Annotated in this window: 82 protein-coding genes, 6 tRNA genes and 1 rRNA gene; 68 read left to right on the forward strand and 21 right to left on the reverse strand. The window is 53.4% G+C overall.

Features of this window, described 5'->3' with window-relative positions:
- Window positions 1-3 precede the first annotated feature (3 nt).
- The 3 genes from rrf to OOJ59_RS21625 all read left to right on the forward strand — a co-directional run bounded on the left by rrf (window position 4) and on the right by OOJ59_RS21625 (window position 378).
- Window positions 4-119 (forward strand): 5S ribosomal RNA (gene rrf, locus OOJ59_RS21615).
- Between the two features lie 54 nt (window positions 120-173).
- A tRNA-Asp gene (locus OOJ59_RS21620) sits at window positions 174-250 on the forward strand.
- 52 nt (window positions 251-302) lie between these two features.
- Window positions 303-378 (forward strand) — tRNA-Trp (locus tag OOJ59_RS21625).
- A 99-nt stretch (window positions 379-477) separates the two neighbouring features.
- On the opposite strand, the gene hdfR is transcribed toward OOJ59_RS21625, so the two are convergent.
- Entirely contained in the window at window positions 478-1,323 is an 846-nt protein-coding gene (gene hdfR / locus OOJ59_RS21630) for an HTH-type transcriptional regulator HdfR (RefSeq protein WP_087856748.1), read from the reverse strand.
- Between the two features lie 106 nt (window positions 1,324-1,429).
- On the opposite strand from hdfR, the gene maoP reads away from it, so the two are divergent.
- On the forward strand, window positions 1,430-1,768 hold the full coding sequence (maoP, locus tag OOJ59_RS21635; RefSeq protein WP_003018025.1) for a macrodomain Ori organization protein MaoP: 339 nt from the start codon (window positions 1,430-1,432) through the stop codon (window positions 1,766-1,768).
- Between the two features lie 24 nt (window positions 1,769-1,792).
- Here the strand turns inward: maoP and OOJ59_RS21640 are convergent, their stop codons facing one another.
- Entirely contained in the window at window positions 1,793-3,313 is a 1,521-nt protein-coding gene (locus OOJ59_RS21640; protein ID WP_038634615.1) for a YifB family Mg chelatase-like AAA ATPase, read from the reverse strand.
- A 352-nt stretch (window positions 3,314-3,665) separates the two neighbouring features.
- Here OOJ59_RS21640 and ilvL point away from each other — a divergent pair, with 352 nt between their 5' ends.
- The 6 genes from ilvL (at window position 3,666) to ilvA (ending at window position 10,316) form a co-directional block, all read left to right on the forward strand.
- Complete coding sequence (gene ilvL / locus OOJ59_RS21645; protein WP_001311244.1) at window positions 3,666-3,764, forward strand: ilv operon leader peptide; 99 nt, start codon at window positions 3,666-3,668, stop codon at window positions 3,762-3,764.
- Window positions 3,765-3,903: 139 nt separating this feature from the next.
- Complete coding sequence (gene ilvG, locus OOJ59_RS21650; protein ID WP_085049759.1) at window positions 3,904-5,550, forward strand: acetolactate synthase 2 catalytic subunit; 1,647 nt, start codon at window positions 3,904-3,906, stop codon at window positions 5,548-5,550.
- Window positions 5,547-5,810, forward strand: coding sequence for an acetolactate synthase 2 small subunit (ilvM, locus tag OOJ59_RS21655; RefSeq protein WP_038634609.1), 264 nt, complete (start codon window positions 5,547-5,549; stop codon window positions 5,808-5,810). The genes ilvG and ilvM overlap by 4 nt, the downstream gene beginning before the upstream one ends.
- 17 nt (window positions 5,811-5,827) lie before the next feature.
- Window positions 5,828-6,757 (forward strand): branched-chain amino acid transaminase, encoded by a 930-nt coding sequence (locus OOJ59_RS21660; protein WP_003829030.1) that lies wholly within the window; start codon window positions 5,828-5,830, stop codon window positions 6,755-6,757.
- Window positions 6,758-6,915: 158 nt separating this feature from the next.
- Window positions 6,916-8,766 carry a dihydroxy-acid dehydratase gene (gene ilvD, locus OOJ59_RS21665; protein WP_038634606.1) on the forward strand — a complete coding sequence of 617 codons (1,851 nt, stop codon included), beginning with the start codon at window positions 6,916-6,918 and terminating at the stop codon, window positions 8,764-8,766.
- Between the two features lie 5 nt (window positions 8,767-8,771).
- Window positions 8,772-10,316, forward strand: a complete 1,545-nt coding sequence (gene ilvA / locus OOJ59_RS21670; RefSeq protein ID WP_160955699.1) for a threonine ammonia-lyase, biosynthetic — start codon at window positions 8,772-8,774, stop codon at window positions 10,314-10,316.
- 62 nt (window positions 10,317-10,378) lie between these two features.
- On the opposite strand, the gene fabV is transcribed toward ilvA, so the two are convergent.
- On the reverse strand, window positions 10,379-11,572 hold the full coding sequence (fabV, locus tag OOJ59_RS21675) for an enoyl-ACP reductase FabV (RefSeq protein ID WP_038634603.1): 1,194 nt from the start codon (window positions 11,570-11,572) through the stop codon (window positions 10,379-10,381).
- A gap of 175 nt (window positions 11,573-11,747) precedes the next feature.
- Entirely contained in the window at window positions 11,748-12,650 is a 903-nt protein-coding gene (gene ilvY / locus OOJ59_RS21680) for an HTH-type transcriptional activator IlvY (RefSeq protein WP_038634600.1), read from the reverse strand.
- Between the two features lie 277 nt (window positions 12,651-12,927).
- Between ilvY and ilvC the strand changes: the two genes are divergently transcribed.
- On the forward strand, window positions 12,928-14,403 hold the full coding sequence (gene ilvC / locus OOJ59_RS21685; RefSeq protein WP_160955700.1) for a ketol-acid reductoisomerase: 1,476 nt from the start codon (window positions 12,928-12,930) through the stop codon (window positions 14,401-14,403).
- Between the two features lie 131 nt (window positions 14,404-14,534).
- Here the strand turns inward: ilvC and ppiC (OOJ59_RS21690) are convergent, their stop codons facing one another.
- Complete coding sequence (gene ppiC / locus OOJ59_RS21690; protein WP_003017999.1) at window positions 14,535-14,816, reverse strand: peptidylprolyl isomerase PpiC; 282 nt, start codon at window positions 14,814-14,816, stop codon at window positions 14,535-14,537.
- Between the two features lie 49 nt (window positions 14,817-14,865).
- Window positions 14,866-15,147 carry a peptidylprolyl isomerase PpiC gene (ppiC, locus tag OOJ59_RS21695; protein ID WP_038634595.1) on the reverse strand — a complete coding sequence of 94 codons (282 nt, stop codon included), beginning with the start codon at window positions 15,145-15,147 and terminating at the stop codon, window positions 14,866-14,868.
- Between the two features lie 194 nt (window positions 15,148-15,341).
- Here ppiC (OOJ59_RS21695) and OOJ59_RS21700 point away from each other — a divergent pair, with 194 nt between their 5' ends.
- The 4 genes from OOJ59_RS21700 (at window position 15,342) to rep (ending at window position 19,677) form a co-directional block, all read left to right on the forward strand.
- Complete coding sequence (locus OOJ59_RS21700) at window positions 15,342-16,046, forward strand: Crp/Fnr family transcriptional regulator (protein WP_085049762.1); 705 nt, start codon at window positions 15,342-15,344, stop codon at window positions 16,044-16,046.
- Window positions 16,047-16,071: 25 nt separating this feature from the next.
- A complete protein-coding gene (locus OOJ59_RS21705; RefSeq protein WP_085049763.1) occupies window positions 16,072-16,821 on the forward strand; it encodes a nucleoside phosphorylase in 750 nt (249 codons plus the stop codon).
- Window positions 16,821-17,549: a nicotinamide riboside transporter PnuC gene (gene pnuC, locus OOJ59_RS21710; RefSeq protein WP_160955701.1), complete on the forward strand. Its 729-nt coding sequence runs from the start codon at window positions 16,821-16,823 to the stop codon at window positions 17,547-17,549. The genes OOJ59_RS21705 and pnuC overlap by 1 nt, the downstream gene beginning before the upstream one ends.
- Before the next feature lie 103 nt (window positions 17,550-17,652).
- Entirely contained in the window at window positions 17,653-19,677 is a 2,025-nt protein-coding gene (gene rep / locus OOJ59_RS21715) for a DNA helicase Rep (RefSeq protein ID WP_085049765.1), read from the forward strand.
- Window positions 19,678-19,714: 37 nt separating this feature from the next.
- Here the strand turns inward: rep and gppA are convergent, their stop codons facing one another.
- Together gppA and rhlB are read right to left on the reverse strand one after the other, a co-directional pair.
- Complete coding sequence (gene gppA / locus OOJ59_RS21720; protein ID WP_160955702.1) at window positions 19,715-21,196, reverse strand: guanosine-5'-triphosphate,3'-diphosphate diphosphatase; 1,482 nt, start codon at window positions 21,194-21,196, stop codon at window positions 19,715-19,717.
- A gap of 136 nt (window positions 21,197-21,332) precedes the next feature.
- On the reverse strand, window positions 21,333-22,601 hold the full coding sequence (gene rhlB / locus OOJ59_RS21725; protein ID WP_003829013.1) for an ATP-dependent RNA helicase RhlB: 1,269 nt from the start codon (window positions 22,599-22,601) through the stop codon (window positions 21,333-21,335).
- A 131-nt stretch (window positions 22,602-22,732) separates the two neighbouring features.
- Between rhlB and trxA the strand changes: the two genes are divergently transcribed.
- The 20 genes from trxA to OOJ59_RS21825 all read left to right on the forward strand — a co-directional run bounded on the left by trxA (window position 22,733) and on the right by OOJ59_RS21825 (window position 39,886).
- A complete protein-coding gene (gene trxA / locus OOJ59_RS21730; protein WP_001280776.1) occupies window positions 22,733-23,062 on the forward strand; it encodes a thioredoxin TrxA in 330 nt (109 codons plus the stop codon).
- A 158-nt stretch (window positions 23,063-23,220) separates the two neighbouring features.
- Window positions 23,221-23,322, forward strand: a complete 102-nt coding sequence (locus OOJ59_RS21735; RefSeq protein ID WP_110496374.1) for a rho operon leader peptide — start codon at window positions 23,221-23,223, stop codon at window positions 23,320-23,322.
- 78 nt (window positions 23,323-23,400) lie between these two features.
- Window positions 23,401-24,660 carry a transcription termination factor Rho gene (rho, locus tag OOJ59_RS21740; RefSeq protein WP_002437993.1) on the forward strand — a complete coding sequence of 420 codons (1,260 nt, stop codon included), beginning with the start codon at window positions 23,401-23,403 and terminating at the stop codon, window positions 24,658-24,660.
- Window positions 24,661-24,862: 202 nt separating this feature from the next.
- Window positions 24,863-25,993, forward strand: coding sequence for a UDP-N-acetylglucosamine--undecaprenyl-phosphate N-acetylglucosaminephosphotransferase (gene wecA, locus OOJ59_RS21745; RefSeq protein ID WP_201745949.1), 1,131 nt, complete (start codon window positions 24,863-24,865; stop codon window positions 25,991-25,993).
- 12 nt (window positions 25,994-26,005) lie between these two features.
- Entirely contained in the window at window positions 26,006-27,052 is a 1,047-nt protein-coding gene (wzzE, locus tag OOJ59_RS21750; protein ID WP_160955703.1) for an ECA polysaccharide chain length modulation protein, read from the forward strand.
- 55 nt (window positions 27,053-27,107) lie between these two features.
- Window positions 27,108-28,238, forward strand: coding sequence for a non-hydrolyzing UDP-N-acetylglucosamine 2-epimerase (gene wecB, locus OOJ59_RS21755; protein WP_085049769.1), 1,131 nt, complete (start codon window positions 27,108-27,110; stop codon window positions 28,236-28,238).
- Complete coding sequence (wecC, locus tag OOJ59_RS21760) at window positions 28,235-29,497, forward strand: UDP-N-acetyl-D-mannosamine dehydrogenase (RefSeq protein WP_087856742.1); 1,263 nt, start codon at window positions 28,235-28,237, stop codon at window positions 29,495-29,497. Before wecB ends, wecC begins: the two co-directional genes overlap by 4 nt.
- A complete protein-coding gene (gene rffG / locus OOJ59_RS21765) occupies window positions 29,497-30,564 on the forward strand; it encodes a dTDP-glucose 4,6-dehydratase (protein ID WP_137347642.1) in 1,068 nt (355 codons plus the stop codon). Before wecC ends, rffG begins: the two co-directional genes overlap by 1 nt.
- 33 nt (window positions 30,565-30,597) lie before the next feature.
- Entirely contained in the window at window positions 30,598-31,479 is an 882-nt protein-coding gene (gene rfbA, locus OOJ59_RS21770; RefSeq protein WP_038634554.1) for a glucose-1-phosphate thymidylyltransferase RfbA, read from the forward strand.
- The gene (gene rffC / locus OOJ59_RS21775; RefSeq protein ID WP_038634550.1) at window positions 31,457-32,134 is read left to right on the forward strand and encodes a dTDP-4-amino-4,6-dideoxy-D-galactose acyltransferase; all 678 of its coding nucleotides are present in this window, start codon (window positions 31,457-31,459) and stop codon (window positions 32,132-32,134) included. Before rfbA ends, rffC begins: the two co-directional genes overlap by 23 nt.
- 4 nt (window positions 32,135-32,138) lie before the next feature.
- Window positions 32,139-33,269, forward strand: a complete 1,131-nt coding sequence (gene rffA / locus OOJ59_RS21780) for a dTDP-4-amino-4,6-dideoxygalactose transaminase (RefSeq protein ID WP_069325091.1) — start codon at window positions 32,139-32,141, stop codon at window positions 33,267-33,269.
- A gap of 1 nt (window position 33,270) precedes the next feature.
- A complete protein-coding gene (gene wzxE, locus OOJ59_RS21785; RefSeq protein WP_159122113.1) occupies window positions 33,271-34,521 on the forward strand; it encodes a lipid III flippase WzxE in 1,251 nt (416 codons plus the stop codon).
- Entirely contained in the window at window positions 34,518-35,597 is a 1,080-nt protein-coding gene (locus tag OOJ59_RS21790) for a TDP-N-acetylfucosamine:lipid II N-acetylfucosaminyltransferase (protein WP_137351550.1), read from the forward strand. The genes wzxE and OOJ59_RS21790 overlap by 4 nt, the downstream gene beginning before the upstream one ends.
- The gene (wzyE, locus tag OOJ59_RS21795) at window positions 35,594-36,949 is read left to right on the forward strand and encodes an ECA oligosaccharide polymerase (protein WP_038634539.1); all 1,356 of its coding nucleotides are present in this window, start codon (window positions 35,594-35,596) and stop codon (window positions 36,947-36,949) included. Before OOJ59_RS21790 ends, wzyE begins: the two co-directional genes overlap by 4 nt.
- Entirely contained in the window at window positions 36,949-37,689 is a 741-nt protein-coding gene (gene wecG, locus OOJ59_RS21800; RefSeq protein WP_069325088.1) for a lipopolysaccharide N-acetylmannosaminouronosyltransferase, read from the forward strand. The genes wzyE and wecG overlap by 1 nt, the downstream gene beginning before the upstream one ends.
- A 276-nt stretch (window positions 37,690-37,965) precedes the next feature.
- Window positions 37,966-39,351 (forward strand): bifunctional threonine/serine APC transporter ThrP, encoded by a 1,386-nt coding sequence (gene thrP, locus OOJ59_RS21805; protein ID WP_121529760.1) that lies wholly within the window; start codon window positions 37,966-37,968, stop codon window positions 39,349-39,351.
- Between the two features lie 102 nt (window positions 39,352-39,453).
- Window positions 39,454-39,530, forward strand: a tRNA-Arg gene (locus tag OOJ59_RS21810).
- 56 nt (window positions 39,531-39,586) lie between these two features.
- Window positions 39,587-39,662 (forward strand) — tRNA-His (locus OOJ59_RS21815).
- A gap of 20 nt (window positions 39,663-39,682) precedes the next feature.
- Window positions 39,683-39,768 (forward strand) — tRNA-Leu (locus OOJ59_RS21820).
- 41 nt (window positions 39,769-39,809) lie between these two features.
- Window positions 39,810-39,886, forward strand: a tRNA-Pro gene (locus tag OOJ59_RS21825).
- Between the two features lie 523 nt (window positions 39,887-40,409).
- On the opposite strand, the gene hemY is transcribed toward OOJ59_RS21825, so the two are convergent.
- The 4 genes from hemY to hemC are packed head-to-tail and all read right to left on the reverse strand — an operon-like array spanning window position 40,410 to window position 44,487.
- Window positions 40,410-41,609 (reverse strand): protoheme IX biogenesis protein HemY, encoded by a 1,200-nt coding sequence (gene hemY / locus OOJ59_RS21830; RefSeq protein ID WP_038634530.1) that lies wholly within the window; start codon window positions 41,607-41,609, stop codon window positions 40,410-40,412.
- A gap of 2 nt (window positions 41,610-41,611) precedes the next feature.
- On the reverse strand, window positions 41,612-42,787 hold the full coding sequence (hemX, locus tag OOJ59_RS21835; protein ID WP_159122115.1) for a uroporphyrinogen-III C-methyltransferase: 1,176 nt from the start codon (window positions 42,785-42,787) through the stop codon (window positions 41,612-41,614).
- A 21-nt stretch (window positions 42,788-42,808) separates the two neighbouring features.
- Window positions 42,809-43,549: a uroporphyrinogen-III synthase gene (gene hemD, locus OOJ59_RS21840; RefSeq protein WP_042314019.1), complete on the reverse strand. Its 741-nt coding sequence runs from the start codon at window positions 43,547-43,549 to the stop codon at window positions 42,809-42,811.
- Window positions 43,546-44,487 carry a hydroxymethylbilane synthase gene (gene hemC, locus OOJ59_RS21845; protein ID WP_038634520.1) on the reverse strand — a complete coding sequence of 314 codons (942 nt, stop codon included), beginning with the start codon at window positions 44,485-44,487 and terminating at the stop codon, window positions 43,546-43,548. The genes hemD and hemC overlap by 4 nt, the downstream gene beginning before the upstream one ends.
- 394 nt (window positions 44,488-44,881) lie before the next feature.
- Here hemC and cyaA point away from each other — a divergent pair, with 394 nt between their 5' ends.
- Window positions 44,882-47,428, forward strand: coding sequence for a class I adenylate cyclase (gene cyaA, locus OOJ59_RS21850; protein WP_038634518.1), 2,547 nt, complete (start codon window positions 44,882-44,884; stop codon window positions 47,426-47,428).
- A 76-nt stretch (window positions 47,429-47,504) separates the two neighbouring features.
- Here the strand turns inward: cyaA and cyaY are convergent, their stop codons facing one another.
- Window positions 47,505-47,825, reverse strand: coding sequence for an iron donor protein CyaY (cyaY, locus tag OOJ59_RS21855; RefSeq protein ID WP_038634515.1), 321 nt, complete (start codon window positions 47,823-47,825; stop codon window positions 47,505-47,507).
- Between the two features lie 138 nt (window positions 47,826-47,963).
- On the opposite strand from cyaY, the gene lptM reads away from it, so the two are divergent.
- From lptM to corA, 8 genes are all read left to right on the forward strand, one after another.
- Window positions 47,964-48,167, forward strand: coding sequence for an LPS translocon maturation chaperone LptM (gene lptM, locus OOJ59_RS21860; RefSeq protein ID WP_032940199.1), 204 nt, complete (start codon window positions 47,964-47,966; stop codon window positions 48,165-48,167).
- A gap of 48 nt (window positions 48,168-48,215) precedes the next feature.
- Window positions 48,216-49,040 (forward strand): diaminopimelate epimerase, encoded by an 825-nt coding sequence (gene dapF, locus OOJ59_RS21865; protein ID WP_038634512.1) that lies wholly within the window; start codon window positions 48,216-48,218, stop codon window positions 49,038-49,040.
- Entirely contained in the window at window positions 49,037-49,744 is a 708-nt protein-coding gene (locus tag OOJ59_RS21870; protein WP_159122116.1) for a DUF484 domain-containing protein, read from the forward strand. The genes dapF and OOJ59_RS21870 overlap by 4 nt, the downstream gene beginning before the upstream one ends.
- Entirely contained in the window at window positions 49,741-50,643 is a 903-nt protein-coding gene (gene xerC / locus OOJ59_RS21875; protein ID WP_160955704.1) for a tyrosine recombinase XerC, read from the forward strand. The genes OOJ59_RS21870 and xerC overlap by 4 nt, the downstream gene beginning before the upstream one ends.
- A complete protein-coding gene (gene yigB / locus OOJ59_RS21880; RefSeq protein WP_038634504.1) occupies window positions 50,643-51,359 on the forward strand; it encodes a 5-amino-6-(5-phospho-D-ribitylamino)uracil phosphatase YigB in 717 nt (238 codons plus the stop codon). Before xerC ends, yigB begins: the two co-directional genes overlap by 1 nt.
- Window positions 51,360-51,447: 88 nt before the next feature.
- Entirely contained in the window at window positions 51,448-53,610 is a 2,163-nt protein-coding gene (gene uvrD / locus OOJ59_RS21885; protein ID WP_038634502.1) for a DNA helicase II, read from the forward strand.
- 247 nt (window positions 53,611-53,857) lie between these two features.
- On the forward strand, window positions 53,858-53,914 hold the full coding sequence (gene ysgD, locus OOJ59_RS21890; protein WP_212723238.1) for a YsgD/CorL family protein: 57 nt from the start codon (window positions 53,858-53,860) through the stop codon (window positions 53,912-53,914).
- A 154-nt stretch (window positions 53,915-54,068) separates the two neighbouring features.
- Entirely contained in the window at window positions 54,069-55,019 is a 951-nt protein-coding gene (gene corA / locus OOJ59_RS21895; RefSeq protein WP_038634499.1) for a magnesium/cobalt transporter CorA, read from the forward strand.
- Between the two features lie 69 nt (window positions 55,020-55,088).
- Here corA and rarD read toward each other — a convergent pair whose 3' ends face one another.
- Both rarD and yigI read right to left on the reverse strand, forming a co-directional pair.
- Entirely contained in the window at window positions 55,089-55,985 is an 897-nt protein-coding gene (gene rarD / locus OOJ59_RS21900; RefSeq protein ID WP_038634496.1) for an EamA family transporter RarD, read from the reverse strand.
- Between the two features lie 51 nt (window positions 55,986-56,036).
- Window positions 56,037-56,504: an acyl-CoA thioesterase YigI gene (gene yigI, locus OOJ59_RS21905; RefSeq protein WP_003017917.1), complete on the reverse strand. Its 468-nt coding sequence runs from the start codon at window positions 56,502-56,504 to the stop codon at window positions 56,037-56,039.
- A gap of 165 nt (window positions 56,505-56,669) precedes the next feature.
- Here yigI and pldA point away from each other — a divergent pair, with 165 nt between their 5' ends.
- From pldA to rhtC, 3 genes are all read left to right on the forward strand, one after another.
- Entirely contained in the window at window positions 56,670-57,539 is an 870-nt protein-coding gene (gene pldA / locus OOJ59_RS21910) for a phospholipase A (protein ID WP_038634493.1), read from the forward strand.
- 88 nt (window positions 57,540-57,627) lie between these two features.
- Window positions 57,628-59,457, forward strand: coding sequence for an ATP-dependent DNA helicase RecQ (recQ, locus tag OOJ59_RS21915; RefSeq protein ID WP_038634489.1), 1,830 nt, complete (start codon window positions 57,628-57,630; stop codon window positions 59,455-59,457).
- Window positions 59,458-59,520: 63 nt separating this feature from the next.
- Window positions 59,521-60,141, forward strand: coding sequence for a threonine export protein RhtC (rhtC, locus tag OOJ59_RS21920; RefSeq protein ID WP_038634488.1), 621 nt, complete (start codon window positions 59,521-59,523; stop codon window positions 60,139-60,141).
- 45 nt (window positions 60,142-60,186) lie between these two features.
- On the opposite strand, the gene rhtB is transcribed toward rhtC, so the two are convergent.
- On the reverse strand, window positions 60,187-60,807 hold the full coding sequence (gene rhtB, locus OOJ59_RS21925; RefSeq protein WP_061381045.1) for a homoserine/homoserine lactone efflux protein: 621 nt from the start codon (window positions 60,805-60,807) through the stop codon (window positions 60,187-60,189).
- A 110-nt stretch (window positions 60,808-60,917) separates the two neighbouring features.
- Here rhtB and pldB point away from each other — a divergent pair, with 110 nt between their 5' ends.
- From pldB to OOJ59_RS21940, 3 genes are all read left to right on the forward strand, one after another.
- On the forward strand, window positions 60,918-61,934 hold the full coding sequence (pldB, locus tag OOJ59_RS21930) for a lysophospholipase L2 (protein WP_160955705.1): 1,017 nt from the start codon (window positions 60,918-60,920) through the stop codon (window positions 61,932-61,934).
- Window positions 61,935-61,949: 15 nt separating this feature from the next.
- A complete protein-coding gene (gene yigL, locus OOJ59_RS21935) occupies window positions 61,950-62,750 on the forward strand; it encodes a sugar/pyridoxal phosphate phosphatase YigL (RefSeq protein ID WP_038634479.1) in 801 nt (266 codons plus the stop codon).
- An 80-nt stretch (window positions 62,751-62,830) separates the two neighbouring features.
- Complete coding sequence (locus OOJ59_RS21940; RefSeq protein WP_071888045.1) at window positions 62,831-63,730, forward strand: carboxylate/amino acid/amine transporter; 900 nt, start codon at window positions 62,831-62,833, stop codon at window positions 63,728-63,730.
- Here the strand turns inward: OOJ59_RS21940 and metR are convergent.
- Window positions 63,618-64,571, reverse strand: coding sequence for an HTH-type transcriptional regulator MetR (gene metR, locus OOJ59_RS21945; protein ID WP_038634477.1), 954 nt, complete (start codon window positions 64,569-64,571; stop codon window positions 63,618-63,620). The genes OOJ59_RS21940 and metR overlap by 113 nt on opposite strands.
- Before the next feature lie 235 nt (window positions 64,572-64,806).
- Here metR and metE point away from each other — a divergent pair, with 235 nt between their 5' ends.
- Window positions 64,807-67,068, forward strand: coding sequence for a 5-methyltetrahydropteroyltriglutamate--homocysteine S-methyltransferase (gene metE, locus OOJ59_RS21950; RefSeq protein ID WP_193157154.1), 2,262 nt, complete (start codon window positions 64,807-64,809; stop codon window positions 67,066-67,068).
- A 54-nt stretch (window positions 67,069-67,122) separates the two neighbouring features.
- On the opposite strand, the gene OOJ59_RS21955 is transcribed toward metE, so the two are convergent.
- On the reverse strand, window positions 67,123-67,929 hold the full coding sequence (locus OOJ59_RS21955; protein ID WP_038634473.1) for a dienelactone hydrolase family protein: 807 nt from the start codon (window positions 67,927-67,929) through the stop codon (window positions 67,123-67,125).
- Between the two features lie 265 nt (window positions 67,930-68,194).
- Between OOJ59_RS21955 and udp the strand changes: the two genes are divergently transcribed.
- From udp to tatD, 9 genes are all read left to right on the forward strand, one after another.
- Complete coding sequence (gene udp / locus OOJ59_RS21960; protein ID WP_006686084.1) at window positions 68,195-68,956, forward strand: uridine phosphorylase; 762 nt, start codon at window positions 68,195-68,197, stop codon at window positions 68,954-68,956.
- A 140-nt stretch (window positions 68,957-69,096) separates the two neighbouring features.
- Window positions 69,097-70,527, forward strand: coding sequence for a DNA recombination protein RmuC (gene rmuC, locus OOJ59_RS21965; protein WP_087856731.1), 1,431 nt, complete (start codon window positions 69,097-69,099; stop codon window positions 70,525-70,527).
- Window positions 70,528-70,621: 94 nt separating this feature from the next.
- A complete protein-coding gene (ubiE, locus tag OOJ59_RS21970) occupies window positions 70,622-71,377 on the forward strand; it encodes a bifunctional demethylmenaquinone methyltransferase/2-methoxy-6-polyprenyl-1,4-benzoquinol methylase UbiE (RefSeq protein ID WP_003017897.1) in 756 nt (251 codons plus the stop codon).
- 13 nt (window positions 71,378-71,390) lie between these two features.
- Window positions 71,391-71,996 carry a ubiquinone biosynthesis protein UbiJ gene (gene ubiJ, locus OOJ59_RS21975; RefSeq protein WP_038634468.1) on the forward strand — a complete coding sequence of 202 codons (606 nt, stop codon included), beginning with the start codon at window positions 71,391-71,393 and terminating at the stop codon, window positions 71,994-71,996.
- Window positions 71,993-73,633, forward strand: coding sequence for a ubiquinone biosynthesis regulatory protein kinase UbiB (ubiB, locus tag OOJ59_RS21980; protein ID WP_069325080.1), 1,641 nt, complete (start codon window positions 71,993-71,995; stop codon window positions 73,631-73,633). The genes ubiJ and ubiB overlap by 4 nt, the downstream gene beginning before the upstream one ends.
- Window positions 73,634-73,711: 78 nt before the next feature.
- On the forward strand, window positions 73,712-73,966 hold the full coding sequence (gene tatA / locus OOJ59_RS21985) for a Sec-independent protein translocase subunit TatA (protein WP_003017888.1): 255 nt from the start codon (window positions 73,712-73,714) through the stop codon (window positions 73,964-73,966).
- A 3-nt stretch (window positions 73,967-73,969) separates the two neighbouring features.
- Window positions 73,970-74,518 carry a Sec-independent protein translocase protein TatB gene (gene tatB, locus OOJ59_RS21990; protein WP_085049780.1) on the forward strand — a complete coding sequence of 183 codons (549 nt, stop codon included), beginning with the start codon at window positions 73,970-73,972 and terminating at the stop codon, window positions 74,516-74,518.
- A gap of 2 nt (window positions 74,519-74,520) precedes the next feature.
- A complete protein-coding gene (tatC, locus tag OOJ59_RS21995; RefSeq protein WP_038634459.1) occupies window positions 74,521-75,312 on the forward strand; it encodes a Sec-independent protein translocase subunit TatC in 792 nt (263 codons plus the stop codon).
- 41 nt (window positions 75,313-75,353) lie between these two features.
- Window positions 75,354-76,136: a 3'-5' ssDNA/RNA exonuclease TatD gene (gene tatD, locus OOJ59_RS22000; RefSeq protein ID WP_159122117.1), complete on the forward strand. Its 783-nt coding sequence runs from the start codon at window positions 75,354-75,356 to the stop codon at window positions 76,134-76,136.
- Between the two features lie 6 nt (window positions 76,137-76,142).
- Here tatD and rfaH read toward each other — a convergent pair whose 3' ends face one another.
- Window positions 76,143-76,631, reverse strand: coding sequence for a transcription/translation regulatory transformer protein RfaH (rfaH, locus tag OOJ59_RS22005; RefSeq protein WP_038634455.1), 489 nt, complete (start codon window positions 76,629-76,631; stop codon window positions 76,143-76,145).
- Window positions 76,632-76,835: 204 nt separating this feature from the next.
- Here rfaH and ubiD point away from each other — a divergent pair, with 204 nt between their 5' ends.
- The 4 genes from ubiD (at window position 76,836) to OOJ59_RS22025 (ending at window position 81,206) form a co-directional block, all read left to right on the forward strand.
- Window positions 76,836-78,329, forward strand: a complete 1,494-nt coding sequence (gene ubiD, locus OOJ59_RS22010) for a 4-hydroxy-3-polyprenylbenzoate decarboxylase (RefSeq protein ID WP_159122118.1) — start codon at window positions 76,836-76,838, stop codon at window positions 78,327-78,329.
- A 40-nt stretch (window positions 78,330-78,369) separates the two neighbouring features.
- Entirely contained in the window at window positions 78,370-79,071 is a 702-nt protein-coding gene (gene fre, locus OOJ59_RS22015) for an NAD(P)H-flavin reductase (protein ID WP_038634448.1), read from the forward strand.
- Window positions 79,072-79,301: 230 nt separating this feature from the next.
- A complete protein-coding gene (locus tag OOJ59_RS22020; RefSeq protein ID WP_159122119.1) occupies window positions 79,302-80,210 on the forward strand; it encodes an ROK family protein in 909 nt (302 codons plus the stop codon).
- Between the two features lie 15 nt (window positions 80,211-80,225).
- Window positions 80,226-81,206 carry a LacI family DNA-binding transcriptional regulator gene (locus OOJ59_RS22025; RefSeq protein WP_137347630.1) on the forward strand — a complete coding sequence of 327 codons (981 nt, stop codon included), beginning with the start codon at window positions 80,226-80,228 and terminating at the stop codon, window positions 81,204-81,206.
- A gap of 213 nt (window positions 81,207-81,419) precedes the next feature.
- Here the strand turns inward: OOJ59_RS22025 and fadA are convergent, their stop codons facing one another.
- Together fadA and fadB are read right to left on the reverse strand one after the other, a co-directional pair.
- The gene (gene fadA, locus OOJ59_RS22030; RefSeq protein ID WP_150344458.1) at window positions 81,420-82,583 is read right to left on the reverse strand and encodes an acetyl-CoA C-acyltransferase FadA; all 1,164 of its coding nucleotides are present in this window, start codon (window positions 82,581-82,583) and stop codon (window positions 81,420-81,422) included.
- Between the two features lie 9 nt (window positions 82,584-82,592).
- The gene (gene fadB, locus OOJ59_RS22035; RefSeq protein WP_160955707.1) at window positions 82,593-84,782 is read right to left on the reverse strand and encodes a fatty acid oxidation complex subunit alpha FadB; all 2,190 of its coding nucleotides are present in this window, start codon (window positions 84,780-84,782) and stop codon (window positions 82,593-82,595) included.
- Between the two features lie 187 nt (window positions 84,783-84,969).
- Here fadB and pepQ point away from each other — a divergent pair, with 187 nt between their 5' ends.
- The 4 genes from pepQ to hemG are packed head-to-tail and all read left to right on the forward strand — an operon-like array spanning window position 84,970 to window position 88,962.
- The gene (pepQ, locus tag OOJ59_RS22040) at window positions 84,970-86,301 is read left to right on the forward strand and encodes a Xaa-Pro dipeptidase (protein ID WP_038634435.1); all 1,332 of its coding nucleotides are present in this window, start codon (window positions 84,970-84,972) and stop codon (window positions 86,299-86,301) included.
- Window positions 86,301-86,915, forward strand: coding sequence for an IMPACT family protein (locus OOJ59_RS22045; RefSeq protein ID WP_085049785.1), 615 nt, complete (start codon window positions 86,301-86,303; stop codon window positions 86,913-86,915). The genes pepQ and OOJ59_RS22045 overlap by 1 nt, the downstream gene beginning before the upstream one ends.
- 38 nt (window positions 86,916-86,953) lie before the next feature.
- Window positions 86,954-88,405, forward strand: coding sequence for a Trk system potassium transporter TrkH (gene trkH, locus OOJ59_RS22050; protein WP_003017848.1), 1,452 nt, complete (start codon window positions 86,954-86,956; stop codon window positions 88,403-88,405).
- A gap of 11 nt (window positions 88,406-88,416) precedes the next feature.
- Window positions 88,417-88,962 carry a menaquinone-dependent protoporphyrinogen IX dehydrogenase gene (hemG, locus tag OOJ59_RS22055; protein ID WP_038634428.1) on the forward strand — a complete coding sequence of 182 codons (546 nt, stop codon included), beginning with the start codon at window positions 88,417-88,419 and terminating at the stop codon, window positions 88,960-88,962.
- Window positions 88,963-89,175: the final 213 nt, after the last annotated feature.

Below are 89,175 nucleotides of genomic sequence, written 5' to 3' on the forward strand. Positions count from 1 at the left end.
TTGCCTGGCGGCTGTAGCGCGGTGGTCCCACCTGACCCCATGCCGAACTCAGAAGTGAAACGCCGTAGCGCCGATGGTAGTGTGGGGTCTCCCCATGCGAGAGTAGGGAACTGCCAGGCATCAAATTGCAGTAAGCCGGGATGAAAATCCGGGTGGTGACAAAGAAATTCGGTGGAGCGGTAGTTCAGTTGGTTAGAATACCTGCCTGTCACGCAGGGGGTCGCGGGTTCGAGTCCCGTCCGTTCCGCCACTTATTAGAAAATTAAGCCTGCTACTAAGCAGGCTTAATAATAAAAAAATTTAGGGGCGTAGCTCAGTTGGTAGAGCACCGGTCTCCAAAACCGGGTGTCGCGAGTTCGAGTCTCTCCGCCCCTGCCAGAAACAATCCTTAGCATCCTTGCTAAGGATTTTTTTTATCTGCAATTTGAGCTGTGCCTTTCTGCTGTATTACTTCCGGCATCCTTGCCAGTGCTTTCTTTAATCTTCCAGAATACTTGTTCTTAGCAGATCGCAAATAAGGGCATGTTTGTCGCTGTTTTGCAGCCAGACTGCATATAAAGGACGTGACAGCGTTGTGCTGTCGGTAACCGTGTGTAGATCGCTTTTGGCTTTAGCCCAGTTAACGGGCAACCAACTAAAGCCCTTAAGGACAGAAAGTTGCTGCCTGGCCAGTTCTGCCGAACTGGTGGTAAGTACCGGCACTTCATCCCCCGCGATCAGTCCTGCTTCGTGTTGTTGAAAATCGGGTCCCCATTCCAGGCGTAGGTAATTCAGTTCATCTTTGGTTTGTGAAGGTGAACTGCAATAGAGCGCCAGCGTGAAATATCCCAACAGTTGGCTGCTAAATTCGTCCATTTTGGGCGTTTCGGTGGTGATCAGCAGATCAAGCTGTCGTTCATGTAGCTGCTTTACTAACGACTGCCGTTGAGCGATTCTCGCTTCAAACTGCAGGCTGGTTTGTGGTTCCTGTGACTGATACAAACGCCTTAACCAGTCATTAAGCATACATTCCCAAAGGGATGCGCTGGCACCAATTGAAAACTCGTTATGCCGCGAGGTATTCGCGACCTCCTTGCGCGCTGCTTGCCATGTGTTCATCAGCGTTTCAGCGTAAGGCAATAATTTCTCACCCGCCGCGGTTAAACGGATATTGTTTCTGTGTCGGGTGAACAGATTTACACCCAATTGATTTTCCAGTTGTCTGATCCGAAAACTAACCGCCGATTGGGTCAAATAGAGCGCTTCAGCAGCCCTGCCAAAGTGGCGTGTCCGGCTAACCTCCAGGAAAGTTTTTAACAATTCCGTATCCACAACTCGCTCCATAAAATTATTTGTCGTGATGATTTAAATCTTTTGTTTGACGCTCTGTCAAGCGTAACTAATACTCCGCGCCATAAATAGCTCGGCCAAAGAATTAGGAGCGTGCAGGATGGCGGAAAGCTTTACGACGACTAATCGATATTTCGACAATAAATATTATCCCCGCGGATTCTCCCGTCATGGTGATTTCACCATTAAAGAAGCACAACTGCTTGAGCGTCACGGTTATGCTTTCAACGAGCTGGATCTGGGCAAACGTGAGCCGGTAACGGAAGAAGAAAAACTGTTTGTTGCGGTATGCCGTGGTGAACGTGAACCGGTTACCGAAGCCGAACGCGTGTGGTCTAAGTATATGACGCGTATTAAGCGTCCAAAACGTTTCCATACGTTGTCTGGTGGGAAACCTCAGGTGGAAGGTGCAGAAGACTACACCGAATCTGATGATTAATAAAAAAGGGCGAAAGCCCTTTTTTTATGTCAGTAGTTTCTGCAAATGAATGAGTAACCTGTCTATCGCCCTATACCCAACGGCCTCCTGCAAGTGCTGACGGGTAATATGATCACATTGCTCGAGATCCGCGATGGTTCGGGCGACCTTTATCAATCGCAGCCAGGCGCGGATAGACAATCCGAGATGCGCTAATGTCTCTTCAAGCCACTGCGCATCATCACTGCGAAGTCGGCAATATTCATGTATATCCTGACTGTCCAGATGCGCGTTTAACTTATTTTGCCGCCGATACTGACGCTCTTGTGCGGCGATAACGCGTTGCTTCACCGTTGCGCTATCTTCCCCTTTCATCGCACTCTGGCTGAGTATGCCGGGCGGAGGCAAAGGGATTTCGAGGGAGAGATCGAAACGGTCAAGAAACGGTCCTGATAATCGATTGAGGTAACGCAGCGTCTGCTCTGGGGTGCAGCGGTTATGGTTCCCCTGATAATGACCCGTTGGGCTTGGATTCATTGCAGCAATGAGTTGAAAGCGTGCAGGGTAGGTTATTTTAGCCCGAGTGCGGGATAAATGGATCTGCCCGGACTCGATAGGTTCACGCAGGGCATCCAACGTGCGTCGCTCAAACTCAGGTAATTCATCCAGAAATAGTATGCCGTTATGCGCCAGAGAGATCTCTCCCGGCGCAGGAATAGACCCGCCACCTACCATGGCGGTTAATGAAGCACTGTGATGCGGTGAGCGAAAGGGGCGCTGCTTCCACTGTTTTTGTATCGTAGTGGAATTGACCAGGCTGAGTATCGCAGCACTTTCTAGTGCCTCATCGTTGCTAAGCGGCGGGAGTAGTCCTCTGAGGCGACTGGCCAGCATGGTCTTTCCCGTCCCCGGAGGGCCGATAAGCAGCAGGTTGTGACCGCCAGCCGCAGTGAGCTCCAACCCGCGTTTGCCTTGTTCCTGACCGATGACATCGCTCAGATCATCGGCTAATGGCTCTGGCGTGAAGTCTGCAGATAACGGTCTGTCTAAATCATGCTTCCCTTCGAGAAATGCGCATACGGACTGTAGGTGATCGGCAATCAGACACCCTTCACCATGTATCAGTCCAACTTCAGCGGCATTCTCTTTTGCGACAATAATTCTCCTGCCTGCTCTTATTGCTTCGGTTGCGCTTGAAATCGCTCCTGGAACGCCGCGTAGCGTGCCTGTAAGCGCTAATTCGCCTACCAGCTCGTAGGTATCGAGATTATGGGCTGTAAGCTGCTCAGAAGCGGCCAGAAGCGCAACTGCGATAGGTAAATCATATCGCCCTCCTTCTTTGGGAAGATCGGCAGGAGCGAGGTTAATGGTTATCTTCTTCGCCGGGAATTCATACCCACTATTAATAATCGCACTGCGAACCCGATCGCGGGCCTCTTTCACCGTTGTTTCTGGCAATCCCACCATGGTTAAACCAGGTAGACCATTGCTGATATGTACCTCAATGGTAATGGCTGGCGCATTCACGCCAAGCGCGGCGCGTGTATGAACAATCGATAGTGACATAACCCCTCCTGATGAAGGCATTATGCGGTAATGCATCACGGAAAAATTTAATTTTATCGCGGATTTTAGGTGCTGATTCACGTATTTTTCTGCAAATTAAATCTTTTGCATGAAACCAGGGATAACGCTCGCAAACGTATTTATGAGGTGTTGTCGCGGGGGAGTGTGTGCTCAAGCATGACCTGAAACGTGAAATATTTTCATTTTTTAATTTTTTATATAAAAAACAAGGCGATTTATCAAAACCGTTACCGGGGTCAGAAAAACGAATAAAAAAAATTCTTGTGTTATTTGCAAATTCTATGGTAACTCTTTAGGTATTCCTTCGAACAAGATGCAAGAAAATATAAAAATGACAGCCCTTCTACGAGTGATTAGCCTGGTCGTGATTAGCGTGGTGGTGATTATTATCCCACCGTGCGGGGCTGCACTTGGACGAGGAAAGGCTTAGAAAACAAGCCTTAACGAACTAAGACCCCCGCACCGAAAGGTCCGGGGGTTTTTTTTGACCTTAAAAACATACACGAGGAGCAGAAAGTGAACGGTAGCATAAAATTCTGTTTCTCAAGATTTACGGCGGGGATGTAACTATGAATGGGGCACAGTGGGTGGTACATGCGTTGCGTGCACAAGGGGTTCAAACCGTCTTTGGTTATCCCGGTGGCGCAATTATGCCGGTTTATGATGCGTTATATGACGGCGGCGTAGAACACCTGTTGTGTCGACATGAGCAGGGCGCGGCGATGGCGGCGATTGGTTATGCTCGTGCTACGGGTAAAACCGGTGTTTGTATCGCTACGTCCGGCCCAGGCGCGACCAACCTGATCACCGGTCTTGCCGATGCGCTGTTAGATTCTGTCCCCGTTGTGGCGATCACCGGCCAGGTTGCATCACCTTTCATCGGAACGGATGCGTTCCAGGAAGTGGACGTTCTCGGTATGTCTCTGTCTTGCACCAAGCACAGTTTCCTGGTGCAGTCACTGGAGGAACTGCCGCGCATCATGGCAGAAGCTTTCGACGTGGCGAACTCTGGTCGTCCGGGCCCCGTTCTGGTCGATATCCCAAAAGATATCCAGTTAGCCAGCGGTACGCTGGAACCGTATTTCACGACCGTCGGAAACGTAGAGACTTTCCCGCATGCTGACGTTGAGCAGGCGCGTAAAATGCTGGCTCAGGCGCAAAAACCCATCCTGTACGTAGGTGGTGGCGTGGGTATGGCGCAGGCGGTCTCTGCCCTGCGTGAGTTTATCGCGCATACCCAAATACCGGTCGCTTGCACGCTGAAAGGCCTGGGCGCAGTAAACGCGGACTACCCGTACTATTTGGGCATGCTGGGAATGCACGGTACTAAGGCGGCGAATTTCGCGGTGCAAGAGAGTGATTTACTGATCGCAGTGGGCGCACGTTTTGATGACCGGGTAACCGGTAAGCTGAATACTTTCGCGCCTAACGCCAGCGTCATCCATATGGATATCGACCCGGCGGAAATGAATAAGCTGCGTCAGGCACACGTCGCGTTGCAGGGCGATTTAAATTCGCTGTTGCCGGCATTACAACAACCGCTGAAGATCGACGCATGGCGTCAGTCCTGTGCAGAGCTGCGCGCAGAACATGCCTGGCGCTATGATCATCCGGGTGACGCTATCTACGCGCCGCTGTTGTTAAAACAGCTGTCTGAACGCAAACCAGCAGATAGCGTGGTGACGACGGATGTTGGTCAGCATCAAATGTGGTCCGCGCAGCATATGACCTACACCCGCCCGGAAAATTTCATCACCTCCAGCGGTTTGGGTACGATGGGCTTTGGCCTGCCAGCTGCTGTTGGCGCGCAGGTGGCTCGTCCGAACGATACGGTAATCTGTATCTCCGGTGACGGTTCTTTCATGATGAATGTACAAGAACTGGGCACCGTAAAACGCAGGCAGTTGCCGCTGAAGATAGTCTTACTCGACAACCAGCGCTTGGGCATGGTGCGACAATGGCAGCAGCTGTTTTTCCAGGAACGTTATAGCGAAACCACCCTTACCGATAACCCCGATTTCCTCATGTTGGCCAGCGCCTTCGGCATACCTGGTCAGCACATCACCCGTAAAGACCAGGTTGAAGCGGCACTCGACACCATGCTGAACAGCGAGGGGCCATACCTGCTTCATGTCTCAATCGACGAACTTGAGAATGTCTGGCCTCTGGTGCCGCCTGGCGCCAGTAACTCAGAAATGCTGGAGAAATTATCATGATGCAACATCAGGTCGCCGTTGAGGCTCGTTTCAACCCGGAAACGTTAGAACGTGTTTTACGCGTGGTACGCCATCGTGGTTTTCAGGTGTGCTCCATGAATATGGCAGCCGCCAGCGATGCGCAGAATATAAATATCGAATTGACCGTTGCCAGCCCCCGGTCGGTCGACTTACTGTTTAGTCAGTTAAGTAAGCTGGTAGACGTTGCACATGTTGCTATCTGCCAGAGCACAACCACATCACAACAAATCCGCGCCTGAGCGCAAAAGGAAGAAAAATGACGACGAAAAAAGCTGATTACATTTGGTCTAATGGCGAGATGATTCGTTGGGAAGACGCGAAGGTTCACGTGATGTCCCACGCTCTGCACTACGGTACTTCTGTATTTGAAGGCATCCGTTGCTACGATTCTCACAAAGGGCCGGTGGTGTTCCGTCATCGTGAACATATGCAGCGTCTGCGTGATTCAGCCAAGATCTACCGTTTTCCGGTCTCTCAGAGCGTTGATGAACTGATGGAAGCCTGCCGCGAAGTGATCCGCAAAAACAACCTGACCAGCGCCTATATTCGTCCGCTGGTATTTGTTGGCGATGTCGGGATGGGCGTTAACCCGCCAGCGGGTTACACCACTGATGTGATCATCGCCGCGTTCCCGTGGGGGGCATACCTCGGCGCAGAAGCGCTGGAACAGGGGATCGATGCGATGGTTTCTTCCTGGAACCGCGTTGCGCCGAATACCATCCCTACGGCTGCTAAAGCGGGCGGTAACTATCTGTCTTCGCTGCTGGTGGGTAGCGAAGCGCGTCGTCATGGTTATCAGGAAGGTATTGCGCTGGACGTGAATGGCTACATTTCCGAAGGCGCGGGCGAGAACCTGTTTGAAGTTAAAGATGGCATTCTGTTTACCCCGCCATTTACCTCTTCCGCGCTGCCGGGTATCACCCGTGATGCCATCATTAAACTGGCGAAAGATCTTGATATCGAAGTGCGTGAGCAGGTGCTGTCCCGTGAATCGCTGTACCTGGCCGACGAAGTGTTTATGTCCGGTACCGCGGCGGAAATCACGCCAGTACGCAGCGTAGATGGTATTCAGGTAGGCGAAGGCCGCTGCGGTCCGGTCACCAAACGCATCCAGCAGGCCTTCTTCGGCCTCTTTACCGGTGAAACGGAAGACAAATACGGCTGGTTGGATTCAGTAAACCAATAACAATATTAATATTTCCCCAAAATAATTCACGTTGCAGGAAGACGGCAACGCAGCAAGTCTCAGGAGCTTACTGTAGTAAGTGACTGGGGTGAGCGAGGCAGCCAACGCACCTGCGGCGTGAAGTATGCTGGGGAAAGACAGACGGGAGTTAATCAAGCATGCCTAAGTATCGTTCTGCCACCACCACCCACGGCCGCAATATGGCGGGCGCCCGCGCACTGTGGCGCGCCACCGGGATGACCGACGCCGACTTCGGCAAGCCGATTATCGCTGTGGTGAACTCCTTTACCCAGTTCGTGCCGGGTCACGTACACCTGCGCGATCTCGGTAAGCTGGTTGCCGAACAAATCGAAGCCTCAGGCGGTGTGGCGAAAGAGTTCAACACCATCGCGGTGGATGACGGTATCGCTATGGGCCACGGGGGCATGCTTTATTCACTGCCGTCCCGCGAGCTGATCGCCGACTCCGTTGAGTACATGGTTAACGCCCACTGTGCCGACGCGATGGTCTGCATCTCCAACTGCGACAAAATCACCCCCGGTATGTTAATGGCCTCGCTGCGTCTTAATATTCCAGTGATATTCGTCTCTGGCGGTCCGATGGAAGCCGGGAAAACCAAGCTTTCCGACAAAATCATCAAGCTCGACCTGGTTGACGCGATGATTCAGGGCGCAGACCCGAAAGTCTCCGACTCGCAGAGCGAGCAGGTTGAACGTTCCGCCTGTCCGACCTGCGGCTCCTGCTCCGGGATGTTCACCGCCAACTCGATGAACTGTCTGACCGAAGCGCTGGGCCTGTCACAACCGGGCAACGGCTCGCTATTGGCCACTCACGCCGACCGTAAAGAGCTGTTCCTCACCGCAGGTCAACGCATCGTTGAGCTGACCAAACGTTATTACGAGCAGGATGATGCCTCGGCGTTGCCGCGCAACATTGCCAGCAAAGCAGCGTTTGAGAATGCCATGACGCTGGATATCGCCATGGGTGGTTCCACTAACACCGTTCTGCATCTGCTGGCGGCGGCGCAGGAAGCGGAAATCGACTTCACCATGAGTGATATCGACAAGCTGTCTCGTAAAGTGCCGCAGCTGTGTAAAGTGGCGCCAAGTACGCAGAAATACCATATGGAAGACGTTCACCGCGCCGGCGGCGTCTTGGGCATTTTAGGTGAGCTGGATCGTGCTGGGCTGCTGAACCGCAACGTGAAAAACGTCCTTGGTCTCTCTCTGCCGCAGACGCTGGAGCAGTACGACATCGCTGTCACCCAGGATGAGGCGGTCAAAAAAATGTTCCGCGCTGGTCCGGCGGGCATCCGCACCACCCAGGCGTTCTCGCAGGATTGCCGTTGGGATACGCTGGATGACGATCGCGCCGAAGGCTGTATCCGCTCGCTGGAGCACGCTTACAGCAAGGATGGCGGTCTGGCGGTGCTGTACGGCAACTTCGCGGAAAATGGCTGTATCGTAAAAACCGCAGGTGTTGACGACAGTATTCTCAAATTTACCGGCCCGGCGAAAGTCTACGAAAGCCAGGACGAGGCGGTTGAGGCTATCCTCGGCGGTAAAGTGGTCGAAGGCGACGTGGTGGTGATTCGCTATGAAGGGCCGAAAGGCGGACCGGGCATGCAGGAAATGCTCTATCCAACCACCTTCCTGAAATCGATGGGCCTCGGTAAAGCCTGTGCGCTGATCACCGATGGTCGCTTCTCCGGCGGCACCTCCGGCCTGTCTATCGGCCACGTTTCCCCGGAAGCGGCCAGCGGCGGCAACATCGCGATCATCGAAGACGGCGATATGATTGCTATCGATATCCCGAATCGCGGTATTCAACTGCAACTGAGCGATGCGGAAATCGCCGCCCGTCGTGAAGCGCAGGAAGCCCGCGGCGATCAGGCGTGGACGCCGAAGAACCGTGAGCGTCAGGTCTCCTTTGCCCTTCGCGCCTATGCCAGTCTGGCCACCAGTGCCGACAAAGGCGCGGTGCGCGATAAATCGAAGCTGGGAGGTTAATGACCATGGCGGATTCACAACCCTTGTCCGGTGCCCCTGAGGGCGCCGAGTATCTCAGAGCGGTACTGCGCGCGCCGGTTTACGAAGCGGCGCAGGTAACGCCGCTACAAAAAATGGAAAAACTCTCTTCGCGCCTCGATAACGTGATTCTGGTCAAGCGCGAAGACAGACAGCCGGTGCACAGCTTCAAGCTGCGCGGGGCCTACGCGATGATGGCAGGCCTGACTGAAGAGCAAAAAGCGCATGGCGTCATTACCGCATCGGCCGGTAATCATGCCCAGGGCGTGGCTTTCTCCTCTGCGCGATTAGGCGTGAAGGCGTTGATTGTCATGCCGGTGGCGACCGCGGATATCAAAGTCGACGCCGTTCGCGGCTTCGGCGGTGAAGTGCTGCTGCACGGCGCTAACTTTGATGAAGCTAAAGCCAAAGCGATTGAGCTTTCCCGGCAGCAGGGCTTTACCTGGGTGCCGCCGTTTGATCACCCGATGGTGATTGCCGGGCAGGGCACGCTGGCGCTGGAGTTACTTCAGCAGGATGCTCACCTTGACCGCGTCTTTGTGCCAGTTGGCGGCGGTGGTCTGGCGGCGGGCGTGGCGGTGCTGATTAAACAGCTGATGCCGCAGATCAAAGTGATCGCTGTCGAAGCCGAAGATTCAGCCTGCCTGAAAGCGGCGCTGGATGCCGGTCATCCGGTGGATCTGCCACGCGTCGGTCTCTTTGCTGAAGGTGTGGCGGTCAAACGCATCGGCGATGAAACCTTCCGTCTGTGCCAGGAGTATCTCGACGACATTATCACAGTCGATAGCGACGCTATCTGTGCGGCAATGAAAGACCTGTTTGAAGATGTACGCGCGGTGGCGGAACCTTCCGGGGCGCTGGCGCTGGCGGGGATGAAGAAATACATCGCCCAGCACAATATTCGCGGCGAACGTCTGGCGCATGTGCTGTCCGGCGCTAATGTGAACTTCCATGGTCTGCGCTACGTTTCCGAACGCTGCGAGCTGGGCGAACAGCGCGAGGCGCTGCTGGCGGTGACGATTCCGGAAGAGAAGGGCAGCTTCCTGAAGTTCTGCCAACTGCTGGGCGGGCGTTCGGTGACCGAGTTCAACTATCGCTTTGCTGACGCCAAAGATGCCTGCATCTTCGTGGGCGTGCGGCTGAGCCGTGGCGTTGAGGAGCGCAAGGAAATCCTTAGCCTACTCAAAGACAGCGGTTACAGCGTGGTGGATCTGTCAGATGATGAAATGGCCAAGTTGCATGTGCGCTATATGGTCGGCGGCCGTCCTTCTAAGCCGTTGCAAGAGCGCCTTTATAGCTTTGAGTTCCCGGAATCACCGGGCGCGCTGCTGAAGTTCCTCTACACCCTGGGAACGCACTGGAATATCTCGCTATTCCACTACCGTAGCCACGGTACCGACTATGGCCGTGTACTGGCGGCGTTTGAACTGGGCGAGAATGAACCGGACTTTGAAACCCGGCTCAATGAACTTGGCTATGAGTGCCACGACGAGACGAATAACCCGGCGTTCCGCTTCTTCCTGGCGGGCTAACGGCGGCCATAAAAAAAGGGTTCATGGAGACATGAGCCCTTTTTTACATCTGAATCAGAGAATTACAGCGTGATCACTTCGAATTCAACTTCGGTGTTCACGTCCGCATCGTAATCCACACCGTCGAGGGCAAAACCGAACAGGTTCAGGAATTCCTGCTTGTAACCTGCATAGTCAGTTTCCTGCGTCAGGTTTTCGGTGGTGATCAGCGGCCACAGGTCGCGGCAGGCTTGCTGAATATCGTCACGCAGTTCCCAGTCATCCATACGGATGCGTTGATTGTCATCCAGCGCCACTTTATCGCCGTACAGGCTGGTGGTCATCAGACGGTTGATCTGCTCGATGCAACCTTCGTGAATGCCTTGCTCTTTCATCAGCTTGAAGACCATAGAGATGTACAGCGGCATCACCGGAATAGCAGAAGATGCCTGCGTGATAACCGATTTCAGGACGGCAACGTTAGCGGAACCGTTGAGCGGTGCCAGCTGCTTACGCAGTTCACCCGCCGCGCGGTCGAGGTCTTCTTTCGCTTTGCCCAGCGCGCCGTGCCAGTAGATTGGCCAGGTCAGGTCGGTACCGATGTAGGAATAAGCCACGGTTTTCACGCCGTCAGCCAGCACGCCTGCTTCGCTCAGCGCACCCATCCACAGTTCCCAGTCTTCGCCGCCCATGACGGTAACGGTGTTCTGAACTTCTTCTTCGGTTGCCGGCTCAATGCTGGCGGTGATGATCTGATCTTTGTTGGTATCAATCGCTTTAGAGGTGTAAACCTCGCCGATCGGCTTCAGCGCAGAACGAACGATTTCGCCTGTTTTCGGCATTTTACGCACCGGGGACGCCAGTGAGTAAACCACCAGGTCGATCTGGCCCAGATCTTCTTTGATCAGTTTGATAACTTCATCGCGGCACTCGTCAGAGAACGCGTCGCCGTTGATGCTTTTGGAGTACAGACCTTCACGTTTGGCAGCCTCATCGAAGGCGGCAGAGTTATACCAGCCCGCGGAACCTGGTTTGGTTTCCGTGCCCGGTTTTTCAAAAAATACGCCGATAGTGGCGGCACCGCTGCCAAAGGCGGCGGAAATTCTGGATGCCAGGCCGTAACCGGTGGAAGCACCGATCACCAGCACGCGGGAAGGACCGTTCTCAATTTTCCCGTTTTGCTTAACGTACTCGATCTGTTTTTCCACATTGACTTTGCAGCCAGTCGGATGGGTCGTTGTACAGATGAATCCACGAATTTTTGGTTTGATTATCATAATGATGGCTAATTAAGTTTGTATTTTCGCTGTCAAGTGCGCAATGACACCGTCTGTTCTGGCTTGCTTAACGACATGGTTAACAAGCCCCCCACATCTATTATGGCACGGGACATTATACAGAAAAGGAGTGCCAATACTGAATCTACCACTGATTTTAGGCCAGACGCTGACGCTACTCGGCGATTTTACGCTCCAGCACAATCTTCCAGAAGGCATCGATCAGCGGCTCATGCAGCCGCTTTTTCGGCGCGCAGACGCCCAGTTCAAACGGCGTTTTTTCGTCGCTGCGCTCTAAAATCATCACGCGATTGCGCACCGGTTCCGGGCTGTTTTCCAGCACAACTTCCGGCAGCAGCGCCACGCCGCAGCCTAGCGCTACCATCGAGACCATCGCCTCATGGCCGCCGACGGTGGCGTAAATCTGCGGGTTACTGATTTTGTGGCGACGGAACCACAGCTCAATGCGACGGCGCACCGGCCCCTGGTCGGCCATGATAAACGGCACGGTTGACCAGTCGGGCTTATCGACGGAAACCTGATTGCGCACCGGGCAGGGCAGCGCCGGGGCGATCAGCACCACCGCCAGATTCTCCAGCATGGAAAACGCCACCGCGCCGGGCAGCGTTTCCGGCTTACCGGCAATCGCCAGATCGGCCTCGCCGGTGACCACTTTGTCCATGGCGTCGGCGGCGTCGCCGGTGGTGAGCTTAATTTCGACGGAGGGATGCTCGGCGCGAAAACGATCGAGGATCGGCGGCAGATGGCTATAAGCCGCCGTCACCGAACAGAAAATGTGCAGTTCACCAGAAAGTGATGGCCCCTGCTGATCGAGGGTGTGGCGCAGTTGCTGATACTGCAACAACGTTTGCTGGGCAAATACCCGCAGTTCTTCCCCTGCTTCGGTCAGCGTGACCGTGCGGTTATCACGTACAAACAGCGCCTGACCGAGGTCCTCTTCCAGCCGCTGAATTTGCCGGGAGAGCGTGGAGGGGCTGACGTGCATCGCCCGCGCGCTGCGGCCAAAGTGGCGGCTTTCCGCCAGATGCAGGAAGGTTTTCAGATCGCGTAAATCCACCGATTTCACCTCGCGGCTTTACATTGCAGAACTTGCAACATGACGTTGTGAATATATCAATTTCCGCAATAAATTTCCTGTTGTAATGTGGGTACATTCTCGCTGAAACGCGAACCGAACAATATACTCGTCGTCTTTCAAGTTGCAGATGCGTTGGCTGCGTCAGCTCACCCCAGTCACTTACTTGAGTAAGCTCCTGGGGATTCGCTGCCTTGCCGCCTTCCTGTAACTCGAAATCCATAGAGTAACGACACACAACATCACGGAGTACACCATCATGGCTAACTACTTTAATACACTGAATCTGCGCCAGCAGCTGGCGCAGCTGGGTAAATGCCGCTTTATGGGCCGCGACGAATTCGCCGACGGCGCGAGCTACCTTCAGGGTAAAAAAGTGGTCATCATCGGCTGTGGCGCTCAGGGTCTCAACCAGGGCCTGAACATGCGTGACTCCGGTCTGGATATTTCTTATGCCCTGCGTAAAGAAGCCATTGCTGAGAAGCGTGCTTCCTGGCGTAAAGCGACCGAAAACGGTTTTAAAGTGGGTACTTATGAAGAGCTGATCCCGCAGGCTGACCTGGTGGTTAACCTGACGCCGGACAAACAGCACTCCGACGTGGTGCGTTCCGTACAGCCGCTGATGAAAGATGGCGCGGCGCTGGGCTACTCCCACGGTTTCAACATCGTCGAAGTGGGCGAGCAGATCCGTAAAGACATCACCGTAGTGATGGTGGCGCCGAAGTGTCCGGGTACCGAAGTGCGCGAAGAGTACAAACGTGGTTTCGGTGTTCCGACGCTGATCGCTGTTCACCCGGAAAACGATCCGAAAGGCGAAGGTATGGCGATTGCTAAAGCCTGGGCTGCGGCCACCGGCGGTCACCGTGCGGGTGTACTGGAATCTTCTTTCGTGGCGGAAGTGAAATCTGACCTGATGGGCGAGCAGACCATCCTGTGCGGCATGCTGCAGGCCGGTTCTCTGCTGTGCTTCGACAAGCTGGTGGCAGAAGGCACCGACCCGGCTTACGCCGAAAAACTGATTCAGTTCGGCTGGGAAACCATCACCGAAGCGCTGAAGCAGGGTGGTATCACCCTGATGATGGACCGTCTGTCTAACCCGGCGAAACTGCGTGCTTACGCGCTGTCTGAACAGCTGAAAGAGATCATGGCGCCGCTGTTCCAGAAACACATGGACGACATCATCTCCGGCGAATTCTCTTCCGGCATGATGGCTGACTGGGCCAACGACGATAAGAAACTGCTGACCTGGCGTGAAGAGACCGGCAAAACCGCGTTCGAAACCGCGCCGCAGTATGAAGGTAAAATCGGCGAGCAGGAGTACTTCGATAAAGGCGTGCTGATGATTGCGATGGTGAAAGCGGGCGTTGAGCTGGCGTTCGAAACCATGGTCGATTCCGGCATCATCGAAGAATCTGCTTACTACGAATCACTGCACGAACTGCCGCTGATTGCCAACACCATCGCCCGTAAGCGCCTGTATGAAATGAACGTCGTTATCTCCGATACCGCAGAATACGGTAACTACCTGTTCTCTTACGCTTGCGTACCGCTGCTGAAAGAGTTCATGACCACGCTGCAGGCTGGCGATCTGGGCAAAGCGATTGCCGAAGGCGCGGTAGACAACGCGCAGCTGCGCGACGTGAACGACGCAATTCGCGGTCATGCTATCGAGAAAGTAGGCCAGAAACTGCGTGGCTACATGACTGATATGAAGCGCATTGCAGTAGCTGGATAAGAGGCTGCTGGAATCGCCGGATGGCGGCGTGAACGCCTTATTCGGCCTACAATAAAGTGACCATTATGTAGGCTGGATAAGCGTATCGCCATCCGATAAAAAAGCCCGGTGTTTAAACACCGGGCTTTTTATTAGTTGCGGTACAGCACTTTAATGATGTGGTAACCGAACTGGGTGTGCAGCGGGCCGGTTGGCTCCAGCACCGGGCAGGAGAAGACCACTTTGTCGAACGCCGGCACCATCTGGCCCTGACGGAATTCACCTAAATCGCCGCCGCGTTTGCCCGATGGGCAGATGGAATGCTTCTTCGCCAGTTTGCCGAAGTCGGCGCCGTTTTTAATCTGCTCCAGAAGATCCAGTGCCAGTTTCTCTTCTTTTACAAGGATATGCACTGCTGCTGCTGTTTTTGCCATGATCGTGCCTTCAAAAGGGAATATATAAGGCTGGCGATTTTAGCATGGCTTATCGGCGATACAGCACCTTGATGATGTGATAGCCGAATTTGGTTTTGACCGGCCCGTAAGGTTTAAGCAGTGGGCAGCTAAACACGGCGGCATCAAATGGCCCGACCATCATCCCCTGTTTGAACTCACCCAAATCGCCGCCGTTGCGCCCGGATGGGCAGCGAGAGTAGCGTTTTGCCAGGTGATCGAAGCTAATACCGCGATCCAGCTTGCTCAGGATTTCCAGAGCAAGTTTTTCTTCTTTTACCAGGATGTGCAGGGCTGCCGCGCTCTTAGCCATTATTTTGTTCTCATGTCTCAAAGATATCTCGTTACTTTATCATCCGCCTTCGCCGTGAACATATACTCTTCGCCATCACGGGACAGATGTCTCGCCTGATGTATGGAAGCGAGAGATGAGCGACATTTTTATCTGTCCTGTTCCTTCTTGTCACGGACAGCTGTCCTGTCCCTACCGCTGTGGAGCGAGATAACATGGATACAATGAAAAAACCTGAATTTTCAGTCGGCTGGCTTTCCGGGCTTAGTGATATTGTTCGCGATCCACAGCTTTATGAATTACTGAAATATTGCCCTCTGGAAATCATGCAGCAATGGCGCTTTGAAGAGATCCCGCGTGGAGACTTTATTTGCCGGCAGGGGGAAATATGTCAGCGCTTTTCGCTGATTATTGCTGGCGAAGTGGATGTGTTCTATGAGGCTGAAGATGGACGTCGTTATCGTCAGGCCCGCTACCGGAAAGGCGACATGCTGGGCGAGCTCGAGATCTTTGAGTCACGTCATTACATCTGTTCGGTGGTGGCGGTAGGGCATGTGCAGCTCCTGAGTTTGTCGCAGGAATATTTTTGCCGCTGGCTGGCCTTAGATAACCATTTTAACCAGCGGATGCTGCGCTTCTTTAGTCAGCAATATTATCAGCTGTCAAAAAAGGCCAGCAGCGACAATCTTTACTCGCTGCATCAGCGAGTATGTCAGGCGTTATGGCTGCGTTATCAACAAGATGGCACCAACGCAATCTTGCTGGATAAGCTAAACCTCAGCGAGGAGCTGGCGGCGACGACCCGTAGTATTAATCGTATTTTACATGATCTGAAAGCGTTACAGATTATTGATACCGATGGTGAAAGCATTGTGTTGTTAGTCCCTGAAAAGTTAAAGCAGGAGGCTGATATCGGATAACCGCAAGAGTGAAGGAGGCGCGAGAATGTCGCTGCAACCCCATATCCAGTTAAGCAAGGAGATGACCGGCGCACGCTATGCGCTGCTGCCGGGCGATCCGTTGCGGGTGGACCGCATCGTCAATTTTCTTGATAACCCAGAACTGCTTGGTCAAAACCGGGAGTTTCGCGCCGCGCGAGGTTGGTATAAGGGCGTCGAGATTTTGGTGCTCTCTACCGGGATCGGCGGGCCGTCTACGGCGATTGCCATTGAAGAACTGCGCCAGATCGGCCTAACAACCCTGATTCGTATCGGTAGCTGTGGGGCGTTGCAGGATAATCTTGCGCTCGGTGACGTGATTATCGCCCATGCCGCAGTAACGGATGACGGGACCAGCCGTACCTATGCGCCAGCAGGCTATCCGGCCTGCGCCGACCCGCAGTTAACCTGGGAACTGATGGCGCAGGCTCGCCAGATGAATATCCCCGCCGTGTGCGGCCTGGTGCGTAGCCACGACAGTTTTTATACCGATCGGGAAGCAGAACTGGATGCGCAGTGGTCGGCGCTCGGCGTTCTGGGCGCGGATATGGAGAGCGCCGCTCTGATGACTATCGGCGCGCTGCGAGGGTTACGTACGGCGTCATTACTCAACGTGGTGGTTGCCCACAACGGTTGTCTGGATAGCAGCATCAATGATTATGTCCAACAGGACGCGTTGTGCCAGCAGGGCGAAGAACGGCAAATTGCCCTGGCGCTCCGCGCCATTTATTCCGTCAGCCAGTCAGGAGGTCAGTGATGGACTTTTTTAGCATTAACAATGTGATGGTCAACATTCCTCTCGGCGAAGGCGGGTATGCGCTATCGTGGATTGAAGCCATTGGTACCGTATTTGGTCTGTTATGTATCTGGTGTGCCAGCCGGGAAAAAATCATCAATTACCTGTTTGGCTTGATTAACGTCACGCTGTTTGCCGCGATTTTCTTCCAGATTCAGCTCTATGCCAGCCTGCTGCTGCAGGTGTTTTTCTTCGCCGCTAACATTTACGGCTGGTATGCGTGGAGCCGGCAAAACGAGGCGCAGGAAGCTGCGCTCAAAGTACGTTGGCTTTCCCGCCAGCAAACCCTGGTACTGGGCGGCGTATGCGCGGTGGCGATAGTTCTGATGACGCTGTTTATCGACCCGGTGTTTTCAGCGCTCACCCGCATCATGATTGCCCTGCTGCAGACATTTGGTATGCAGGTCGCTATGCCTGACCTCCAGCCTGATGCTTTCCCGTTCTGGGATTCCACCATGCTGGTATTGTCGATTGCGGCCATGGTGCTGATGACGCGTAAATATGTTGAAAACTGGCTGCTATGGGTACTTATCGATGTTATTAGCGTGGTTATATACGCGGTGCAGGGCGTTTACGCCATGTCGCTTGAGTATGTCCTGCTGACGGCAATCGCGGTGATGGGATCCTACAGCTGGATCAAAAGTGCGCAGCGAAACGGCTATACACCGCTTGCCGCGACGGTCTCCTGATTGACCCGATTTTCTGGCTACCCGCAGAGGTAGCCAGTTACTCTTTCTCCCCCTCTTTCTGCTACAATCCACCTCCCCGTGTTTACAGATTGAGCAATCCTCTATGCGTTTGAACCCCGGACAACAACAAGCCGTCGAATTCGTCACCGGACCTTGCCTGGTGCTGGCGGGAGCTGGTTCCGGTAAGACACGTGTTATCACCAATAAAATCGCGCATCTGATTCGTGAATGTGGCTACCAGGCACGACATATTGCGGCCGTAACCTTTACCAATAAGGCTGCGCGCGAGATGAAAGAGCGCGTGGCGCAAACGCTGGGGCGTAAAGAAGCACGCGGGTTGATGATCTCCACTTTCCACACACTGGGACTGGATGTCATTAAGCGCGAATATGCGGCGCTGGGGATGAAGTCGAACTTCTCGTTGTTTGACGATACCGACCAGGTGGCCCTGCTTAAGGAACTGACCGAAGGGCTAATTGAAGACGACAAGCTTATTCTCCAACAGTTGATCTCGACGATCTCCAACTGGAAAAACGATCTGATGACCCCGGCGCAGGCTGCAGCCAGCGCGAAGGGCGAACGCGATCGTATTTTTGCCCACTGCTACGGTTTGTATGACGCCCATATGAAGGCGTGTAACGTTCTCGATTTTGACGATCTGATCCTGCTCCCGACGCTGCTGCTTCAGCGCAATGAAGAAGTGCGCGAGCGCTGGCAGAATAAAATCCGCTATCTGCTGGTGGATGAATATCAGGACACCAACACCAGTCAGTACGAGCTGGTGAAGTTGCTGGTGGGGAAACGGGCACGCTTCACCGTCGTGGGCGATGACGATCAGTCGATCTACTCTTGGCGCGGCGCGCGTCCGCAGAACCTGGTGCTGCTGAGCAAAGACTTCCCGGACTTGCAGGTGGTTAAACTGGAGCAGAACTACCGCTCCTCCGGGCGCATTCTCAAGGCGGCGAATATTCTCATCGCTAATAACCCGCATGTGTTTGAAAAGCGACTCTTTTCTGAGCTGGGCTATGGTGCGGAGCTTAAGGTATTGAGCGCCAATAATGAAGAGCATGAAGCGGAGCGCGTCACCGGTGAACTGATCGCCCATCACTTCGTCAATAAGACGCAGTATAAGGACTATGCAATTCTGTATCGCGGCAACCATCAGTCGCGGGTGTTTGAAAAATTCCTGATGCAGAACCGCATCCCGTACAAAATTTCCGGCGGTACCTCGTTCTTCTCTCGTCCGGAGATTAAAGACTTGCTGGCCTATCTACGCGTACTCAGCAACCCGGATGACGACAGCGCGTTCCTGCGCATCGTTAATACGCCGAAGCGCGAGATTGGCCCGGCGACGCTGCAGAAATTGGGTGAATGGGCGATGACGCGTAATAAAAGCCTGTTTACCGCCAGTTTTGACATGGGCCTGAGCTCGACGCTGACCGGACGCGGATATGATTCACTGACCCGTTTTACGCACTGGTTGGGTGAAATTCAGCGCCTGGCAGAGCGTGAGCCCGTTGCGGCCGTGCGCGATCTTATCCACGGCATTGATTACGAGTCCTGGCTGTATGAAACCTCGCCGAATCCGAAAGCGGCAGAAATGCGCATGAAGAACGTCAACACGCTGTTTAGCTGGATGACAGAGATGCTGGAAGGCAGCGAGCTGGAAGAGCCAATGACCCTGACCCAGGTGGTTACTCGTTTTACCCTGCGTGACATGATGGAGCGCGGAGAGAGCGAAGAAGAACTGGATCAGGTGCAGTTGATGACGCTGCATGCTTCGAAAGGGCTGGAGTTCCCGTACGTGTTTATGGTGGGAATGGAAGAGGGATTTTTGCCGCACCAGAGCAGCATTGATGAAGACAATATCGATGAAGAGCGTCGTCTGGCTTACGTAGGGATTACCCGCGCACAGAAAGAGCTCATCTTTACCCTGTGCAAAGAACGCCGTCAGTACGGTGAGCTGGTACGCCCGGAACCGAGCCGTTTCCTGTTAGAACTGCCACAGGATGACGTTATCTGGGAACAGGAGCGTAAAGTGGTAAGCGCTGAGGAACGGATGCAAAAAGGGCAGGCCAGTATTGCCAATATTCGGGCGATGATGGCAAAGGCGAAAGCGAAGCCGTAGGCCGGATAAGCGCAAGCGCCTTCCGGCAAATCAACGATTAACGTACTTCCAGCGGCCAGTGGACATAGCTTTGCCACTCGCTTTCCTGATCGATGAGCTCTTTACCTAGCGGGTGATGTTCCAGCCAGCCTTCAGGCAGTATGACCGTCAAGTGCTCATCTCTTGCATCCAGCTGAATTTCCGGCACCAAATCATCGCGGCGACGGCTGGCGAAAATAATCGCCAGACGCAGCAAACGGCAAAGGTGCTCCGCGATGCGCGGTGGCACGGCGTTTTGCTGATGGAGCGAAGAGAGATCGACCGGATTGGTCTGGTTGAGTAACAACGTGGCTAACAGTTTTTTCTGCGCCGGCGTAAAACCTGGAAGATCGAGATTGCGCACCAGATAAGCCGCATGCTGTGGTGCCTGTTTAAAATCAACGCTCAACCCAATTTCATGCAGTTGGCAGGCGCTAATCAGCAGTTCGCGGCTAATTGCTTCCAGATGCCACTTATTTTCGACTTGATCGAGGAATTTGGTTGCTAACATGGCAACGCGATGCGCTTGTTCTGTATCGACCATGAATCGACGCTGAATATTACGTAACGTGCGGCTGCGAATATCCTGATCCACCGCCAGATGTAGCATGCCATAGACCAGCCCTTCGCGTAATGCGCCGCCAGCAAGGGTCATGCACTGAATATTCAGTTCGGTGAAAATGGCAATCAGGATCGCCAGCCCGCTGGGGAAAACCAGCGCACGTTCCAGCGTTAAGCCTTCAATTTCCAGCTCTTCCAGACGGCCACAATGAATGGCTCGCTGCTTTAGCTGCTGAAGTTTCGCCAGCGTGATACGCTCATCCATGCCTTGCGCCATCATGATTTCCTGCAACGCCTGGACGGTACCAGAAGCACCAACGCAGACTTTCCAGCCATGAAAACGCAGTTTGTCAGCGACCGGACGCAGCACTTCGCGCGCAGCCTGCTCGGCCTGGTCGAAGTTTTCCTGCGCCAGATTACGATCGGTAAAATACCGTTCGAGCCAGGTGACGCAGCCCATTGACAGGCTAAACAAGGAAGTCGTTTGTGCGCCGGAGCCGGTAACCAGTTCAGTGCTGGCGCCGCCAATATCAACGACCAGACGCTGATCGGCCCCGCCGGTAGTGTGGGCTACACCCTGATAAATCAGTCGTGCTTCTTCTTCGCCGCTAATGACCTGGACAGGACAGCCGAGGATATCTTGCGCTTTAGCGATAAACTCATCGGCATTTACGGCGATGCGTAATGTTGCCGTGGCGACCACGCGGATTTGCGGTTGAGGTATATCCTGCAGGCGTTCAGCAAACAGGCGAAGACATTGCCAACCGCGCTCCATCGCCTCTGTGGAGAGAACGTAGTCGCTATTGAGTCCAGCGGCCAGACGCACTTTGCGTTTAATACGCGTGAGCGTCTGGATGCTTCCCGCCACCTCGCGTACGACCAGCATATGAAAACTATTGGAGCCGAGATCGATTGCCGCATACAACGAGGTAGAGTTCATACACTTCATCCTTCAACCTGTATCTGTGTTGGCTGCGTTCTCTCACCCGAATCACTTACTTTAGTAAGCTCATCGGGATTCGTTTTCTTGCCGCCTTGATAAAGGCTGAATGATTTTGTGTATGGCATAACTTTTCTTAACCTGAACGACGACGATTACGCGGAGCGCCACCGGTACGACGTGGGCCATTACCTGTGCGCGGGCGCGTCAGGCGCAGCGGCTTCGGCAGATCGGTCATTAGCGCATCCGGGTTGTACTTGCTGACCGGAATCGAGTGGCCGATATAGGTCTCGATTGCAGGTAAATTCAGCGCGTATTCTTCGCAGGCGAGGCTGATAGAGTGACCGCTTGCGCCAGCACGACCCGTACGACCGATACGGTGAACGTAATCTTCACAGTCATCCGGCAGGTCATAGTTAAAGACGTGCGTTACGGCTGGGATATGCAGGCCACGCGCGGCCACGTCAGTCGCAACGAGAATGTCGAGATCGCCACGGGTGAACTCATCCAGGATACGCAGGCGTTTTTTCTGCGCCACGTCACCGGTCAACAGGCCGACGCGATGACCATCCGCAGCGAGGCTGCCCCAGATATCTTCACAACGATGCTTGGTGTTAGCAAAGACGATGGCGCGATCTGGCCACTCTTCTTCAATCAGCGTTTGCAATAAACGCATTTTTTCTTCGTTGGAAGGATAGAAGAGTTCTTCTTTAATGCGGTGACCTGTCTTCTGCTCTGGTTCGACTTCCACATACTCAGCGTTATTCATTTGTTCGAACGCCAGTTCGCGGACGCGATAAGAGAGGGTTGCAGAAAACAGCATGTTCAGACGTTGGGTGGTTGGCGGCATACGACGGAACAGCCAACGGATATCTTTAATAAAGCCCAGATCGTACATACGATCGGCTTCATCCAGCACCACGACCTGAATCGCGCCCAGGTTAATGTGGTTCTGCTTTGCATAGTCAATGAGACGACCGGTGGTGCCGATAAGAATATCGACGCCGCTTTCCAGCACTTTCAGCTGTTTGTCGTAACCGTCGCCGCCATAAGCCAGGCCTAATTTCAGACCGGTGGTCTGTGCCAGCGGCTCGGCATCAGCGTGGATTTGCACGGCTAACTCACGCGTTGGCGCCATAATTAACGCACGCGGTTGGTTCACCTTGCGATCGGCAATCGCGGGATGAGAGAGAAGATAATGAAACGTTGACGTCAGGAACGCCATCGTTTTTCCGGTACCGGTTTGCGCCTGCCCTGCAACATCACGACCTGCCAGCGTTAGCGGCAGCGCGAGGGCCTGAATGGGCGTGCAGTTATGAAACCCTTTATTTTCAAGGGCTTCTATCACCTTTGGGTGCAGGGCGAAGTCGGAAAACTTCTGTTCTGTTAAATGTGTTTTGCTCATAGTGTGGTAGAATATCAGCTTACTATTGCTTTACGAAAGCGTATCCGGTGAAATAAAGTCAACCTTTAGTTGGTTAATGCTACACCAACAGCCTACACCAACACGCCAGGCTTATTCCTGTGGAGTTATATATGAGCGATAAAATTATTCACCTGACTGACGACAGTTTTGACACGGATGTACTCAAAGCGGACGGAGCGATCCTTGTTGATTTCTGGGCAGAGTGGTGCGGTCCGTGCAAAATGATCGCTCCGATTCTGGATGAAATCGCTGACGAATATCAGGGCAAACTGACGGTTGCTAAACTGAACATTGACCAAAACCCAGGCACCGCGCCGAAGTATGGTATTCGTGGTATCCCGACCCTGCTGTTGTTTAAAAACGGCGAAGTAGCGGCGACTAAAGTCGGCGCACTGTCCAAAGGTCAGTTGAAAGAATTCCTCGACGCGAATTTGGCGTAAGGAAGTCTCATGATCGGGCGACCATACTTCGAATTGATTCGGATGACTGGACGCCCGACTTGAGTCGTGCTAAGTTAGTGTTGACTTCGTATTAAACATACCTTATTAAGTTTGAATCTGGTTATATCCCATACTTCCCGTAGTTTCTCGCGCGAGAAGTGGACAGATTCAGGGCCTTATCACTCAATCCGTCTTGTCGTTTCAGTTCTGCGTACTTTCCTGTGACCAGACAGCGAACAGACATGAGTCGATGGCCGTAAACAGGCATGGATGACCCTGCCATACCATTCACAACATTAAGTTCGAGATTTACCCCAAGTTTAAGAACTCACACCATTATGAATCTTACCGAATTAAAGAATACGCCGGTTTCTGAGCTGATCACTCTCGGCGAAAATATGGGCCTTGAAAACCTGGCTCGTATGCGCAAGCAGGACATTATTTTTGCCATCCTGAAGCAGCACGCAAAGAGTGGCGAGGATATCTTTGGTGACGGTGTGCTGGAGATATTGCAGGACGGATTTGGTTTCCTCCGCTCTGCAGACAGCTCCTACCTCGCCGGTCCTGATGACATCTACGTTTCTCCCAGCCAAATCCGCCGTTTCAACCTCCGCACTGGTGATACCATTTCTGGTAAGATTCGCCCGCCGAAAGAAGGTGAACGCTACTTTGCGCTGTTGAAAGTTAACGAAGTTAACTACGACAAACCAGAAAACGCCCGTAACAAAATCCTCTTTGAGAACTTAACCCCGCTGCACGCAAACTCACGTCTGCGTATGGAACGTGGTAATGGTTCTACTGAAGACTTAACGGCGCGCGTACTGGATCTGGCATCGCCGATCGGTCGTGGTCAGCGCGGTCTGATCGTTGCTCCGCCGAAAGCGGGTAAAACCATGCTGCTGCAGAACATCGCGCAGAGCATTGCTTACAATCATCCAGACTGTGTGCTGATGGTGCTGCTGATTGACGAACGTCCGGAAGAAGTAACCGAGATGCAGCGTCTGGTGAAAGGTGAAGTTGTTGCGTCTACTTTTGACGAACCCGCCTCTCGTCACGTTCAGGTTGCGGAAATGGTCATCGAGAAGGCGAAGCGTCTGGTTGAACACAAGAAAGACGTTATCATTCTGCTTGACTCCATCACCCGTCTGGCGCGTGCTTATAACACCGTAGTTCCGGCTTCCGGTAAAGTTCTGACTGGTGGTGTGGACGCTAACGCCCTGCACCGTCCGAAACGTTTCTTCGGTGCTGCGCGTAACGTGGAAGAGGGCGGCAGCCTGACCATCATCGCGACTGCGCTGATCGATACCGGCTCTAAAATGGATGAAGTTATCTACGAAGAGTTTAAAGGTACCGGCAACATGGAACTGCACCTCTCTCGTAAGATTGCTGAAAAACGCGTCTTCCCGGCTATCGACTACAACCGTTCCGGTACCCGTAAAGAAGAGCTGCTCACCACCCAGGAAGAGCTGCAGAAAATGTGGATCCTGCGCAAAATTATCCATCCGATGGGTGAAATCGACGCGATGGAATTCCTCATTAATAAGCTGGCGATGACCAAGACCAACGACGACTTCTTCGATATGATGAAGCGTTCCTGATTCTGGCATCATCTGAAAACGCCACGTTTTTACGTGGCGTTTTGCTTTTACGATTCATCCTAATGTTTGGTCAGATAAAATTGTCAATATTATCGGCGTCATGGATTGTCACAATGTGCGGCATGACCTACAAGAGGTAGGAAGTGTAATGTTTTAGCTGCTCTCTTCAAGGGGGCGTCTTAACGCATTATACTTTAAGGAAATGATATATGCTGAGAACACATACACTGTGAATCTACTCGCTGCTTTCTCTGAGCTAGTTAGTATTTTTTTATTCACAACCATTTTTATTTTTTTGGCGCGAAAAGTAGCCATAAAAATAGGTTTAGTGGATAAGCCAAACTTCCGCAAACGTCACCAAGGGATTATTCCTTTAGTGGGCGGGATTTCTGTGTTTGCAGGGATCAATTTTATGTTTGGTCTTTCGGATTATTACATTCCCCATGCCTCGTTATACCTCTTTTGTGCAAGTGTGCTGGTGTTTGTTGGCGCGCTTGACGATCGTTTTGATATCAGCGTAAAAATTCGGGCAGTCGTTCAGGCGGCGATTGCTATTGTGATGATGGTAAAAGGTGAGCTTTACCTAAGTAGCCTGGGGTATATTTTTGGCCCGTGGGAGTTGTTGTTGGGTCCCTTTGGTTATTTTCTCACCCTTTTTGCCGTCTGGGCGGCGATTAACGCCTTTAATATGGTTGATGGCATTGATGGCTTGTTAGGCGGGCTATCCAGCGTCTCATTCGCCGCGATGGGGTTTATCCTGTGGTTCGATGGTCAGACAAGCCTGGCTATCTGGTGTTTTGCCATGATTGCCGCCATCCTGCCTTACATCATGCTGAATCTGGGCATTCTTGGACGCCGCTATAAAGTCTTTATGGGCGATGCGGGGAGTACGCTGATTGGCTTTACAGTCATTTGGATCCTGCTGGAGACCACACAAGGTGCAACACACCCTATTAGCCCGGTCACTGCACTGTGGATTATCGCCATTCCGTTAATGGATATGGTGGCGATTATGTATCGTCGTTTACGTAAAGGCATGAGTCCTTTCTCTGCAGATCGCCAGCATATTCATCATTTAGTGATGCGCGCAGGGTTTACTTCCCGACAGGCATTTGTTCTGATCACGCTGGCTGCAGCGATTCTGGCCTCTATCGGCGTACTGGCTGAATATTTTCGTTTAGTCCCTGAATGGGCCATGTTGGTGCTCTTTTTACTGGCATTCGGTCTTTACGGTTACTGTATTAAGCGGGCATGGAAGGTGGCGAGATTTATTAAGCGTGTTAAGCGCAGGCTGCGAAGGCACCGCGAAGGCAAACCAAACTTAACCAAGTGAATTGAGGATGCGATGACACAACCATTACCGGGGGAACACGCCGTGAGCGCAGAAAATGAACTGGATATCCGTGGGTTGTTTCGTGCCTTATGGGCAGGGAAAGTGTGGATTATTGGTATCGCGCTTGCCTTTGCGATAGTCGCTCTCGCCTATACATTTTTTGCACGTCAGGAGTGGAGTGCTACGGCGATTTCAGACAAGCCAACGGTTAATATGTTGGGCGGTTACTACTCTCAACAGCAGTTTTTGCGTAACCTGGATATTAAGGCCAGCCTCGCATCTGCGGACCAGCCGTCGGTAATGGACGAAGCCTATAAAGAATTCATCATGCAGCTCGCCTCCTGGGATACGCGTCGTGAATTCTGGCAGCAGACTGATTACTATAAGCAGCGTATGGTGGGTAACAGTAAAGCCGATGCGGCGATGCTGGATGAACTGATTGGTAACATCCAGTTTATGCCTGGCGATGCGTTACGTAATACCAATGACAGTGTGAAGCTGATTGCGGAGACGGCTCCTGATGCCAACAATCTACTGCGTCAGTACGTCGCCTTTGCCAGTCAGCGCGCGGCGCATCATCTGAACGAAGAGTTAAAAGGGGCCTGGGCTGCACGCACTGTGCAGATGAAGGCGCAGGTTAAACGCCAGGAAGAAGTTGCGAAATCACTATTCTCCCGCCGTGTTCACAACATTGAGCAGGCACTCAAAATTGCCGAACAGCATAACATTTCGCGTACCTCCACTGATGTTCCTGCTGATGAGTTGCCGGATTCTGAACTGTTCTTACTTGGACGTCCTATGCTGCAGGCGCGACTTGAAAACTTGCAGTCTGTTGGTCCGGACTTTGATCTGGACTACTTCCAAAACCGAGCCATGCTGAACACACTGAACGTTGGGCCAACTCTGGATCCGCGTTTTCAGACCTATCGTTATCTGCGTACGCCGGAAGAGCCGGTAAAACGTGACAGCCCTCGCCGTGCCTTCCTGATGATTATGTGGAGCATTGTTGGGGCTCTGATTGGTGCTGGCGTCGCGTTAACCCGTCGCCGCGCGATTTAGCAATACCGTTGCAGTGAGGGGCTGGGCCCTTACTGCCAATCCGAAGAGAATCGATGTGAAAGTACTGACTGTATTTGGCACGCGACCGGAGGCTATAAAAATGGCACCTCTGGTTCATGCGTTGGCAAAAGATCCTGATTTTGAGGCAAAAGTTTGCGTCACAGCGCAGCATCGGGAGATGCTCGATCAGGTGTTGAACCTCTTTTCCATAGTACCTGACTACGATCTCAATATTATGCAGCCAGGTCAGGGGCTAACAGAAATTACCTGCCGAATTCTTGAAGGGTTAAAGCCAATTCTGGCTGATTTCAAACCTGATGTGGTGCTGGTTCACGGTGATACCACGACCACTATTGCTACCAGTTTGGCTGCGTTCTATCAGCGCATCCCGGTGGGGCATGTCGAGGCGGGGTTACGTACTGGCGATCTTTACTCTCCCTGGCCGGAAGAGGCGAACCGTACGCTTACCGGGCGTCTGGCTATGTATCATTTTGCGCCGACAGAAAACTCGCGGCAGAATTTGTTACGGGAAGCTATTCCTGATAATCGTATTTTCGTCACCGGCAATACGGTTATTGATGCGTTGATCTGGGTACGCGACCGCGTACTGGCGAGTGATGCATTGCGGGCTGAACTGGCAGAACATTACCCTTTCCTCGACGCTAATAAAAAGATGATACTGGTGACCGGTCATCGTCGGGAAAGCTTCGGTCGCGGCTTTGAAAACATTTGCCACGCGCTGGCGGAAATTGCCGCGGCTAATCAGAATGTGCAGATTGTCTATCCGGTACACCTGAATCCTAACGTCAGCGAGCCGGTCAACCGCATCCTGGGGCACGTTGAAAACGTGATTCTGATTGAACCGCAGGACTACATGCCGTTTGTCTGGCTGATGAATCACGCCTGGCTGATCCTGACCGATTCCGGCGGGATTCAGGAAGAAGCCCCATCCCTGGGGAAACCTGTGCTGGTGATGCGTGAAACAACGGAACGGCCTGAAGCTATTACCGCAGGCACTGTACGCCTGGTGGGGACTGACCCCCAGCGTATCGTAGAAGAGGTCACGCGTTTGCTGCATGACGACAATGAATATCAGACCATGAGCCGTGCCCATAACCCATATGGTGACGGGCTGGCGTGTGGCCGCATTTTACACGCGTTAAAAAATAATCGGGTATCGCTATGAGTTTTACGACCATTTCTGTCATTGGGCTGGGTTATATCGGACTGCCAACGGCGGCTGCCTTTGCTTCCCGTCAAAAACATGTAATTGGCGTAGATGTAAATCAACATGCAGTGGATACCATTAATCGCGGCGAAATTCACATCGTTGAGCCCGATCTGGCCGCTGTAGTGAAAACGGCGGTCGAAAACGGATTTCTTCGTGCAACCACCACTCCCGTAGACGCTGATGCGTATCTGATTGCTGTGCCTACCCCGTTCAAGGGAGAGCATGAACCCGATATGGTCTACGTTGAAGCTGCGGCGAAGTCTCTTGCGCCGGTGCTGAAAAAAGGCGCATTAGTGATACTTGAATCGACTTCACCGGTCGGGGCAACTGAACAGATGGCCGCATGGCTTGCAGAAATGCGGCCTGATCTGACTTTCCCGCAGCAGGTCGGTGAAGAGGCCGATGTGAATATTGCGTATTGTCCGGAGCGCGTGCTGCCAGGCCAGGTCATGGTCGAACTGATTAAAAACGACCGCGTGATCGGCGGGATGACCGCCGTCTGCTCCGCGCGTGCCAGTGAGTTGTATAACATCTTCCTTGAGGGCGAATGTGTCGTGACCAACGCCCGCACCGCGGAAATGTGCAAGCTGACTGAGAATAGCTTCCGCGACGTTAATATCGCCTTTGCGAATGAATTATCGCTAATTTGCGCCGATCAGGGGATTAACGTCTGGGAACTGATTCGCCTGGCAAACCGTCATCCGCGAGTCAATATTCTGCAACCAGGACCTGGCGTTGGTGGACACTGTATCGCGGTCGATCCGTGGTTTATCGTGGCACAGAACCCGCAGCAGGCGAAACTGATCCGTACCGCACGCGAAGTTAATGATGGTAAGCCTCATTGGGTCGTCGAGCGGGTAAAAGCCGCTGTGGCCGACTGTCTGGCAGATACCAACAAACGGGCCAGTGAAGTGAAAATCGCCTGCTTTGGTTTGGCTTTTAAACCGAATATTGATGATTTACGTGAAAGCCCGGCGATGGGAATTGCGCAGAGTATCGCGCATTGGCACAAAGGTGAAATGCTGGTGGTGGAACCGAATATCCATCAACTGCCGAAAAAACTGGACGGCATTTGCCAACTGGCGACATTGGACGATGCGCTGGCAAGCGCCGATGTGCTGGTCATGCTGGTCGACCATAATGAATTTAAAGCCATTAAAGGCGATGCGGTTCTTCAGCAGTACATCGTTGATACCAAAGGGGTCTGGCGCTAATGAAACGAATTCTGGTTACCGGTGGCGCGGGGTTTATCGGCTCGGCGGTTGTACGCCATATTATTCAAGAGACCCAGGATGCGGTGGTTGTGGTCGATAAGCTGACCTATGCCGGAAACCTGATGTCGCTGACGCCGGTTGCACAGAATGACCGTTTTGCCTTTGAGAAAGTGGATATCTGCGATCGGGCATCGCTCGACAAGGTGTTTCAACACTACCAGCCAGACTGCGTGATGCATCTGGCGGCAGAAAGCCATGTCGATCGCTCCATTGATGGTCCGGCTGCTTTTATCGAAACCAACATTGTGGGCACCTACACGCTGTTGGAAGCGGCACGCGCTTACTGGAGTGCATTGGCCAGCGAGAAAAAATCGGCGTTTCGCTTCCACCATATCTCAACTGATGAGGTGTATGGCGATCTCCATTCGACAGATGATTTCTTTACTGAAAGCACGCCTTATGCGCCGAGTAGCCCTTATTCCGCGTCGAAAGCCAGCAGCGATCATCTGGTACGCGCGTGGTTGCGAACCTATGGCCTGCCAACGCTCATTACCAACTGCTCTAACAACTATGGCCCCTACCATTTCCCGGAAAAACTCATCCCGCTGATGATCCTCAACGCATTGGCTGGGAAACCGCTGCCGGTATACGGCAATGGGCAACAGATCCGCGACTGGTTGTATGTAGAAGATCATGCCAGGGCGCTCTATTGCGTGGCGACAACGGGCGCGATTGGGGAAACCTATAATATTGGTGGTCACAATGAGCGTAAAAACCTGGACGTTGTCGAAACGGTTTGCAGCCTGTTGGAAGAGCTGGCGCCGCAAAAACCACAAGGCATTGCACAGTACCGAGACTTGATCACTTTTGTTGACGATCGCCCGGGTCATGATGTGCGGTATGCCATTGACGCGTCGAAAATTGCGCGTGAATTAGGCTGGATACCGCAGGAAACGTTTGAAAGCGGAATGCGCAAAACCGTGCAGTGGTATCTGGATAATCAGGCATGGTGGAAACCCGTGCAGGATGGCAGCTATCAGGGTGAACGTTTAGGTCTGAAGGGCTAACAGCCTGGTTTTGGCTCCCGGAGGAGACAACGCATGAAAGGTATCATTCTGGCGGGCGGTTCAGGTACTCGCCTGTATCCCATTACGCGTGGCGTATCGAAGCAGCTATTGCCTATTTACGATAAGCCGATGATTTACTACCCGCTATCAGTGCTAATGCTGGCGGGGATTCGCGAAATTCTGATTATTACCACGCCGGAAGATAAAGGTTATTTCCAGCGTTTGTTAGGCGATGGCTCTGAGTTCGGCATTGAATTGCACTATGCCGAGCAACCCAGCCCGGATGGATTAGCGCAGGCATTTATCATTGGTGAAACGTTCCTTAACGGTGAACCGTCATGTCTGGTATTAGGGGATAATATCTTCTTTGGTCAGGGCTTCAGTCCAAAACTACGTCATGTAGCCGCTCGCACAGAAGGTGCGACGGTGTTTGGTTACCAGGTCATGGATCCTGAACGTTTTGGTGTTGTGGAGTTTGACGACAATTTTCGCGCTATCTCTCTGGAAGAGAAGCCGAAAGCACCGAAATCTAACTGGGCGGTAACAGGGCTCTATTTCTATGACAGTAAAGTGGTGGAATACGCAAAACGCGTGAAACCTTCTGAGCGTGGAGAACTGGAGATTACGTCGATCAACCAGATGTATCTTGATGATGGGCATCTGACGGTGGAATTGCTTGGACGTGGCTTTGCCTGGCTGGATACCGGTACGCATGACAGTCTGATCGAAGCGAGTACTTTTGTGCAGACGGTAGAAAAACGTCAGGGTTTTAAAATAGCCTGTCTGGAAGAGATCGCCTGGCGTAACGGTTGGCTGGATGATGAAGGCGTGAAACGTGCCGCCAGCTCGCTGGCTAAAACGGGCTATGGCCAATATTTGCTGGAGCTGCTCCGTGCTCGTCCGCGCCAGTATTGAGCCGCTTAGCTGGGAAAATACGTTTTTTGGCGTGAATAGCGCCATTATACGTTTTGACCAACACGCGCCGGTTCTGACGGTGGATGCGTTACGTCCCTGGTCGCGGGTACAGGCAAAAATTGCTGCCGCAAATACCCATGAATTGGATGCCTTGCAGCGGTTGGGTTTCTCACTGGTCGAAGGCGAAGTGGATTTTGTACTGCCAGTGACGTGTGCCAGCGGCAACTCTGACGCGCAGATCGCGCAAACTACGGATATCCCGGCATTACGCTGCCTGGCAGAACAGGCATTCGCGCAAAGCCGTTTTCGCGCCCCGTGGTATGCCGCAGATGCCAGTTCGCGTTTTTATGCGCAGTGGATTGAAAATGCGGTGCTGGGGACGTTCGATCATCAATGCCTCGTTTTACGCACGCCGACAGGTGAAATTCGTGGTTATGTCTCGCTGCGCGAACTGAATGCGACCGAGGCGCGAATAGGCCTACTGGCTGGGCGTGGTGCGGGTGAAGAACTAATGCTGGCTGCGCTTTGCTGGGCGCAGGCCCGCGGTAAAACAATATTGCGCGTGGCAACCCAAATGGGTAACACCGCCGCGCTTAAACGTTACATACACAGTGGTGCGAATGTGGAAAGCACCGCGTATTGGTTATACAGGTGACACGATGATTCCATTTAATGCACCGCCGGTGGTGGGAACTGAACTCGATTACATGCAGTCTGCGATGAACAGCGGCAAACTGTGTGGCGACGGCGGCTTTACCCGTCGCTGTCAGCAGTGGCTGGAGCAGCATTTTGGCAGCGAGAAAGTTCTGTTGACGCCATCTTGTACCGCATCGCTTGAGATGGCGGCATTGCTGTTGGACATTCAGCCCGGCGATGAAATCATCATGCCGAGCTACACATTTGTCTCCACGGCTAACGCATTCGTTTTACGCGGGGCGAAAATCGTCTTTGTTGATATCCGTCCGGATACCATGAACATTGACGAAACGCTGATTGAAGCGGCGATCACCGACAAAACCCGCGCTATTGTGCCGGTACATTACGCGGGCGTGGCCTGCGAAATGGATACCATTATGGCGCTGGCCAGCAAACATAACCTGTATGTGGTCGAAGATGCGGCTCAGGGCGTGATGTCGACCTACAAAGGCCGGGCGCTGGGGACAATTGGTCACATCGGCTGCTTTAGCTTCCATGAGACTAAAAACTATACCGCAGGCGGTGAAGGCGGCGCGACGCTGATCAATGATAAAAAATTAGTCGAACGTGCGGAGATTATTCGTGAAAAAGGGACAAACCGTAGTCAATTTTTCCGTGGCCAGGTAGATAAGTATACCTGGCGCGATATCGGCTCCAGCTATCTGATGTCCGATCTGCAGGCTGCCTATTTGTGGGCGCAACTGGAAGCGGCCGACCGTATTAACCAGCAGCGTCTGGCGCTGTGGCAGAATTACTATGATGCCCTCGAACCGCTGGCGCGTGCCGGACGTATTGAGCTGCCTGCTGTCCCGGAAAACTGCGTGCAGAATGCCCATATGTTTTATATCAAGCTGCGCGATATCGACGATCGCACCGCGTTGATTAATTTCCTCAAAGAAGCCGAAATTATGGCGGTGTTCCACTATATTCCGCTGCATGATTGCCCGGCTGGCGATAAATTTGGCGAGTTTGCCGGTGTTGATCGTTACACCACCAAAGAGAGCGAGCGTCTGCTGCGTTTACCGCTGTTCTATAACCTGTCACCGGTTAACCAGCGAACGGTAATCTCGACCTTACTCAATTACTTCTCCTGATATGTCGCTTGCTAAAGCGTCCTTATGGACGGCGGCCAGTACGCTGGTAAAAATTGGGGCGGGTTTGCTGGTGGTGAAACTATTGGCCGTCTCCTTTGGCCCGGCAGGTGTGGGTCAGGCGGGTAATTTTCGCCAAATGGTCACCGTGCTGGGCGTGTTGGCGGGAGCTGGCATTTTCAACGGCGTCACGAAATACGTTGCGCAGCACCATGACGATCCGGCCCGACTCCGTAAGGTGGTCGGTACATCTTCCGCAATGGTGCTGGGATTCTCTACGCTGATGGCGGCGGTTTTTCTGCTGGCGGCCGCGCCGATCAGTCAGGGGTTGTTTGGCCATACGCATTATCAGGGGCTGGTTCGACTGGTTGCGCTGGTGCAGATGGGTATCGCCTGGGCGAACCTGCTACTGGCGCTAATGAAAGGCTTCCGCGATGCGGCAGGCAACGCGCTGTCGCTGATTGTGGGTAGCCTGGTTGGCGTAGTGGCTTACTATGGCTGCTATCGCCTGGGGGGCTATGAAGGCGCCTTGCTGGGTCTGGCCCTGGTGCCTGCGCTGGTCGTTATCCCTGCCATTATTATGCTGCTTAAGCGTGGAACTATTCCGCTGCATTACCTGAAACCCTCGTGGGACAATGGTCTGGCAGGTCAGTTAAGCAAGTTTACGCTGATGGCGGTGATTACCTCTGTAACGCTGCCTGTGGCATACGTGATGATGCGAAACCTGCTGGCGGCACAGTACAGCTGGGATGATGTGGGGATCTGGCAGGGGGTCAGCAGTATCTCCGATGCGTATCTGCAATTTATTACCGCCTCATTCAGTGTTTACTTGCTGCCGACGTTGTCGCGGCTGACAGAAAAGCATGACATTACCCGCGAGGTCATTAAGTCGCTGAAGTTCGTGCTGCCGGCGGTTGCCGCCGCGAGCTTTACGGTTTGGCTATTGCGTGATTTTGCGATCTGGCTGCTCTTTTCCGCAAAATTTACCGCCATGCGCGACCTGTTTGCCTGGCAACTGGTCGGCGATGTACTGAAAGTTGGCGCCTACGTTTTTGGTTATCTGGTGATCGCGAAAGCGTCGCTGCGGTTTTATATTTTGGCTGAAATTAGCCAGTTCATGTTATTGACGGCGTTTGCCCACTGGCTGATCCCGGCACACGGTGCTCTGGGCGCAGCGCAGGCGTATATGGCAACATACATCGTCTATTTTTCTCTTTGTTGTGGCGTGTTTTTACTCTGGCGTAGGCGGGCATGACTGTACTGATTCACGTTCTGGGATCGGATATCCCTCACCATAACCACACCGTGCTGCGGTTTTTTAACGATTCGCTGGCTGCGACGAGCGAGCACGCGTGCACGTTTATGGTTGCAGGCCAGGATGCTGGGTTCAGTGAGAGCTGCCCGGCGTTATCGCTGAGTTTCTACGACGGAAAAAAGGCGCTGGCCCAGGCGGTTATTGCGAAGGCGAAAGCGGATCGCCAACAGCGCTTCTTCTTTCATGGTCAGTTCAACACCAGCCTGTGGCTGGCGCTGCTGAGTGGGGGAATTAAACCGGAGCAGTTTTACTGGCACATCTGGGGCGCGGATTTATATGAAGTTTCCAGTGGGCTGAAATTCCGCCTGTTTTACCCGATTCGTCGCATGGCGCAGAATCGCGTGGGCTGCGTGTTTGCTACGCGAGGCGATTTACGTTATTTCGCCGGGCAGCATCCGCACGTTCGCGGCGAACTGCTCTATTTCCCAACGCGGATGGATCCCTCGCTCAATAATATGAGCAGTGAAAGCCAGCGCAGCGGTAAGATGACGGTGTTGGTTGGCAACTCTGGCGATCGCAGCAATGAGCATATTGCCGCGCTACGTGCTGTTCACCAGCAGTTTGGTGACACGGTGAATGTGATAGTGCCAATGGGGTATCCGGCCAATAATACGGCCTATATCGACGAGGTTCGTCAGGCGGGTCTGGCATTATTTAGCGCGGATAATTTGCAAATATTGAGTGAAAAACTGGAGTTTGATGCCTATCTGGCACTATTGCGTCAGTGCGATCTGGGCTACTTTATTTTTGCTCGTCAGCAAGGGATCGGCACCTTATGTTTGTTGATCCAGGCCGGTATCCCGTGCGTACTCAACCGTGAAAATCCTTTCTGGCAGGATATGGCAGAGCAAAATATCCCGGTTCTGTTTACGACAGATCAACTCAATGAAGGTCTCGTACGCGAAGCGCAGCGGCAACTGGCGTTGGTAGATAAAAATACGATCACCTTCTTTAGTCCGAATTATCTGCAGCCGTGGCATAACGCGCTGCGCATTGCTTCAGGAGAAACTAAATGAGCCTGATGCAATTCAGCGGGCTGCTGGTGGTCTGGCTGCTCTCCACTTTGTTTATCGCCACGCTGACCTGGTTTGAATTTCGCCGCGTGCGTTTTAACTTCAACGTCTTTTTCTCGTTGCTGTTTTTGCTAACGTTCTTCTTCGGATTCCCGCTGACCAGCATCCTGGTGTTTCGTTTTGATGTGGCGGTAGCGCCCCCGGAGATCCTGCTGCAGGCTTTGCTGTCAGCCGCTTGCTTCTATGCCGTTTACTACGTGACGTATAAAACGCGTTTACGTAAGCGCGTAGAGGATAAGCCGCGCAGGCCGCTATTTACCATTAATCGCGTTGAAGCCCATTTAACCTGGGTTATTCTGATGGCGATTGCGTTGGTGAGCGTGGGCGTCTTCTTTATGCACAATGGGTTCCTGCTGTTCAGACTGCAATCCTACAGCCAGATTTTTTCCAGTGAAGTCTCTGGCGTGGCGTTAAAGCGCTTCTTCTACTTCTTCATTCCGGCGATGCTGGTGGTCTACTTTCTGCGTCAGGACAGCAAAGCGTGGCTGTTCTTCCTGGTAAGCACCGTCGCGTTTGGCTTGTTGACCTATATGATTGTCGGCGGAACGCGCGCCAATATTATTATCGCGTTTGCCATCTTCCTGTTTATCGGCATTATTCGCGGTTGGATTTCGCTGTGGATGCTGGCCGCAGCAGGCGTGTTGGGCATCGTCGGTATGTTCTGGCTGGCGCTGAAACGCTACGGGATGAACGTGAGCGGTGACGAGGCGTTCTATACGTTCCTGTACCTGACGCGTGATACTTTCTCGCCGTGGGAAAACCTGGCGCTGTTGCTGCAGAACTACCACAATATTGAGTTCCAGGGGCTGGCGCCGATCGTCCGTGATTTCTACGTCTTTATCCCCACCTGGCTGTGGCCTGGGCGGCCGAGTATCGTTCTCAACTCCGCGAACTACTTTACCTGGGAAGTGTTGAACAACCACTCGGGGCTGGCGATTTCACCCACGTTAATTGGTTCGCTGGTGGTGATGGGCGGGGCGCTGTTTATACCGTTAGGCGCGATTGTCGTCGGGTTAATCATTAAATGGTTCGACTGGCTATATGAATTAGGTAACCGCGAAACCAATCGCTACAAGGCGGCCATTTTGCACAGTTTCTGTTTTGGCGCCATTTTCAATATGATCGTTTTGGCACGTGAAGGACTGGATTCGTTTGTCTCGCGAGTGGTCTTTTTCCTCGTGATTTTTGGCGTTTGTCTGCTGGTGGCAAAACTGCTGTTCTGGCTATTCGATAGCGCGGGACTTATCCATAAACGAATTAAATCGCTGCCCCGGACACAGATTGAAGGATCGTAATGACGGATAACACAACTGCGCCACTCTATTCGCTGCGCGGACTACAACTGATTGGCTGGCGCGATATGCAACACGCGCTAAATTACCTGTTTGCCGAAGGACGCCTCAGGCCTGGGACGCTGGTGGCTATCAATGCCGAGAAAATGCTGACGGCAGAAGATAACCCTGAAGTACGGGATCTGATTAACGCCGCTGAGTTCAAATATGCGGATGGTATTAGCGTGGTGCGTTCGGTGCGTAAAAAATTCCCGCAGGCTCAGATTTCACGCGTAGCGGGGGCCGATCTCTGGGAAGCGCTAATGGCGAGAGCCGGGCAGGAGGGAACGCCGGTTTTCCTGATTGGCGGCAAGCCTGAGGTTCTGGCGCAAACCGAAGCCAAATTGCGTGCGCAGTGGCATGTGAACATTGTGGGTAGCCAGGACGGTTATTTTACGCCGGAGCAGCGTCAGGCATTGTTTGAACGTATCCACGCCAGCGGTGCGCAAATTGTGACGGTAGCGATGGGATCGCCGAAACAAGAAATTTTTATGCGTGATTGCCGGAAGATCCACCCTGAAGCGCTGTATATGGGAGTAGGGGGGACCTACGATGTCTTTACCGGTCACGTTAAGCGTGCGCCTAAACTCTGGCAAAATCTGGGGCTGGAGTGGCTGTATCGCTTACTGTCACAGCCGAGCCGTATCACCCGTCAACTTCGTTTGTTGCGCTATCTCCGCTGGCACTATACCGGCAACCTCTGATGCTCTCTCCTCTGATAAGTAGCGTGATCTGCTAATCACGCTACTTATTCACAACATAATCGCTGCTTTCTCGCACAATCTATTCATTTTTTGAATGCTTTAATTGCCATTTAAGCGATTTTAGGAAACCATTCGCAACAATCATTACAGTGCCGTGGTGTTTTTGGCGCCAACCGTTAAGCGGTCGGTGCCGTATGGCCTGTTATGGAATAACAAGATGTACCCATAACGAGAACCGGTAATACCGGACAGCATGCAAACACATCAAGAGGATTTATGGCCGAGAACAAACCTGAGCTACAGCGTGGGCTGGAGGCTCGTCACATCGAATTAATTGCCCTTGGAGGCACTATTGGCGTCGGACTGTTTATGGGCGCCGCCAGTACCCTGAAATGGGCGGGGCCTTCGGTACTGCTGGCGTATATCGTCGCGGGGCTGTTCGTCTTTTTCATTATGCGTTCCATGGGGGAGATGTTATTCCTCGAGCCGGTTGCCGGTTCATTCGCGGTTTACGCGCACCGTTACATGAGCCCCTTCTTTGGCTATCTCACCGCCTGGTCATACTGGTTTATGTGGATGGCGGTAGGGATATCAGAGATTACCGCCATCGGGGTGTACGTACAGTTCTGGTTCCCGGAAATGGCGCAATGGATACCCGCCCTGATTGCTGTCGGGCTGGTTGCGCTGGCAAACCTCGCCGCGGTTCGCCTGTATGGTGAAATTGAATTCTGGTTTGCCATGATCAAAGTGACCACCATCATTGTGATGATCGTTATTGGGTTAGGGGTCATTTTCTTCGGCTTTGGCAATGGCGGTCAGGCGATTGGCTTTGGCAACCTGACCGAGCATGGCGGCTTTTTTGCCGGCGGCTGGAAGGGCTTTCTGACGGCATTGTGTATTGTCGTGGCTTCCTACCAGGGCGTAGAGCTGATCGGCATTACTGCGGGTGAGGCGAAGAACCCCCAGGTCACGCTGCGTAGCGCGGTGGGGAAGGTGCTGTGGCGTATCCTGATTTTCTATGTCGGCGCGATCTTTGTTATCGTCACTATTTTCCCGTGGAACGAGATTGGCAGCAACGGCAGCCCGTTTGTTCTCACCTTTGCCAAGATTGGTATTACCGCCGCGGCAGGGATTATTAACTTTGTGGTCCTGACGGCGGCGCTGTCTGGCTGTAACAGCGGCATGTACAGCTGTGGGCGTATGCTCTACGCGCTGGCAAAGAATCGCCAGCTACCAGCCGCTGTTGGAAAAGTCTCTCGCCATGGCGTGCCGGTTGCCGGTGTAGCGATTTCTATCGCGATCCTGCTGATTGGTTCGTGCCTGAACTACATCATTCCCAATCCGCAACGGGTGTTCGTTTATGTCTATAGTGCCAGTGTGTTGCCGGGGATGGTGCCGTGGTTTGTGATCCTGATAAGCCAGCTGCGTTTCCGTCAGGCGCATAAAGCGGCGATCGCCAGTCATCCTTTCCGCTCGATTCTGTTCCCGTGGGCGAATTATTTGACGATGGCGTTCCTGATTTGCGTATTAATCGGTATGTACTTTAATGAAGATACCCGAATGTCGCTGTTTGTTGGGATTATCTTCTTACTGGCTGTGACGCTCATTTATAAGGTTTTTGGTCTGAATCGTCATGGCACAGCCCATAAATTGCGGGAATAAGCGACAAAACGCACAAACCATGACCAAACGATAATTTATTTTAAAAAAGCACTAGACAGAAGACCGAGACCTCCGTAATATCCAGCCCCGCAACGGCGCTAAGCGCCCGTAGCTCAGCTGGATAGAGCGCTGCCCTCCGGAGGCAGAGGTCTCAGGTTCGAATCCTGTCGGGCGCACCATTTAGTTAGGTGCCGGAGCTGCGGTGGTTTTAATACCGCGTAAAAGATTTGCAGTGGTGGCTATAGCTCAGTTGGTAGAGCCCTGGATTGTGATTCCAGTTGTCGTGGGTTCGAATCCCATTAGCCACCCCATTAATTTAAAGTTGTGAAATGCGAAGGTGGCGGAATTGGTAGACGCGCTAGCTTCAGGTGTTAGTGTCCTTAGGATGTGGGGGTTCGAGTCCCCCCCCTCGCACCACGACTTAAAGAATTGAACTAAAAATTCAAAAAGCAGTAAAACGGCGAGTAGCGCAGCTTGGTAGCGCAACTGGTTTGGGACCAGTGGGTCGGAGGTTCGAATCCTCTCTCGCCGACCAATTTTGAACCCCGCTTCGGCGGGGTTTTTTGTTTTCTGATTTTCCCTCCTCAGCCTTTATTCCCGCGAATTACCTGATGTCTTAAAAAGTTCGAATCCATAGTTTTTGCAGTGCAATCGTGGCATGCGTTGTGCAATAATATACGGGTAGATGCTCATTCCATCTCTTATGTTCGCCATCAGGCCTCATAAACTCAGGAATGATGCAGAGCCGTTTACGGTGCTTATCGTCCACAGACAGATGTCGCTCATGCCTCATCAAACACCATGGACATAACGTTGAGTGAAGCACCCATTATGTTGTCATACAGACCTGTTTAACGCCTGCTCCTTACCGAGCGGGCGTTTTTTTATGCATATACACGTCATCCTTCAAGCTGCCTCTTTGTTGGCTACGTCTGCTCACCCCAGTCACTTACTTATGTAAGCTCTTGGGGATTCCCAGACTTGCCGCCTTGATGCATCTTGAATGATTTTGTGTATACAATTGCCCGGTAAGCGAAGCGCCACCGGGCAAGAGGGAATTACTGCGGGGGATTGTTGTTCTGCAGCGTCAACATCAGACCATCACGGCGCATGGTGGCGGCTTCTTCCGGCTGATGCAGCCTGTCCAGCGCGTCAGCAAGCCAGGCGTAGTCGTAGGCGTCCGGGCGCTGTTTGAGCGCAGCACGGAAGGCGAGCGTGGCTTCCTGCCATTCGCCATGCTTCATTAACGATTGCCCCAGCGTGCTCCACAGCAACGGGCGATCGCCAACGGCCTTAATCTGCTGGCGCAACACTTTTTCTATCTGTTCCGGGTTGTTGGTTTTCAGGCGCGGGATCGGCAGCACCAGACGGTCGTCATACTGACGTTTCAGACCGTCAATGATGACCTGCTGCGCCGTATCGTGATCGTCGCACTCAATCAGATGTTCAGCCATCGCGACCTGCAGGGCAACCTGATGACGGGTTTTACGGTTCTGGTTTTTCCACCACGTACGTAGCCCCTCACTGCCCTGATCGGCGCGAACCTGATCCATCAGACCCACCCATGCCTGTTGTTCCAGCATTGCGCGGTGCTCTTCATCACCCACATGCGCTTTAGCCATAGATGGAATGATATCCAGTAACGAACTCCATGCGCCGGTGCGAATGTAGGCTTGCTCAGCCAGACGCAGCACTTCCGGATGACGCGGCGTCACCTCCAGCAGCTTATCTACGCTGTGGCGCGCGGCGTGATTTTCATTACGCGCCAGTTGCAGACGAACGCGAGCGATTTCTACCGGGATCGTATCATTCCCGGCCAGTTCAGCTGCACGCTCAAGGTGTTGATTCGCGCGCGCTTCATCGCCACGTTGCTGGGCCGCTTCTGCTGCCAGCAGGTAATTCACTACCGGTTGCTCAGCGTGATCGGCGTTTTTCGACATCAGCTTTTCAACCTGCTGATAATCGCCTTCCGCCAGTTTGAGCAGCGCTTGTTCAGTCTGCTTGCGGGCGCGGCGACGTTTACGGCCGACAAACCATCCGCGGGTATGCGCGCCGGTGCGGAAAATTCGGCGCAGCAGCCATTCAATCGCAAACAGGACGACCATCGCGACGATCAGGATGATCACCAGGCCCGTCACGCTGGTTTCAATGTTGTAATTATCGGTTTGGATCAGCACGTAGCCCTGATGACCGGCAATCATTGGACCAACGACGATCCCGGCAATCAACAGTACAAAGAGTAATAATACTTTTAGCATCATTATTCTCCTTGCGGCGCAGTTGCCGGGGTGTCTGCCGAAGGAGCAGGAGCGGCGGCAACCGGCGCTGTGACAGGCTGCGCCAGTAAATTACGCACGCGGGTCTGCATTAATTTGTCGAGAATAGCCTGGCTCTGCAGTGTTTCTGGCACATCCATACTGATGCTTTGTTGGCTCAACTGGTCTACCTCTTCCAGGAAAGCTTTGGTGGTTGCATCGTCGGTGTCGTAGTAGGCGCGTACCCAGGTAGAGACATTTTCCAGCGCCTGGCGGTATGTCTCTTCCTGATGACGCGGTACGGCCTGGGCGGCTACTAACAGGCGAGAACGAATGTTCTCACGTAAGTAAACGTCCTGGTTCGGCGCCAGCAGCGGGACGGCGGTTTCATCTCGACGGCGAACAGTGATAAAGCTGTCCATAAAATTCTGCCAGCTTTTTTGCAGGTTGACGCGCCATTCACTAATTGAGCTGGACAGCTCGCTGCTGTCGGAGTCCATCGGTGAATCGTCGGTGTCGTTGTCGGCCAGACGCAGGTTATCAATCTGGTTAGAGAGCTGATTCACTTTCAGGATAATGCCGTCATAGTCGACCTGAGTTACCGCGGAGAGGCTCGCGATGTCATCAGTAATCGCACGACGGGCGGCAATTAAGCTCGGGTCGTTCATATCCGCCAGACTGGCGTCGGCGCTTTTCAGCAGCGCCGCGGCGGTGGTAACGTCCTGATCGCTCCATAATTTACGACCAGCCAGTTTTACCAGAAAATCAGCCTGCGCCAGCAGCCATGTCCCAGCATCGCTGCCGGAGATAGTGGCGACTTTTTGCTGTACTTCATCAAGCTGTTTGACCAGCGCGGCTTGCTGGCGAGTGGCTTCATCAAGCTGCGTTGCCTGCTGTTTAATGATGCCTTCCAGCTCAGCTTTTTGGTTTTCTTGCGCTTTTTGCAGCGCCGTCAGCTGGTTCGCCAGCGCATCGCTGGTTGCCGTCTGCGTTGTTGCCTGCTGTTTCCCCCAGCCATACAGACCCACACCTGCTGCCAGCGCAATAGCAATCGCCACCGCGCTCAGAATCAGCGCCGTGCTGTTGTTACCCTTTTTTTCAGTATTGACTGGCTGTGCTGTGGTTTCCACGGCCTCCCTGGTCTCTTCAACCACGGCGGAGGATTTTTCTTGTTCCGTCATTATGGCATCCCATTATGAGAGTTATTGTAATGCGCGTAGTAGCGCATCGTTGTCGGCGTTATCAGCGACCTTAATATCTTGCCAGCCCAGTTCCCGGGCGAGGTGCGCCAGACGCTCACTGACGACCAGCAGCCGACAGCGTAGTAACCAGTGCTCACGATACCACTGCGGAATGAGCGACCAGAGCTGTTGTAACATCTCACCGCTGGTGACCACCACCGTGGTCACGCCGCGAGATTGCCAGCGCATTGCTTCTTCCGCACCATCGTAATTTTTTGCACTGCGTTGATAACATTCACAAAAATCAACATCGGCTCCGCGCGCCGTCAGGGTTTCACCTATCAGTTCCCGACCGCCGTTACCGCGTAAAATAAGCGCGCGTTTTCCCGCAATATTTTGTAATTCAGGTAATTGTAGCAAGACTTCGCTGATTTCCCGATCCAGAGGATAGTGAATATTGCAGCCGCTAACAGTATGCAGTGCCAGCGCCGTTGTACGACCAATGGCAAAATAATGCGGAAGGGAAGGCCAGCTTTTCCCTTGTTGCTGAAGTTCGGCATCGGCAAAGGTGACAGCGTGCTGCGAGAGGGCAAAAACCAGATCGTTATCCGTCAGCGCCGACAGTCGGGAGGCGAGTGTTGCCAGTTCCCGACCCGGGGAAAACTCGATGAGCGGAAAACTCCAGGCCACCTGCCCCAGTGTGCGCAGACGGCTCACTAACTCTTCCCCTGCGGGAGACGGGCGGGTGACCAGAATACTCATGCGGGTGCTTCTCCGTTATAAACTTCAGCCAGAATGGCGCGTGCACCATTCTCCAGGAGCTCTTCTGCCAGAGAGATGCCCATCTGTTCAGCATCCTGCGCGGCGCCACGGCGTTCCCCGCATACCATCTGCGATCCGTCAGGCGCGCCGACCAGCGCGCGTAGCCAAATCTCACCGTTGATGAGTTCGGCATAACTGCCGATAGGCACCTGACATCCCCCTTCGAGGCGAGTGTTCATGGCGCGTTCGGCTGTTACGCGTAGCGCGGTCTCTTCGTGGTTGAGCGGCGCTAACAACGCCTGAGTACGCATATCGTCCAGTCGGCACTCTATGCCGACGGCGCCTTGCCCGACAGCGGGCAGGGAGACTTCCGGCGGCAGTGCGGTACGGACTCGCGACTCAAGCCCTAAACGTTTTAACCCAGCGACCGCCAGAATAATGGCGTCATAATCGCCGTTATCCAGTTTGCCGAGACGCGTACCGACGTTGCCGCGCAGCGAACGGATGACGAGATCCGGGCGACGCTTTGCCAATTGGCACTGGCGACGCAAACTGGATGTCCCGACAATGCTACCTGCGGGAAGGTCATCCAACGTGTTGTACTTATTTGAGACGAAAGCATCACGCGGATCCTCTCGCTCGCAAATGGTGACCAGTCCAAGACCGTCAGGGAATTCAACCGGCACATCCTTCATGGAATGCACGGCGATATCGGCGCGTTTTTCCAGCAGCGCGACTTCCAGCTCTTTAACAAACAACCCTTTCCCTCCGACCTTTGCCAGCGGGGTATCAAGGATCACATCGCCACGGGTTACCATAGGAACCAGTTCCACGATCAGACCGGGGTGATTTGCCATTAAGGCGTCTTTGACATAATGTGCCTGCCAGAGCGCAAGGGGGCTTTGGCGTGTGGCAATTCTCAAAACATTGTCTAACATGCTTGTTACCGTCATTATCAATCATTGACCATCCTAACATCCTTATCAAAGGGATGTCAGCGTTACGCTCAAACGTAAGTGAGAGGAAAAGCTGCTGCATCATCAGTGGCAGTGAATAATGACGAGAAACCTTCCGACCGTATGAAGGAATTTACACGTAACGAACGGTGCTACACTTGTATGTAGCGCATCTTTCTTTACGGTCAATGAGCAAGGTGTTAAATTGATCACGTTTTAGACCATTTTTTCGGCTGTACCGCACAAAAAAATACGGGCGAAAAACAGGTAACGGTTATTTTTGACATACGGTTTATCCGAATTGATGACGATTATTGTGAGCGCTTGCGCCGCAGTAATCGACAACATGACGGATAGCAACATCAGGCGATACGTCTTGTACCTCTATATTGAGACTCTGAAACAGAGACTGGATGCCATAAATCAACTGCGTGTGGATCGCGCGCTTGCTGCCATGGGACCTGCTTTCCAGCAGGTATACAGTCTGCTGCCGACATTATTGCACTACCACCACCCTCTGATGCCGGGTTACCTCGATGGTAACGTTCCCAAAGGCATATGCTTTTACACGCCTGATGAAACCCAACGCCACTACCTCAACGAACTCGAACTGTACCGCGGTATGTCACCGCAGGAACCTCCCAAGGGCGAACTGCCGATCACCGGCGTTTACTCAATGGGCAGCACCTCTTCGGTAGGGCAAAGCTGTTCTTCCGACCTCGATATCTGGGTCTGCCACCAATCCTGGCTGGATAGCGAAGAGCGCCAGCTGTTGCAGCGTAAATGTAGCCTGCTCGAAAGCTGGGCCGCTTCGCTGGGCGTGGAAGTCAGTTTCTTCCTGATTGATGAAAACCGTTTCCGTCACAATGAAAGCGGCAGTCTTGGTGGTGAAGACTGTGGCTCGACGCAGCATATCCTGTTGCTTGATGAATTCTATCGCACCGCTGTGCGCCTCGCGGGCAAACGTATTCTGTGGAATATGGTGCCGGGCGACGAAGAAGAGCATTACGACGATTACGTCATGAAGCTCTACGCGCAGGGCGTATTAACGCCAAACGAATGGCTGGATCTCGGCGGACTCAGTTCGCTCTCCGCCGAAGAGTACTTTGGCGCCAGCCTCTGGCAGTTATACAAAAGTATCGATTCCCCGTACAAAGCGGTGCTGAAGACGCTGCTGCTGGAAGCCTACTCCTGGGAATATCCCAATCCTCGCCTGTTGGCGAAAGACATTAAACAGCGCCTGCACGATGGCGAGATCGTCTCTTTTGGTCTCGATCCCTACTGCATGATGCTGGAGCGTGTGACCGAATATCTCACGGCGATCGAAGACCCGACGCGCCTGGATTTAGTGCGTCGATGTTTCTACTTAAAAGTGTGTGAGAAACTGAGCCGCGAGCGCGCCTGCGTGGGCTGGCGTCGTGAAGTATTAAGTCAGTTAGTGCAAGAATGGGGCTGGGACGAAGCCCGTCTGACAATGCTGGATAACCGCGCTAACTGGAAGATTGATCAGGTACGTGAAGCGCATAACGAACTGCTTGATGCGATGATGCAGAGCTATCGTAATCTGATCCGCTTTGCGCGGCGCAATAACCTCAGCGTTAGCGCCAGTCCGCAGGATATCGGCGTGCTGACCCGTAAGCTGTATGCCGCGTTTGAAGCGTTGCCGGGTAAGGTAACGCTGGTGAACCCGCAAATATCTCCGGACCTCTCAGAACCGAACCTGACCTTTATCCATGTGCCGCCGGGCCGCGCCAACCGTTCGGGTTGGTATCTCTACAACCGCGCGCCAAATATGGATTCGATCATTAGCCATCAGCCGCTGGAATATAACCGCTATCTCAACAAGCTGGTGGCGTGGGCCTGGTTCAACGGTCTGCTGACATCGCGTACGCATTTGTTTATTAAGGGCAACGGCATTGTCGATTTGCCGAAGCTGCAGGAAATGGTCGCCGATGTATCGCACCACTTCCCGCTGCGCCTGCCGGCACCAACGCCGAAAGCGCTCTACAGCCCGTGCGAAATTCGCCATCTGGCGATTATCGTTAACCTTGAATATGACCCGACGACCGCATTCCGTAATCAGGTGGTGCATTTTGATTTCCGTAAGCTGGACGTCTTCAGCTTTGGCGAAGAGCAAAATTGCCTGGTAGGGAGCGTCGACCTGCTGTACCGCAACTCGTGGAATGAAGTACGTACGCTGCACTTCAACGGCGAGCAGGCGATGATTGAAGCGTTAAAAACGATTCTGGGCAAAATGCACCAGGATGCCGCGCCGCCGGATAGCGTCGAAGTGTTCTGCTACAGCCAGCATCTGCGTGGGTTAATCCGTACCCGCGTGCAGCAACTGGTTTCTGAGTGTATCGAGCTGCGCCTTTCCAGTACCCGCCAGGAAACCGGGCGTTTCAAAGCGCTGCGCGTGTCTGGTCAGACGTGGGGACTGTTCTTCGAGCGTCTGAACGTATCGGTACAGAAACTGGAAAACGCCATCGAATTCTATGGGGCGATTTCACACAACAAACTGCACGGCCTTTCCGTCCAGGTTGAAACGAACCACGTGAAACTCCCGTCGGTGGTGGACGGCTTTGCCAGTGAAGGGATCATTCAGTTCTTTTTCGAAGAAACGGGCGATGAGCAGGGCTTTAATATTTATATCCTGGATGAGAGTAACCGCGCGGAGGTGTATCACCACTGCGAGGGAAGCAAAGAAGAGCTGGTACGTGATGTCAGCCGCTTCTATTCATCGTCGCACGATCGCTTTACCTACGGCTCCAGCTTCATCAACTTTAACCTGCCGCAGTTCTATCAGATTGTGAAAACCGACGGACGTGCGCAGGTGATTCCGTTCCGTACCCAGCCGCTCAACCCAGTCCCGCCAGCTAATCAGGATAACGACACGCCGATGTTGCAGCAGTATTTCTCCTGAGGCTTTTCGCCCGGTGGCGGCTACGCCTTACCGGGCCTACTGTAGGCCGGATAAGCAAAGCGTATCCGGCAAAAAATCAACGGAAGCTCACCTCTTCACCCGACTGCTGCGTTGCCGCCTGCTCCAGCAAATCCCAGAACGTTTCGCCGCTACGGTCGCAGATCCACTCGTCGCCTTTCAGGTCAAAGTGGTAGCCGCCTTGTTTGGTTGCCAGCCACACCTGGTGTAGCGGCTCCTGACGGTTAATAATGATTTTGCTGCCGTTTTCGAAGCTGATGGTCAGCACGCCGCCGTTGATCTCACAATCGATATCGCTGTCGCCGTCCCAGTCATCCAGACGCTCCTCAATGGTCATCCACAGGGTGTCGGCAAGGCGATGAAATTCACTGTCGTTCATTTTCTTATCCTGTTTTTCGTGATGACGGCAGTATAACCTGAAACAAAACGCGTTGCAGATTACAGGCTAACTCTTGCTTTTACGCCTTCTCCTGCGATGATAGAAAACAGAAAGCATGAACTTTACAGGCAATCCATAATGAAAAACGTGTTAAAGCCACTCGCTGTCATTTTAACTCTGTTCAGCCTGACGGGCTGTGGGCTAAAAGGCCCGCTCTATTTCCCGCCAGCAGATAAAACCGCGCCGCCTCCGACCAAGAGCGTTCAGCCGCAATCGCAATCCACCACGCCCGAGAAAAACGATCGTGGGATCAGCGACGGCCCTTCTCAGGTGAATTACTGACGGCAGGAATAGATTTACATTTCTGTACCCGCGTGAACGGAGTGAATGATGCAATTCTCTAAAATGCATGGCCTTGGCAACGATTTTATGGTCGTCGACGCGGTAACGCAGAATGTCTTTTTCTCACCAGAGCTGATCCGCCGCCTGTCCGACAGGCATCTCGGCGTTGGGTTTGATCAGTTGCTGGTGGTTGAACCTCCGTATGATCCGGAGCTGGATTTCCACTACCGTATTTTTAATGCCGACGGCAGTGAAGTGTCACAGTGTGGCAATGGCGCTCGTTGTTTTGCTCGCTTTGTTCGCCTGAAAGGGCTGACCAATAAACGTGATATTCGCGTCAGTACCGCGAATGGTCGTATGGTGTTAACCGTAACCGACGATGAACTGGTGCGGGTGAATATGGGGGAACCCAACTTTGAACCTTCGCAGGTTCCGTTTCGCGCCAACAAAGCAGAGAAGACCTATATTATGCGCGCGGCCGAACAGACAATATTGTGCGGCGTGGTTTCAATGGGGAACCCGCACTGCGTGATTCAGGTTGATGATGTTGATACGGCCACAGTGGAAACGCTGGGACCGGTGCTGGAAAGCCACGAACGCTTTCCTGAACGCGCCAACATCGGCTTTATGCAGGTGGTAAAGCGCGAGCATATCCGGCTGCGCGTCTACGAGCGCGGGGCGGGCGAAACGCAGGCCTGCGGCAGCGGTGCGTGCGCCGCTGTTGCGGTAGGTATTCAGCAGGGCCTGCTGGCAGAAGAGGTGAGGGTGGAGTTACCTGGCGGTCGACTTGATATCGCCTGGAAAGGTCCGGGTCATCCGCTGTATATGACTGGCCCGGCGGCACATGTCTACGACGGATTTATTCACTTATGAAGCAACCAGGGGAAGAACTACAGGAAACGCTCATGGAGCTCGACGATCGGGCGGTCGTCGATTACCTGCAACGTAATCCTGAGTTTTTTATCCGTAATGCCCGGGCAGTTGAAGCGATGCGCGTCCCACACCCTGTGCGGGGCACGATCTCTTTAGTTGAATGGCATATGGCGCGGGCACGTAATCATATTAATGTGCTTGAAGAGAACATGGCGTTATTGATGGAACAAGCCAACGCCAATGAAAGCCTGTTCTATCGTCTGCTAAATCTGCAAAGTCGCCTGGTGTCGGCCAGCAGTCTTGACGATATGCTGATGCGATTTCATCGCTGGGCGCGTGAGCTGGGGCTGGCCGGCGCGACGGTGCGTCTGTTTCCGGACCGGTGGCGACTTGGCGCGCCATCCAAATTTACGCATCTGGCATTAAGCCGTCAGGCCTTTGAACCGTTGCGTATTCAGCGTCTGGGGCAGTCGCAGCACTATCTTGGGCCACTCAATGGTCCGGAATTGCTGGTTATGATGCCGGAGGCGAAAGCGATAGGCTCGGTGGCGATGTCGATGCTGGGGCAAGATGGTTCCCTGGGCGTGATGCTATTCAGCAGCCGTGACGTTAACCATTACCAGCAGGGGCAAGGTATACAATTACTGCAAGAAATCTCGCTGATGTTGCCGGATCTGCTGGAGCGCTGGATTGAACGCGTATGACCGATTCACCCCTTTCTCAGGATGTGACGCGCTTTTTGCGCTATCTGGGCGTTGAGCGCCAGCTTAGCCCGATCACGCTACTCAATTATCAGCGTCAGCTTGATGCCATCATCGCGTTAGCCGGAGAAACCGGTCTGCAAAGCTGGCAACAATGTGACGCTGTAATGGTACGCAGCTTTGCTGTGCGCAGCCGTCGTAAAGGGCTGGGAGCGGCGAGTCTGGCATTGCGTCTCTCCGCATTACGCAGTTTCTTCGACTGGCTGGTTAATCAGGGCGAGCTGAAAGCCAACCCGGCAAAAAGCGTTTCCGCGCCGAAAGCGCCACGCCACTTACCTAAAAATATCGACGTCGATGATGTTAATCGTCTGCTGGATATCGATCTCAACGATCCCCTTGCCGTGCGCGACCGGGCGATGCTGGAAGTGATGTACGGCGCGGGACTGCGTTTATCTGAACTGGTTGGGCTGGATATTAAACATCTCGATCTCGACACCGGCGAAGTGTGGGTGATGGGCAAGGGCAGTAAAGAACGTCGTCTGCCGATCGGCCGCAATGCGGTGGCGTGGATTGAGCACTGGCTGGATCTGCGCGGTTTATTTGGCGGGGATGACGATGCGTTGTTCCTGTCTAAACTGGGCAAGCGCATCTCTGCGCGTAACGTGCAGAAACGCTTTGCGGAATGGGGTATCAAACAGGGGCTGAACAGCCACGTCCATCCCCACAAATTGCGCCACTCTTTTGCGACGCATATGCTGGAGTCGAGCGGCGATCTACGCGGAGTGCAGGAGTTATTGGGTCATGCCAATCTCTCCACTACTCAAATCTATACCCATCTTGATTTTCAACACCTGGCTTCAGTGTACGATGCGGCGCATCCGCGCGCCAAACGGGGGAAATAATGCGTTTTTACCGGCCTTTGGGGCGTATTTCTGCGCTCACCTTTGACCTTGATGACACCCTTTACGATAACCGTCCCGTTATCACACGTACCGAGCAGGAAGCGCTCGCGTTTGTACAGAATTATCATCCGGCGTTGAATTCGCTGCAAAATAGCGACCTGCAGCGCTTACGTCAGGCCGTTCGTGACGCCGAGCCGGAAATCTACCACGACGTTACCCAATGGCGTCACCGCGCCGTAGAACGCGCTATGCTGGAGGCTGGTCTGTCAGCGGCAGAAGCCTTGATGGGGGCGAATGCGGCGATGATGAATTTCGCCAAATGGCGTAGCCGCATTGATGTTCCGCAGGCGACGCATGACACGCTGAAGGCGCTGGCCCGCAAATGGCCGCTGGTGGCGATCACCAATGGTAACGCGCAGCCGGAACTGTTTGGTCTGGGTGATTATTTTGAGTTTGTGCTGCGCGCCGGTCCCGACGGGCGCTCAAAACCGTTCAGCGACATGTACGCGCTGGCGGCGCAAAAACTGAAAATGCCGGTAGGTGAAATTCTGCATGTGGGTGATGACCTGACGACAGACGTTGCAGGCGCTATTCGTTGTGGTATGCAGGCTTGCTGGATCAAACCGGAAAATGCCGACCTGATGCAAACCGCAGACAGCCGTTTGCTGCCGCATATTGAAATTTCACAGTTGGCATCTCTGACCTCGCTGATATAATCACCAGCAGAACTCTGTATATATACCCAGCTTTTTGGCGGATGGCGCTACGCTTCTCCGCCTTACCTACTTTTACGCGGCGGTGCCAATGGACGTTTCTTACCTGCTCGACAGCCTTAATGATAAACAGCGTGAAGCGGTGGCTGCGCCACGCAGCAACATGCTGGTTCTGGCAGGCGCGGGGAGTGGTAAAACTCGCGTACTGGTGCATCGTATCGCCTGGTTACTGACGGTAGAGAACAACTCGCCGTACTCCATTATGGCGGTGACCTTTACCAACAAAGCGGCGGCGGAAATGCGCCACCGTATTGGTCAGATCATGGGAACCAGCCAGGGCGGAATGTGGGTGGGGACCTTCCACGGCCTGGCGCACCGTCTGTTGCGCGCGCACCATATGGATGCCAACCTGCCGCAGGATTTCCAGATCCTCGACAGCGAGGACCAACTGCGTCTGCTCAAGCGCCTGATCAAAGCGATGAACCTTGACGAAAAGCAGTGGCCGCCGCGTCAGGCAATGTGGTTTATCAACAGCCAGAAAGATGAAGGGCTGCGCCCGCACCATCTGCAAAGCTACGGCAACCCGGTCGAACAGACCTGGCAGAAGGTCTATCAGGCTTATCAGGAAGCCTGCGATCGCGCGGGGCTGGTGGATTTCGCCGAACTGCTGCTGCGCGCCCATGAACTGTGGCTCAACAAGCCGCACATTCTGCAGCACTACCGCGAACGCTTTACCAATATCCTGGTGGACGAATTCCAGGATACTAACAACATTCAGTACGCCTGGATCCGTCTGCTGGCGGGCGACACCGGCAAGGTGATGATCGTGGGCGATGATGACCAGTCGATCTACGGCTGGCGCGGCGCGCAGGTGGAGAACATTCAGCGCTTCCTCAACGATTTCCCGGGCGCAGAAACCATTCGTCTGGAGCAGAACTACCGTTCGACCAACAATATTCTTAGCGCAGCTAACGCCCTGATTGAAAATAACAACGGACGCCTGGGTAAAAAACTGTGGACCGACGGCGTCGACGGCGAGCCGATCTCGCTGTACTGCGCGTTCAACGAACTTGATGAAGCGCGCTTCGTGGTCAATCGCATTAAAACCTGGCAGGACAACGGCGGCGCGCTGGAACAGTGCGCGATTCTGTATCGTAGCAACGCCCAGTCACGCGTGTTGGAAGAAGCCTTACTACAGGCCAGCATGCCGTATCGTATCTATGGCGGTATGCGCTTCTTTGAACGTCAGGAAATTAAAGACGCGCTCTCCTACCTGCGCCTGATCGCTAACCGCAATGACGATGCCGCGTTTGAGCGTGTGGTGAATACGCCAACGCGCGGGATTGGCGATCGTACTTTAGATGTCGTGCGCCAGACTTCCCGTGACCGCCAGCTAACGTTGTGGCAGGCCTGTCGTGAACTGCTGCAGGAAAAAGCCCTGGCCGGTCGCGCCGCCAGCGCCTTACAGCGCTTTATGGAATTGATTGACGCGCTGGCGCAAGAGACCGCTGATATGCCGCTGCACGTGCAGACTGACCGGGTGATTAAAGATTCCGGCCTGCGCATGATGTACGAGCAGGAAAAAGGCGAGAAGGGTCAGACGCGTATCGAAAACTTAGACGAACTGGTGACGGCAACGCGCCAGTTCAGCTACAACGAAGAAGACGAAGACTTAATGCCGCTGCAGGCGTTCCTCTCCCACGCCGCGCTGGAAGCAGGCGAAGGGCAAGCGGATACCTGGCAGGACGCGGTACAGCTGATGACCCTGCACTCGGCGAAAGGGCTGGAGTTCCCGCAGGTATTTATCGTGGGTATGGAAGAAGGCATGTTCCCGAGCCAGATGTCGCTGGATGAAGGCGGCCGTCTCGAAGAAGAACGTCGCCTGGCCTATGTCGGCGTCACCCGCGCGATGCAGAAACTGACGCTCACCTACGCCGAAACGCGTCGTTTGTACGGTAAAGAGGTTTACCATCGTCCGTCGCGCTTTATCGGCGAACTGCCGGAAGCGTGCGTTGAAGAGGTGCGTCTGCGCGCCACGGTTAGCCGTCCGGTGAGCCATCAGCGGATGGGCACGCCAATGGCGGAAAACGATACCGGCTACAAACTTGGCCAGCGGGTACGCCACGCGAAGTTCGGCGAGGGCACCATCGTCAACCTCGAAGGTAGCGGTGAGCACAGTCGTTTGCAGGTCGCGTTCCAGGGGCAGGGCATTAAATGGCTGGTGGCGGCTTACGCCAGACTGGAAACGGTGTGATCGCCTGATGTCGTTGCGCGTATCAGATCTACTGACCGGGTAACATTTTGATTTGTAGGCCGGATAAGGCGAAGCCGCCATTCGGCTATCTGCCGGTTAATATTCTGAAATCATAGATAAATAATTCCCCTCTGCTAACCTTTCTGTATAAGGGGAAATTATTACTTTTTCGCCATCCGTTGCGTGTTGACGTCAAAATTTTGCTGGCGTAACATGCGCGCACGATTACGCTAAGAGGACATTCGCCTTGGACACACCCAGTAGATACTGGCTCATTATCCTGTCATCCAGGATCAACTCCTAAGGCTATCCCTTTTTGCTGATAGCCTTCGCGGTTGTCAGCGACCTTCTGTTTTTTCCCGTCGCGCTGAGTCAGGCTGTTTAATGGTCTGAAACCCAATTTGTTTCTGTGTGCCCTCCGAACTGTCCGATAATTTTTTGCATTGGGAGTCCCGGTCATGCTGAGCGCATTTCAACTGGAAAACAATCGTTTAACTCGCCTTGAGGCAGACGAGATCGAGCACCTGGCCAGTTCGGTTTGGGTCGATTTAGTCGAGCCGGATGACGAAGAACGAAACCGTGTGCAAAAGGACTTGGGCCAGAATCTGGCCACGCGCCCTGAACTGGAAGACATCGAAGCATCCGCACGTTTTTTTGAAGACGAGGATGGACTGCACATTCACTCCTTCTTCTTCTATGAAGACGCCGACGATCACGCGGGTAACTCAACCGTCGCATTTACCATTCGCGAAGGCCGCCTGTTTACCCTGCGCGAACGCGAACTGCCGGCGTTTCGTCTGTATCGCATGCGTGCGCGTAACCAGGCGATGGTGGATGGTAACGCCTACGAGCTGCTACTCGATCTGTTCGAAACCAAAATTGAACAGTTGGCGGATGAGATTGAAAACATCTATAGCGACCTGGAAAAACTCAGCCGTGTGATCATGGAAGGGCGTCAGGGCGATGAATACGACGAAGCGCTTTCCACGCTGGCGGAACAGGAAGATATTGGCTGGAAGGTACGCCTGTGTCTGATGGATACCCAGCGCGCACTGAACTTTCTGGTGCGTAAAGCGCGTCTGCCGGGTGGTCAACTGGAGCAGGCGCGTGAGATCCTGCGCGATATCGAGTCTCTGCTGCCGCATAACGAATCGCTGTTCCAGAAGGTTAACTTCCTGATGCAGGCGGCGATGGGCTTTATCAATATTGAGCAGAACCGCATCATCAAGATCTTCTCGGTGGTCTCGGTGGTATTTCTGCCGCCGACGCTGGTGGCTTCCAGCTACGGCATGAACTTTGAATTCATGCCGGAACTGCACTGGAGCTTCGGTTATCCTGGCGCGATTGTCTTTATGATGCTCGCAGGTCTTGCGCCGTATCTGTACTTTAAACGTAAGAACTGGCTTTAATGGCGGTGTCTTATCAGGCCTACAGATCCCGTAGGCCTGATAAGCGTAGCGCCATCAGGCAAAAAGCCTTCACATCCCCATACGCGTTCTGCGTTGCGTATAAATCGCATCCATCACGAAAATCGCCAGCGCCACCCAGATAAAGGCGAACGTCACCATTTTATCCGCTCCCGGCACTTCACCGTAAAAGGTGATCGCCAGCAGGAACATCAACGTGGGTCCGATATACTGGAAGAAACCCAGTGTGGAAAGACGCAGACGTGTCGCTGCGCCGGTAAAGCACAGCAACGGAATGGTGGTCACGATACCGGCGGCAATCAGTAGCAGATTGAGTGACATCGGGTTTTGCCCCATATGGCTGGTTGGGCTATCCGCAATGCCAAACAGGTAGATAGCGGCAACGGGTAAGAGCCACAGGGTTTCAATCAACATGCCGGTTTGCGCTTCAACGGCAATCTTCTTACGCACCAGACCATAAAAAGCAAAGCTGAACGCCAGTCCCAGCGCGATTATCGGCAATGAGCCGAAGGTCCACAGCTGTACCAGTACGCCGCAGGCGGCTAACAGTACCGCCAACCACTGCATGCGACGAAAGCGCTCGCCGAGGAAAAGCATCCCCAGCACGATATTCACCAGCGGGTTAATAAAATAGCCGAGACTGGCTTCCAGCATATGGTGATTATTGACCGCCCAAATGAACAGCAGCCAGTTTCCGCCGATGAGCACCGCAGAGAGCGCCAGCAGGAAGATCTTCTTTGGCGTTTGTAGCAGCGTTTTAACACCCGACCACTGGCGGCTGATGCTCATCAGCACCACCATAAAGAAAAATGACCAGATGACGCGGTGCGTCAGGATCTCATCCGCCGGGACATAGTAAATCAGTTTGAAGTAGGCGGGAGCGATACCCCAAATAAAATAGGCAGCCAGAGCGAGTAACACGCCCTGCCGCGTTTGTTTAGCATCCATCGGGAAAACTCATTGCAGAAATGTAACAGCAGTTTACCTTTTTTTAAGCGCTTACCCCACCATATAAGTGGCGGTTGCGCTGGCGATATAGAGCTGTTCTTCGTTATGCAGTTCCACGCGCGCAACGGCTACTTTATTACCCGCCCGCAGCAGGCTGCTGGTAGCGGTAAAGCGATTCCCTCTCCCCGGGCGCAGGTAATCAACGCGTAAATCGATGGTGCCCATACGTGACATGCGCTGACGCAGTTCGTCCTCACTGATCGTTTCGTGACGGGTCAACGTGCTGCCTACACACACCAGTCCGGCGGCGACGTCGAGTGCTGAGGCGATCACTCCGCCATGCAGAATGCTTTGCGCCCAGTTACCGACCATCATCGGTTGATTATTAAACGCTAATTGCGCAAATTCTTTTTCATAGCGTTCCAGTTCCAGCCCCAGCGCACGGTTAAACGGCATATGATAAACAAACATTTCACCCACTAACTTCAGGGCTTCTTCAGCGGTCAGTACAGCAGACATACGATCTTAATACCTTATTGGTTAATGAAATGTTGATATTATGCTTATTATTTGTTGTTTTCTACTTTAGGACGGGATAACTAACGAGGAACGAGCTAAGTATGTAGAATGCTTGTCAGAAAATTATACAATTCATCAATATTTTGGTTCAGGAGAACATTACCGATGCGGGCGATTCTGGGATGGTTACTACCAGCAGTCATGCTGCCGTTGACCGCGTATGCGCAGGAAGCGACAGTAAAAGAGATTCATGATGCACCAGCAGTTCGGGGCAGTATCATCGCTAATATGCTGCAAGAGCATGACAACCCTTTCACGCTTTACCCTTATGACACCAACTACCTTATCTACACCAATACCAGCGACATGAACAAAGAGGCGATCAGCAGCTATAGCTGGTCGGACAATGCGCGCAAAGATGAGGTGAAGTTTCAGCTAAGCCTGGCGTTTCCCCTTTGGCGAGGAATATTGGGTCCGAACTCGGTTCTTGGCGGTTCCTATACGCAGAAATCCTGGTGGCAGCTTTCGAACAGTGAAGAATCTTCACCGTTTCGCGAAACCAACTACGAGCCGCAGTTGTTCCTTGGTTTCGCCACCGACTATCGCTTTGCCGGGTGGACGCTACGTGATGTCGAAATGGGTTATAACCATGATTCCAACGGGCGCTCCGACCCCACTTCACGTAGCTGGAACCGCCTGTATACCCGCCTGATGGCAGAAAACGGCAACTGGCTGGTGGAAGTAAAGCCGTGGTACGTCATTGGCAGTACCGATGATAACCCCGACATCACCAAATACATGGGCTATTATCAGCTGAAAATGGGGTATCACCTGGGCGACGCCGTTATCAGCGTGAAAGGTCAGTACAACTGGAACACCGGCTACGGCGGCGCAGAGTTAGGGGCAAGCTATCCTATTACGAAGCATGTTCGTCTCTACACCCAGGTCTACAGTGGTTACGGAGAATCGCTGATTGACTACAACTTCAATCAGACCCGTGTTGGCGTGGGTGTAATGCTTAACGATATCTTCTGACAGATATTGAGAGTATTTTAATCATTGCAGTTTCTCTCTCAGGCGCTGAAAATAGCGCCTGTTTTTATTTCAGGTTAATGGGGTTAATGTGGCGCAGGCGGAAGTGTTGAATCTGGAAATGGGCGCTAAACAGGTTTTGCAGGAAACCTTTGGCTACCAACAGTTTCGCCCAGGCCAGGAAGAAATTATCGACACCGTGCTCTCTGGTCGCGACTGCCTGGTCGTTATGCCCACCGGTGGCGGCAAATCCCTGTGCTATCAAATTCCCGCATTATTACTCAACGGACTCACCGTTGTTGTTTCGCCGCTGATTTCCCTGATGAAAGACCAGGTCGATCAACTGCTGGCCAACGGCGTGGCGGCGGCGTGCCTGAACTCCACCCAAAGTCGTGAGCAGCAGCTTGAGGTGATGGCCGGCTGCCGCAGCGGGCAGGTTCGCTTGCTGTATATTGCCCCTGAACGCCTGATGCTGGATAACTTCCTTGAGCATCTTGGGCACTGGAATCCGGTGCTGCTGGCGGTGGATGAAGCGCACTGTATTTCGCAGTGGGGGCATGACTTCCGCCCTGAATACGCCGCGCTGGGCCAGCTGCGTCAGCGTTTCCCAACGCTGCCGTTTGTGGCGTTAACCGCGACCGCGGATGAAACCACCCGGCTGGATATCGTGCGCCTGCTGGGCCTCAACGATCCGTTAATTCAGATCAGCAGCTTTGATCGACCGAATATTCGCTACATGCTGATGGAGAAGTTTAAGCCGCTCGATCAACTGATGCGCTACGTGCAAGAACAACGCGGTAAATCCGGCATTATTTACTGTAACAGCCGCGCCAAAGTCGAAGACACCGCTGCGCGCCTGCAAAGCCGCGGCATCAGCGCCGGGGCTTATCATGCCGGGCTGGAAAACAGCGTGCGCGCCGAGGTGCAGGAAAAATTCCAGCGCGATGACCTGCAAATTGTGGTGGCGACCGTAGCGTTCGGCATGGGGATCAACAAACCTAACGTGCGCTTCGTGGTGCATTTTGATATCCCGCGCAACATTGAGTCCTATTATCAGGAAACCGGTCGTGCCGGGCGTGATGGCCTGCCGGCGGAAGCGATGCTATTTTACGATCCGGCTGATATGGCGTGGCTTCGCCGTTGCCTCGAAGAGAAACCTGCCGGACAACTGCTGGATATCGAACGCCATAAGCTCAATGCGATGGGGGCGTTTGCCGAGGCGCAAACCTGTCGTCGTCTGGTTCTGCTGAATTATTTTGGCGAGGGGCGTCAGGAGCCGTGTGGTAACTGCGATATCTGTCTCGATCCGCCAAAACAGTACGACGGCTTAAACGATGCGCAGATTGCGCTTTCCACGATTGGCCGGGTCAATCAGCGCTTTGGTATGGGATATGTGGTGGAGGTTCTGCGCGGAGCGAATAATCAGCGTATCCGCGAGTTGGGACACGATAAACTCAAGGTTTATGGCATGGGGCGCGATAAAAGCCATGAACACTGGGTGAGCGTAATTCGCCAGCTTATCCATCTTGGGCTGGTGACGCAAAATATCGCGCAGCATTCCGCACTGCAGATGACCGATGCCGCGCGTCCGGTTCTGCGTGGCGAAGTCCCGTTGCAGCTTGCGGTACCGCGAATCGTGGCGCTGAAACCGCGCGCGATGCAGAAATCCTTCGGCGGCAATTACGATCGCAAACTGTTTGCCAAATTGCGTAAGCTGCGTAAAGCCATTGCCGATGAAGAGAATATCCCGCCGTATGTGGTGTTCAACGACGCCACGTTGATTGAAATGGCCGAGCAGATGCCGGTTTCGCCGAGCGAAATGCTGAGCGTCAACGGCGTGGGAATGCGTAAACTTGAACGTTTTGGCAAAGAGTTTATGGCACTTATTCGCGCCCACGTCGATGGTGACGACGAAGAGTAGTCAGCCAGGCAAAAAAGTGCCAGGATGGTGACTCACTGAACTATTTCCCCGCGAGTCATTTTTATGTTAACGCTATTTTTTACCGTTGCGTTGGTGCATATCGTTGCGCTGATGAGTCCCGGTCCCGATTTCTTCTTTGTTTCTCAAACGGCCGTTAGCCGTTCGCGCAAAGAAGCCATGATGGGCGTGCTGGGTATTACCTGTGGCGTCATGGTCTGGGCTGGCGTGGCGCTGCTTGGCCTGCATCTGATTATCGAAAAAATGGCCTGGCTGCACACCATTATCATGGTGGGCGGCGGCCTTTATCTGTGCTGGATGGGTTACCAGATGCTGCGCGGCGCGTTTAAAAAACAGGACGTAGCGGCCCCTGCCCCACAGGTTGAACTGGCGCAGAGCGGACGCAGCTTTTTAAAAGGTCTGTTGACCAACCTCGCCAACCCGAAAGCGATTATCTATTTTGGCTCCGTGTTCTCATTGTTTGTTGGCGATAGTGTAGGAACGGGCGCGCGTTGGGGCATTTTCGCGCTGATCATCGTGGAAACGCTGGCGTGGTTTACCGTGGTTGCCAGCCTGTTTGCATTACCGAAAATGCGTCGTGGCTATCAGCGTCTGGCGAAGTGGATCGATGGCTTTGCCGGCGCGCTGTTCGCGGGTTTCGGTATCCATCTGATCATTTCGCGCTAAGCTTCCTTCATGCCGGATAAGCGCTAACGCCATCCGGCACCGTTATCAGGCATGCCTTGCCGATGCCAGCAGGGCGCCTATCAGCATAAACAGTGAACCAAACACTTTGTTCAGCGCTTTCATTTGCTTTGGCCCCTTAATCCAGCCAGCAATGCGCGTTGCCAGCGTCGCGTAACCGATCATCACAATAATATCGACCACAATGGTCGTGATACCAAGCACCACATACTGCATCAACTGCGGTTCCTGCGGCAGGATAAACTGGGGGAACAGGGCGGCAAGAAAAACAATGCTTTTGGGGTTGGTCAGATTAACAAAGACTGCGCGTTTGAACAGGCGGCTGCGCGATTGCGTATTCGCCATGGTGTTCAGATCGATAGCGCCCGCCGCCCGCCATTGCTGAATTCCTAGCCAAATCAGGTAAGCCGCGCCCGCCCACTTCAGCACTTCAAACGCGATCGCTGAACGTGAAAATAGCGTTCCCAGCCCTACGCCAACCAAAACGATATGAATGCCCAGTCCGGTCTGTAGACCCGCAATCGATGCGCTGGCACCGCGATAACCGTGGCTGATGGCGGTGGTCATGGTGTTGATTGCGCCAGAGCCTGGAGACAAGCTCAAAATAATAGAGGTCAGCAGGTAGGCGAACCACCATTCAAAGGTCATGAGAAACTCCCGGATTGTCTATTTTTATGCCACAATACGCTACTGTCGGTACGTTGTATCAGACATGGCAAAAAAAACGATTTTACTTGGTCAACGAGGCTGGATACCCGATGTTTCAGCAGCAAAAAGACTGGGAAACAAGAGAAAACGCGTTTGCTGCTTTTTCCATGGGACCACTGACAGATTTCTGGCGTCAGCGGGAAGAAGCGGAGTTTATGGGCGTAGATAATGTCCCCGTACATTTTGTGCGCTTTCACGCAGAGAAAAACGATCGCGTCATCGTCGTCTGTCCTGGACGCATTGAAAGCTATGTAAAATACGCTGAACTGGCGTACGACCTGTTTCATTCTGGTTTTGACGTTCTCATTATCGATCACCGTGGCCAGGGGCGTTCCGGCCGTATGCTTTCGGATCCGCATCGCGGTCATGTGGATAACTTTAATGACTATGTCGACGATTTAACCGCTTTCTGGCAGCAGGAAGTGTCACCCGGTCCGTGGAGAAAACGCTATATACTGGCGCATTCTATGGGCGGGGCGATTGCCACGTTGTTCCTGCAGCGTCACCCGAATCAGTGTGATGCCATTGCGCTTTGCGCGCCGATGTTTGGTATTGTGATGCGCTTTCCCGACTGGATGGTGCGTCAAATTCTGGACTGGGCTGAAGGGCATCCACGGATCCGCGAGGGTTATGCCATGGGGACCGGGCGCTGGCGGGCGCTGCCATTCGGGATGAATGCGGTAACCCACAGTCGACAGCGCTATCGGCGCAATCTGCGTTTCTATGCCGATGAACCTCGGCTGCGCGTGGGCGGTCCCACTTACCACTGGGTACGTGAAGGCATTCTGGCGGGTGAACAGGTCCTGGCCGGGGCGGGAGATGACGCGACGCCAACATTGCTTATCCAGGCCGAAGAAGAGCGTTTGGTTGATAACCGTATGCACGATCGCTTTTGTGAACTCCGCGCTGCAGCGGGCCATCCAGTAGAGGGAGGCCAGCCGCTTGTCATCAAAGGCGCGTACCATGAGATCCTTTTTGAAAAGGACGCAATGCGCTCAGTCGCGCTTAACGCTATTGTCGAATTTTTCGACAAGCATAACTCATCCAGCGGAAACCGCTTTGCCTAGAGGTTTAATTTTCTTATGTATCAGGTTGTTGCGTCTGATTTAGACGGTACGCTGCTTTCCCCCGACCATACGTTGTCCCCTTATGCTAAAGAGACACTGAAATTATTGACCGCACGTGGCGTTAACTTCGTGTTTGCGACTGGCCGTCATCATGTTGATGTGGGGCAAATTCGCGATAACCTTGGCATTAAAACCTACATGATCACATCCAACGGCGCGCGCGTGCACGATTCTGCCGGGAATCTGGTGTTTACCCATAACCTGGATCGCGACATTGCCAGCGACCTGTTCGGCGTGGTAAATGCAAATCCGGACATCGTAACCAACGTTTATCGTGATGATGAATGGTTTATGAATCGCCATCGCCCGGACGAAATGCGCTTCTTTAAAGAAGCGGTATTTAACTATTCTCTGTTTGAACCTGCGCTACTGGAGCCTGAAGGCGTCAGCAAAGTGTTTTTTACCACCGATTCTCATGAAAGGCTGCTGCCGCTGGAGCAGGCGATTAACGCCCGCTGGGGCGATCGCGTCAACGTCAGCTTCTCTACGCTTACCTGTCTGGAAGTTATGGCTGGCGGCGTGTCGAAAGGTCATGCGCTGGAAGCAGTGGCGAAAGCGATGGGCTACAGCCTGCAGGACTGCATCGCTTTCGGCGATGGCATGAACGATGCGGAAATGCTCTCCATGGCTGGTAAAGGCTGCATCATGGGCAACGCGCACCAACGCCTGAAAGATCTTCATCCGGAACTGGACGTGATTGGACTCAACGCCGATGATGCCGTGCCGCACTATCTGCGTAAGCTCTTTTTACAGTAACGTCATCGTTCGTTAGTTGACCAGTTGTCAACTAAAAACTTCGCTACAATGGGTGTACCTTTTGTTAAGAGACATCCATTGTGGCGTTACTCATCATTACCACAATTCTGTGGGCCTTTTCCTTTAGCCTGTTTGGCGAGTACCTTGCCGGTCATGTCGATAGCTATTTTGCGGTGCTGGTGCGTGTTGGGCTGGCGGCGCTGGTGTTCCTGCCATTTTTACGCACCCGTGGGCACAGTGTAAAAACGATCGCGCTGTATATGCTGGTAGGGGCCATGCAGCTTGGCATTATGTATATGCTGAGTTTTCACGCCTATCTGTACCTGACAGTTTCAGAACTGCTGCTCTTTACCGTACTGACGCCGCTCTACATTACGCTGATTTATGATCTCATGAGCGGACGTCGTCTGCGCTGGAGCTACGCCTTCAGTGCGTTGCTGGCGGTGATCGGTGCGGGGATCATTCGTTACGACCAGGTGACCAGCCACTTCTGGACCGGCCTGCTGCTGGTACAGTTGTCCAATATCAGCTTTGCCATTGGCATGGTGGGCTACAAGCGTCTGATGGAAACACGGCCAATGCCGCAGCACAACGCCTTCGCCTGGTTTTACATGGGGGCATTTATGGTGGCGATAGTGGCCTGGTCCATGCTGGGTAACGCGCAGAAAATGCCTGCAACTACGCTACAGTGGGGCATCCTGGTGTTTCTTGGCGTGGCGGCGTCCGGCATCGGTTACTTTATGTGGAACTATGGCGCGACGCAGGTGGATGCGGGTACGCTGGGCATCATGAACAATATGCATGTGCCGGCCGGGCTGCTGGTTAACCTGGCTATCTGGCATCAACAGCCTCACTGGCCGAGCTTCATCATTGGTGCGGCTGTGATAGTGGCCTCACTGTGGGTACATCGAAAGTGGGTCGTTCCGCACTCCGCACAAACGGCAGGTGATCGCAGGCGTGATTCCGCGCTGAGCGAATAAACGCTTCCGTGACCGGCTGTCGCTGTTCGCCATCGCGCACGGCGGCGTACAGTCGGCTCCACAATCCATCACCCAGGGTTTTGGTTACCACCAGACCCTGGCGCTCAAAACTCTCCACCACCCAGTGCGGTAAAGCCGCGATACCCATTTTGGCTGCAACCATCTGAATCAGCAGTAGGGTGTTATCCACGCTCTTCAGCGACGGGCTAACGCCCGCAGGCTGCAGGAAATGCCGCCAGACATCCAGCCGACTCCGTTGTACCGGATAAATAAGCAGCGTCTCGCTGGCTAAATCCTCCGGGGTGATTTGCGTTTTGCTGGCCAGCGGATGGTCCGGCGCCAGGACCAGGCGTACTTCAAAATCAAACATCGGCGAGTAGTGCAATCCGCTGCGCGGCAGAATGTCGGAGGTCAACACCAGATCCAATTCATCCTGCTGTAGCGCAGGTTGCGGATCGAACGTCACGCCGGATTTAAAGTCCATTTCCACCTGCGGCCAGTTGGCACGAAAATTCTCCAGCGCGGGCGTCAGCCATTGGATACAGCTGTGGCATTCAATCGCGATGCGTAGCCGGGTTTGCTGCGGTTCGTTGCAGGCCTGCAGCGCGCGACCGATTTGCGGCAACACCTGGTTTGCCAACTGGAGCAAAATTTCGCCCTGCGGCGTAAAGCGCAGAGGCTGACTTTTACGGATAAAAAGACGAAAGCCGAGGCGTTGCTCCAGATCGCTGAACTGGTGAGAAAGGGCGGATTGGGTCTGATGCAACGTCGCCGCTGCGGCTGCCAGCGAACCACTATTCCGCAACGCCTGGAGCGTTTTCAGGTGTTTAATCTCGATCATGAAAGTCCTTCACTTCGGCATGAACAAATTGCGCTTGAGGAATATACAGTAACCGCCAATTATGGATGTGTAAACATCTGGACGGCTAAAATCCTTCGTCTTTTAAATTTATGGTGCGTTGGCTTCGTTTCCTCACCCCAGTCACTTACTTCAGTAAGCTCCTGGGGATGAGCAAACTTGCCGCCTTCCCTAAATTCAAAATCCATAGGATTTACATATAATTAGAGGAAGAAAAATGACAATATTGAATCACACCCTCGGTTTCCCTCGCGTTGGCCTGCGTCGCGAGCTGAAAAAAGCGCAAGAAAGCTACTGGGCGGGAAATTCTTCCCGTGAGGAATTGCTGGCCGTTGGCCGCGAGCTGCGCGCCCGCCACTGGGATCAGCAGAAGCAGGCGGGCATTGACCTGCTGCCGGTGGGCGATTTTGCCTGGTACGATCACGTGCTAACCACCAGCCTGTTGCTCGGTAACGTTCCGGCGCGTCATCAAAATAAAGACGGCTCGGTTGATATCGATACCTTATTCCGCATTGGTCGTGGTCGCGCCCCGACGGGTGAGCCAGCGGCGGCGGCAGAAATGACCAAATGGTTTAATACCAACTATCACTACATGGTGCCGGAGTTCACCAAAGGTCAGCAGTTCAAACTGACCTGGACCCAACTGCTGGATGAAGTGGACGAAGCGCTGGCGCTCGGCCACAAGGTGAAGCCTGTACTGCTTGGGCCGGTAACTTACCTGTGGCTGGGGAAAGTGAAGGGCGAACAGTTTGACCGCCTGACCCTGCTCAACGACATTCTGCCGGTTTATCAGCAGGTGCTGGCCGAGCTGGCGAAACGCGGTATTGAGTGGGTACAGATTGATGAACCCGCGCTGGTACTGGAGCTGCCGCAGGTTTGGCTGAACGCCTTCAAACCCGCGTATGACGCGCTGGCAGGGCAGGTAAAATTACTGCTAACCACTTATTTTGAAGGCGTAACGCCGAACCTGGATACCATTATCGCGCTGCCGGTGCAGGGTCTGCACGTTGATTTCGTTCATGGCAAAGATGACGTTGCCGGGCTGCACCAACGCCTGCCTGCCGACTGGCTGCTGTCAGCCGGTTTGGTAAACGGTCGTAACGTCTGGCGCGCCGATCTCAGCGAAAAATATGCACAAATTAAAGACATCGTCGGGAAACGTGCTCTGTGGGTGGCTTCTTCCTGCTCTCTGCTGCACAGCCCAATCGATCTCAGTGTGGAAACCCGCCTTGATGCCGAAGTGAAGAGCTGGTTTGCCTTCGCGCTGCAAAAGTGCGGCGAGCTGGCGCTGCTGCGCGATGCTCTGAACAGCGGCGATACGGCGGCAATTGTGGAATGGAGCGCACCGATCCAGGCGCGTCGTCACTCTACCCGCGTACACAACGCCGCAGTGGAAAAACGTCTGGCGGCGATCACCGCGCAAGACAGCCAGCGCGCCAACGCTTACCCGGTTCGCGCCGAGGCGCAGCGTGCCCGCTTTAATCTACCGGCATGGCCGACCACTACGATCGGTTCATTCCCGCAAACCACCGAAATTCGCGGTCTGCGGCTGGATTTCAAAAAGGGCAACCTGGATGCTGGTCACTACCGTACCGGTATCGCCGAACATATAAAACAGGCGATCGTTGAACAGGAACGTCTGGGCCTCGATGTGCTGGTGCACGGTGAAGCCGAGCGTAATGACATGGTGGAATACTTTGGCGAGCATCTGGATGGTTTTGTCTTTACCCAGAACGGTTGGGTGCAGAGCTATGGTTCTCGCTGCGTGAAGCCGCCGGTGGTAATTGGCGACGTCAGCCGCCCGGAAGCGATCACCGTGGAGTGGGCGAAGTACGCGCAGTCGCTTACCGACAAGCCGGTAAAAGGTATGTTGACCGGTCCTGTGACCATTCTTTGCTGGTCATTCCCGCGTGAAGACGTGACGCGTGAAACCATCGCCAAGCAGATTGCGCTGGCGCTGCGTGATGAAGTGGCGGATCTGGAAGCGGCGGGTATCGGTATTATTCAGATTGATGAACCGGCGCTGCGCGAAGGTCTGCCGTTGCGTCGCAGCGACTGGGCCGAGTATCTGGCGTGGGGGGTAGAAGCCTTCCGCATTAACGCGGCGGTGGCGAAGGATGAAACTCAGATCCACACCCACATGTGTTACTGCGAGTTCAACGACATCATGGATTCCATTGCGGCGCTGGACGCGGATGTGATCACCATTGAGACCTCACGCTCCGACATGGAGTTGCTGGAATCGTTTGAAGAGTTCGACTACCCCAACGAAATTGGGCCGGGTGTCTACGATATTCACTCGCCGAACGTCCCGAGCGTGGAGTGGATTGAGGCCCTGCTGAAGAAGGCGGAGCAGCGTATTCCGGCGGAGCGGCTGTGGGTGAACCCGGACTGCGGCCTGAAAACCCGAGGCTGGCCGGAAACCCGTGCCGCACTGGCGAATATGGTGAAGGCCGCGCAGAACTTGCGTCAGGCTTAAAAACAAAACGGAGGCTAACGCCTCCGTTTTGATGATCGGTTTGCCTGGCGATACTTATTTCTTCTCGCCGTATTGCGCGAACCACTCCAGCATTCTCTGCCAGCCATCTTTGGCGGACTCTTCGTGGTAGCTCGGGCGGTAATCGGCATTAAATGCATGCCCGGCATCGGGATAAACCACAATTTCCGCTTTTGCATTAGCGGCGCGTAGCGCCTGACGCATAGTTTCGACGGTAACCTGAGGAATACTGGTGTCCTGACCACCATAAAGCCCCAGAACAGGAGCGTTAAGATCGGTGGCGATATCAACGGGATGTTTCGGCGAGTTGAGGGTCTTATCGCCTACCAGTTTGCCATACCACGCTACCGCTGCTTTTAACTGCGGATTGTGCGCTGCATACAGCCAGGTGATGCGTCCACCCCAGCAAAAACCTGTGATCATTAATCGATGCGCGTCACCGCCGTTGCGGGAGGCCCAACTGGCGACGTGGTCCAGATCGGCTAGTACCTGAGCGTCAGGCACTTTGGCGACAAGGCCGCTGAGCAGCGTGGGGATATCGGCAAAGTCATTGGGATCGCCTTCGCGGAAATAGAGCTCTGGCGCGATAGCCAGATACCCTTCCAGGGCCAGACGGCGGCAAACGTCACGAATGTGTTCATGAATGCCAAAAATCTCCTGCACGACAATGACCACGGGCAGGGGGCCATCGGTCTGTTTTGGTCGTGCGTGATACGCTGGCATATCATCGCCTTGTGAAGGTATGGACGTTACACCGGCGATAATTGCGTTATCCGGTGTGTGAACCGTAGTAGACGTCGGTGGAGATACAGCAGGTGCAAAGCCAGATTGTCGTGTGGTCATGGTATTCTCCGTACCCTTAAATATTCAGCCAAAAAGCGCATTATTAACTATAGACATATGCAACGAACCACATTGCCTTAAACGGTCTATCTTTTGTGCAAGGCGTCCTTACATCACGTCATTTATGTGATGCGTATCACTATTTCATGGTAATCGAATGCAATTGATTTACATCATGGTGATGTCTGTCACGAAAATTTGTTTATGCCTTCGGTAAAGTGTGTTTTTGCTTCTTCTGACAAAACCGATTCACAGAGGAGTTTTTATGTCTAAGTCTGATGTTTTTCATCTCGGCCTCACTAAGAACGATTTACAAGGGGCCCAGCTCGCTATCGTCCCTGGCGACCCGGAGCGTGTGGAAAAGATCGCCGCGCTGATGGATAAGCCGGTTAAGCTGGCATCCCATCGCGAGTTCACGACCTGGCGTGCTGAGCTGGATGGTAAAGCCGTGATCGTTTGCTCTACCGGTATCGGCGGCCCGTCCACCTCTATTGCCGTAGAAGAACTGGCGCAACTGGGCATTCGTACCTTCCTGCGTATCGGTACGACTGGCGCAATTCAGCCGCACATCAATGTTGGCGACGTGCTGGTCACCACTGCGTCTGTCCGTCTGGATGGTGCAAGCCTGCACTTCGCGCCAATGGAATTCCCGGCCGTTGCTGACTTCGAGTGCACCACTGCGCTGGTGGAAGCGGCGAAATCTATCGGTGCGACTACCCACGTGGGCGTCACCGCGTCATCTGACACCTTCTATCCGGGCCAGGAGCGTTATGACACCTTCTCTGGTCGCGTAGTGAGCCGTTTCAAAGGCTCGATGGAAGAGTGGCAGTCCATGGGGGTCATGAACTACGAAATGGAATCCGCAACGTTGCTGACCATGTGTGCCAGCCAGGGCCTGCGTGCCGGTATGGTTGCTGGTGTTATCGTGAACCGTACTCAGCAAGAGATCCCCAATGCGGAAACGATGAAACAAACGGAAAGCCACGCGGTGAAAATCGTGGTGGAAGCTGCCCGCCGTTTACTGTAATTCTCACTTCTGTTCAAAAAGGCCGACGTGTTCGGCCTTTTTATTTTGCGTAGTGCCTCGCAGGAAATTCCTTTTAAACTGGACGTTTATACAGCACAATTCTATTTTGTGCGGGTAAGCCGTTGCTGTAAGGGGGCGTTGTGGATATTTCAATTATGATGAGTGCTGTGTTGGCGTTAGCCGCAGGGCTGCTGGTGGGGTGGCTGGCGACAAAAGCGCGGGCCGATCAGATCCGTGCCGACCTCATCGAAGAGCGACGTGAACTGGATATTGCGTTAAGCGCTGCCCGGCAACAACTCGCACAGGAAGCCCACTGGCGCGACGAGTGCGAGCTACTCAATAACGAATTACGCAGCCTGCACAGCATCAACACCTCTCTGGAAGCCGATCTCCGTGAAGTCACTACCCGGCTGGAAGCGACGCAGCAGCATGCGGAAGATAAAATCCGCCAGATGATCAACAGCGAACAGCGCCTGAGTGAACAGTTTGAAAACCTGGCGAACCGCATTTTTGAGCACAGCAACCGCCGCGTCGATGAGCAAAACCGCCAAAGCCTGAACAGCCTGCTGGCGCCGCTTCGTGAACAGCTGGACGGTTTTCGTCGTCAGGTTCAGGATAGCTTCGGCAAAGAAGCGCAGGAACGTCATACTCTGGCGCATGAAATTCGTAATCTTCAGCAACTGAACGCGCAGATGGCGCAGGAAGCGGTAAACCTGACGCGGGCCTTAAAAGGCGATAACAAAACGCAGGGCAACTGGGGGGAGGTGGTACTCACGCGGGTGCTTGAAGCCTCTGGTCTGCGTGAAGGTTATGAATACGAAACTCAGGTTAGCATTGAAAATGATGCCCGTTCGCGTATGCAGCCCGATGTCATTGTCCGGCTACCCCAGGGGAAAGATGTGGTGATCGACGCAAAAATGACGTTGGTTGCCTATGAGCGCTATTTTAACGCGGAAGATGAATATACCCGCGAGAGCGCGTTGCAGGAGCACATCGCCTCAGTGCGAAACCATATTCGTCTGCTGGGCCGAAAAGATTATCAACAGCTTCCCGGGCTGCGTTCGCTTGACTACGTGCTGATGTTTATTCCCGTCGAACCTGCTTTTTTGCTGGCGCTGGACAGGCAACCTGAACTGATAACCGAGGCGCTTAAAAATAACATTATGCTGGTCAGCCCCACCACGTTGTTAGTGGCATTGCGCACGATCGCCAACCTGTGGCGCTACGAGCATCAGAGCCGTAATGCGCAACAAATTGCCGATCGGGCCAGTAAACTTTATGACAAGATGCGCTTGTTTGTGGATGATATGTCGGCGATTGGCCAAAGTCTGGATAAAGCCCAGGACAACTACCGACAAGCGATGAAAAAACTCTCTTCAGGCCGTGGAAACGTCCTGTCACAGGCAGAGGCGTTTCGCAGTTTAGGTGTGGAAATTAAGCGCGAGATAAATCCTGAGCTGGCTGAACAAGCCACTACGCAGGATGAAGAGTACCGCTTGCGCTCGGTCCCTGAGACGCAACAGGATGCGCCTTACCCTGATGACGAAGCGGTAAATCAGCAATCAAACTAGTCCGTTTGGGGTAGTTGAACGGGGTAGAAGGGTAGGGCAAATTGGCCCAATCTGTTACACTTCTTGAACATTTTTTGAATGAGCAGGCACTGAGATGGTGGATAATTCACAAGAAACGACGCACTTTGGCTTTCAGACCGTCGCTAAAGAGCAGAAAGCTGACATGGTGGCCCACGTTTTTCATTCTGTGGCCTCGAAATATGACGTTATGAATGACTTAATGTCATTTGGCATTCATCGTTTGTGGAAGCGCTTCACCATTGATTGCAGTGGCGTGCGTCGCGGTCAAACCGTTCTGGATTTGGCGGGCGGTACGGGCGACCTGACGGCGAAATTCTCTCGCATGGTGGGTGAAACCGGTAAAGTCGTACTGGCGGATATCAATGACTCAATGCTCAAAATGGGTCGCGAAAAGCTGCGTAATATCGGCGTAGTGGGTAACGTTGAGTACGTTCAGGCGAACGCGGAAGCACTGCCTTTCCCTGATAACACGTTTGACTGCATTACCATTTCTTTCGGTCTGCGCAACGTAACGGATAAAGACAAAGCTTTACGATCCATGTATCGCGTGTTGAAGCCGGGCGGACGTTTACTGGTGCTGGAGTTCTCCAAGCCGATTATCGAACCGCTGAGCAAGGCCTACGATGCTTATTCTTTCCATGTTCTGCCGCGCATCGGTTCCATGGTCGCAAGCGATGCGGACAGTTACCGCTATTTGGCGGAGTCTATTCGCATGCATCCCGATCAGGACACGCTAAAAGCAATGATGCAAGATGCCGGGTTCGAAAGCGTTGATTACTACAACCTGACGGCTGGTGTCGTTGCGCTGCATCGTGGTTACAAGTTCTGACAGGAGATTGGGGATGCCTTTAAAACCCTTAGTGACCGCAGGCGTTGAAAATCTGCTCAATACCTTTCTGTATCGTTCTCCTGCGCTGAAATCAGCCCGAACGCGTTTACAGAGCAAGGTGCTGCGTGTTGATCTTAAAGGATTTTCAACACCCTTAGTCCTGGTGTTTAGTGAGCGCCAGGTCGATGTGCTGGGGGCATGGGAAGGCGAAGCCGATTGCACAGTAATCACACATGCCAGCGTGTTGCCGAAATTACGCGACCGCCAGCAACTTACCACGCTTATTCGCAGCGGTGAGCTGGAGGTTCAGGGTGATATCCAGGTGGTGCAGAACTTTGTGGCGCTGGCCGATCTGGCTGAGTTTGATCCCGCAGAACTGTTAGCGCCCTATACCGGCGATATCGTCGCGGAGGGGGTCAGCAAAGTCTTGCGTGGCGGCGCGAAGTTCTTGCGCCATAACATTCAGCGCCAGCAGCGCTATGTAGCCGAAGCGATCACCGAAGAGTGGCGTATGGCTCCCGGCTCGCTCGAGGTTGCATGGTTTGCAGAAGAAACGGCAGCCGTTGAACGTGCGGTCGAATCTCTGGCCAAACGGCTGGAAAAACTGGAGGCCAAATGACGCCAGGTGAAGTACGGCGCCTTTATTTCATCATTCGCACTTTTTTAAGCTACGGTCTTGATGAACTCATCCCTAAAATGCGTATCACGCTGCCGCTTCGGTTGTGGCGTTACTCGCTGTTCTGGATGCCCAACCAACATAAAGACAAACCGCTGGGAGAAAGGCTGAGACTGGCTTTACAGGAGCTCGGCCCGGTGTGGATCAAATTTGGGCAAATGCTCTCTACCCGTCGTGACCTTTTCCCACCGCACATCGCCGATCAGCTTGCGCTATTGCAGGATCGCGTTGCCCCATTCGATGGGCAGCGAGCGAAAGAACAAATCGAAGAAGCCATGGGCGGGCTGCCCGTCGAGGAGTGGTTTGATGATTTTGAGATCACGCCGCTGGCATCCGCGTCTATTGCTCAGGTCCATACCGCACGACTGAAGTCCAATGGTAAAGAGGTGGTGATCAAAGTTATCCGCCCGGACATACTGCCGGTCATTAAAGCGGATTTAAAACTGATTTACCGCCTTGCGCGCTGGGTTCCTCGTCTGCTACCGGATGGCCGTCGTCTACGGCCAACAGAAGTGGTCCGCGAGTATGAAAAAACGTTGATTGATGAGCTGAACCTGCTGCGCGAATCGGCGAACGCAATTCAGCTGCGACGTAATTTTGAAGATAGCCCGATGCTGTACATCCCGGAAGTGTATTCCGACTATTGCAGTCAGAACATGATGGTGATGGAGCGCATATATGGTATCCCCGTATCGGATGTCGCAACGCTTGAGAAGAATGGCACCAACATGAAGTTGTTGGCTGAACGCGGCGTGCAGGTCTTCTTTACTCAGGTATTTCGCGACAGTTTTTTCCATGCGGACATGCATCCTGGGAATATTTTCGTGAGTTATGAGCACCCTGAAAACCCGAAATACATTGGCATTGATTGCGGGATTGTGGGTTCTTTAAATAAAGAAGATAAGCGCTATCTTGCTGAAAACTTTATTGCGTTCTTTAACCGAGACTACCGCAAAGTTGCCGAACTGCACGTGGATTCAGGTTGGGTTCCGCCTGATACCAACGTTGAAGAGTTTGAATTTGCAATCCGTACCGTGTGCGAGCCGATATTCGAAAAACCGCTGGCGGAGATTTCCTTTGGCCACGTGCTGTTGAATCTGTTTAACACCGCGCGTCGATTCAATATGGAAGTCCAGCCTCAGTTGGTTTTGCTCCAGAAGACGCTGCTGTACGTTGAAGGTGTCGGACGACAACTCTATCCGCAGTTAGATTTGTGGAAAACGGCCAAGCCGTTTCTCGAATCCTGGATTAAAGATCAGGTCGGTATTCCTGCGCTCGTAAGGGCATTTAAAGAAAAAGCTCCGTTCTGGGTTGAAAAAATGCCAGAAATACCTGAACTGGTGTATGACAGTTTGCGCCAGGGCAAATATTTACAGCACAGTGTTGATAAGATTGCCCGCGAGCTTCACGCGAATCATGTGCGTCAGGGACAATCCCGTTATTTATTGGGCATTGGCGCAACATTGCTGTTAAGTGGAACATTCCTGCTGGTAAGCCGCCCTGAGTGGGGGCTTATGCCGGGCTGGTTAATGGCGGGAGGCGTCATAGCCTGGATAATCGGCTGGCGCAAAATGCGCTGAATTTTTCATCGCCCAAGGCAGGCCGTGTAACGTATACTACGGCCTTATTAATTCATCATCTATGACAGAGGAACATGTATGGGTGGTATCAGTATTTGGCAGTTGTTGATCATTGCCGTCATCGTTGTACTGCTATTTGGCACCAAGAAACTCGGCTCCATCGGTTCCGATCTTGGCGCGTCTATTAAAGGCTTCAAAAAAGCGATGGGTGATGATGAACCTAAGCAAGATAAAACCAGCCAGGACGCTGATTTTACTGCTAAATCCATTACCGATAAGCAGGGCGAAGTGAAAAAGGAAGACGCCAAAAGCCAAGATAAAGAGCAGGTATAATCCGTGTTTGATATCGGTTTTAGCGAACTGTTATTGGTATTCGTGATCGGCCTCATTGTCCTGGGGCCGCAACGATTACCCGTGGCGGTAAAAACGGTTGCTGGCTGGGTTCGCGCTTTGCGTTCCCTTGCAACTACTGTTCAGAACGAACTGACCCAGGAGCTTAAGCTTCAGGAATTCCAGGACAGCCTGAAGAAAGTAGAGAAAGCGAGCCTGACAAATCTGACCCCGGAGCTGAAAGCATCAATGGATGAGCTGCGTGAAGCGGCGGAGTCGATGAAGCGTTCTTATAGCGTGCACGATCCTGAGAAAGCCAGCGATGAAGCGCACACTATCCATAATCCGGTGGTGAAAGACGGTGAAGCGCAGCGAGAAGGGGTCACCCCAGCTGCCGCTGAAAACCAGGCCAGTTCGCCGGAGCAAAAACCGGAATCCACGGGTGCTAAAACGCCAGAGCCGACGGAAAACACTTCCGCCACGTTGATGGATGCAGAAAAGAAAGCTGCCGCACCTGTTGTCGAATCCTCCCCCTCGTCGAGTGATAAACCGTAAACATGGCTGTAGAAGATACCCAACCGCTCATCACGCATCTTATTGAGCTGCGTAAGCGACTCCTGAACTGCATTATTGCTGTGTTCGTGATCTTTCTGGCATTGGTGTACTTTGCCAACGACATTTACCATATGGTTGCGGCGCCGTTGATCAAACAGATGCCGCAGGGCGCAACAATGATCGCCACCGATGTGGCCTCGCCGTTCTTTACCCCGATAAAGTTAACCTTCATGGTGTCGCTGATTCTGTCAGCGCCAGTGATCCTCTATCAGGTCTGGGCATTCATTGCGCCTGCTTTGTACAAACATGAACGTCGCCTGGTTGTGCCGTTGTTGGTCTCCAGTTCGTTATTGTTCTACATCGGTATGGCATTCGCCTATTTTGTCGTCTTCCCGTTGGCGTTTGGTTTCCTTGCCAATACGGCTCCGCAAGGCGTACAGGTATCGACAGACATTGCCAGCTATCTCAGTTTCGTAATGGCGCTGTTTATGGCTTTCGGTGTCTCTTTTGAGGTTCCTGTCGCCATTGTGCTGCTATGCTGGATGGGCATTACGACGCCTGAAGACTTACGCAAGAAACGCCCTTACGTTGTAGTGGGGGCATTTGTCGTCGGGATGCTATTGACCCCGCCAGATGTCTTCTCGCAAACGCTGTTGGCGATACCGATGTACTGCCTGTTTGAGGTGGGTGTGTTCTTCTCTCGATTCTATGTCGGTAAGCGACGTACGCGAGATGAGGATAACGAGGCTGAAGAAGCAAAAGAAGCTGAAGCCACCGAGAAAACTGAAGAATAAACGCAACCGCCCGTCAGGGCGGTTGTCATATGGGAGGAAGCATGTTTGATATTGGCGTTAATTTAACCAGTTCACAATTTGCGAAAGACCGGGATGAGGTCATGGCGCGCGCCTTTGCTGCGGGCGTAAACGGTATGCTTCTGACCGGAACAAACCTGCACGAAAGCCAGCAGGCTTTAACGTTGGCGCAGCATTATCCGCATTGCTGGTCCACGGCTGGCGTGCACCCGCATGACAGCAGCCAATGGCAGTCCTCAACAGAAGCAGAAATTATTGCGCTGGCAAACCATTCACAGGTGGTCGCTATTGGTGAGTGCGGCCTGGATTTCAATCGCAATTTCTCCACGCCGCAGGAGCAGGAGCGTGCTTTTGTGGCACAACTGCGCATTGCTGCTGAACTGCAGATGCCGGTTTTCATGCATTGTCGGGACGCCCATGAGCGTTTTCTGACGTTACTGGAGCCATGGCTGGACAGCCTGCCTGGTGCGGTGCTGCACTGCTTTACAGGCTCGCGCCAGGAGATGCAGGACTGTGTAGACCGCGGTCTTTACATTGGTATCACCGGGTGGGTGTGTGATGAGCGCCGGGGGATGGAACTGCGTGAGCTGCTGCCCTTTATCCCGGTTGAGAGATTGCTGATCGAAACCGATGCGCCCTACTTACTTCCCCGGGATTTAACGCCTAAACCAGCGTCACGGCGCAATGAACCTGCGCACCTACCCCATATTCTTGAGCGTATTGCCCACTGGCGCGGCGAGGATCCTCAATGGTTGTCAGCAACCATTGATGCGAACGTCAGAACGCTGTTTGAAGTGACTTTCTAAGGCGACTTAAATTTTTCGAAAGCCGGTGTTTTTCACGCTCTGCTTAACCTCTTTATTCAATAGGTTAAGCAGCAGCATGGAACGCGCTTCGCCATCGGGTTCGGTAAAGATCGCTTTCAACCCCTCAAACGCACCTTCGGTAATAATCACACTGTCCCCCGGATGAGGGGTTTCAGGGTCAACAATACCTTCAGGTTTATAGATGGAAAGTTGATGAATGACGGGAGAAGGAACGGTCGCCGGCGTCGCACCGAAACGGACGAAATGGCTGACACCACGCGTGGCATTGATGGTGGTGGTGTGGATCACTTCCGGGTCGAACTCGACAAACATATAATTAGGGAATAGGGGTTCACTGACTGTGGTCCGTTTACCGCGCACCATTTTTTCCAGGGTGATCATAGGCGTCAGGCAGTTCACCGCCTGTCTTTCCAGATGTTCCTGGGCTCGCTGAAGTTGCCCACGTTTGCAGTACAGTAAATACCAGGATTGCATAATAACTCTTATCCGCTTGTTCTGAGCGCCAGCATAGCAAAAGCCATGAGTTAAGTTAATTATACCCGCCGCAAAGCAGGCTGAAACCCAATGGGTATATACTCCCAGGCCTGATATGTATCGCCAGAGTTCACGCTAATTTAACAAAAATACAGCATCACAATGATGAACGCCGTATAATGAAGCGCTTACGAAGAGGCCACAATGGACGCCATGAAATATCACGATTTACGCGACTTCCTGACGCTGCTTGAACAGCAGGGCGAGCTCAAACGCATTTCGCTTGAGGTGGATCCCCATCTGGAGATCACTGAAATTGCCGATCGCACCTTGCGTGCCGGTGGGCCTGCGTTACTGTTTGAAAATCCTAAAGGCTATACAATGCCGGTGCTGTGTAACCTGTTTGGCACACCGAAGCGTGTGGCGATGGGGATGGGGCAAGAAGATGTCTCGGCGCTACGGGAAGTTGGTAAGCTGTTGGCGTTTTTGAAAGAGCCTGAGCCACCGAAAGGATTTCGCGATCTGTTCGATAAGCTGCCGCAGTTTAAGCAGGTGTTGAACATGCCGACTAAGCGGTTACGCGGCGCGCCTTGCCAGCAAAAAATCTATTCAGGCGATGAAGTCGACTTAAACCGTATTCCGATTATGACCTGCTGGCCAGAGGATGCTGCGCCGCTGATTACCTGGGGGCTGACCGTTACGCGCGGCCCGCATAAAGAGCGGCAGAATCTCGGTATCTATCGTCAGCAGCTGATTGGCAAAAACAAGCTCATTATGCGCTGGCTTTCCCATCGCGGCGGCGCGCTTGATTATCAGGAGTGGCGCGCGGCGCATCCTGGTGAACGGTTCCCGGTTTCTGTGGCCTTGGGAGCAGACCCGGCAACAATTCTGGGCGCTGTTACACCTGTCCCGGATACATTATCTGAGTACGCATTTGCCGGGCTGTTGCGTGGCACCAAAACCGAAGTGGTCAAATGTATTTCCAACGATCTGGAAGTGCCTGCCAGTGCTGAAATTGTGCTGGAAGGCTATATCGAACCGGGTGAAATGGCCCCGGAAGGACCATATGGCGATCATACTGGTTACTACAATGAAGTAGATAGCTTCCCGGTCTTTACCGTCACGCACGTTACTCAGCGTGAAGATGCAATTTATCACTCTACCTACACCGGACGCCCGCCGGATGAGCCCGCAGTGCTTGGCGTGGCGCTGAATGAAGTCTTCGTGCCTATTCTGCAAAAGCAGTTTCCGGAAATCGTCGACTTTTACCTGCCTCCGGAAGGCTGCTCATATCGCCTGGCCGTGGTGACGATGAAAAAACAGTACGCTGGTCATGCCAAACGCGTCATGATGGGTGTCTGGTCGTTTTTGCGTCAGTTTATGTACACCAAATTTGTTATTGTCTGCGATGATGACGTCAACGCACGCGACTGGAATGATGTGATTTGGGCGATTACGACGCGTATGGACCCGGCCCGGGATACTGTACTGGTAGAGAATACACCCATTGATTACCTGGATTTTGCCTCGCCGGTTTCCGGTCTTGGTTCAAAAATGGGGCTGGATGCCACCAATAAATGGCCGGGCGAAACCCAACGCGAATGGGGACGTCCGATAAAAAAAGATCCTGAAGTCACTGCACGTATTGACGCAATTTGGGATGAACTGGCCATCTTTAATGACGGCAAAAGCGCCTGAGGCGCGATCGTTTTGCCTATTGATCCGACAGAGAGAGCGCATGACAACCTTAAGCTGTAAAGTGACCTCGGTAGAAGCTATCACTGACACCGTATATCGCGTTCGTTTAGTGCCAGACGCGGCGTTTTCCTTTCGTGCCGGCCAGTATTTAATGGTCGTGATGGACGAACGAGATAAGCGCCCGTTCTCCATGGCATCTACGCCGGACGAGCAGGGGTTCATTGAACTGCACGTTGGCGCTTCTGAGCTAAATCTGTACGCCATGGCCGTGATGGACCGCATTCTGAAAGACCGGGAAATTAAGGTCGACATTCCGCATGGCGAAGCCTGGCTACGTGATGAGGACGAACGACCGTTGCTCCTGATTGCCGGCGGGACGGGATTCTCTTACGCGCGTTCCATTCTGCTTACCGCGCTGGCGCGCAATCCAAATCGCGATATCACTATTTACTGGGGCGGGCGCGAAGAGAAGCATCTCTACGATCTCTCTGAGCTGGAAGCGCTGTCAGTAAATCACCCGAATCTGCGCGTTGAGCCAGTGGTAGAACAGCCTGAAGAAGGCTGGCGTGGCCGTACGGGCACCGTATTAACGGCAGTATTACAGGATTACGGTACCCTGGCGGAACACGATATCTACATTGCCGGACGTTTTGAAATGGCTAAAATCGCGCGCGATCTGTTCTGCAATGAACGCAGTGCGCGTGAAGACCGCCTGTTTGGCGACGCGTTCGCGTTTATTTAAGCGCTGTGCGCCGGAGCCCTTCCGGCGCATTCATTACTCACCTTACTTCTACTAACAGGGTGCAAGCCCGGTCTCGTTGCCTCTCTTATCTCACCGGTTTTTTAGTAAACTTTTTTTGGCTATCTATTAATCATAAAAATAAGCTTTTGTGACGGAGCTCTTTTTGTTTAGTAAACAAAGTTGGCAAGCTATGCAGCATCACATTACAAGGCGCAAACGAGGGAAAAACCATGAGGCTTGGCCTGGATATTGGCGGGACTAAAATCGAAGCGGTAGTGATTGATAATACGGGGGAAATTGTTTATCGCGAGCGATGCGTAACCCCAAAGCAGAGCTATGACGATTTTTTCCACGCCGTAACGGAGATGATTGCTAAGGCCAGGCAGGCCGTTAATCAGCCTTTCTCGGTTGGCGTTGGGGTGCCCGGTGCGGTGGATAGCGAAGGGTTAATCAAAAACTCCAACATTCTGGTACTGAATCAGCAGAGCTTTGCGCAAGATCTTGAGCAAGCGTTAGGGATGGCTGTGCCCGTCACCAACGATGCTAACTGCTTTACGCTGTCAGAGGCGATGGACGGCAGCGGATATGGACACAGCGTCGTTTTTGGCGTCATCCTCGGTACCGGTTGCGGCGGCGGTGTGTGTATCGATAACCGCCTGATTTCCGGCCCTAACGCCTGCGCAGGCGAGTGGGGGCATAATGCCTTGCCGCGTTATCATGAATCCCGGGATGGGGCCGCAGTGACATGCTATTGCGGACAGTTGAACTGTATCGAAAGCTTTATTTCCGGCAGCGGCCTGGAACGCCAGTATTTGAACCACACCGCGCAACATGCGGGTGTGCCACAAATTATGCGACAGGTAGAATCGGGTGATGCAGATGCCTGTTTGTTATGGGAACGCTATTGCGATCAACTGGCGCGGGCGTTGGCAAGCGTGGTGAATACGCTCGATCCCGATGTGATTGTGTTGGGGGGCGGGGTATCTAATATCGATTTACTGTATTCTGGCTTGCAGGCGCGAGTAGCACAGTACGTATTTGGTAAACAGTGCCGTACACCGATCGTTCCGGCCAGACACGGCGACAGCAGCGGCGTGCGTGGTGCCGCCTGGCTGGGGGCGCAACGAGCCTGCGTATAAATCAATGAGAGTGAAATGACGAAACCTGTACGTATCAGAGACATTGCCGAAGCATGTGGGGTCTCAGTTGGCGCTGTTTCCCGCGCCCTAAAAGGGCAGCCGGGGCTGCGTGAAGATACCCGGTTGCGCATTATTTCTGTGGCGCAGCAGCAGGGTTATGATTTTTCCCGCTTGCGCAGCGACAAGATCAAACGCGTCCTGTTTTTGCTGCATCGTCAGCACAATATCAGCCGCGCATTACCATTTTACTCCCAACTGCTGTTAGGTATAGAAGATCTTTGTCGCGAGAATGGTATTGCGCTGAGCTTTCTGTCTATCGGTCCGGGTGATACGGTGAGTGAGCAGGTGATGCTGCACCAGCCGGATGCGCTGATCTGCGCCGGATTTTTTGAGCCTGAATTGCTTGGGCTGCTGCAACAGATGAAACTGCCGCTGGTGCTGGTGGATCTCTGGGCGCCTGGCCTGCCTTGTGTCAATCCGGACAATACCCAGGGCGGCTATCTGGCCACGCAACACCTGATTGCACAAGGTCGCAACCGCATCGCGTTTCTTGCCAGTACACTTTCTCACTACAGTATTCGTCAGCGTGAGAAGGGCTATCGTCAGGCATTGTATGAAGCCCGGTTGCTGATGCCGCCAGAGTACGAAGCCATCGCGCCGCCGTTGCTCGATACCGAGCAATCTTTGGTAGAGGCGGTTAATGAGCTGCTCAGGTTGCCGGAGCCACCCGATGCCATTTTTGCCTATAACGATGCGGCAGCGATGGTTGTTCAAAGAGTGTGCGCGCAGCAGGGCATACGTATCCCGGAAGACCTTGCGCTGGTAGGGTTTGATGATATTGATGCCGCAGCCTGGTCACATCCGCCGCTGAGCACTATCGCGGTTGATAAGCAACAGCTGGGTCGGGAAGCGCTGCGTTTACTGTTGGAAGAGAAGCAGGAAGAGAATCTGCTGCTGCCGGTGCAGTTAGTGGTACGTGGTAGTTCAGGGAAATAAAAAACCCGCCCCTGACAGGCGGGAAGAACGGCAACTAAATTTTCTCTCTTCGCCATTGGCACCATAACTGTGTTGGCTGCGCTCATTCACCCGAATCACTTACTACACGTAAGCTCATCGGGATTCATTCACTTGCCGCCTTGTTCTGGCACCAATGCCTTTGAGATAACATTTCGTAGGCCGGGCAAGCGAAGCGCCCCCGGCGTGCCTTGATTAAACTCGCTCGAATACCGTCGCGATGCCCTGACCTAACCCGATACACATCGTCGCCAGACCAAACTGTACGTCTTTGCGTTCCATCAGATTGAGCAGGGTAGTGCTGATACGCGCACCGGAACAACCCAGCGGGTGACCCAATGCGATCGCCCCGCCGTTGAGGTTGATCTTCTCGTCGATCTGCTCCATCAGCCCCAGATCTTTAATACACGGCAGGATCTGGGCGGCAAAAGCTTCATTCATCTCAAACAAGCCGATGTCGCTGGTGGAGAGTCCCGCTTTTTTCAGCGCCAGCTTTGAAGCCGGAACCGGACCGTAACCCATGATGGAAGGGTCGCAGCCGACAACGGCCATTGAACGAATTCGGGCACGCGGCGTCAGACCCAGGTCACGGGCACGGCTTTCGCTCATGACCAGCATCGCGGCAGCACCATCGGAAAGCGCGGAAGAGGTACCGGCCGTCACTGTGCCGCTAACCGGATCGAATGCCGGGCGCAGGGTAGAAAGCGCTTCAACCGTGGTCTCCGGGCGGATAACTTCATCGTAGTTAAACTGCTTCAGCACGCCGTCTGCATCATGACCGCCAGTCGGGATGATTTCATTTTTAAATGCGCCAGACTGTGTAGCAGCCCAGGCGCGAGCGTGTGAACGCGCGGCGAAGGCATCCTGCATTTCACGGCTAATACCGTGCATGCGGGAGAGCATTTCCGCCGTCAGGCCCATCATCCCCGCGGCTTTCGCCACGTTGCGGCTCATACCCGGGTGGAAATCAACGCCGTGACTCATCGGCACATGGCCCATATGTTCCACGCCGCCAATCAGGCACGCCTGAGCATCGCCGGTCATGATCATGCGTGCTGCATCATGCAGCGCCTGCATGGATGAACCACACAGACGGTTAACGGTCACTGCCGGTACTGAATGTGGGATTTCCGCCAGTAGTGACGCGTTACGAGCGATATTGAAACCCTGCTCCAGCGTTTGCTGCACGCAGCCCCAGTAAATATCATCAAGCGCGGATGGCTCCAGCGCCGGATTACGCGCCAGCAGGCTACGCATTAAATGTGCGGAGAGGTCTTCTGCCCGCACGTTACGAAACGCTCCCCCTTTTGAACGGCCCATCGGGGTACGGATCGCATCAACAATTACAACCTGTTCCATTGTGACTCCTTAAGCCGTTTTCAGGCTGCCAACCGGGCGGGCAGGCTCAACCTGGGGATAATACGGTTCGTTATGGCGCGCTTTATCACGCAGACCGGCCGGAACTTCATACAGTGGGCCTAGGTGCTGATACTGTTGGGCCATATCGAGATACTTCGCGCTGCCGAGCGTATCCAGCCAGCGGAACGCGCCGCCGTGGAACGGAGGGAAGCCCAGGCCATAAACCAGCGCCATATCGGCTTCTGCCGGGCTGGCGATAATGCCTTCTTCCAGACAACGCACCACTTCGTTGACCATTGGGATCATCATGCGGGCGATAATCTCGTCATCGCTGAAGTTGCGTTTCGGTTGGCTGACCTCTGCCAGCAGACCATCAACGGCGGCATCTTCTTCTTTCTTCGGCTTGCCCTTGTTGTCTTCTTTATAACGCCAGAACCCGAGACCGTTTTTCTGTCCGAAACGGTTAGCATCAAACAGGGCATCGATCGCATCGCGATAATCTTTCTGCATACGCTGTGGGAAGCCCGCAGACATCACCGCCTGTGCGTGATGCGCGGTATCGATCCCCACCACGTCCAGCAGATAAGCCGGGCCCATCGGCCAGCCAAACTGTTTTTCCATCACTTTGTCGACTTTGCGGAAATCCGCTCCGTCGCGCAGCAACTGGCTGAAACCGGCAAAATAGGGGAACAGCACGCGGTTGACGAAGAAACCAGGGCAGTCATTGACCACAATTGGCGTTTTGCCCATCTGGCTTGCCCAGGCGACAACCTTAGCGATGGTTTCATCTGAGCTTTTTTCGCCGCGAATGATCTCAACCAACGGCATGCGGTGCACCGGGTTAAAGAAGTGCATGCCACAGAAGTTTTCCGGGCGTTTGAGCACGCTGGCCAGTTCGTTGATTGGAATGGTTGAGGTGTTCGAAGCCAGTACGGTGTCCGGGCGTACCTTATCTTCGGTTTCCGCCAGTACCGCTTTTTTCACTTTCGGGTTTTCCACAACCGCTTCGACTACCACGTCCACACGCTCGAAACCGCTATAGTCGAGGGTTGGATGGATAGTGGAAATCACGCCCGCCATTTTCAGGCCGTCAATCTTGCCGCGCTCGAGCTGTTTGTTCAGCAGCTTGGCCGCTTCGGTCATGCCCAGCGTTAATGATTTGTCGTTGATATCTTTCATCACAACCGGCACGCCTTTCCAGGCCGACTGGTAAGCGATACCGCCGCCCATAATGCCCGCGCCCAGCACCGCCGCTTGCTTTGGCGCCTCAATATTTTTGGTGAGCTTTTTGGCTTTGGCTTTCACGAACTGATCGTTAAGGAAGATCCCAACCAATGCGCGAGCTTCACTGGTGTGCGCCAGTGGAACAAAACTTTTATTTTCCAGGTTCAGCGCTTCTTCACGGCCAAAACGGGCTGCCGCCTCAATCGTTTTCACGGCAGTGATTGGTGCGGGATAATGCTTCCCGGCCGTCTGCGCCACCATACCTTTGGCGATAGTAAAGCTCATCGCCGCTTCAATTTTGCTGAGTTTCAACGGTTCCAGCTTCGGCTGGCGTTTGGCTCTCCAGTCGAGATCGCCGTTAATCGCCTGACGTAATACCGCGATCGCGCCATCAAGCAGTTTCTCGTGTTTCACTACGCCATCGACCAGGCCGATTTTCAGCGCCTGCTCAGCACCAACATCTTTACCCGCAGCAATGATTTCCAGCGCGCTGTCCGCGCCCAGCATACGTGGCATACGTACGGATCCGCCAAAGCCTGGCATGATGCCCAGCTTGGTTTCCGGCAGGCCGATGCGCAGGTCCGGCGTTGCCAGACGGTAATCGGTCGCCAGCACACACTCGCAGCCGCCGCCCAGCGCATAGCCATTTACCGCTGAGAGGGTCGGAACAGGTAGATCTTCCAGACGATTAAAGACGCTGTTGGCAAAATGCAGCCACTGGCTCAACTGTTCTTCAGGCACGAGGAACAATGAAAGGAATTCGGTGATATCGGCACCGACAATAAAGGCTGCTTTGTTAGAGCGCAGCAGCAGCCCTTTTAAATTCGGTTGTTTTTCCAGCACGTCAAGCGCATGGCCCAGGCTGGCAACGGTGGCCGTGTCGAGTTTATTGACCGAACCAGGGGCATCGAACACCAGTTCGGCGATGCCATCTTCCAGCCAGTCGAGGTACAGGGTGTCGCCTTTGTAAAGCATGTCAGTCTCCTGAATCCGCAAGGTGATCTGGTCATACCAGATGAATCGAAGTGTGTGTTTTATGTTAAAAAAATGCAAATGAATGATTAAAGAAATGACGATTTGATCACGCTCGGCAGAAATCACGCACTCACAAAGCGATGTGCTAAGATGCGGAGTCTTGAGGTCAAAAACAGAAGGATAGAAAATGGAATCACTGGCCGCACTCTATAAAAATCATATTGTTACCTTACAAGAGCGGGCGCGCGACGCGCTGGAACGCTTCAAGCTGGATGCGTTACTTATTCACTCTGGCGAACTTGTTAACGTCTTTCTTGACGACCATCCGTACCCGTTTAAGGTCAATCCGCAATTCAAAGCCTGGGTACCCGTAACGCAGGTCCCTAACTGCTGGTTGCTGGTGGATGGTGTGAATAAACCAAAATTGTGGTTCTATCTGCCGGTCGACTACTGGCATAACGTTGAGCCGCTGCCGACCTCGTTCTGGACAGAAGAAATCGAGATCATCGCGCTGCCAAAAGCGGACGGTATCGGTAGCCAACTGCCAGCTGCTCGCGGCAATATCGGTTATATCGGTCCGGTTCCGGAACGTGCGTTGCAACTGGACATCGCGGCCAGCAACATCAACCCGAAAGGGGTAATCGACTACCTGCATTATTACCGCGCCTTTAAAACGGATTACGAACTGGCCTGTATGCGCGAAGCGCAGAAAATGGCGGTGAATGGACACCGTGCCGCGGAAGAAGCGTTCCGTTCCGGGATGAGCGAGTTTGACATCAACCTTGCTTATCTGACCGCGACCGGTCACCGCGACACCGACGTGCCATACAGCAACATCGTTGCGCTTAATGAGCATGCGTCGGTTCTTCATTACACCAAACTGGATCATCAGGCGCCGTCTGAAATTCGCAGCTTCCTGCTGGACGCTGGTGCGGAATATAACGGCTATGCGGCAGACCTGACGCGTACCTGGTCGGCGAAAAGCGACAACGACTATGCGCATCTGGTGAAAGATGTTAACGACGAAGAGCTGGCGCTTATTGCTACCATGAAAGCGGGTACCAGCTACGTGGATTACCACATTCAGTTCCATCAGCGCATCGCGAAGCTGCTGCGTAAGCATCAAATCATCACCGATATGAGTGAAGAGGCGATGGTGGAAAACGATCTTACTGGACCGTTTATGCCGCACGGTATTGGTCACCCGTTGGGTCTGCAGGTGCATGATGTCGCTGGCTTTATGCAGGATGACAGCGGTACCCACCTTGCTGCCCCGTCGAAGTATCCTTACCTGCGCTGCACCCGTGTTCTGCAGCCGGGCATGGTTCTGACCATCGAACCGGGCATCTACTTTATTGAATCACTGCTGGCGCCGTGGCGTGAAGGGCAGTTCAGCAAACACTTCAACTGGCAGAAAATTGAAGCTCTGAAACCGTTCGGCGGTATTCGTATTGAAGACAACGTGGTGGTCCATGAGAACAATATCGAAAACATGACGCGGGATTTAAAACTGGCGTAATGGACAGTTGGTTAATCCCTGCGGCGCCGGTTAGCGTCGTTGAAGAGATCAAAAAAAGCCGCTTTATTACGCTGCTCGCCCATACGGACGGCGTAGAAGCGGCGAAAGCATTCGTTGAGTCCGTCAAAACGGAACACCCGGACGCCCGCCACCATTGTGTGGCATGGGTGGCCGGTGCGCCGAATGACTCGCAGCAGTTGGGCTTTTCAGACGATGGCGAACCGGCGGGAACGGCAGGAAAACCGATGCTCGCGCAACTGATGGGCAGCGGTGTCGGTGAGATTACCGCGGTGGTGGTGCGCTACTACGGCGGTATCCTTCTCGGTACGGGTGGGCTGGTAAAAGCCTACGGTGGCGGTGTGAATCAGGCGTTGCGTCAGTTAACGACACAGCGCAAGACGCCATTAACCGAATATACTTTGCAGTGTGAGTACGGTCAGCTGGCAGGCATAGAAGCTTTGCTGGGTCAGTTTGACGGTAAAGTCGTTGCCAGTGATTACCAGGCTTTTGTTCGGCTCAGGGTGGCGCTTCCTTATGCCAAAGTGGATGAATTTTCGGCAAAACTGGCGGATTTTAGTCGTGGTTCATTGCAATTGTTAGCGATTGAAGAATAATCCCCACCTCATTTTAAAGAACTAAGGAAGCGGTAGAGATGCATTTTCGCGCCATTACCCGAATCGTTGGACTACTGGTCATCTTATTCTCGGGAACAATGATTATCCCCGGACTGGTGGCTCTCATCTATCGCGATGGGGCAGGGCGTGCATTTACCCAAACTTTCTTCGTTGCTCTGGCGATCGGCTCCATGCTGTGGTGGCCGAACCGCAAAGAGAAAGGCGAGCTGAAATCTCGCGAAGGTTTTCTGATTGTCGTCTTGTTCTGGACCGTGCTGGGTAGCGTGGGTGCGCTGCCGTTCATCTTTGCGGAAAGCCCTAACCTGACGATTACCGATGCATTTTTTGAATCCTTTTCCGGATTGACCACCACCGGGGCAACAACGCTGGTGGGGCTGGATTCATTGCCACACGCTATCCTCTTTTATCGACAGATGCTGCAATGGTTCGGCGGGATGGGGATCATCGTGCTGGCGGTGGCTATTCTGCCTATTCTTGGCGTCGGGGGGATGCAGCTCTACCGGGCAGAAATGCCGGGGCCGCTGAAAGATAATAAAATGCGCCCGCGTATTGCCGAAACGGCGAAAACCCTGTGGCTTATCTATGTATTGCTGACGGTGGCATGTGCACTGGCGCTATGGTTTGCCGGGATGCCAGCGTTTGACGCCATTGGGCACAGCTTTGCCACGATTGCGATTGGCGGCTTTTCCACGCACGATGCCAGCGTGGGATATTTCGACAGTCCCACGATCAACACCATCATTGCTATCTTCTTGCTGATCTCCGGCTGTAACTATGGCCTGCACTTCTCTTTATTAAGCGGCCGTAGCCTGAAGGTCTACTGGCGCGATCCGGAATTTCGCATGTTCATCGGCGTGCAGTTGACGCTAGTGGCTGTCTGTACGCTGGTACTGTGGATACACAATACCTACGGTTCAGCGCTCACGACCATCAACCAGGCCTTTTTCCAGGTGGTATCAATGGCGACGACCGCCGGATTTACCACCGACAGCATTGCCCGCTGGCCGCTGTTTCTGCCGGTGTTGTTGTTGTGTTCTGCCTTTATCGGCGGCTGTGCCGGGTCTACGGGCGGTGGCTTGAAAGTGATTCGTATCCTGTTGCTGTTTAAGCAAGGTAACCGCGAGTTGAAACGTCTGGTTCACCCGAATGCTGTTTACAGTATCAAGCTGGGTAACCGTGCGCTGCCGGAGCGAATTCTTGAAGCCGTATGGGGATTCTTTTCTGCCTATGCACTGGTCTTTATTATCAGTATGCTGGCGATTATTGCGACCGGTGTTGATGACTTCTCCGCGTTTGCCTCCGTGGTGGCGACGCTGAATAACCTCGGTCCTGGGCTGGGCGTTGTCGCCGACAACTTTGCCAGTATGAACCCCGTGGCGAAGTGGATCCTGATTGCCAATATGTTGTTTGGTCGTCTGGAGGTCTTTACTCTGCTGGTACTCTTTACCCCTACTTTCTGGCGTGAATAATGGAGTAACACGTGAAAACACTGATTCTTTTTTCTTCCCGGGACGGGCAAACGCGTGAAATCGCCGAGTATCTGGCTTCTGAACTCAAAGAGCTGGGCGTTTGGACGGATGTTGTTAATTTGCATCGCACCGCGGAGCCTGACTGGCAAAATTATGACAGTGTGGTGATTGGCGCCTCGATTCGCTATGGTCATTACCATGCCGCATTTCAGGAGTTTGTGAAAAAGCATGCCACGCGGCTGAATGCGATGCCGAGTGCGTTCTACTCCGTTAACCTGGTTGCCCGTAAACCGGAGAAGCGTACGCCGCAAACCAACAGCTATGCGCGTAAGTTCCTGATGAGTTCGCCGTGGCGGCCGGATCGCAGTGCGGTTATTGCCGGCGCTTTGCTGTATCCCCGCTATCGCTGGTATGACCGTGTGATGATCCAACTGATAATGAAGATGTCAGGCGGTGAAACGGATACGCATAAAGAAGTGGTGTATACCGATTGGGAACAGGTCGCGGGTTTTGCACGGGAAATTGCCCAATTAACCCACAAAACGTTGCCAAAATAAGCGCAAAGAATAAAAAATAATCACTCGGAAAATTATTTTAAATTTCCCCTTGTCAGCCTGAAATAACTCCCTATAATGCGCCTCCACTGACACGGAACAACGGATTACACGCCGCCGGGTCAGCGGAGAAAAGCGTAAATAAACGCTTGACTCTGAAGCGGGATAGCGTAATATGCACACCCCGCGCCGCTGAGAAAAAGCGAAGCGGCACTG

Source organism: Citrobacter sp. W9, assembly GCF_026719375.1.
Classification (GTDB): domain Bacteria; phylum Pseudomonadota; class Gammaproteobacteria; order Enterobacterales; family Enterobacteriaceae; genus Citrobacter; species Citrobacter werkmanii.

Excerpts from the sequence above, each read along its gene's own strand:
- rffA (WP_069325091.1), top strand. The coding sequence starts at position 32,139 with ATGATTCCATTTAATGCACCGCCGGTGGTGGGAACTGAACTCGATTAC.
- rhlB (WP_003829013.1), bottom strand. The coding sequence starts at position 22,601 with ATGAGCAAAACACATTTAACAGAACAGAAGTTTTCCGACTTCGCCCTG.
- tatC (WP_038634459.1), top strand. The coding sequence starts at position 74,521 with ATGGCTGTAGAAGATACCCAACCGCTCATCACGCATCTTATTGAGCTG.
- rfaH (WP_038634455.1), bottom strand. The coding sequence starts at position 76,631 with ATGCAATCCTGGTATTTACTGTACTGCAAACGTGGGCAACTTCAGCGA.
- OOJ59_RS21705 (WP_085049763.1), top strand. The coding sequence starts at position 16,072 with ATGTCGCTGCAACCCCATATCCAGTTAAGCAAGGAGATGACCGGCGCA.
- corA (WP_038634499.1), top strand. The coding sequence starts at position 54,069 with ATGCTGAGCGCATTTCAACTGGAAAACAATCGTTTAACTCGCCTTGAG.
- fabV (WP_038634603.1), bottom strand. The coding sequence starts at position 11,572 with ATGATAATCAAACCAAAAATTCGTGGATTCATCTGTACAACGACCCAT.
- ilvA (WP_160955699.1), top strand. The coding sequence starts at position 8,772 with ATGGCGGATTCACAACCCTTGTCCGGTGCCCCTGAGGGCGCCGAGTAT.
- rhtC (WP_038634488.1), top strand. The coding sequence starts at position 59,521 with ATGTTAACGCTATTTTTTACCGTTGCGTTGGTGCATATCGTTGCGCTG.
- hemC (WP_038634520.1), bottom strand. The coding sequence starts at position 44,487 with ATGTTAGACAATGTTTTGAGAATTGCCACACGCCAAAGCCCCCTTGCG.
- ppiC (WP_038634595.1), bottom strand. The coding sequence starts at position 15,147 with ATGGCTAAGAGCGCGGCAGCCCTGCACATCCTGGTAAAAGAAGAAAAA.
- wecG (WP_069325088.1), top strand. The coding sequence starts at position 36,949 with ATGACGGATAACACAACTGCGCCACTCTATTCGCTGCGCGGACTACAA.
- maoP (WP_003018025.1), top strand. The coding sequence starts at position 1,430 with ATGGCGGAAAGCTTTACGACGACTAATCGATATTTCGACAATAAATAT.
- ppiC (WP_003017999.1), bottom strand. The coding sequence starts at position 14,816 with ATGGCAAAAACAGCAGCAGCAGTGCATATCCTTGTAAAAGAAGAGAAA.
- OOJ59_RS21660 (WP_003829030.1), top strand. The coding sequence starts at position 5,828 with ATGACGACGAAAAAAGCTGATTACATTTGGTCTAATGGCGAGATGATT.
- fre (WP_038634448.1), top strand. The coding sequence starts at position 78,370 with ATGACAACCTTAAGCTGTAAAGTGACCTCGGTAGAAGCTATCACTGAC.
- wecA (WP_201745949.1), top strand. The coding sequence starts at position 24,863 with ATGATATATGCTGAGAACACATACACTGTGAATCTACTCGCTGCTTTC.
- trkH (WP_003017848.1), top strand. The coding sequence starts at position 86,954 with ATGCATTTTCGCGCCATTACCCGAATCGTTGGACTACTGGTCATCTTA.
- hdfR (WP_087856748.1), bottom strand. The coding sequence starts at position 1,323 with ATGGAGCGAGTTGTGGATACGGAATTGTTAAAAACTTTCCTGGAGGTT.
- trxA (WP_001280776.1), top strand. The coding sequence starts at position 22,733 with ATGAGCGATAAAATTATTCACCTGACTGACGACAGTTTTGACACGGAT.
- rarD (WP_038634496.1), bottom strand. The coding sequence starts at position 55,985 with ATGGATGCTAAACAAACGCGGCAGGGCGTGTTACTCGCTCTGGCTGCC.
- ubiD (WP_159122118.1), top strand. The coding sequence starts at position 76,836 with ATGGACGCCATGAAATATCACGATTTACGCGACTTCCTGACGCTGCTT.
- wecC (WP_087856742.1), top strand. The coding sequence starts at position 28,235 with ATGAGTTTTACGACCATTTCTGTCATTGGGCTGGGTTATATCGGACTG.
- OOJ59_RS22020 (WP_159122119.1), top strand. The coding sequence starts at position 79,302 with ATGAGGCTTGGCCTGGATATTGGCGGGACTAAAATCGAAGCGGTAGTG.
- udp (WP_006686084.1), top strand. The coding sequence starts at position 68,195 with ATGTCTAAGTCTGATGTTTTTCATCTCGGCCTCACTAAGAACGATTTA.
- rfbA (WP_038634554.1), top strand. The coding sequence starts at position 30,598 with ATGAAAGGTATCATTCTGGCGGGCGGTTCAGGTACTCGCCTGTATCCC.
- tatD (WP_159122117.1), top strand. The coding sequence starts at position 75,354 with ATGTTTGATATTGGCGTTAATTTAACCAGTTCACAATTTGCGAAAGAC.
- OOJ59_RS21640 (WP_038634615.1), bottom strand. The coding sequence starts at position 3,313 with ATGTCACTATCGATTGTTCATACACGCGCCGCGCTTGGCGTGAATGCG.
- OOJ59_RS21790 (WP_137351550.1), top strand. The coding sequence starts at position 34,518 with ATGACTGTACTGATTCACGTTCTGGGATCGGATATCCCTCACCATAAC.
- hemX (WP_159122115.1), bottom strand. The coding sequence starts at position 42,787 with ATGACGGAACAAGAAAAATCCTCCGCCGTGGTTGAAGAGACCAGGGAG.
- ubiB (WP_069325080.1), top strand. The coding sequence starts at position 71,993 with ATGACGCCAGGTGAAGTACGGCGCCTTTATTTCATCATTCGCACTTTT.
- pepQ (WP_038634435.1), top strand. The coding sequence starts at position 84,970 with ATGGAATCACTGGCCGCACTCTATAAAAATCATATTGTTACCTTACAA.
- gppA (WP_160955702.1), bottom strand. The coding sequence starts at position 21,196 with ATGAACTCTACCTCGTTGTATGCGGCAATCGATCTCGGCTCCAATAGT.
- uvrD (WP_038634502.1), top strand. The coding sequence starts at position 51,448 with ATGGACGTTTCTTACCTGCTCGACAGCCTTAATGATAAACAGCGTGAA.
- fadB (WP_160955707.1), bottom strand. The coding sequence starts at position 84,782 with ATGCTTTACAAAGGCGACACCCTGTACCTCGACTGGCTGGAAGATGGC.
- fadA (WP_150344458.1), bottom strand. The coding sequence starts at position 82,583 with ATGGAACAGGTTGTAATTGTTGATGCGATCCGTACCCCGATGGGCCGT.
- wzzE (WP_160955703.1), top strand. The coding sequence starts at position 26,006 with ATGACACAACCATTACCGGGGGAACACGCCGTGAGCGCAGAAAATGAA.
- lptM (WP_032940199.1), top strand. The coding sequence starts at position 47,964 with ATGAAAAACGTGTTAAAGCCACTCGCTGTCATTTTAACTCTGTTCAGC.
- yigB (WP_038634504.1), top strand. The coding sequence starts at position 50,643 with ATGCGTTTTTACCGGCCTTTGGGGCGTATTTCTGCGCTCACCTTTGAC.
- OOJ59_RS21700 (WP_085049762.1), top strand. The coding sequence starts at position 15,342 with ATGGATACAATGAAAAAACCTGAATTTTCAGTCGGCTGGCTTTCCGGG.
- thrP (WP_121529760.1), top strand. The coding sequence starts at position 37,966 with ATGGCCGAGAACAAACCTGAGCTACAGCGTGGGCTGGAGGCTCGTCAC.
- xerC (WP_160955704.1), top strand. The coding sequence starts at position 49,741 with ATGACCGATTCACCCCTTTCTCAGGATGTGACGCGCTTTTTGCGCTAT.
- rhtB (WP_061381045.1), bottom strand. The coding sequence starts at position 60,807 with ATGACCTTTGAATGGTGGTTCGCCTACCTGCTGACCTCTATTATTTTG.
- rffG (WP_137347642.1), top strand. The coding sequence starts at position 29,497 with ATGAAACGAATTCTGGTTACCGGTGGCGCGGGGTTTATCGGCTCGGCG.
- ilvD (WP_038634606.1), top strand. The coding sequence starts at position 6,916 with ATGCCTAAGTATCGTTCTGCCACCACCACCCACGGCCGCAATATGGCG.
- OOJ59_RS22025 (WP_137347630.1), top strand. The coding sequence starts at position 80,226 with ATGACGAAACCTGTACGTATCAGAGACATTGCCGAAGCATGTGGGGTC.
- rho (WP_002437993.1), top strand. The coding sequence starts at position 23,401 with ATGAATCTTACCGAATTAAAGAATACGCCGGTTTCTGAGCTGATCACT.
- hemY (WP_038634530.1), bottom strand. The coding sequence starts at position 41,609 with ATGCTAAAAGTATTATTACTCTTTGTACTGTTGATTGCCGGGATCGTC.
- OOJ59_RS21870 (WP_159122116.1), top strand. The coding sequence starts at position 49,037 with ATGAAGCAACCAGGGGAAGAACTACAGGAAACGCTCATGGAGCTCGAC.
- ilvC (WP_160955700.1), top strand. The coding sequence starts at position 12,928 with ATGGCTAACTACTTTAATACACTGAATCTGCGCCAGCAGCTGGCGCAG.
- OOJ59_RS21955 (WP_038634473.1), bottom strand. The coding sequence starts at position 67,929 with ATGACCACACGACAATCTGGCTTTGCACCTGCTGTATCTCCACCGACG.
- pnuC (WP_160955701.1), top strand. The coding sequence starts at position 16,821 with ATGGACTTTTTTAGCATTAACAATGTGATGGTCAACATTCCTCTCGGC.
- ubiE (WP_003017897.1), top strand. The coding sequence starts at position 70,622 with ATGGTGGATAATTCACAAGAAACGACGCACTTTGGCTTTCAGACCGTC.
- metR (WP_038634477.1), bottom strand. The coding sequence starts at position 64,571 with ATGATCGAGATTAAACACCTGAAAACGCTCCAGGCGTTGCGGAATAGT.
- rep (WP_085049765.1), top strand. The coding sequence starts at position 17,653 with ATGCGTTTGAACCCCGGACAACAACAAGCCGTCGAATTCGTCACCGGA.
- metE (WP_193157154.1), top strand. The coding sequence starts at position 64,807 with ATGACAATATTGAATCACACCCTCGGTTTCCCTCGCGTTGGCCTGCGT.
- dapF (WP_038634512.1), top strand. The coding sequence starts at position 48,216 with ATGCAATTCTCTAAAATGCATGGCCTTGGCAACGATTTTATGGTCGTC.
- wzxE (WP_159122113.1), top strand. The coding sequence starts at position 33,271 with ATGTCGCTTGCTAAAGCGTCCTTATGGACGGCGGCCAGTACGCTGGTA.
- pldB (WP_160955705.1), top strand. The coding sequence starts at position 60,918 with ATGTTTCAGCAGCAAAAAGACTGGGAAACAAGAGAAAACGCGTTTGCT.
- wzyE (WP_038634539.1), top strand. The coding sequence starts at position 35,594 with ATGAGCCTGATGCAATTCAGCGGGCTGCTGGTGGTCTGGCTGCTCTCC.
- tatA (WP_003017888.1), top strand. The coding sequence starts at position 73,712 with ATGGGTGGTATCAGTATTTGGCAGTTGTTGATCATTGCCGTCATCGTT.
- hemD (WP_042314019.1), bottom strand. The coding sequence starts at position 43,549 with ATGAGTATTCTGGTCACCCGCCCGTCTCCCGCAGGGGAAGAGTTAGTG.
- cyaY (WP_038634515.1), bottom strand. The coding sequence starts at position 47,825 with ATGAACGACAGTGAATTTCATCGCCTTGCCGACACCCTGTGGATGACC.
- ilvM (WP_038634609.1), top strand. The coding sequence starts at position 5,547 with ATGATGCAACATCAGGTCGCCGTTGAGGCTCGTTTCAACCCGGAAACG.
- ilvL (WP_001311244.1), top strand. The coding sequence starts at position 3,666 with ATGACAGCCCTTCTACGAGTGATTAGCCTGGTCGTGATTAGCGTGGTG.
- yigI (WP_003017917.1), bottom strand. The coding sequence starts at position 56,504 with ATGTCTGCTGTACTGACCGCTGAAGAAGCCCTGAAGTTAGTGGGTGAA.
- OOJ59_RS22045 (WP_085049785.1), top strand. The coding sequence starts at position 86,301 with ATGGACAGTTGGTTAATCCCTGCGGCGCCGGTTAGCGTCGTTGAAGAG.
- ubiJ (WP_038634468.1), top strand. The coding sequence starts at position 71,391 with ATGCCTTTAAAACCCTTAGTGACCGCAGGCGTTGAAAATCTGCTCAAT.
- pldA (WP_038634493.1), top strand. The coding sequence starts at position 56,670 with ATGCGGGCGATTCTGGGATGGTTACTACCAGCAGTCATGCTGCCGTTG.
- ilvG (WP_085049759.1), top strand. The coding sequence starts at position 3,904 with ATGAATGGGGCACAGTGGGTGGTACATGCGTTGCGTGCACAAGGGGTT.
- yigL (WP_038634479.1), top strand. The coding sequence starts at position 61,950 with ATGTATCAGGTTGTTGCGTCTGATTTAGACGGTACGCTGCTTTCCCCC.